The 115343-nt window shown below is 35.5% G+C and carries 95 protein-coding genes and 1 other RNA gene (1 of these 96 cut by a window edge); 59 read left to right on the forward strand and 37 right to left on the reverse strand.

Annotated elements, in window-relative coordinates:
- The 3 genes in view from MYP_RS24610 to MYP_RS00535 are tightly spaced (at most 25 nt apart) and all read left to right on the forward strand, a layout consistent with a single transcriptional unit that may run on beyond the window.
- Positions 1–818, forward strand: the final stretch of a protein-coding gene (locus MYP_RS24610) for a PAS domain S-box protein (protein ID WP_052429841.1). The gene continues 2917 nt to the left of window position 1, outside the view; the window shows 818 of its 3735 coding nt (coding positions 2918–3735); its start codon lies beyond the left edge, outside the window; it ends in the stop codon at positions 816–818.
- A gap of 25 nt (positions 819–843) precedes the next feature.
- Positions 844–3573: a PAS domain-containing protein gene (locus MYP_RS24615; protein ID WP_052429842.1), complete on the forward strand. Its 2730-nt coding sequence runs from the start codon at positions 844–846 to the stop codon at positions 3571–3573.
- Positions 3574–3596: 23 nt separating this feature from the next.
- On the forward strand, positions 3597–4001 hold the full coding sequence (locus MYP_RS00535) for a response regulator (protein WP_231569984.1): 405 nt from the start codon (positions 3597–3599) through the stop codon (positions 3999–4001).
- A 135-nt stretch (positions 4002–4136) separates the two neighbouring features.
- Here the strand turns inward: MYP_RS00535 and MYP_RS00540 are convergent, their stop codons facing one another.
- The 5 genes from MYP_RS00540 to MYP_RS00560 form a co-directional block, all read right to left on the reverse strand.
- Positions 4137–5369, reverse strand: a complete 1233-nt coding sequence (locus tag MYP_RS00540) for an isocitrate dehydrogenase (NADP(+)) (protein WP_045457035.1) — start codon at positions 5367–5369, stop codon at positions 4137–4139.
- Positions 5370–5629: 260 nt separating this feature from the next.
- Positions 5630–6298: a hypothetical protein gene (locus tag MYP_RS00545; RefSeq protein WP_045457039.1), complete on the reverse strand. Its 669-nt coding sequence runs from the start codon at positions 6296–6298 to the stop codon at positions 5630–5632.
- 258 nt (positions 6299–6556) lie between these two features.
- Complete coding sequence (locus tag MYP_RS00550) at positions 6557–9508, reverse strand: M16 family metallopeptidase (protein WP_052429843.1); 2952 nt, start codon at positions 9506–9508, stop codon at positions 6557–6559.
- A gap of 111 nt (positions 9509–9619) precedes the next feature.
- A complete protein-coding gene (locus tag MYP_RS00555; protein ID WP_045457042.1) occupies positions 9620–11359 on the reverse strand; it encodes a DNA polymerase III subunit gamma/tau in 1740 nt (579 codons plus the stop codon).
- Positions 11360–11605: 246 nt separating this feature from the next.
- Positions 11606–11860, reverse strand: a complete 255-nt coding sequence (locus tag MYP_RS00560) for a hypothetical protein (protein ID WP_045457045.1) — start codon at positions 11858–11860, stop codon at positions 11606–11608.
- 125 nt (positions 11861–11985) lie between these two features.
- On the opposite strand from MYP_RS00560, the gene MYP_RS00565 reads away from it, so the two are divergent.
- Positions 11986–13302 (forward strand): alkaline phosphatase D family protein, encoded by a 1317-nt coding sequence (locus MYP_RS00565; RefSeq protein ID WP_045457048.1) that lies wholly within the window; start codon positions 11986–11988, stop codon positions 13300–13302.
- Between the two features lie 102 nt (positions 13303–13404).
- Here the strand turns inward: MYP_RS00565 and MYP_RS00570 are convergent, their stop codons facing one another.
- Positions 13405–13776, reverse strand: coding sequence for a hypothetical protein (locus tag MYP_RS00570; protein ID WP_045457051.1), 372 nt, complete (start codon positions 13774–13776; stop codon positions 13405–13407).
- Positions 13777–13905: 129 nt separating this feature from the next.
- Here MYP_RS00570 and MYP_RS00575 point away from each other — a divergent pair, with 129 nt between their 5' ends.
- The 3 genes from MYP_RS00575 to MYP_RS00585 all read left to right on the forward strand — a co-directional run bounded on the left by MYP_RS00575 (position 13906) and on the right by MYP_RS00585 (position 16029).
- Positions 13906–14382, forward strand: a complete 477-nt coding sequence (locus MYP_RS00575) for a YbhB/YbcL family Raf kinase inhibitor-like protein (protein ID WP_045457054.1) — start codon at positions 13906–13908, stop codon at positions 14380–14382.
- A gap of 342 nt (positions 14383–14724) precedes the next feature.
- Positions 14725–15582, forward strand: coding sequence for a sigma-70 family RNA polymerase sigma factor (locus MYP_RS00580; RefSeq protein WP_045457057.1), 858 nt, complete (start codon positions 14725–14727; stop codon positions 15580–15582).
- A gap of 111 nt (positions 15583–15693) precedes the next feature.
- Positions 15694–16029: a hypothetical protein gene (locus tag MYP_RS00585; RefSeq protein WP_045457061.1), complete on the forward strand. Its 336-nt coding sequence runs from the start codon at positions 15694–15696 to the stop codon at positions 16027–16029.
- 84 nt (positions 16030–16113) lie between these two features.
- On the opposite strand, the gene MYP_RS00590 is transcribed toward MYP_RS00585, so the two are convergent.
- A complete protein-coding gene (locus MYP_RS00590; RefSeq protein WP_045457064.1) occupies positions 16114–16881 on the reverse strand; it encodes a HepT-like ribonuclease domain-containing protein in 768 nt (255 codons plus the stop codon).
- 116 nt (positions 16882–16997) lie between these two features.
- Here MYP_RS00590 and MYP_RS00595 point away from each other — a divergent pair, with 116 nt between their 5' ends.
- The 7 genes from MYP_RS00595 (at position 16998) to MYP_RS25915 (ending at position 22288) form a co-directional block, all read left to right on the forward strand.
- On the forward strand, positions 16998–18158 hold the full coding sequence (locus MYP_RS00595; RefSeq protein ID WP_052429844.1) for a metallophosphoesterase: 1161 nt from the start codon (positions 16998–17000) through the stop codon (positions 18156–18158).
- Between the two features lie 49 nt (positions 18159–18207).
- A complete protein-coding gene (locus tag MYP_RS00600) occupies positions 18208–18711 on the forward strand; it encodes a DUF2721 domain-containing protein (RefSeq protein ID WP_045457067.1) in 504 nt (167 codons plus the stop codon).
- A gap of 148 nt (positions 18712–18859) precedes the next feature.
- Positions 18860–19597, forward strand: a complete 738-nt coding sequence (locus MYP_RS00605; RefSeq protein ID WP_045457069.1) for a LiaF transmembrane domain-containing protein — start codon at positions 18860–18862, stop codon at positions 19595–19597.
- Position 19598: 1 nt separating this feature from the next.
- Positions 19599–20654 carry a sensor histidine kinase gene (locus MYP_RS24620; RefSeq protein WP_052429845.1) on the forward strand — a complete coding sequence of 352 codons (1056 nt, stop codon included), beginning with the start codon at positions 19599–19601 and terminating at the stop codon, positions 20652–20654.
- Positions 20651–21400 (forward strand): LytR/AlgR family response regulator transcription factor, encoded by a 750-nt coding sequence (locus tag MYP_RS00615; protein WP_045457072.1) that lies wholly within the window; start codon positions 20651–20653, stop codon positions 21398–21400. The genes MYP_RS24620 and MYP_RS00615 overlap by 4 nt, the downstream gene beginning before the upstream one ends.
- Before the next feature lie 68 nt (positions 21401–21468).
- A complete protein-coding gene (locus MYP_RS00620) occupies positions 21469–21897 on the forward strand; it encodes a hypothetical protein (protein WP_045457075.1) in 429 nt (142 codons plus the stop codon).
- 70 nt (positions 21898–21967) lie between these two features.
- Positions 21968–22288: a hypothetical protein gene (locus tag MYP_RS25915; protein WP_442196392.1), complete on the forward strand. Its 321-nt coding sequence runs from the start codon at positions 21968–21970 to the stop codon at positions 22286–22288.
- Between the two features lie 22 nt (positions 22289–22310).
- Here MYP_RS25915 and MYP_RS00625 read toward each other — a convergent pair whose 3' ends face one another.
- The 3 genes from MYP_RS00625 to MYP_RS00635 form a co-directional block, all read right to left on the reverse strand.
- Complete coding sequence (locus MYP_RS00625) at positions 22311–22553, reverse strand: hypothetical protein (RefSeq protein WP_045457078.1); 243 nt, start codon at positions 22551–22553, stop codon at positions 22311–22313.
- A 236-nt stretch (positions 22554–22789) separates the two neighbouring features.
- The gene (locus MYP_RS00630; RefSeq protein WP_052429846.1) at positions 22790–23593 is read right to left on the reverse strand and encodes a zinc-dependent peptidase; all 804 of its coding nucleotides are present in this window, start codon (positions 23591–23593) and stop codon (positions 22790–22792) included.
- 3 nt (positions 23594–23596) lie between these two features.
- Positions 23597–24841 (reverse strand): RecQ family ATP-dependent DNA helicase, encoded by a 1245-nt coding sequence (locus MYP_RS00635; RefSeq protein ID WP_052429847.1) that lies wholly within the window; start codon positions 24839–24841, stop codon positions 23597–23599.
- A 222-nt stretch (positions 24842–25063) separates the two neighbouring features.
- On the opposite strand from MYP_RS00635, the gene MYP_RS24625 reads away from it, so the two are divergent.
- The 3 genes from MYP_RS24625 (at position 25064) to MYP_RS00650 (ending at position 28378) form a co-directional block, all read left to right on the forward strand.
- Positions 25064–27262 carry a PAS domain-containing sensor histidine kinase gene (locus MYP_RS24625; protein ID WP_052429848.1) on the forward strand — a complete coding sequence of 733 codons (2199 nt, stop codon included), beginning with the start codon at positions 25064–25066 and terminating at the stop codon, positions 27260–27262.
- 114 nt (positions 27263–27376) lie between these two features.
- Complete coding sequence (locus tag MYP_RS00645; RefSeq protein ID WP_052429849.1) at positions 27377–27856, forward strand: hypothetical protein; 480 nt, start codon at positions 27377–27379, stop codon at positions 27854–27856.
- Positions 27857–28030: 174 nt separating this feature from the next.
- Positions 28031–28378 carry a four-helix bundle copper-binding protein gene (locus MYP_RS00650; RefSeq protein ID WP_045457081.1) on the forward strand — a complete coding sequence of 116 codons (348 nt, stop codon included), beginning with the start codon at positions 28031–28033 and terminating at the stop codon, positions 28376–28378.
- Between the two features lie 37 nt (positions 28379–28415).
- On the opposite strand, the gene MYP_RS00655 is transcribed toward MYP_RS00650, so the two are convergent.
- Complete coding sequence (locus tag MYP_RS00655; RefSeq protein WP_045457084.1) at positions 28416–29174, reverse strand: 5'-methylthioadenosine/adenosylhomocysteine nucleosidase; 759 nt, start codon at positions 29172–29174, stop codon at positions 28416–28418.
- Positions 29175–29203: 29 nt separating this feature from the next.
- A complete protein-coding gene (locus MYP_RS00660; RefSeq protein ID WP_045457087.1) occupies positions 29204–32434 on the reverse strand; it encodes a gliding motility-associated C-terminal domain-containing protein in 3231 nt (1076 codons plus the stop codon).
- Positions 32435–32627: 193 nt separating this feature from the next.
- Between MYP_RS00660 and MYP_RS00665 the strand changes: the two genes are divergently transcribed.
- The 3 genes from MYP_RS00665 to MYP_RS26685 are packed head-to-tail and all read left to right on the forward strand — an operon-like array spanning position 32628 to position 33835.
- Positions 32628–33074, forward strand: coding sequence for an AAA family ATPase (locus MYP_RS00665; RefSeq protein ID WP_045457090.1), 447 nt, complete (start codon positions 32628–32630; stop codon positions 33072–33074).
- A complete protein-coding gene (locus MYP_RS26680) occupies positions 33064–33243 on the forward strand; it encodes a tRNA(His) guanylyltransferase Thg1 family protein (RefSeq protein ID WP_262506716.1) in 180 nt (59 codons plus the stop codon). Before MYP_RS00665 ends, MYP_RS26680 begins: the two co-directional genes overlap by 11 nt.
- A complete protein-coding gene (locus MYP_RS26685) occupies positions 33236–33835 on the forward strand; it encodes a tRNA(His) guanylyltransferase Thg1 family protein (RefSeq protein WP_262506717.1) in 600 nt (199 codons plus the stop codon). Before MYP_RS26680 ends, MYP_RS26685 begins: the two co-directional genes overlap by 8 nt.
- Before the next feature lie 158 nt (positions 33836–33993).
- Here MYP_RS26685 and mobA read toward each other — a convergent pair whose 3' ends face one another.
- The 12 genes from mobA to MYP_RS00730 all read right to left on the reverse strand — a co-directional run bounded on the left by mobA (position 33994) and on the right by MYP_RS00730 (position 48682).
- Positions 33994–34602 carry a molybdenum cofactor guanylyltransferase gene (gene mobA / locus MYP_RS00675; protein WP_045457094.1) on the reverse strand — a complete coding sequence of 203 codons (609 nt, stop codon included), beginning with the start codon at positions 34600–34602 and terminating at the stop codon, positions 33994–33996.
- Positions 34603–34613: 11 nt separating this feature from the next.
- Positions 34614–35051, reverse strand: a complete 438-nt coding sequence (locus MYP_RS00680) for a molybdenum cofactor biosynthesis protein MoaE (RefSeq protein ID WP_045457097.1) — start codon at positions 35049–35051, stop codon at positions 34614–34616.
- Between the two features lies 1 nt (position 35052).
- Positions 35053–35295 (reverse strand): MoaD/ThiS family protein, encoded by a 243-nt coding sequence (locus MYP_RS00685; RefSeq protein WP_045457100.1) that lies wholly within the window; start codon positions 35293–35295, stop codon positions 35053–35055.
- Between the two features lie 2 nt (positions 35296–35297).
- Positions 35298–36251, reverse strand: a complete 954-nt coding sequence (gene moaA / locus MYP_RS00690) for a GTP 3',8-cyclase MoaA (RefSeq protein WP_052429850.1) — start codon at positions 36249–36251, stop codon at positions 35298–35300.
- Positions 36252–36263: 12 nt separating this feature from the next.
- Positions 36264–37730, reverse strand: a complete 1467-nt coding sequence (locus MYP_RS00695) for a rubredoxin (RefSeq protein ID WP_045457106.1) — start codon at positions 37728–37730, stop codon at positions 36264–36266.
- A gap of 26 nt (positions 37731–37756) precedes the next feature.
- A complete protein-coding gene (locus MYP_RS00700; RefSeq protein ID WP_052429851.1) occupies positions 37757–41116 on the reverse strand; it encodes an FAD-dependent oxidoreductase in 3360 nt (1119 codons plus the stop codon).
- Between the two features lie 87 nt (positions 41117–41203).
- Positions 41204–42073: an ABC transporter ATP-binding protein gene (locus tag MYP_RS00705; RefSeq protein ID WP_231569985.1), complete on the reverse strand. Its 870-nt coding sequence runs from the start codon at positions 42071–42073 to the stop codon at positions 41204–41206.
- A complete protein-coding gene (gene ntrB, locus MYP_RS00710) occupies positions 42063–42878 on the reverse strand; it encodes a nitrate ABC transporter permease (protein WP_081990361.1) in 816 nt (271 codons plus the stop codon). The genes MYP_RS00705 and ntrB overlap by 11 nt, the downstream gene beginning before the upstream one ends.
- Before the next feature lie 32 nt (positions 42879–42910).
- A complete protein-coding gene (locus MYP_RS00715) occupies positions 42911–44140 on the reverse strand; it encodes a CmpA/NrtA family ABC transporter substrate-binding protein (RefSeq protein ID WP_045457109.1) in 1230 nt (409 codons plus the stop codon).
- Positions 44141–44165: 25 nt separating this feature from the next.
- Complete coding sequence (locus MYP_RS00720; RefSeq protein ID WP_052429852.1) at positions 44166–45695, reverse strand: alginate export family protein; 1530 nt, start codon at positions 45693–45695, stop codon at positions 44166–44168.
- Positions 45696–46242: 547 nt separating this feature from the next.
- On the reverse strand, positions 46243–46893 hold the full coding sequence (locus MYP_RS00725) for a response regulator (RefSeq protein ID WP_045457111.1): 651 nt from the start codon (positions 46891–46893) through the stop codon (positions 46243–46245).
- Positions 46894–46897: 4 nt separating this feature from the next.
- On the reverse strand, positions 46898–48682 hold the full coding sequence (locus MYP_RS00730) for a sensor histidine kinase (RefSeq protein ID WP_045457113.1): 1785 nt from the start codon (positions 48680–48682) through the stop codon (positions 46898–46900).
- A 358-nt stretch (positions 48683–49040) separates the two neighbouring features.
- On the opposite strand from MYP_RS00730, the gene nirB reads away from it, so the two are divergent.
- The 6 genes from nirB to MYP_RS25920 all read left to right on the forward strand — a co-directional run bounded on the left by nirB (position 49041) and on the right by MYP_RS25920 (position 55561).
- Positions 49041–51545 carry a nitrite reductase large subunit NirB gene (nirB, locus tag MYP_RS00735; protein WP_045458939.1) on the forward strand — a complete coding sequence of 835 codons (2505 nt, stop codon included), beginning with the start codon at positions 49041–49043 and terminating at the stop codon, positions 51543–51545.
- A gap of 189 nt (positions 51546–51734) precedes the next feature.
- On the forward strand, positions 51735–52088 hold the full coding sequence (gene nirD, locus MYP_RS00740) for a nitrite reductase small subunit NirD (RefSeq protein ID WP_045457115.1): 354 nt from the start codon (positions 51735–51737) through the stop codon (positions 52086–52088).
- A gap of 21 nt (positions 52089–52109) precedes the next feature.
- Entirely contained in the window at positions 52110–53063 is a 954-nt protein-coding gene (moaCB, locus tag MYP_RS00745) for a bifunctional molybdenum cofactor biosynthesis protein MoaC/MoaB (RefSeq protein WP_045457117.1), read from the forward strand.
- 9 nt (positions 53064–53072) lie between these two features.
- A complete protein-coding gene (locus MYP_RS00750) occupies positions 53073–54269 on the forward strand; it encodes a molybdopterin molybdotransferase MoeA (RefSeq protein WP_045457119.1) in 1197 nt (398 codons plus the stop codon).
- A 345-nt stretch (positions 54270–54614) separates the two neighbouring features.
- A complete protein-coding gene (locus MYP_RS00755) occupies positions 54615–55382 on the forward strand; it encodes a porin family protein (RefSeq protein WP_045457122.1) in 768 nt (255 codons plus the stop codon).
- 11 nt (positions 55383–55393) lie between these two features.
- Entirely contained in the window at positions 55394–55561 is a 168-nt protein-coding gene (locus MYP_RS25920; RefSeq protein ID WP_156140217.1) for a YqaE/Pmp3 family membrane protein, read from the forward strand.
- Between the two features lie 78 nt (positions 55562–55639).
- On the opposite strand, the gene MYP_RS00760 is transcribed toward MYP_RS25920, so the two are convergent.
- Entirely contained in the window at positions 55640–56551 is a 912-nt protein-coding gene (locus MYP_RS00760) for a YihY/virulence factor BrkB family protein (protein WP_045457125.1), read from the reverse strand.
- Between the two features lie 165 nt (positions 56552–56716).
- Here MYP_RS00760 and MYP_RS00765 point away from each other — a divergent pair, with 165 nt between their 5' ends.
- The 3 genes from MYP_RS00765 to MYP_RS26865 are packed head-to-tail and all read left to right on the forward strand — an operon-like array spanning position 56717 to position 61983.
- Positions 56717–58831: a T9SS C-terminal target domain-containing protein gene (locus MYP_RS00765; RefSeq protein WP_045457128.1), complete on the forward strand. Its 2115-nt coding sequence runs from the start codon at positions 56717–56719 to the stop codon at positions 58829–58831.
- Positions 58832–58834: 3 nt separating this feature from the next.
- On the forward strand, positions 58835–59779 hold the full coding sequence (locus MYP_RS00770; protein WP_045457130.1) for a PorP/SprF family type IX secretion system membrane protein: 945 nt from the start codon (positions 58835–58837) through the stop codon (positions 59777–59779).
- Positions 59780–59790: 11 nt separating this feature from the next.
- Complete coding sequence (locus tag MYP_RS26865; RefSeq protein ID WP_197059977.1) at positions 59791–61983, forward strand: OmpA family protein; 2193 nt, start codon at positions 59791–59793, stop codon at positions 61981–61983.
- Positions 61984–62027: 44 nt separating this feature from the next.
- Here the strand turns inward: MYP_RS26865 and MYP_RS00780 are convergent, their stop codons facing one another.
- Positions 62028–64829, reverse strand: coding sequence for a PAS domain-containing sensor histidine kinase (locus tag MYP_RS00780; RefSeq protein WP_045457134.1), 2802 nt, complete (start codon positions 64827–64829; stop codon positions 62028–62030).
- A 108-nt stretch (positions 64830–64937) separates the two neighbouring features.
- Positions 64938–66185, reverse strand: a complete 1248-nt coding sequence (locus tag MYP_RS00785) for a DEAD/DEAH box helicase (protein WP_045457137.1) — start codon at positions 66183–66185, stop codon at positions 64938–64940.
- A 247-nt stretch (positions 66186–66432) separates the two neighbouring features.
- On the opposite strand from MYP_RS00785, the gene MYP_RS00790 reads away from it, so the two are divergent.
- From MYP_RS00790 to MYP_RS00835, 10 genes are all read left to right on the forward strand, one after another.
- On the forward strand, positions 66433–71526 hold the full coding sequence (locus MYP_RS00790) for an AAA family ATPase (protein WP_045457141.1): 5094 nt from the start codon (positions 66433–66435) through the stop codon (positions 71524–71526).
- Positions 71527–71537: 11 nt separating this feature from the next.
- Positions 71538–72188 carry a response regulator gene (locus tag MYP_RS00795; RefSeq protein WP_045457144.1) on the forward strand — a complete coding sequence of 217 codons (651 nt, stop codon included), beginning with the start codon at positions 71538–71540 and terminating at the stop codon, positions 72186–72188.
- A gap of 550 nt (positions 72189–72738) precedes the next feature.
- Complete coding sequence (locus tag MYP_RS00800; RefSeq protein ID WP_045457147.1) at positions 72739–73350, forward strand: hypothetical protein; 612 nt, start codon at positions 72739–72741, stop codon at positions 73348–73350.
- The gene (locus MYP_RS00805) at positions 73347–73649 is read left to right on the forward strand and encodes a winged helix-turn-helix domain-containing protein (protein WP_045457150.1); all 303 of its coding nucleotides are present in this window, start codon (positions 73347–73349) and stop codon (positions 73647–73649) included. The genes MYP_RS00800 and MYP_RS00805 overlap by 4 nt, the downstream gene beginning before the upstream one ends.
- A gap of 51 nt (positions 73650–73700) precedes the next feature.
- Entirely contained in the window at positions 73701–75125 is a 1425-nt protein-coding gene (locus MYP_RS00810; RefSeq protein WP_045457153.1) for a B12-binding domain-containing radical SAM protein, read from the forward strand.
- Between the two features lie 14 nt (positions 75126–75139).
- On the forward strand, positions 75140–76588 hold the full coding sequence (locus MYP_RS00815; protein ID WP_081990363.1) for a DUF4153 domain-containing protein: 1449 nt from the start codon (positions 75140–75142) through the stop codon (positions 76586–76588).
- Between the two features lie 78 nt (positions 76589–76666).
- Positions 76667–77182, forward strand: coding sequence for a hypothetical protein (locus tag MYP_RS00820; protein WP_045457159.1), 516 nt, complete (start codon positions 76667–76669; stop codon positions 77180–77182).
- Positions 77183–77185: 3 nt separating this feature from the next.
- Positions 77186–77842: a DUF1361 domain-containing protein gene (locus MYP_RS00825; protein WP_052429854.1), complete on the forward strand. Its 657-nt coding sequence runs from the start codon at positions 77186–77188 to the stop codon at positions 77840–77842.
- A 177-nt stretch (positions 77843–78019) separates the two neighbouring features.
- Positions 78020–78865: a sigma-70 family RNA polymerase sigma factor gene (locus MYP_RS00830; protein WP_045457162.1), complete on the forward strand. Its 846-nt coding sequence runs from the start codon at positions 78020–78022 to the stop codon at positions 78863–78865.
- Positions 78866–78919: 54 nt separating this feature from the next.
- Positions 78920–79363 carry a carboxymuconolactone decarboxylase family protein gene (locus MYP_RS00835; RefSeq protein ID WP_045458944.1) on the forward strand — a complete coding sequence of 148 codons (444 nt, stop codon included), beginning with the start codon at positions 78920–78922 and terminating at the stop codon, positions 79361–79363.
- 52 nt (positions 79364–79415) lie between these two features.
- Here MYP_RS00835 and MYP_RS00840 read toward each other — a convergent pair whose 3' ends face one another.
- On the reverse strand, positions 79416–79769 hold the full coding sequence (locus MYP_RS00840; RefSeq protein ID WP_045457166.1) for a hypothetical protein: 354 nt from the start codon (positions 79767–79769) through the stop codon (positions 79416–79418).
- Between the two features lie 149 nt (positions 79770–79918).
- Here MYP_RS00840 and MYP_RS00845 point away from each other — a divergent pair, with 149 nt between their 5' ends.
- From MYP_RS00845 to MYP_RS00860, 4 genes are all read left to right on the forward strand, one after another.
- Positions 79919–80551, forward strand: coding sequence for a DUF4241 domain-containing protein (locus tag MYP_RS00845; protein WP_052429856.1), 633 nt, complete (start codon positions 79919–79921; stop codon positions 80549–80551).
- A 215-nt stretch (positions 80552–80766) separates the two neighbouring features.
- Positions 80767–84234, forward strand: a complete 3468-nt coding sequence (locus MYP_RS00850; protein ID WP_045457170.1) for a response regulator — start codon at positions 80767–80769, stop codon at positions 84232–84234.
- A gap of 2 nt (positions 84235–84236) precedes the next feature.
- A complete protein-coding gene (locus MYP_RS00855) occupies positions 84237–85067 on the forward strand; it encodes a CheR family methyltransferase (RefSeq protein ID WP_045457173.1) in 831 nt (276 codons plus the stop codon).
- Positions 85068–85164: 97 nt separating this feature from the next.
- Positions 85165–86454 (forward strand): hybrid sensor histidine kinase/response regulator, encoded by a 1290-nt coding sequence (locus tag MYP_RS00860; protein ID WP_197059978.1) that lies wholly within the window; start codon positions 85165–85167, stop codon positions 86452–86454.
- 72 nt (positions 86455–86526) lie between these two features.
- On the opposite strand, the gene MYP_RS00865 is transcribed toward MYP_RS00860, so the two are convergent.
- Complete coding sequence (locus tag MYP_RS00865) at positions 86527–87630, reverse strand: monodechloroaminopyrrolnitrin synthase PrnB family protein (protein WP_052429857.1); 1104 nt, start codon at positions 87628–87630, stop codon at positions 86527–86529.
- A gap of 7 nt (positions 87631–87637) precedes the next feature.
- Positions 87638–88033, reverse strand: a complete 396-nt coding sequence (locus MYP_RS00870) for a hypothetical protein (RefSeq protein WP_045457178.1) — start codon at positions 88031–88033, stop codon at positions 87638–87640.
- A gap of 411 nt (positions 88034–88444) precedes the next feature.
- On the opposite strand from MYP_RS00870, the gene efp reads away from it, so the two are divergent.
- Together efp and MYP_RS00880 are read left to right on the forward strand one after the other, a co-directional pair.
- Complete coding sequence (gene efp / locus MYP_RS00875) at positions 88445–89008, forward strand: elongation factor P (RefSeq protein WP_045457182.1); 564 nt, start codon at positions 88445–88447, stop codon at positions 89006–89008.
- A gap of 864 nt (positions 89009–89872) precedes the next feature.
- On the forward strand, positions 89873–90571 hold the full coding sequence (locus MYP_RS00880) for a response regulator transcription factor (protein WP_045457184.1): 699 nt from the start codon (positions 89873–89875) through the stop codon (positions 90569–90571).
- Positions 90572–91051: 480 nt separating this feature from the next.
- On the opposite strand, the gene ssrA is transcribed toward MYP_RS00880, so the two are convergent.
- Positions 91052–91448, reverse strand: a transfer-messenger RNA (tmRNA) gene (gene ssrA / locus MYP_RS25610).
- A gap of 97 nt (positions 91449–91545) precedes the next feature.
- Between ssrA and MYP_RS00885 the strand changes: the two genes are divergently transcribed.
- From MYP_RS00885 to MYP_RS00910, 7 genes are all read left to right on the forward strand, one after another.
- Entirely contained in the window at positions 91546–92349 is an 804-nt protein-coding gene (locus MYP_RS00885) for a DUF481 domain-containing protein (RefSeq protein ID WP_045457186.1), read from the forward strand.
- A 148-nt stretch (positions 92350–92497) separates the two neighbouring features.
- Positions 92498–92899, forward strand: a complete 402-nt coding sequence (locus MYP_RS00890; protein WP_052429858.1) for a response regulator — start codon at positions 92498–92500, stop codon at positions 92897–92899.
- A 49-nt stretch (positions 92900–92948) separates the two neighbouring features.
- Positions 92949–93113, forward strand: coding sequence for a hypothetical protein (locus MYP_RS25925; RefSeq protein ID WP_156140219.1), 165 nt, complete (start codon positions 92949–92951; stop codon positions 93111–93113).
- A gap of 477 nt (positions 93114–93590) precedes the next feature.
- Entirely contained in the window at positions 93591–96797 is a 3207-nt protein-coding gene (locus tag MYP_RS00895; RefSeq protein ID WP_045457193.1) for a T9SS type A sorting domain-containing protein, read from the forward strand.
- A 222-nt stretch (positions 96798–97019) separates the two neighbouring features.
- Positions 97020–98684 carry a C45 family autoproteolytic acyltransferase/hydolase gene (locus tag MYP_RS00900; protein WP_045458954.1) on the forward strand — a complete coding sequence of 555 codons (1665 nt, stop codon included), beginning with the start codon at positions 97020–97022 and terminating at the stop codon, positions 98682–98684.
- Positions 98674–99372, forward strand: coding sequence for a hypothetical protein (locus MYP_RS24630; RefSeq protein ID WP_052429860.1), 699 nt, complete (start codon positions 98674–98676; stop codon positions 99370–99372). The genes MYP_RS00900 and MYP_RS24630 overlap by 11 nt, the downstream gene beginning before the upstream one ends.
- Positions 99373–99385: 13 nt before the next feature.
- Positions 99386–100690, forward strand: coding sequence for a phenylacetate--CoA ligase family protein (locus MYP_RS00910; RefSeq protein WP_045457196.1), 1305 nt, complete (start codon positions 99386–99388; stop codon positions 100688–100690).
- A gap of 1 nt (position 100691) precedes the next feature.
- Here the strand turns inward: MYP_RS00910 and MYP_RS00915 are convergent, their stop codons facing one another.
- Complete coding sequence (locus MYP_RS00915; RefSeq protein ID WP_197059979.1) at positions 100692–101702, reverse strand: alpha/beta hydrolase; 1011 nt, start codon at positions 101700–101702, stop codon at positions 100692–100694.
- 111 nt (positions 101703–101813) lie between these two features.
- On the opposite strand from MYP_RS00915, the gene MYP_RS00920 reads away from it, so the two are divergent.
- Complete coding sequence (locus tag MYP_RS00920; protein WP_045457201.1) at positions 101814–102446, forward strand: hypothetical protein; 633 nt, start codon at positions 101814–101816, stop codon at positions 102444–102446.
- Between the two features lie 9 nt (positions 102447–102455).
- Here the strand turns inward: MYP_RS00920 and MYP_RS00925 are convergent, their stop codons facing one another.
- Together MYP_RS00925 and MYP_RS00930 are read right to left on the reverse strand one after the other, a co-directional pair.
- Positions 102456–104921, reverse strand: a complete 2466-nt coding sequence (locus MYP_RS00925; RefSeq protein WP_045457204.1) for a DUF5686 and carboxypeptidase-like regulatory domain-containing protein — start codon at positions 104919–104921, stop codon at positions 102456–102458.
- Positions 104922–104969: 48 nt separating this feature from the next.
- Positions 104970–106208: an NAD(P)/FAD-dependent oxidoreductase gene (locus MYP_RS00930; RefSeq protein ID WP_045457207.1), complete on the reverse strand. Its 1239-nt coding sequence runs from the start codon at positions 106206–106208 to the stop codon at positions 104970–104972.
- Positions 106209–106766: 558 nt separating this feature from the next.
- On the opposite strand from MYP_RS00930, the gene MYP_RS00940 reads away from it, so the two are divergent.
- Both MYP_RS00940 and MYP_RS00945 read left to right on the forward strand, forming a co-directional pair.
- A complete protein-coding gene (locus MYP_RS00940; RefSeq protein WP_052429861.1) occupies positions 106767–107672 on the forward strand; it encodes a hypothetical protein in 906 nt (301 codons plus the stop codon).
- Positions 107673–107833: 161 nt separating this feature from the next.
- Positions 107834–108121, forward strand: a complete 288-nt coding sequence (locus tag MYP_RS00945; RefSeq protein ID WP_052429862.1) for a muconolactone Delta-isomerase family protein — start codon at positions 107834–107836, stop codon at positions 108119–108121.
- Here the strand turns inward: MYP_RS00945 and MYP_RS00950 are convergent, their stop codons facing one another.
- Positions 108122–108784 carry a DUF2461 domain-containing protein gene (locus MYP_RS00950; protein ID WP_045457213.1) on the reverse strand — a complete coding sequence of 221 codons (663 nt, stop codon included), beginning with the start codon at positions 108782–108784 and terminating at the stop codon, positions 108122–108124. It lies immediately after the preceding gene.
- 438 nt (positions 108785–109222) lie between these two features.
- Here MYP_RS00950 and MYP_RS00955 point away from each other — a divergent pair, with 438 nt between their 5' ends.
- On the forward strand, positions 109223–110428 hold the full coding sequence (locus MYP_RS00955; RefSeq protein WP_045458967.1) for an aminotransferase-like domain-containing protein: 1206 nt from the start codon (positions 109223–109225) through the stop codon (positions 110426–110428).
- A 12-nt stretch (positions 110429–110440) separates the two neighbouring features.
- Here MYP_RS00955 and MYP_RS00960 read toward each other — a convergent pair whose 3' ends face one another.
- Positions 110441–112009, reverse strand: a complete 1569-nt coding sequence (locus tag MYP_RS00960) for a hypothetical protein (protein ID WP_045457217.1) — start codon at positions 112007–112009, stop codon at positions 110441–110443.
- 269 nt (positions 112010–112278) lie between these two features.
- On the opposite strand from MYP_RS00960, the gene ilvB reads away from it, so the two are divergent.
- The 3 genes from ilvB (at position 112279) to MYP_RS00975 (ending at position 114857) form a co-directional block, all read left to right on the forward strand.
- A complete protein-coding gene (gene ilvB, locus MYP_RS00965) occupies positions 112279–113994 on the forward strand; it encodes a biosynthetic-type acetolactate synthase large subunit (protein ID WP_045457220.1) in 1716 nt (571 codons plus the stop codon).
- Between the two features lie 79 nt (positions 113995–114073).
- A complete protein-coding gene (gene ilvN / locus MYP_RS00970) occupies positions 114074–114370 on the forward strand; it encodes an acetolactate synthase small subunit (RefSeq protein WP_052429864.1) in 297 nt (98 codons plus the stop codon).
- A gap of 55 nt (positions 114371–114425) precedes the next feature.
- Positions 114426–114857, forward strand: a complete 432-nt coding sequence (locus MYP_RS00975; RefSeq protein WP_045457223.1) for a hypothetical protein — start codon at positions 114426–114428, stop codon at positions 114855–114857.
- Between the two features lie 68 nt (positions 114858–114925).
- On the opposite strand, the gene MYP_RS00980 is transcribed toward MYP_RS00975, so the two are convergent.
- Positions 114926–115282: a diacylglycerol kinase family protein gene (locus MYP_RS00980; RefSeq protein WP_045457225.1), complete on the reverse strand. Its 357-nt coding sequence runs from the start codon at positions 115280–115282 to the stop codon at positions 114926–114928.
- Positions 115283–115343: the final 61 nt, after the last annotated feature.

Consider the following 115343-nt stretch of genomic DNA (forward strand, 5'->3'; position numbering starts at 1 on the left):
TCCCTGATGATTTTCTATCCTTTGAAATCAATTTTAACCCGATTTATTCAGATAAGGAAGAGATAAGTGGTGCCAGCGTATTTGCAAGAGATATTACTCAAAGAAAAAAAACTGAAAATGAGATTATTCAGGCCAATTTTGAACTGGATAGCTTCGTTTACAGAGCATCTCATGATCTCAGAGCTCCGCTTCGGTCAGTATTAGGTCTTATTTCTCTTGTGAAATTAGAGGAGAATGAAGATCAAAGAAATTATTATCTTAAATTGGTTGAAAAAAGCATAGATAAACTGGATTACTTTATTTCCGATTTAACAGATTTTTCCCGAAACAGCAGGACGGAAATTGAAATTGAAAAAATAGACTTTAACGCTACAATAGCAGATTGTATTGATAATCTGAAATATATGGAAAAGGCAGAGGAGATAGAAATGAGGAAAAATTTTATGACAAATGTTCCTTTTTATTCAGATTCAAGAAGAATCACTATTATTTTTCAAAATCTGTTAAGTAATGCAATTAAGTATCAAAATCATAAGAGTGTTAAACCTTTTGTTGAATTATCAGTAACAACCTTTCCGGATAGAGCCGAGATATCAATCACAGATAATGGAAGAGGTATTCGAGAAGAATATTTGAATAAAGTATTTAATATGTTTTTTAGAGCATCTCAAGATTCTTATGGCTCAGGATTAGGTCTTTATATTACCAAACAGGTCGTTGAAAAGTTAAATGGGAAAATTGAAGTTTTTTCCCAATTTGGAAAAGGCACAACATTCCGCCTAAATCTTCCTAATTTGGAAAATAATAATTATTATTAGTATTATTTTAAGTTTGTAGAATAGGATGGAAATTGCAGATCTGATATTAACTGCAAAAGATGAACGAAATATAAAAAGCAGGAAATCGGATATTTCTGTTTACAGGATTATTTTATTCCTAACAACAGCTTTTACTTTACTGCTCAGGTATTTATTTGTAAAGGAAAATCCAGAGGCATTTGATCCGCTTTCTATACGGCTTGTGCTTTCATCAGGGTTAATTCTCATTCTGGTGTTATCTTTTATCTGGAAATACAGGGATAGGATGGCATACCTGAATTACTCGGTTATTTTTTCTTATTCCATATATATACTTTTTCTTATCAGGAGGAATGATTTTGCGACTAATTACCTGTTAGAATTTATATTACTGATAGTAATCATCTGTCTGGCTTTTCAGAACCGTCTTCACCTTAAGATTTATCTGGCATGTATCTTTATTGCTTTCTTTATATCCGCTTTTCTGTATCTGGATTCTTATCTGGATATATTTGTTAAAACAAGCCTGATTGGAATTTTTTGCATTGCTATTGTCACTTTTTTTAGTAGCAGGTTTGAAATTGAAAAGCGCTTAGAAATTCGGGAAAATCTGTTGAATACCATTTTCAATGAATCACCTGATGCTATGTTAATAGCGGATCCTTCAAGTTCTATTATTTTGAATTGTAATGAAAGGGCTATTTCAATCTTTAAGATTCAGGACAGAAGAGATCTGATAGGCAATAACCTTAATTTTCTTCTGAAGTATCCCAACAGCACAGGAGCATGGAATAATTTAAAAAAGAAGGTTGATAAAAGCCGTTTTCTTGTTCAGGAGCTTGAGTTTAAAACAGTGCATGGACAAGCTTTCTGGGGAAGTGAAGCTATTACTGAAATCCAGGTTGGCTCTAAAGCTTATTGGCTGGTAAGAATTTCGGATATCACAGAAAGGGTAAAAGACAAAAAGACGATAGAAGAAAGTCGTAAAATCCTCAATCAGATTATAGATTTGGTGCCACACCCGATATTCCTGAAGGATAATGAAGGAAGGTTTGTTATTGTCAACAAAACGGTGGCTGACAGATATGAGGTAGTTCCTGAAGAAATGGTAGGTAAAAAAGACAGTGATTTTATAGATCCTGTATTATCTGTGGAACTGCTTAAAGATGACAGAGAGGTAATAGAGAATGCTAGAGAAAAATTTATTCCTGAAGAATCTCTGACTTTTTTTGATAGAAATTATACATATCAGACAATCAAAATTCCTTTTTATTTTGAAGATGCTACAAAGCCAGGAGTACTTAGTATTTCCATAGATATTACGGAGCTTAAAGAAGCGGAAAAGGTTATAAGAGAAAGCGAAAGTAAGTATAAGATGCTCATGGAGCAGGCTTCAGACGGTATTTATCTTACTGATAAATTCGGTAATATTCTAAGCGTTAATGCCAAAGCCTGTGAGATGTTTGGCTATACAGATCAGGAGTTTAAAAAACTGAATGTTCGAAGCCTGGTAGATCTGAAAAGCGTAAAAGAAGAACTCATTTTTGCGTTGTTCAATAATGAGCCTGTCATAACAGAACTTGTATGCAAAAGAAAAGACAATTCAGAATTTACAGTAGAGCTTAGTGCTACCAGACTTGATGACGGATTATTGCAAGGAATTATAAGAGATATTACAGCAAGAAAGAAGCTTGAAAAAATTCTTCAGGATAATGAAAAAAAGTTCAGAGCGTTAATAGAGAACTCATCAGATATTATTATGATCCTTAATGAGGATTTTAAAATATCTTATGTGAGTGTTTCTGTGGCTCGTATACTGGGGCACACCTACATTAGTCTTGTAGGTAAAACTATCTTTGAGCTTTTTGATCACGAAGGAATAGACAAGATTTCTAAATTCTTATCAGATACCATTGCTTGTCCAGGCCAGAACCAAACAGTAGAAGAGCTTAAGATTCTTACGCTTAACGGATCTTCTAAGATTGTTGAAATAGTAGCGGTTAATTTACTTAGTGATCCGGTAATTCAAGGTATAGTTCTGAACTGTCATGATATTACCAAGAGAAAGAATACTGAAAATGAATTAATAAATACAAATTTTGAGCTGGATAGCTTTGTTTATAAAGCCTCACATGACCTGAAGGCTCCATTGAGATCAGTGATGGGGCTAATAAAGCTGGCTAAACTTGAAAGCAAAGATTCTACTCAGCATATGTATCTGGATATGATGAGTAAAAGCGTAAATAGCCTTGATACATTTATTAAAGACCTCACCACTTTTTCACGTAATACCAGACTTGATATTGAAGCAAATATTATAGATTTCAGCGTTGTATTGGAAGAGTCTCTCAACAACCTTAAGTACATGGAACATGCTGAAAAGATCAGAATAAATAAGAGTGTTAATATAAATGTAAATTTCTACTCAGATCTTACACGCTTAAGTACCATTGTAAACAATTTAATTTCAAACGCTATAAAATACCATAGATTTGAAAATAATATTCCCTATATTAACATTTCAATTAAGACGGACTACGAGAAGGCAGAGATAGTTGTGGAAGACAATGGGAGCGGGATAGATCCCCTTCATATCAACAAAATTTTTGATATGTTTTACAGAGCTTCAGAAAATTCGTATGGTTCCGGATTGGGATTGTATATTGTAAAGAATGCGGTGAAAAAACTCGGAGGATCTATTAACGTATCTTCAGAGCTTGATGAAGGAAGCTCATTTAAAGTTGTTATCCCCAATCTGGTAAATGATATAAACTAAAAGTAAAAGTATATTTAGATTTTATGAAAGAGGTACAGGTAAATTCTGTAATGCTGGTAGATGATAATGATACAGATAATTTTATCCATAAAAGAGTAATCGAGCTAACCGGATTTGCAAAAAATATAATTGTTAAAAATTCAGGTAAGAGTGCATTGGAATTTTTGGAATCCAACAAGTCTAACCTGGATGCCTTGCCTGATCTGATTTTTCTTGATATTAACATGCCGATAGTTGATGGTTTTGTATTCCTTTTTGAATATGAAAACTTCCCTGATCCGGTTAAAGATAAATGTAAAATAGTTATTCTTTCGAGTTCTGACAGTAAGAGGGATATCGATAGAATCGTTGATAATGAGTATGTGATCAACTTTATCACCAAGCCGCTCTCTGAAGAAGCTCTGGATGATTTAAAAACGATATTGTAATATTCTAAGAAAGTTTATTGTAAAAGCCTCTCGTCAGAGGCTTTTTTATTTCTTCTTTTTTTCTTAAAAACATACATAAAAAAAGGGGCTGCTTAGTGGCAGCCCCTTTGTATTTTATTTTTAGTAAATATAATATTATTTAGAAAGCTTAGCTTTAAGATTGGTATCGATTGCAGAAAGGAATTCCTCTGTGTAAAGGAAATGTTCTCCATGTTTAACATTGCTTCCGTAAACAGATACAGCAAGATCTTTTGTCATTTTGCCGCTTTCTACTGTTTCAACGCAAACTTGCTCCAAAGCTTCGCAAAATTTGATTAGCTCTTGGTTGTTATCTAATTTTCCTCTGAAGGCAAGGCCTCTTGTCCAAGCGAAGATAGAAGCTATTGGGTTTGTAGAAGTTGGTCTGCCTTTCTGATGCTCTCTGTAGTGACGAGTTACTGTTCCGTGAGCAGCTTCTGCTTCAAGTACTTTTCCATCCGGAGTAATAAGTACAGAAGTCATAAGACCTAAAGAACCGAATCCCTGAGCTACGATATCTGACTGAACGTCTCCATCATAGTTTTTACAAGCCCATACAAATTTACCATTCATTTTAAGTGCAGAAGCAACCATATCATCGATCAAACGGTGCTCATAAGTTAAACCTGCAGCTTCGAATTTAGCTTTAAATTCTTTCTCGTAAGTCTCTTCGAAAATATCTTTGAAACGACCGTCGTATTTCTTAAGAATGGTATTTTTAGTTGAGAAATAAAGAGGCCATTTTTTCTGAAGCGCAAGGTTAAAGCAAGATTGTGCAAAACCTCTGATAGACTCATCTGTATTGTACATTGCAAGAGCAACGCCATCACCTTTAAAGTTATATACTTCAAATGTCTGAGCAGCTCCACCATCTTCAGGAGTGAAAGTCAGAGTTAATTTACCTTTTCCTTTGATTACAGTATCAGTAGCACGATACTGATCACCGAAAGCATGACGACCGATACAGATAGGAGCAGTCCAGTTTGGAACAAGTCTTGGAACGTTGTTGGTTACAATTGGCTCACGGAAAACGGTACCATCAAGGATATTTCTGATTGTTCCGTTAGGAGATTTCCACATTTGCTTAAGGTTGAACTCTTTTACACGAGCCTCATCAGGAGTGATGGTCGCGCATTTGATACCAACCTGATATTTTTTTATAGCCTCTGCAGCATCAACAGTTACCTGATCGTTGGTCGCATCACGGTGCTCGATACCAAGGTCGTAGTACTTAATATCAACATCAATGTAAGGAGTGATAAGTTTATCTTTGATAAATTTCCAGATAATTCTGGTCATTTCATCTCCATCAAGTTCCACTACTGGATTTGCAACTTTAATTTTGTTCATTTTTGCAAAAATTAAATGGTTATTTTAAGTTGAATAATAGTTCTTTGCAGGAATCCTGCCTTAATATTGCGGTGCAAATATAGCAGGTAAGAGTCAAGAGACAAGATTTTTGGCTGAGAACGTGCAGGAATAGAGTAGAAATACAGACTTCGTCAGGATATTGTGGGGAATAACGCTGATGACAGTGTTATAAGAGAACTATGGTTAAAAGAAAAAACCTGACCATTGGTGATCAGGTTTTCTCTTTTAAAATGAAATAGTTATTGGCATGTATAGTCGTATTTAATGAAGTAAAGTTCACCATCTCGCTCAACGGTTTGTTTGGTTACAAGCCCGTCCGTATTAGTCTCATAGGTGTAATTAACGGAATGTTTATATTGGAATCGACCTTTAAGGGTCTCGACTACACTTTTTACCAGATATTTTCCTGGATTACCGAATTCATACATTAATTCTTTCTGGGCAGGTTTGTCAAGGTAATATTCAAATTCTACATATGTTGTATCCGGAACTTCAACTCCTTCTTTATTCTCAAATTCCCTGGTTAGGTTGCAGTTGCCATTGATATAGGTAAATAATTTCACTCTTTCTGATGGCTCGTCATTGTCGTTTCTTTGAGTGATGGTTTTGGTAAGTAAATCGTTTTCATAATAGTAATCAGTCCTGTCAATAATCATCGTTCCATTATCAAAAGTATGATGCTCTACTGCTTTGAACGGAAGTTTTTTTTCGTTAATCCAGATGGTATCGTTAATACCAAACGGGTTTTTATTTTTATCAAATAAACTTCCTATGATATATTTGTCAGAGAGAACTGCTTTTGCATATTTTATCTGACTGCTGCTTAAATCGCTGTCATCAGAATAGGTAAATTCTGCAATCTGACCATCCTTTGATCTTATCTGAGTTAAATAAAGCTGTTTGATCATCTTCACTGTATGAAACAGACTTTACATAGCATATGGATTCTGCTGAAGGTGCCGGATTGTCTTTATCTTTTTTACATGAAAAAAGTGAAGTGCATAATAATGCACATAGTAAAATTTTATATTTCATCTTATAAAAAAAGTTTGTTATATGAAGATAATAAAAAAATGCTAAGAAAGACAGGGGATATAACAAAAAAGAGGCGCTTATTTCTAAGCAGCCTCTTTTAGTCTTTTTAAAAAAGTTAATGAATTAATGAATTAATACCCAAATAACTCTTCCAGTTTCAGCTCTCTTACTTTGCCGTATTTTGAAAGCTTTTCAAAATCAATTCTGTCCTTAGATCCGATGATAACATAGGCTTTCTTTTGGTTTCTGTAATACTTGTCATGGAAATCTTTAAGATCAGAAAGTGACAGCGTTTTTATCTTTTCGTAAACTTCTTTTCTGATATCATAATTGATCCCCAGTTTTTTCAGTCTTTCATATTCTGATATAACGGAGAATTTGGTAATCCTCTGTGTATTCACATTTTCTATGATTGAAGTCACTGCATTTTTAAACAACACTTCTGATTGAGGCATGTCTTCATAAAGCTCCAGCATTCCGTCAATTGCTTCTTTAATCTTGTCTGCCTGAGTTCCAATATAAGATGATATATAATTGGGATCATCTTTTCTCCATGCATTTTCATATCTTGATTTTACTGCATAAGCTAAAGCTCTTGATTCTCTTAATTCCTGGAATACGATAGAGCTCATACTGCCACCAAAATATTCATTAAACAAAGCTACCCGCGGAAGTATGGTTTTATCATAGGTAATTGACTTTGATAAGAAAATAACTTCACCTTGCACCATTTCATAATTAGCCCATAGTACCTCGTTTTCGTTTATATCCTTGAGTGTGAATTTTTCAGGAGCTGGGGGAGCTTCTAATGTAGTACCGCACTTATGAATAGAGGTTAGACTTTTATTGAGTTTGGTAGCATCAGTTGGTCCATAATATAGAACACGATGTTTTATAGAATTCAGACTTTTTATGATGTCAGTGAGTTCAGACGGATTCATGGAACGGAGTTGTTCTTCTGAAAGGATTGAAGTAAATGGAGAATGAGGACCATACTTGGCATAGCTTACAAGACCTGAACGAAATATGATGTCTTTGTTAAGCTTATTGTCTTTTCTCGCTTTTAGTGACCTTTCTACAAGATCTTTATAAGCACCAGGATCTTCCTGCGGGGTCTTAAGTATTTTTTCAAAAAGCTTTAGTCCCTGGCTAAAATTTTCCTGCAGTCCTGTAAGCGTGAAATACATAGCATCTGCAGACATAGAGAAAGAATAGGAACATCCTATTTTATAAAACTCTTTTTTCAGTTCTTCGCTTGATAAACCTTTTACTCCCAAATAATCAAGGTAACTGACAGCAAGTCCATATTTTGGGGAGTGTTCTCTTCCGATATCCCATACATAGCTAAGCGTAAATATGTCATTTTCGGTGTTCTTTTTATATGTAACAGGTAGTTTAGTCTTAGTTTGGAATTGTAATAATTCTTTATTGAAATCTATCCAGACAGGCTTAATGCTATCACTGGGCTGATTCATTACAAATTCAAAGAAAGGAGAGTGATCTTCTCTGTTTACAGGTACGGGGGATATTTGAGGCTTTGGTACTTTTTTGATAGTGGTATCAGTACCTGTAAATTTATAAACAGCCACATAATTTGAATCAAATCTTTGCTTTACAAATTCTATGATTTGTTCTTTGGTAATAGATGAAAGGATGTCGGTTTCTTCCACACTTCTCTTCCATGGTTCTCCTGTAATAAAGCTCTCTACAAATGCATCAGCTCTGGCTTTATTACTTTCATAAGACTTCATCTGAGACATCTTGATATCATTGATAGAGGCTTTAATTAACCATTCTTCAAATTTTCCTTTCTTTAATGAATCTAATTGGGCGAGTAATAATATCTTAAGATCTTCCAGAGACTGACCTTGTTTCGGTCTTCCTCCCATTACAAAGATAGAATAATCATTTAATGCCATGTCATAAGCAAAAGCCGAAAGTACTTTTTGCCGCTGATTAAGGTTTAAATCTATCAGACCTGCCTGTCCATTGGTAAGGAGCAGGCTTATTAGTTTTAAATAATAAAAATCAGGAATAAAGTTCTGTTTAACTTCTTGTCCTTTTATGCCGTTGAATCTGAAAGCCATAGTAAGGTTTTCTGCATCAGGTCCGTAAACATTAATTTTTTCAGGACTCTTAATCGGGCTTTCTGTAGGAGGGACAAATGGAGAAACTGCTTTTTCCTTTAGCTTACTAAAGCTTTTATCAATGATTCTGATCGCTTTTTCAGGATCGAAATCACCGCTCATGCATATTGCCATGTTATTAGGCACATAATATCTTTCAAAATACCTTTTTATTTCTGTTATAGAAGGATTTTTCAGATGCTCTACTGTTCCTATAGTCGTCTGGGTTCCGTATTGATGTTTTTGGAAAAGTCCTGCCATCATAGCCTCATATACTTTTCTCCTGTCGTTATCCAGCCCTCTGTTTTTTTCTTCATAAACAGCTTCAAGTTCAGTATGGAACAGTCGAGGAACGACGATGCTGAAACGTTCACTTTCAATTTCAGCCCACCTTTCCAGGCTGTTAGAAGGAATATCGTTTACATAAACAGTCTGTTCGAGAAATGTATAAGCATTAGTTCCAGTAGCTCCAATGTTACTTAACATCTTATCATATTCATTGGGAATACTGAAATTAGCTGCAAGTAGAGAAGTGGAGTCTATTTTTTGGTATAGCCTTGTTCTTTGATTCTCATCCCTGGTTGTCCTGTATGCTTCATAAAGGTTTTCTATTTCCTTTAGTAAAGGTTCTTCTTTAGCCCAGTCCTTTGTTCCGATCTTTGAAGTGCCTTTGAAAAGTATATGTTCCAGATAATGTGCGAGACCGGTATTGGTTGCAGGATCATTTTTGCTTCCTGCTCTTACAGCGATGTATGTCTGAATTCTTGGAGCATCTTTGTATACTGTCATATACACTTTCAATCCGTTTTTCAGAGTATATATCCTGGTTTTCAGTGGATCATTTGTAACTGTTTCAAAAGTATATTCACCCGAAGAATGTCTTTCTGTAACATACTTAGAAGGTTGTCCCAATACCCATAACGGGAATAGGAATAAAAGGAAAATTCTCCTGATCATTTGACTAATATGAACTATGGTTTGAAAATTATTGATATTAACTAGGGAAACCCCTTAGTGGTTCTAAAAGTTATTTCCAGCGAAATTTAAAAAATAAAAATGATAGCTTGATTAGAATTCAGATTCAAGACCGAATCTTTTTCTTAATTCATCAATGATGGGATATTTCTGGGTAAGGTAGTTTAGCTTCTCTTTTGGAGTGTAAATTAACTTTACTTCATCCTGAGAGGAGAGTTCAGCTTCAAGCTGGAGGGTTTTATTGCTAATCTTGCTTCTCAGAAAATCAAGCAGAGAAGCTCTCATTTCATTTATTTGATCTTGCTGGATGAAATTATCAAGTTTGATTTTGATAATATTACCATCCACCAAATCATATGCTCTGTCAATAATAAAGTATTCGTTCATTTTTCCTTCATTTCTCAGCATCATGGCATATTCCTGCCAGTATTTCATGAGTTCTTTCGGGTCAATGGGCTTATTTACAGTGATCAGATCTGATGCTGATACTGTTTCGGTTTTCTTTTCAGGTACTTTAGTGTCGGCTCCTTTTTGGAGATCTTTCAGACTGGGAAGCTTAATCGTTGATTTAAGCTCTGATTTTTCAGCAGCGGCGGGTTTGGGAGCTGCTGGACCGATATTGGTTTTGGATTCGGAAAGCGCCTCTGCAGGCGCCCCGGATCCAGTATTATTTACTGTATCAGCTTTTTTTTTTAACTCCTCAGGCATTGCCCGGAGTTCAGCACCAAGATTTATAGCCTGATTTAGAAAGGCCATCTTCATAAGCGCCAATTCTATCAGAAGTCTCGGGTTTTTGCTGTTTTTGAATTGAAGATCACATCCGCTGATAATATTCAGGCATGACATAAGAAATGAAATAGATGTTGCTTCTGCCTGAGAACCATATTTCTGTTTCACCTCATCTGATACTTCAAGAAGTTTGAGTGTTGCAGCGTCTTTGCATACAAGTAAGTTACGCAAATGCTCACCTAGTCCGATAATAAAGTTATGGCCGTCGAACCCATCTCTCAGAATTTCATCATATACAAGCAATGCGCCTGATACATCCTGACGATTCAGTAAGTCTGTCATCTTGAAATAATAATCATAATCAAGAATATGAAGATTGTCTATTGTACACTTGTATGTTACTGTGTTATCGGAAGAGAAGGTAACGATCAGGTCAAACAGAGAAAGCGCATCTCTCAGAGCTCCATCTGCCTTTTGAGCAATCAGGTGTAATGCCTGGGTTTCGGCTTTAATAGATTCTTTCTCAGCTATTCTTTCAAGATGGGATGCAATATCTTTTACGGAGATTCTGCTAAAATCAAATATCTGACAACGTGAAAGAATGGTTGGTATAATCTTGTGCTTTTCAGTCGTTGCAAGGATAAAGATAGCATATTTCGGAGGTTCTTCCAGTGTCTTAAGAAATGCATTGAAAGCCGCATTGGAGAGCATGTGAACCTCGTCTATGATATAGATTTTATATTTTCCGTACTGAGGTGGGTATCTTACCTGGTCTACAAGGTTTCTGATATCATCAACAGAGTTGTTAGAAGCGGCATCGAGCTCGTGTACGTTAAATGACGCATTGTTATTAAAGCTTTTGCATGATTCACATTCATTACATGCTTCAATTTCAGAGGTAATGTTTTCGCAATTGATTGTTTTGGCTAAAATACGGGCATTAGTAGTCTTACCGACTCCTCTTGGTCCACAAAAGAGAAATGCCTGTGCTAAATGCTTATTTTTAATGGCATTTTTTAGCGTTGTAGTTATATGAGACTGACCGACAACTGTTTCAAAAGTAGTCGGACGGTATTTCCTTGCCGAAACAACAAAATTTTCCATCCTCGCAATTTATATAATTTCTGGTATTTTTTAAACGGAAGGAACGCCTAAATTGGATACTTTATGCGGAAAATTTCGATTTTTAATTTTAAAACAGCTTATAAGGCTGAATGTTAAAAGCTTAATGCGAAAGGCTGAAAGCAAAAAGATAAAAGTGCTTTTAAAGTTGTGGTAAGGAAGTTGATTTTGAAAATCTATAAAAATTAAAACTGTTGCCCTTTCGGACAACAGTCTGCTGGTAATTTATTAAAGGTTAGTTTGATAATATTTTAAAAAGTCTTGCAGTTTTTTTTCAGGATTTTCATCAAATAATCTTTCTTCTTCCACATGACCACAATGATTAAGAATAGTCACCTTGCATTTTTGCTCTTTTCTGGCAAATTCAAAAGTTCTGAGTACTATATCCCTTTTAGTTGGGCTTCTGAAAATAACTCTGTCAGAAATGGCTTCTTTTGCTTCCCAGCAAGAGCCAGCCGGCACAATGCTAATTGATCTGTTCATATCTTTAGTGGGTTATTCTGTTTGTGATGATTTTAATTCAAAAACACCTTTTATCAAAAAAGGTTTAATATTTAACATATCAGTAACAAATATTTTTTAAATTTTCAATTCTAAAATACTTACTAATGAAAGCTTTTATTGCTAATCTTTTTATATTATTACTATCTCTTTCATCAATGGTTTTTGCTCAGAACGGACTTTTGCATTCCGGACCTATGCCGGGCTTTTCAGGAAAAAACCATGTGTTAATCTGGCTTCAGACCAAAGAGCCGGCAACTGCATATCTCAAATATTGGATATCTAAAAACACTGCAGGTTACCTGTTGAGTCCCGAAATAGTATCCGATAAAGAAAGTGGAAATACTTTTCATTTTGACATTCGAAATCTTAAATCTGGAGAAAGATATCAGTATGAGGTATATATAAATAATATAAGACAGGAGTTAGAGGAACCCTTATACTTTAGAACACAGTTTGATTCTGCAGTTAGTGAGGAGTTCTCTTTTGCAACTGGGAGTTGTGCATATACAAAAGAACCTGATACTGAAAGTGAAGAATATAGAGGTATTTATAATATTTATAATTCTATTGCGGACCTTAAACCAGACTTTATGCTTTGGTTAGGCGATAATGTATACTTCGAAAATACTGATATTGCAAGTAAACAAGGAATGTTGCATAGATATACATTCTCAAGAGGTAATCCTTACTTGCAAAAACTATTAAGAACTTCTCATCACTATGCCATCTGGGATGACCATGATTTTGGACCCAATGACGCGGACAGCTCTTTTAAGAACAAAGCCATAAGCAATGAGATGTTTAATTTATTCTGGTGCAATAATGATTTAACAAGGTTCAATAGGAATAATAGTATTGCAAATATATTCTCGTGGAATGATGCAGACTTTTTTCTTCTTGATGACAGGACATTCAGGGCCCCTGCAAAGAGTGCAAGAGCAAATAAACAGCTGCTGGGAAAGGAGCAGATAGAATGGCTCATTAAGGAACTTAAAGGAAGTAAAGCATCATTTAAGTTCATCGCCATGGGAGGCCAGATGCTGAATCCTGATAAGGTATTTGAAAATTACTCGAGATATAAAAAGGAATGGAAGTACTTTTTAAGTGAGCTGGATAAAAGCGGAGTAGGAGGGGTAATACTCCTGACAGGTGACAGACATTTTTCTGAAGTTACAATGATGCCCAGGGAAAATAATTATCCCTTATATGAGCTGACAAGTTCTCCTCTTACCTCCAGCATAGCGAAGAGGGAGATGGGACATAATAAATTGAGAATCGAGGGCTCTTTGACTGCTGAAAGGAACTTCAGTATAATTACTATTGGTGGTGAGGGAGAAAAACGATTTGTTAATATGATTAGTTATTCAAATAGCGGAAAACCATTGTGGGAAAGGAAAATTTATAAATCTGAGATTTATTAAGGTAAGAGAAAAATAACCATTCCTTCATCATTATATAGCAAATAAAAGGGTATTATGCTAAAGAAGAGCTGGAATGTTTTTTTAAATTATTATAGCTCTAAACTAGACTTTTTGTCCTAATGATGTAAAAATTTTCTTTATTTGATCAGCTGTGTTGGAACTTTTGATGATAGAATTGTTTACCCCTACGCGTTCAGCTATTTTTTGCTGTTGCCTATCATCAATATTATGAACGAGTAGCAAGTAATCATCTGGAAATTTTTCTTTCAAATGCTGTAATGTTTGCATAGAAAAGTCCGCAACAAGTGAATCAATTACGACAAGATACAGATCTTCTTTTTTCTGAAATGATTCATTGATAAAATCTTTCATTAAATTGTATACACGAAATTCCAGAAAACCTCTCTCTTCAAGTTCTCTGTGCAAGCTGCCAAAGCTTGTCTTGCTGTTTTCCAGAAGAATTAATCTGTTCATATCAATCTATTTATTTTACAGCATAACAATGGTATTCATAGGATAGTTTGTGGATTTTTTTCCATGAATTCCCGAACGTGAGTATATGTGTAAAATGTTAAATGATATAAGGTAAAAACATTGGAGAATATGCAAATTATTAGTCCGGCTTTTAGAAACGGAGAGAGGATTCCTCTTGAGTATACGTGTGAGGGAGCAAGTATCAATCCCGAGTTACAGTTTTTGGATGTTCCAGAAAATGCCCAAAGTCTGGTTTTGTTGTTTGAAGATCCGGATGCCCCGACAAAAATATGGGCTCATTGGGTTGTCTTTAATATGTCAGCTGATTGTAAAGGAATTTCAAAGAATTCAGAGCCTGACGGGATCGAAGGAATATCTTCCGGAGGCACTCTTGGCTATGAAGGGCCATGTCCGCCTGCGGGAGAACATCATTATATCTTCCGTTTATTTGCATTGGATAACAAACCTGCCATTCCTGAAGAGTCAGATAGGAGAATGCTTTTAAATTATATTAAAGGGCATGTGATAGAGGAAGCAACTCTTATTGGAACCTATGAACGGCAAAAGACAAAGGCAGGAGCAGTGAACAGAAACAGCAAACAGTAAAACAATTTATAGAAATAGAAAGGATAAAAAAAACATTTGAAAATCAGGATACACAAGTTATTTTCAGACGCGGGGTAAACGGACAGTTACTCATACATCTCTTATTCTGATTTAACTATCACTCTTTAGTTTAGCTTATTCTTTCGCTTTTTATTCAATTTAAAATTACTTAATGCTTCATGGTAACTATTCGCTATTCGCTGTTACTATTCACTGTTCCTGTTCCTGTTTTTGAACTTTTATGAAAAGATCTCTGTATGATATTTAACCCAATTTAAGAAGAGAATTTTCAAATACTTTTTCAGCAGGGTGCTGAGGGTAAAATTTTATTTTATAGGCGCGATGAGACAGCTTAAAATTACACAATCTTTAACAAACAGAGACAGTTCTACGGTAGAGAAGTATTTCAACGAAGTGTCAAAAGCAGAACTTCTGACACCGGATGAAGAAGCAATTCTTGCAAAGAAAGTAAGAGAAGGAGATGAGGCCGCTTTGGAAAGATTAGTAAAAGCCAATCTTCGTTTCGTTATATCTGTAGCGAAACAATACCACTATGGAGATATACCTCTTAATGATTTGATCAATGAAGGTAATATTGGCCTTATTAAAGCTGCTCAGAAGTTCGATGAAACAAAAGGGTTTAAGTTTATTTCATATGCAGTATGGTGGATCAGACAATCTATTCTGGATGCTTTATCCAAAAATGGAAGATTTGTAAGGTTACCATTGCACAAGATTATGGAACGCTCTAAAATTAAGCAATTCAGTTCAGCATTTGAGCAAAAATTTGAGCGTGAACCAACACCTGAGGAAGTTGCTGAACATGTTGACTGCAAACCTCAGGAAGTGGTGGATTTAAATCCAATAGGAGATAAACCAACATCACTTCAAGCTGAGTTCGATGATGGAGAAGGTTGTATGTTAGATATCCTGAAGCATTCAAATTCATCTAATCCTGATCAGGATCTGATGTTTGATTCTGTAAGAAAAGATATAGATCGTATTTTAAAAAAACTTTCAGAAAGGGAAAGGGAAGTTATACTTAGATTTTTTGGACTTGGCAGGGAATACAGCGAATCATTGGAAGACATCGCAGCATCTATGGGGCTTACCAAAGAGAGAGTGCGACAGTTAAAGGAATGTGCATTACGCAAGCTTAGATCGGGGGTAAAACCGGAATTGTTGACAGCATATTTTTAGATGATTTTTGCAAATCTCCCTAAAAAGTTATTTTTAAGTTGTTTAATGTGTTTATAGCTAGGTGGTTAACAAAATTCATGAATATGGGTTTTTTTAATAAAGGAAGTAGTCATGAATGAAACATACAACGTCTGTTCAGAGAAAATTGAATCCATGAAAAAGTGGATAGTGGATTATTTGGAAGACGAAAGTGCTGTCGTTCTGATTTCTGAAGGACAGTGTGATAAGGATAGTAAGGAAACGAATGTGATGATTTTATACCCAAATCAGGAAACGGTAATAGGGAAATCGGTAGGTTTTTTCAAGATCAAAAAACATTTAACAGAAATTGAGCAGACAGATATTCCTTGTCTGTTTAACGGAAAGCTTTGTAAGGAGATGAAACCTTGGAAGTTAACAATAGACAGTCATGCGGAACACCAGTTTGTATTGAAGCAAAGATTGTAGAATATATTAATGAGTTAATACTAAAAAAAGATGCCTGCGAAGAGTATCTTTTTTTAGTATTTAACCTCATCATTATTAGTTTTTTTAATCATCAGATCTGTCAAAACCTTTGAGATCTGTATTTTCAATTTCATTGTCATCAATTGTTCCTTTTGTGCCTTTATGAATTGATTCAACATTCTTCCTGATTTCTTCATCTGCGATTCCTGCTCCGAAGGGTAAATGCTCTTCTTCATGGTGTTCAAAAGAAGGTGTTTCACTTGAGAATTTTTTAGCTTCTTTTTTCTTCATGTGTTTAGGCATTTTCAGAGAATCTCTGTTGCTTCCGATTTTTCTTGGGCGGACTTTCTTCACAACCATATCCATTTCAAGCGGAGGATTAAAGCTTTCATCTTCCAAGCGCACATTTTTGTCAACGTTTATTCGGGATGTAATTTCCTCCTGGATGGATTGATTATCCTTTAAATCTTCTTCATTAAGGGTAACGTCCGCTAGATCTTTGTCGCCTTCAACTACAGCTGCAAGATCCAGAATCTGGTTCATAATATCCGGAAGATCTTCCTGAGCAATTCTCCATAGAGGATGCAAATCAAGCTCAAGGGTTTCGTCAAAATTCGCATATTGCAAGCCTTTCAGCATATCCCAATCGATCTCTCCATATTTATCTCTGAACTCATCACTCAGCATTGCAGAGGCTCCACCAATCATAACAAGTTGTTCAATTACTGCTTGTCTTTCATTATCTGAAATACTAAACTCCGAGAAATCATCTCTTCCGATATAACTTTGTATTTCTCTTATGGAATCGGCCATATCCAGAAGCCTGATTCTATCTTCACTTACCATTGCCATAATCCATTACTTTTCTATTTCTATTTAACAAGAAAATTCATCCTTTGCGTTTCCTAAAACTGATTGCATTAAGTTTTTTGTTATTGTGGAAGTAAGGGAAATTAAATTTACCAGGAATGCAGTTATCTTTTGAAGAAGATGCATTGATTTTAATTGCCGGAACCGGACAATTACCAGAAAGGGTAAAGCATAAGGTTACTGGTATCGACGATCCTAAACTCTTGCAACGGTTAGAAAAGGGATTGTTGACTTTTCTTCATATTATCAGCCCTGACTTTGATGCGATCTTATATTTAGCAAAGGTTGCAAAAAAGAATTTTGTCCCCTTCCATGTGCTTGGTAAAGTAGATCGCAACAATCCTGATAAAGTAATTAATTTCAAAGTAAGAAAAAAGCTACGAAGGCAGGGAGTAAAGAATGTGTATCTTACTGATGACCTAAAAGAATGGAATGCTCTTTCATTCAGATTAAAAAGGATGCGAACCAGAATGTGTAATGAACATGGCCCTTTTGATTTTATTGGAGACATTCATGGATGTTATGAGGAGCTGAATGCTTTACTTGATAAGCTTGGTTATGTTACTACAGATGCTATAAAAAATAGTACTCTTCAAAAAAAATATTTTCATCCTGATAAAAGAAAATTAGTTTTCCTGGGAGACATGGTGGACAGAGGGCCGGCAAGTGACAAGGTAATGGAACTTATTCTAGAATTGAATGATCAGAATATAGCTTATGCTGTCCTTGGAAACCATGACGAGAAATTTTTACGCTACCTGAAAGGTAATCCTGTCAGGGTAAATAGTGGGCTGGAAAGAACAATAAGACAGTTTGAGAGGAAGTCTGAAGCATTTAAAAATAATGTAATACGTTTTCTGAAAGTCCTGCCTTCTCATTACGTCTTGGATGATGGGCGTATTATTGCTGTTCATGCGGGTATCAGGGAAGATATGCAGGGGAAGGATAAGAGAGAAATAAAAGACTATTGTGTTTTTGGTGAGCCAGGAGAAACGAAAAAAGATGACGGACTACCTGTAAGGCAGGATTGGGGCCGAGATTATAATGGGAAAGCTAAAGTTGTATATGGACATACTCCGGTAAAAGAGCCGTTTTGGATTAATAATTCTATAGATATCGACAGTGGATGTGTCTTTGGGGGAAAGCTTACTGCACTTAGATATCCCGAAATGGAACTTATTTCGGTAAATGCTTTCGATACATATTCTTCGGGAGTTGATTTTGTGGACTTTAGAAAAGAGTGGAATCTGAAGGATTAAAATTTAGTTTGAATTAAAAGAGAAAAGAAAGAGAGTTAGACTGAATCTTATGAAAGATGTATCTCTTGCATTAACTATACTTACAGCCATGATCACACCTGCCGTGCTGATTTTGGCTACCACTTCGCTTATTGTAGCTACCAGTCAGCGCCTGGGCAGGAATATTGATCGTGCCAGAAACCTGTCTGAAAGACTGATCAGAAATTTATTTACCAAAAAAGCACTATCGGAAAAAGAACATGTTTATAATCAGTTAAATAAGGTTACACGAAGAACAAGGTTATTGCAAAGAGCTATGACTATACTCTATGTAGCTTTGAGTGACTTTGTTGCTACCAGTATATGCATCGGCGTTGTGGAAATAGTGAATATCCGTTTTACATGGTTGCCTTTGGTCCTTGGGATAATTGGTTCAGGATTAGTATTCTATGCAACTCTGTTGTTGATTTCAGAATCAGGTATAGCATTGATTGCCGTAAGAGAAGAAATGAATTATGTTTTGGATGTCGGAACTGAAAAGTTCAACTCCAGGCATGAGGAAGATGATATCTGAAATTTATTGAATCCTTTGATTGCTGTAATATCTGTATTCAGAACTAAATTAATTTTATTCCACTTACCGGTATTTTTTTGCAGCTCACCGATTTTAATTTTTATTTTTTTATGCGCTTTCTATTTTTGACATATCAATAAGAAAAAATATGAAAAAAGATAATTGTTCAAATATGCAAAACTCATCTATCGATGCTTTCTGGTCAGCCCTGTTTTTTATTGGTATCGGAGCCGTTCTATTATTTAAGAACCTTGAAATATTAATACTACCTTCTTATGTATACACCTGGAAAATGCTTTTGATTTCTTTTGGTGTTTATAATATCCTGCTCCGAAACTGGATGTTCGGTCTTACTATGGCTGCAATTGGCACTTTCTTTATATTACCCGAAGCGCTGAACATTCCAAAGTTAGAGTTTGGGAAAATATGGCCGGCAATTTTCATATTAATAGGCTTAGGTATTTTCTTCAAAATGATCTTTCCAAAAAAAAAAGTATTAATCGATTTTAAAAGAGATTCAACAATAGATATAACTGAAGAAAATTATATGGAAACTACTGTCATCTTTAGCGGAGCTGAGAAGCAAATTAGCTCGTATGATTTTAAAGGGGGAAAAGTAACAGCAATCTTCGGAGGTGCTGAAATAGACCTTACCAATTGCTACCTTTCCAAAGAAAACAATGTAATTAATATTGTTGCAGTCTGCGGAGGTTTGACACTGGTTGTGCCACATGAGTGGAATGTTCGTTCTGAACTGGTTACAATTATGGGAGGTTTTGAAGATAAAGCAGCACCTAAAGATAAAAATGCTTACATTGATCCTGCTGCAGAGATTGTGCTTAAAGGAACTTTGGTAATGGGAGGCGTTGAAATTAAAAGAGGGTAAGATGATTCACCCTTTTACCGGAAAAATTAAACAACTTTATTTTTATATCACTGTTTGGGTATTGATTTCAATTGCTCATACAGTGATTGTATTTATTTTATATCAACAGGCCCTTCTCCAGGCATTTCTGGATGCAGCGGTTTTTAATTTTTTATTTTCCTTCACTGGACTTAGCCTCTGGTACATGGTCAGGTATCTTAATTTTGCAAATCAGACTTTCTATTTTATCTGTACAAATTACCTGGGAGCGGCAGTGGTATATGTATTATTATCTGTTGGTTCAGGTTATTTGATATTGAATGCAATAAATACTGGTAATTCTGAATACTTAGAGTTTCTTGACGACTCTTTACCTTGGAGATGTATTTCCGGAATCTTTTATTTCCTGGCTTTTATTTTGAGTTATTATTTGATAATGTTTTCCAGGACTATAAAGGAAAAGCAGTTAAAGGAGGCTGAGCTGAAGTCTGCTATTCAGGAAACAGAGCTGTCGATGTTGAAATCTCAGCTCAATCCTCATTTTATATTCAACAGCCTTAATTCAATCAATGCATTGACTATACTTGATCCGAAAGCTGCAGGTGAAATGATTGTCAATCTTTCCACCTTTTTAAGAAAATCCCTTGATCAGGGCAAGATCTCCTTAATCAATATTGAAGAAGAGCTTGAAACCATAAATTTGTATCTTGATATTGAAAAAATACGTTTTGGAGAAAAGTTGCGGATAGGATTAGATATTAATGATTCTGTGATTGGTTCCTTAATACCACCAATGTTGCTCCAGCCATTGGTGGAGAATGCTGTGAAGCACGGAGTTTATGAAAGCCTTGAAAGTATTGTAGTTTCAATCAATGCTCAACTTATAAATGATTTCTTACATATTTCTATTGAGAATTCATTTGACCCTGAAATAAAAAAGGAAAGCCGCAAAGGAATAGGGTTGAGGAATGTTGCGCAAAGATTATTCCTTACTTTTGGAAGATCTGACCTGTTAAAAGTTAAAATAGAACATCATAAATTTCGTGTAGATGTTCTTATTCCTCAAAAACAAATATGACTAAGTATAAGGTAATCATTACGGATGATGAGCCACTGGCAAGAAGTCTTATAAGATCGTATCTGAAAGATGATTTTGAAATGGAAGTAATTGCTGAATGTGGTGATGGTTTTTCTGCATTAAAATCTGTTCAGGAATTGCAACCTGATCTTCTTTTTCTGGATATACAAATGCCTAAGCTGACAGGTTTTGAAATGCTTGAGCTGATGGAAAGTCCTCCTTTGATTATTTTTTCAACAGCTTTTGATGAATATGCACTAAAAGCGTTTGAAATGAATGCTGCAGACTATCTTCTGAAGCCTTACTCCAGAGAGCGGTTTGAACAGGCAATTAAAAAAGCAAAAGTAAGGCTTCAACAAGGTAAATCTGTAATTGAAGCTTCTGGAATCAACAATACCTTAAAACAAAAGGTTGGTACACTAGAAAGGATCGCAGTTAAAACAGGCAATAAAATCAATGTGGTTCAGGTAAATGATGTTTTTTATATTGAAGCACAGGACGATTATGTTATGATTTATTGTGAAGCAGGAAAATTTTTAAAACAGCAAACGATGAAATATTTCGAAGATGCTCTTGATCCTGCAATTTTTATGAGGGTTCACAGATCTTATATTGTTAACCTTAATGAGATTACTCAGATTGAGCCTTATGAAAAGGACAGTCATCTTATTGTCTTACGTAACGGAGCTAAAATACCTGTAAGCAGAAGTAATTATTCCGAATTGAGAAAGACCCTTAATTTTTAATCTTCTATATAAGCCTGTTTTAAACATCAATCAATACAAAGAGTATTCATAGGTGTAATTGTTGCTCTATGACACCAGCAGTTTACATTCTATTGGCTAAAATGTTCCTGTTCTGGATTAATGAATGGTTTATAACATTAGTTGTGCTGCTTATCATGTTTATTGGTTTTGAAACAGGTTTCAGGATGGGAATTAAAAGCCCGGCTGTGAGCGATGAAAAGAGAAGGAGTGTAGTTACAAATTTTCAAGTAGGCTTGATAAGTCTCCTTGGACTAATGATTGCATTTACCTTTGCAATGGCTGTTTCCAGATTTGATGATGGTCGTACTCTTTTATCAGAAGAAACGGATGCGATAGAAACGGCTTATTACAGATGCGACCTTTTACCTGTTTCCACCAGGAGACAGCTGCATAAAGCATTAAGAGAATATATTGATATAAGGCTTTTGTTTTATCAACCCAATCTGGATGAGTCCAAAGTTTTCGGCTGTAAATAATCATACCAGAGAAATCCAGAATAAATTATGATCCTATACTCCTGAAATTACGAAGGAATTACCTGACTATCTGGCAGCGGTTGTAATTGAATCTCTGAATAAACTTATCGATGCGAGTAATAAACGTTATATAGCTATGGAGAATCATGTTCCAGAGCCAATCTTTTTCCTATTGTTTCTGATATCTGTCTTAACCAATGTCGCAGTTGGGTATAGCTGTGGAATTGCTTCAGACAGACATATATTCTTTACCCTCTTGTTTTCATTATGTGTGTGCACTATTTTCTATAGTGATATTATAGATCTGGACAGGCCAAGGAGAGGAATGATACTGGTAAGTCAGGTTAGTTTGATAGAATTGAAAAAAACAATAGAGAAGAAGCATATATAGGCAGAAAAAAATCAAGCTTTCACTATGCTGAAAGCTTGATGTCTTTTTCTGTTATTAGTTCCCATTTTTTTGCGATCAATGCTTCTTTAGTGATGATAAGGCTGATCGGGTTTTCTTCTTCCTGTACTATAGGATAGGGACTTAATCTGAAACTGTTTTTATTTTGATGATAGGAGTTAATTTTGTATATCCTTCCTTTAGGATTTCTTAATATATCTTCAGGTTTCAGTTCAATTGCTTCGGTAATTAAAGTTTTCTCTTCCATTTTAGTATAATCATTTCCATTAGTCTTTATAAAGGCTGAAAAATGTGATTGCTGTAATTTCTTACACGGTGATTAATTCGAATTAATATTCAGTTTCATCAAACTCAGCCTTCGGGTTATAATTAATTAACCATGTGAGTAAATAACCAGCATGAAATACATTTTGTTTGGATTAAACAAAGAAGCGTTTTGGAAAAAATTAGTTTAAGGGCATCAAATCTGTATTTATTTCATATTCATGATCTTTTAAAGGCAGTGGTTAAAATAGAATATAGTTCAGGATGTTTATTTTTAAACTTATCAGGATTTTCAAAAAAGTATTCACAAACAACAGCGAAAAATTCTGCAGAATTGGTAACGCCGTAAGGGTTAATATCAGAATGCCCCTTTTTGATTTTTTCTATTTCCTTATACATCAAGTCTGTCCAAGGCCTAACCAGGTTAGGGGGTAATATTGATTTCGGAATGCCATCAATAGATCCATCAGTTTCGTCAATAAGATGAGCGAATTCATGAAAGCCAAGATTATCCTTACCATTCATATATGCAAATCCACGAATGAGGGATTGCATGGATAGAAGCATAATATGCCTGTTCTGAAAAGGTCTAACCTGTCCGAGTAATGTTCCACCACGCTCAGGATCATTTGGCTGATTAGGATTTACTTCTTCATCGTAAATCAGTATTTCAACAAGATTGAAATAGTCCCATTCATCAAAATAAAATATAGGAATAATAGCACTCGAAGCAGCAAGTAGCCGAAGTTCATCACTTATTTCAATCTCTACTCCGGTGATTCTTATATTATTGAGAAATAATTTGATCTTATTTTCATATCTTATTTTTTGAAGATCATCAAGTTCATGGTAAAAAGATATTGCTTTGTTCAGGAATTCTTTCCAGCTTTCAGGGAATGGTTCATTCAGAATTTTCTCCTTTTTCTTTTTCTCACTTTTTATCCAGAATGAAATAAAAAAAACAATACCTGCAATAGCGATTATCAAAAAAAGGAAGGGGAATAGATAAAAAGATGGAAACATTATTTATTGAGCTGTATAGGGCGAAAATAACTGAGTCTGGGGATTTTCATTTGCATTCATGCAAACATCGCAGGAGCCACAATTTTCAGTGTCATAGGTGTCCCCGAAATACTCCAGCAGATATTTTCTTCTACAGGTATTTATTTCGCAGAATTCAGCCATTCTACCCAGCTTTTTGTACATAAGTGCTGTTTGTTCCGAGTTGTTCTCAACTTCAACATAACGTTTCATTTTGGAGACATCAGCGCTGCTATAGAATAGTATAGCTTCACTAGGATTACCATCCCTTCCTGCTCTCCCTGTTTCCTGATAATATCCTTCAATATTTTTAGGCAAATCCATATGTACCACATATCTGACATCAGGCTTGTCTATTCCCATTCCAAAGGCAATAGTGGCAACAATGATTTTTACTTCCCCTTTGATAAAGGCATCCTGATTCTGGTCTCTTACCCATTTGTCAAGACCGGCGTGATAGGGTCTTGCATTGTATCCTTCAAGACGAAGTTTGGCAGCAAGTTCTTCTGCTGATTTTCTTGAGAATACATAAATGATTCCGCATTCTTGCCTTCTTGGTCTCAGGTAAGAAACCAGCTTAGCATAGCCGTCTTTTTTAGCTCTAACGTGGTATTTAATATTAGGTCTGTTAAATCCTGCCACTAATATTTCCGGTTCTTTCAGCTGCAGTTGTTGAATTATATCATTTCTTGTAAGCTCGTCAGCCGTGGCAGTTAAAGCAATTACCGGTACTCCAGGAAATTTATTACGCAGCTCTCCCAGTTGAAGAAACTCAGGCCTGAAGTCGTGCCCCCATTGGGAAATACAGTGAGCTTCATCAACTGCTATAAGAGAAACTTTTACTGATTTTAATAGCTCCATTAGTTCGTTTTCTTCCCCAAAGAACCTTTCAGGAGCCAGATATAAAATTTTTAATTGTTGGTTTTCAATTTTCTCAAGTGTGTCCAGTCGTTCACTTATCCCTATAGTAGAATTGAGGCAGGCGGCTTCTACTCCTTTAGCCCTGAGAGTATTCACCTGATCCTTCATAAGAGCAAGCAGGGGTGATACTACAATCGTTAATCCTTCGAATACAAGGGCCGGAACCTGATAGCAAAGTGATTTGCCCCCACCAGTGGGCATGAGGACAAAAGTGTCTCTTCCTGATAATATACTTCTGATTGCATTTTCCTGCTCAAACCTGAAAGCAGAATAACCAAATACATTCTGAAGAACCTGCAATGAATCCATCTGTGAAGATCAAAAGAAATTTGTAAAAGCCAATTTTAAAAATAAGTGTTTTTTTTATTTGATAACATGGCTAATTTTGAACAACTTATTAACATTTGCTTTCTGAGTTTATTCTTGATTTGCAGTTGTTTATATTTATAATAGTTGAAAAGTAATCAGAAAAGCATTTAATAGCTCTAGTCCTTTTCTGTTTTTCTAGCTCCTCTAACGAACAAGAAATCGATGATCCGAAAAAACGATGCCTCCTTACAATTGGCTGAAATGCTTGCAAGGCATGAGCAACTAGGTTATCTGTTGCTGGATTCCGATTTGAGAATTTTTAACATCAATTCCGAAGCAGAATACATTTTTGGTATTGCAAAAAATGAAGTGTTGGGATGTGTGATTACGGACCTGTTTCCATCTCTGAAGTACTCGGAACACATTACATGTATCAAAGAAGCTTTAAATGGAAATTCTAGAGAATTAAGAGATTTAACCTTAGGTCCATTTTCTGTTTTTTCCAGTGAGTTGTTCAGGTTCTCCTATCTGCCTTTCAAGGAAAATATTGATGAAAATACAAATGTTCTAATGCTTGTCAAGAATTTACCAAAGACTGCGGAAGTATTTAATCCAGGTGGGAAAAAGTTTGAATTTATAATGGACGAGATAGATGTAGGTATTTGGGAAGTTGATATGAAAGGTTATACATTATATCTTAATAAATCTATGTGTTCCATGTTGAACCTTTCGTCTGTTAATGACATAAAGGGAAAAGCTTATACTGAATTTTTTACTCCAAGAAGTATAGAGTCCATGAAGCGTCAACATCGTAAAGGAGTAAAAGATGTAGCTTCTGTTTTTGAAGGAGAATTGATTTCTGGTAATGGGAAAATACTGAATGTGATGATCCATGGTACTCCCTTATTTGATGACTCTGGGAAGGTAAAAGGGTATATCGGAACATTTACTGATATTACTCTTAAGATCAAATATCAGAGAGAATTAAAAAATTCAGAAGAGCGATTCAGAATGTTGTTTGAAAAATCTCAACGAGCAAACCTTATATCAAAAGACTACAAAATTATACTTGTAAATGATGCATTGTTAAAAAAGTTTGGATACAGTTCAGCAGATGAACTTATAGGAAAATCACCAACCGTTCTTTTAGCTTTATCTTCGGTTGAAACCATTAATGAACGGATTAGAAAAATCAATAATAAGGAAGAGGTAGAAAATACATTTGAGCTGTTTTTTTCCGATAAAAATGGAAACGAGTTTCCAGCAGAGGTGGAAATAACCTATTTTGAATTAGCAGATGGAAAATCTACACACATTTCCATTAAAGATATTACTGATCAGAAATTAGCCGAAGAAGAGATTAAGAAGAGTGAGGCAAAGTTTCGTAGTTTGTTTAATACACCGATGATCGGTATTGCCTTTACAGATTCAAGCTATAGAATAGTGGAGGCCAATTCAAAGTTTTTAGATATTATAAAATATACTAAAGAGCAGTTTGAGGAGAAGGAAATATATTGGAAGGATTTAACTCCTGAAGAACATATATGGAGAGATGATATAGCGGTTCAGGAATTTTTAAAGAATGGATTTATAAATCCATACGAGAAGGAATATCTGAGAAGGGATGGGAGTAGGGTACCTGTTTTTGTCGCATCTGCTATTTTAGGAGGGATAAATAACACGGGAGTAGTTTTTGTTATTGATGCTTCTGAATTAAAGAAAAGCAAGGAAGAGGCCAATAAGATTGCAGAAGAGTTGTCGAAGTTTTTGTATATGGCTTCTCATGATCTCAAAGGTCCGCTGGCTTCAGTGATTGGCCTTACCATGGTTGCTAAAAATGAGGTGAAAGATGCAAAAGCAATTGAATATTTTTCACTAATAGAAAAATGTACCAAAAAACTTGATAGCTCGCTGGTTAACCTTATGAAGATAATAAAGATAAAAAGTAATGTATTTGAGTTTGTTGAAATTGACTTCAGAAAACTGGTGCCGGAAGTATTGGATACTCTGATTTATCAGCAGGCATATGATCTTCCTATACTTGAGCTGAATGTAGAGCTTAAAGCACCATTTTTTTCCGAAGAGGAATTGCTAGTTTCTATATTTCAAAACCTTTTTGAGAACTCAATTAAATACAAGTCGCTTTTGAGAAAACTTCTGATTAAGGTAACAGTCAGGGATATTAATGATGCCATTGAAATTATTGTTGAAGACAACGGAAGAGGAATTAATTCAAAAATTATAAATAAAATTTTTGATATGTTTTATCGCGGAGATTATGATTCTAAAGGATCAGGGTTAGGTTTGTACATCGTTCAGAATGGAATTGAGAAGTTTAACGGCAGTATTTCTGTTCGAAATATTGAATCCGGGGGTGCTGAATTTCATATAATTCTTCCACGGGAACTAACCAGGTCCTGATATTCAGGAGGGCTAGCAGTTCATGAAAGTTTTTGGAATAGTTTAAGATTGTATATGATTGGGTAAACCGGTTTTAGGGATAATCGTATAATTTTATAATTAATATATACGATTATGAGAATTTTAAAACTGTTCGTTTTATTTTGTTTTGCGTTTCAATATTCTGATGCACAGGTTTTTAGGACCGGAGATGTTAATTTAGATGCAGCTCTAAGAGATTTTAATATTCATTCAAAGACAGATTTTAGTTTGTTTAAGAAGAAAATCAGTGTTGACTTTGGTTTGTCGGAGGGGAGAATAGATCATCTACTTTTATCATATAAAATGGAACCCGCTGATTTATTATTAGTTCTGGAGACTTCCCGCCATTGCAGTAAACCTGTTGAAAAAGTAATTGAATGTTATGAAGGAAATAAAGGCCACGGGTGGGGACAAATAGCCAAAGACTTAGGAATTAAACCCGGATCTCCTGAATTTCATGCCATGAAAAAAGATCTAAAATATAAATGTAAAGCGGATAAATATTATCATGGAAATGGGACAAATCAAGGGCATAGCAAAGGTAAAGGTAAGGGAAAAGGAAAAAAGATGTAATGTAGAATTGAAATAGTAATTATTAAGCTCAATGCGAAGAATGCATTGAGCTTTTTTTATGTGTTGCATATAAGCTTACTTACTTAACGAATCAATGCCATGCTCTTCTTAAGGCTGGTTTAACATTCCTTTATACTGATGGTTTTACTTATAAGCCACCAAAGGAAAAGCAACATGTTAAATCAAAATGATCTAGCTTTAATAGAAATTTTAAATGATTGCGGTGCAGTCTGCGAAATGTGTGCTACAGCTTGTCTCAGAGAAGACAATGTAAAAGTGCTTGCAAAATGTATTGAGTTTGACAGAGACTGTGCGGATATATGCAGAACTGCTGCAGCGCTTTTAAGAAGAGATTCTACAATAGCACATCAGTACCTTTTATTGTGTGAAGAAATCTGCAGAAAATGTGCCGAGGAATGCAGGAAACACTCTTCCATGCGACATTGTAAGGAATGTGCAGAAAAGTGTCTACGTTGTGCCGATGCCTGTCATGAACTGCATGAACCTATTTTGCAAAAGTAAATGTCATAAGGTTGTTTAATTTTTAAACAGCCTTTATTTATTCATTAATTTTAGAAAGAATTTTGCTTACTACTCCAAGGGTATAATATTTTGCAACATTCTCAATGTATTTTGAGAAATCTATTGGAGCATGATCATTGGCTGAATCGGAAATGGTTCTTACAACTATGTAAGGAATATTGAATTCATAACAGATTTGGCCTACTGCCCCGCCTTCCATTTCAACGCATAAAGCATCAGGCAATTCCTTCTGTATTTTATTCAATTGCTGAGCAGATCCAATAAACTGATCTCCGCAACAAATCTGCCCACTATACACTGCAGGGCTGTTAAGTGAAAATTGCTGAATATATTCCTCGTTAATATATTTTTGGAAATCATCCTGAAGAAACTCTTCGCAACAGGAAACAGCAAAGCAGACAAGAGAATCATGACATGGGAATATAGCTTTGTCTAACAGAGGAGCTTCAAATTGCGGAAACAAAGGGCGAGCGTCAAGATCATGCTGAGTAGCTTCAGTAGCTACAACGATATCTCCGACTTTTAATTTTGTATTCACAGCGCCGGCCACGCCTGCAACAATAAGGCGATCTATCCCAAAACGTTCAATCATTATTGCGGCAGTTACAGAAGAGGCTACTTTACCAATACGAGAAAGGGCTACAACACATTCATTGCCGTTGAGTGTTCCTTTGTAGAAATTTCTTCGGCCCGACTCATATACTGATTCTATATTCATGTTGGAAATGATCAGCTCGATTTCCTCAGGCATCGGTACAAGTATTCCCGTTAGCATAGCTAATTTTATTTTGGTAATTTTTAAAATTAATATTTTAGTTCAACAAACCCTTTGATGATGCTCTCTCCATTGTAGAAAACATAATAATAGGTTCCTGCCTGAAGCTGTTCCCCTTTATCAGAGTTGCCATTCCAGTTGTTTGCATAGCTATTTTTGCTATACCATAACTGGCCGAAACGATCAAAAATTTCCAGCTTATTGTCTTCTTTATTATTGATTCCACGAATAACAAAATAATCATTCATACCATCATTGTTGGGGGTGATAATGCTTGGAGCTTCCAGACGATCATGGCTGGTAAGTTGCACAAGGTAATCTTCTGTTTCTCCTGTTTCTCCCTGAGAGATACAACCTTGTTCAGATGTAAATGCTCCGGTGGTACGCATGCGGACTCTCAGTCTTCTTGCTCCGGCAAAATCAGCATTGCCAGATATGGAGAGGTTTGGGAGAGTAATCACTGAATCTTTGCCGAAAGAAGAAGAAAGGAACTCTCCTGCATCATCAAACTCACCATTATTGTTATAATCAATCCAGATGGCTGTATAATATGTGGGAGAAGATAATTTATAGTTTGATGTATGAATCTCTGCAGTATAGATATCTCCTAGGAAGATTTTCGTACTTATCTCCGACTGTGTATAATCTGAATATCCGGTTGGGTTGCATCCTGAATTTTTGTTTACTATTGATGCAAGACTGAAATAATCTATCTGACCTCCCGAACATGGTTCAAACGCAGTTGAAGCAGGGCAAGATGTGCCGGGAAGAATTACAGTTGATCCCCGGTTGATTTTTACAGCAAAGTCGACAGTGTCATATTGACTTCCTTCAGGTGTGAAAACGAAGCATCGCAGATTACCATTCGCTGCATTTTTATTAAAGCCTATGGCGATTGTTGGACCTGTTTTATTTGGAAATACAACATTTTCGTCCGAGTATTCCCACTCATAGGTGTGTCCGCTTAACTGAGGTACGATCGAATATGCCTGCAAAGTATTTTCTGCTACAATTTCTCTTCCTGAAATAGATAAGATCGGACCTTTCACCTTCAATTGTCTTTCAATAGTAGGAGCAGGAAGATAATTCTGATCCCCTTCCTGATAAGCAATAATAGAAGTATTTCCAATGCCAGTAAGTGTAATTACACTTCCAGATATTGTTGCGACAGTAAGATCAGAACTTTTGAATTGTAAGGGCAAAGCGGAAGATGAAGTTGCATTTATGGTAAAAGGAGGTTCCCCATAGGTTCGCTCAGCCATTGGTTCAAAGGTAATTAGCTGATTAGCCTTGTTTACATTTAAGATTTTATAAACAGGGATTGATGAGTAATAATTTTTGTCTCCTTCACACCAGGCACTGATAGTTACAGTCCCGGCTCCTGTAATTGTAATAGTATCTCCGGAAGTGGTAGCTATACTTTCAATTTCACTATAAAGAGTGATTGGAAGGCCTGAACTTGATCTCATATCTGGTACAAATGGAGCATCGCCATATGTTTTAGTGGGAATATCTTCAAAAGTTAATTCCTGTTGTGCTTTGTTAACTGTTAAATTCCTGGGTGATGATGCACCAGGGTAATAATTTTCGTTTCCCTCAGCATTTGCTATCAATCCTGTAAATCCTGCTCCTGTGATAGTCGCTGTTATTCCTGAAATTTTAACTACAGAGGTATCAGAGCTAATGTAAGTTATAGGTAATCCCGAATTAACAGATGCTTCCAGGGTAAATGGCTTATCTCCATATGTCATTTGGAATGGAGGATTAAAAGTGAAGATAGGTTCTATTCTGGAATCGTATTTTGCAATGAATAAGTCACCCTTATTCGCGGCGAAAAAAGCTTGTTGCTGCTGATCCGGGTCGAAATTACCACTACCGTCCACTGCTCCACCAATAAATACTTTACCTTTGCCGTTAACAGCGATAGCAGAAACAGTATCATTGTGGTTCCCACCGATATTTTCAGCCCAAATAAATTTACCGTCCTGAGAATACTTAGCCATCACTATATCTGTTCCCAGGCCGTTTAATGTACTTGAATTTGATGATTCCGGATCCGGATCTAATCTGTTTTGAAAAACGCCGGCAAGATAAATGGTGCCGGATGGTGAAGCAGCGACATTTAGTCCGCGGGCCACTGCCCCGCTTCCTATGACGAGAGACCATTTATAGTTTCCTAGTTCATCAAATTGAGCAAGCAGAATATTACAGGAAGATTTTGGACTGATATTGTTAGTTGCAGAGGAAGGGTCTATGTCTGTCTGCGTTTCCAATGATCCTGTAATGGTAATATAGCCTGAATTATCAATACAAAGATCATGGATCATGTTTGTTTTGTCCGAAAAATTATTCTGAAAAGTGTTGATCCATTCCAGAGTTCCTGTTTGAGAATACTTTGTCAGAAAGACAGCGCCATAACTGCTTTTTCGCTCATTCACTGGTTCATTAATATCAAAATCTATTGTTTGTGAAAAGTATCCAGCAGTATAAATATTTCCTTTAGGATCTGTTATATGAGCTGTAATTTCACATGTTGCATCAAAGCCAGTCATTATTCCGCCCCATTTAATTTCTCCTGTGGCATTGCTGTATGTAGAAATAAAAGAGGACTTTTTTCCTCTTCCTTGTTTGAAATATCCTTTGCTGTTAAGATCTAAATCAATTTGGTTTAACTGATTTTCAGAAGTCCAGTTTCCGGTTAAAGAAATATATCCGGACTCGTTAGTGGATATACCAATTCCCACATTATCCGAAGAGGATTTTATCATACCAGACCAAATAAGAGAACCATCAGTTCCTTTATATTTTGCAACAAATGTTTGTCTGATGCCGAATGTTCCAAATAGGCTGCGGATTCCATCTCCCGGATCGACATCTAAAGTTCCCTGAAAATATCCGGTGATATAAATATTGCCTTCTTTATCAATACAAATACTTTTACCCTCATCATCCTGTGAGGAACCGATTCCAAAGGCCCACATCAATTTTCCATCCCGACTATATTTGGCAACAAAGAGATCTTTCTCCCCACGTCCTACTAAAAATTTATTGGTATTAGCAGGATCAAAATCCATCCCTGAACCGGTGTAATAACCGGTAGCTATAATACTTCCGTCCGAATCAAGTACAAAGTCATTTGTTTGCTGAAGTTTTCCTTGTCCTTCATAAATGGAGAATCCCCAGTCAAACTTGCTGTATTGAGCTTTTAATCCGGTGATATTAAGCAGTAACAGGATGATTAAGAAAAATTTACTTTTCATTTGTAAAACAATGTCATTTGAAAAATAGACGATTTTTATATATTCAAAAATACGATTTTTAGGCCGCTTGACAATGAGTTTTATAAAGAGTCTTTAAATATAGGTATTTTGAATATTACAGGTTGTAATTGTTGATTTTTAGAGGATTATGATTTGAGGGGTACTGGTTAAAAGATTTAGAGAATTAAAGTAAATGGAAGCAGTTATATTTTGTGGTATTCAGGCTTCTGGAAAATCCACTTTTTTCAAAGAAAAGTTTTTTAAAACGCACGTACGGATTTCAATGGATTTGCTCAGAACAAGAAACAGAGAGAGACTTTTTCTGGAAACATGTTTAAAAACCAAAATGTCTTTTGTGGTTGAGAATACTAATCCTACAAGGGCAGAAAGAGAAAAGTTTATTTCAAAGGCAAGAGAATTTGGCTACAGAATAGTCGGATACTATTTTAAAACAAGCCTGAAAGATGCACTTGAAAGGAACAATAACAGAGATGGGAAGGAGTGTGTTCCTGAAGTTGGTATCAAGGCAACTTTAAAAAAACTGGAACTACCTTCATTTGATGAAGGCTTTGACGAGTTGTATTTTGTTGAAATTAAAGATGGAAAATTTATAATAAAAGATTGGTCTGATGAAGTTTGATGAATTGGATAGTAAGATGAGAGTTTATGAAACGGCTCATGATATTTGTGTATTACCGGGTATCTATATGGTAGCCCGAATTGATGGTAGGGGCTTTACAAGGCTTACCAAAGAAGTGCATCAATTTGAAGCTCCTTTTGAATGTAAAATTCAGAGATTATATGATTGAAACTGTGAAACACCTTATGAATTGTGGCTTTAAGGTCGTTTATGGATATACCGAAAGTGATGAAATATCTCTGCTGTTTGATTTGAATGAATCTTTGTTTTCACGCAAGCATAGGAAATACAACTCTGTACTTGCAGGTGAAGCAAGCGCTAAATTTTCCCTGCTTCTTGGCGGCCTTGCAGCTTTTGATTGCAGGATCTGTGAGTTACCGAATAAACATCTGGTGGTTGATTATTTCAGATGGAGAAATGAAGATGCTTACAGAAACTCTTTGAATGCTCATTGTTATTGGGCGTTGCGTAAGGATAACTTTTCACAAACCAATGCTACTAAGAAGATAGAGGGAATGAGTGTTTCAGAAAAGAATGAATTATTGTTTTCTTATAATATAAACTTTAATGATTTGCCTCTCTGGCAAAAGAGGGGTATTGGGTTTTACTGGACTTTGGTCGATAAAGAAGGATTTAATCCTAGAACAAACGAGCAGGTGATTTCTAAAAGAAGACAGTTAAAGGTAGATATGGACCTTCCAATGAAAGATGAATATTCAAAATTTATTTTGGATATTATTGAAGTGAATTACATTGATTAATATATTAAAGCTTTGGTGAATCAGGGCTTTTGCATAGACTAATTACCAGTTTTTTTGCTATGATATTTAATTTTTACTATAACCTTTATAATATATTCAGTTTCAGGTTTCAAAAATAGCATAGCAAAAATTTGTATCTGTTTTATGAGTTGTAAAAATTATAGTATAGCAAATGATGCCATAAGATCTCCCGGAGTATTAAAATTCTTTACATCATTCTTTTCGCTTTCATCTAGGTGAATATAAAAGCCTCGTCCGAAAGTCATGATATACTTAAGGCTGTTTTTAACCAAAAGTTTTTTTTCAGCCATGAACAAGATTCTTTTCAAAAAGTCTGATTTGTAGATTCCTATAAGCGGTTCTTCCTGCATGTCGTTTTTAAGGATATAATAGTCATAGTCCTCTGAAGAGTTGGAAATGTGCGCATCATATATTTTACATAATAATTCTGAGCTCATATCCCGTACATCGCAGGCAAGAAGGAAAAGATCTTTAGATGGAACATGAGAATGCGCAGAAAGAATTCCATTTAATGGACCTTCTATTATATTTTTATCTGTAATAAGATGTTCCGGATGGAATATGTCGGAGTATGGAAGCGTCTGATTTTCGTTGATAGAGACTATAACTTCCATAGGTAGCCGATTTAATTTTGCAAAGGCGTTTTCAGCCCAGGTCTGTCCGTTTTCAATCAATAGCCCTTTGTCTTGCCCCATTCTAGTGCTAAGGCCACCGGCCATCACTACTCCAATGATGTTTTCTTCCATAGCTAACTCAATTAATGATTGTGTTGATGTTCAAAGCAACTGCAATTATGTCCCCACTCATAGGTACCATCTGAGAAAAACTCCTGCTTCCAGATAGGAGCTTCGTGTTTTACCCTGTCTATAATGTATCTGTTCGCAGCATAAGCCTCTTCTCTGTGAGATGAAGCTGTAATAACGACTACTGCACTTTCGCTGATACCGACTTTACCTATTCTATGGCAGCATAACGCTTTGTGTAGTTTAAATCTGGTATAACTGCTTTCAATAATTTCTCTAATGCTTTTCTCTGCCATTGGAATATAGCATTCGTAAAAGAGATATTCTACATCTCTTTTATGGCTGTGATTTCTGACTTCTCCACTAAATAGCACCACTGCGCCTGCTTTTGGGTCATGCGCTTCAGATAACATCTTTATCAAGTCTATAGGATCTTCGGTAATTAATTGCATATCAGCCCCCGCTTGATGGTGGAATAATTAATAAATGTTCATTGTCTTTCAAGGTATAAGTTCCTTCAACAAAACAATCGTTTACCGCAAGTTTTGATTTGAGGAGAATGTTTTCTGCCTTCGGATGTTCTTTTAATAGTTGGAAACGCACCTCGTTTGCGGTAGTGCCTTCCTGTAACTCTATATAAAACTGCGGATCTAGATAATCTTTCAATGCAGCAAATACCTGTATTTTAATTTTCATTTTTATCCTCCGATATATCTCATAGACATAACACTTCCGGCAAACTGAACTTCTTGTTTTTGAGATAACGCTTGTTTTAGTGAATATTCTAATTTTAATGAATCATCTGAGTGATCCTTTATACTTATGCCATCATCATTGCTCAGGCAGCCATAAATATTTCCATAGCTGTCAAGTCGCAATCTATTGCAATCTCTGCAAAATGGATGACTTTCATTTGCTATAATTCCAAAGACCTGTTTTTTGTCCGTGATCCAGTAAGTGGCAGTGGCGCTATGCTCCCTGTCCATTGGAATAAATTGATGTCGCTCGGCAATTTTTTCAAGGATCTCTTTTTGTGAAAAATAAATTTCCTTGTAACTGTTGTGAAGATGTCCCATTTTCATTACCTCAAGAAAACGAATACTGATTCTTCTTTCTCTTGCAAAATCGAGCAATGGGAGTATCTGATCTGCGTTCATTCCTTTCATCACAACGGTATTAAGTTTTACGGGTAAGCCAATGGCCAATGCATGATCAATGCCCTCAAGAATCTTCTTCAAGTTTCTTCTTTTAGAAATTATAAAGAAAGATTCAGGATCAATGCTGTCCAGTGAAACATTGATATTGGTTATACCAGCATTCTTAAGAGATACAGCTTTTTCTTTCAGGAAAACTGCATTGGTTGTCAGCTTTACCTTTTTGATACCAATCTCTCTGATCCCTTCAATAAGATTGACGATATCTTTATATAATAAAGGTTCTCCACCTGTAAGCCTCACTGTTTCCAGGTTCAGCTTATGGTGCAGGCTTTTGATTATTTTAATATATTCCTTTGTTGTCAGAATATTACTCTCCGGATATACTGTCTTTTCCGTCACAGGTTGATTTGTACAATAGTTACAGAAAAGATTACAGGCATTGGTAAGACTTACCCTCAAAGTTTTAAATGTCCTGCCATATTTATCATTCAGCATAATTGTATTTTTTCAAAGTAATATTTCGGAATTTACTAATATAAATGATTCCTTTTCTGAATCGCAAACCGGGCATCTGTATGAGGAGGGCAATTCTTCAAAGGCCCTTCCTGCAGGTATTTCTCCAATGTCATCTCCATATCTGGAGTCATATATAGTAAGGCAGCTTTGACACTGGAATAATTCTACAGCCTCGTGAGGCCTCTGATTAATTTCAATTTCTTCCTGCAAAGATTCAGATTCAAAATGAGCATCAATAGAGTTAAGCTTTTTGTAAAATACTTCTGTGAGGTACGTTAATACTGTTGGTACATCACGCTTCTTAACATAAGAAGCATAAGATATAGTCTCTCTTGAATTGATGTCAAAATTTTTCTTGTAACTGATGTTATAATAATCCAATAACTTTATCTTCCCTATTTCAATTCTGAATTTTCTTCTTATGATTACAGAACAGGCAAGATCTACATCTGTAGTTCTGATTCCAAAGATCAAACCGTTTGTTCTTAGTCCTTCTTTAATAAAAGATCTGGTGATGAACTTCTTCAGTTTAGTGGCTTCCCTATCAAGATCAGGAATCTGCCAGTTAAGTTCAAGAGAAGAATGACCAGTGTTGATTTTATATTTTCCCAGAAGCTTTTCCCATTCAAATATATCTTTTCTTTCTATGTTTTTAATAATTATAGAGCTATTAGAAGTAAGATATATCGAGTTGTTGTTCGTTTCAGAGCACAAGAGACAAAGGGATTCCAGGAAGTTTACATTATAAGAGTTATCAGAGTTGTAGATCCCCAGCCACCATTTCTGATCTTCCTGCTGATGGAAACCTTCATAATATGGGAGCTGATAAGGTGGATAATCAAGTTGATTAATGATGGGTATGGTATTCCATTTTCTGAAACTGAATACATCATCTTGAAGATATTCAAAAGAAGCAGATGGGATTTTCTCAAATGTTTGTTCTATTGCTTTGCAGAGTGGAGGAATTTCATTTGACTCTACCAGAAAAGGCCAAAGGTCATATCCTTTCTGATTTTTTATTTTAAGATAAAGAAACCAGAACCCTCTGAATTCAGACGCTATAAAATTTAATTGTCCTATAAACAGGGGTGTCAGAGACTGCAGAGGATCTACAAGATTGACTTTTAAAGTTGGTTGGAAGTCAAAGTTGGAAAGTATCTGATGAAAGGTTCCTTCTGAAAGCCAATTGGTAGTTTCCTGGATATGAATAGCCGGATAGGAGGTGACTATATTTTGTTCCTGGGTTTTTTCAGTTTCGAATTTATATTGAAGAAAGCTGAATCTTTGTTCGAGAGATCGTTTATATTGATCTTTACATTTTAAAATTAACTCTTGTCTTGAGCTTATATGAATAGAATTGGTACCAAAGTGGTGTGCTGATGATACCACTTTGCGCAAATCTCCGGGAGATAATATCCCACCAGGAATAAAGAACCTTATGAATATGTCTTTGCTCATTTCTATTCTTCAGATCTTCTGCTTTATCAATAAACATGCTTGAAGCCAAGGGAAGTATGCTGCTCGGGTTCAGCATGCTTGTTTTTATTTGAAAGTAGTAAAGAAACCCTTTTGTCGGCAAGTTCAACTTTGCTTAGTATCAGATTTTTAAACTCAGGAAACTCTGATTTGTCACCAACTAATATTGCCCCAACAAGTCTGTCATTCTGCACTATACATTTTTTGTAATACCTTTTGGATTTATCAATATATACAATTTCTTCAAATTCGTCTTCCTTTTTTCCCGGCACTTCTATCATTCCGATAGAGCAGATATCAAAGTTCGAAACAGTAAGTATATTAACTGGCAATGTTCCGGAATAAGACTTTGTTTCATCGCCATTCAGAAATCCTGCTACTACATCTGCCTGCTCTCCGGCTGCGGTAGAGCTTTCAAATAATGATTTTTCAAATTCTGCTACTTCGCCAATTGCAAATATAAAAGGGTTATTAGTTCTCAAATATTCATTAACTACAATTCCTCTGTTGCAATTTAATCCCGCTGACTGAGCAAGTTCAATATTAGGTTTGGTACCAATGGTATATACGAGAACATCGCAGCTAAGATCTTTTCCTGATTTTAATTTTACTCCCGTTATTTTATCTTTTCCCAAATGAGAAAGAACTTCATCATTGTAGTAAAAGCTAATGTTTCTTTCGGATAGTTCTTCATGCAAAAAACTGCTAGACGTTGAGTCTAACTGTTTGTTCATTAATCTTGATGATCTGTGTACAACAGAGACTTTTATAGATAGCTGAGTTAGCGCATCCGCCAGCTCAAGTCCCAATAAACCTCCACCTGCTATGACCACATTGCTTTCAGGAGAAATAGATCTTTTGAATTTATCTGCATCCTCTTTACTACGCATCGTAAATATTCCCTGGATTTTGGGTACCTCCCTGGGGAGAGCAGGTCTGCTGCCTGTAGCGAGGATTAAAACATCATAAGAGTGAATTTTACCTGTATGATCAATGACCACTTTATCACCAGGATCAATAGAAATGATATTTGTACTTTTATGAAGATATATTTTTGATGTGTTAAGCTCATCCTCATTGATCCTGATAAGATTATTCCATCTCTCTTTCCCGCTTATGTAGCCTGGAAGCATTATTCTGTTGTAAAAGAGATTTTTTTCTTTGCTGAAAATGTGAATTTCATCATCCGGATTCAATGCCCTGTATTTTCGTACAAATTGACTGGAACCTACTCCGGCACCTATAACTATTATCTTTTCTTTTTTCTTATTGTATTTCTTAACCTGAACGACTGAGAACCCTGTTTTAACTCCCATCTGGTCATCTTGAGAATGCATAGGAACAGATATGCTATCTAAATCTTTGATCAGGACTTTTCCCCACTGTAATGGAAGAAAAACAACACCTTTTTTAATATCTAATGAATATTGAGCTGTTACCTTCACTGACCCAGCTTCATTAAATACTTCTACAACATCTCCGTTCTTAATGCCCCTGTTCAAGGCATCTTCTTTATTGATTTCTAAAAGTGGTTTATCAGTATGAAGGTTAACTTTTACTAATTTACCAGTGCTGCTAAATGAGTGCCAATGATCTTGAGTCTGTCCGGATGTAAGGAGTAAAGGATAGTTCTGATTGAGTTCGTAGGGTAAATGGCCTTTTGCTACAGAATGAAAATTGGCTTTGCATGAGGCAGTGTTAAATATATGATCAGAGTATAAAATTTTAGTACTTTTTCCCGATGGTTCAAATGGCCATTGCATTGAACGATTTTGGTGAAGCAATTCAAAATTGATATTGCTGACATCAAAGATTGTTTGCTTTGTTATTCGACTATATTCGAGAAATATATCAGAAGGATTTTCGTACTTGAAAGGATCTGCAAATCCCATTTTTTCTGCAAACCGGGATATGATTGAAATACCTGGTATAGCTTCTCCCGGTGCATTGGTAAGTTTATGAGCCAGACTTATTCTTCTTCCCGGATTTGTTATAGTACCTTCTTTCTCAAGCCATCCTGCTGCTGGCAAAATAAGATCAGCAAATGGTACTGTTTCTGATTTTAAAGAAATGTCCTGTACGATCACAAACTTTGAATTCTTCAATGCGACTTCTATATTTCTTGCAGGGGGCAGGCTTACCAAAGGGTTTGTATTGATTATCCAGATAGCTTTGAGTTTTCCTGATAAAAGGTTGTCAAATAGTTCTGTGTCTGTGTATCCTCTTTTGTCGGAAATTGATGGCACTCCCCAGTATTTTGCAATCTCCTCTCTATGCTCTTGATTAATAATACTTCTATGACCAGGCAGAGAATCTGAGAGTCCTCCAGCTTCCGTACCTGTAATTATATGTGGTTGATCTGAAAGAGGAAACGGTCCACAACCTTCTTTTCCAATCTGGCCTGTTATCAGAGAAAGATTTATTAATGAGAGATTTTTGTTTAAATCCGTTGAATTCTGGTTATTCCCTGCAGGCAACATAGATATAAAGCTTTTGGCCTTACCTATATATTCAGCTGCAAGTATAATATCGATAACAGGAATATCACATATGGCAGAAGCCTCTTCAAGTGACTTCTCCATTGCTTTGTTTTTATACTCATTGAAACCTTCAGTGCGAAATTCTATGAATTCTTTATCTATAAGGTTATTTTCAATAAGGAACCTTCCTATAGCTCTGAATAGAATAATCTCAGTACCTGGTTTAAGCTGAAGGTGAATATCGGCTATAGCACATGACTCCGTTCTTCTGGAATCCGCAATGATTATTTTAACTTCGGGATTGCTGGCCTTGTATCTTTCCAGTCGTTTGAAGAGAATCGGATTTGATCTGAAAGGATTTGCATTGGTAATAAAAAAACAATCTGCAAGTTCAAGATCTTCGATAGAGCCGGGAATGGAATCCATTCCAAATACAAGTTTGTTTGCTGTAAATTCCGATTCCCCGCAGATAAGTGTGTTGGAATCTATATTGTTAGTTCCAAGAAAGCCTTTAACAAGTTTATCAATTAAATAATATTCTTCTGTAAGGCATTGTCCTGAAACATAAAAGCCTACTGAGTCCGGGCCGTATTTGGAGATGAAAGTTTTGAAAACTGCAGCTGCTCTGTTCAGAGCTGTATCCCAGGTTACCCTTTGTCTGGGCATATTCCTGTTCCACCTCATTTCAGGATATAATATTCTGTCACTATGGTCAGATACCTTACTCTGGAGGGTAACTCCTTTAGAGCATAATATTCCTTTGTTTACCGGATGGTCCTGGTCACCTGTAACTGTGATTTTGCCTGGGTTATCTTTTTGAATGATAACTCCACAACCTAAACCACAATAGTTACAGGTTGTTTTTGATATATTTTTTTTGGGAAACATCCGGCTTTTATAATAACAAATAAGACTGCAGACATAATTGCCTGCAGCTTATTTGAACTAACCTTTACATTAACCTTGAACAAGGTTCTATTCTTCAAATTTGACTCCCTCATCTTCAATTGAAAACTTATCTACCAACAAGTTAAGGAGTCGTTCCCTAATGGTTTTATACTCAGGTAAATTTACGATATCTTTTTTGTTTCTTGGTCTTGGCAAATCAACTATTTCAATTTCTTTAATAGTTGCTGCCGGTCCATTATTTAAAACAACAATTCTATCGGACAAGAAGATCGCTTCTTCGATATCGTGAGTAACCATTATAATAGTTTTGTTCCGGTTGTCCAGATTCCATAGTTTTAAAAGCTCTACGTGCATAGTTCCTTTGGTTAGTGCATCCAGAGCGCCAAAGGGCTCATCAAGGAGCAGGACGCTTGGGTTTATGGCAAATGCTCTTGCTATAGCTACTCGTTGTTTCATTCCTCCTGAAAGTTGTTTGGGAAGCTTGTCTTTATGAGGAGTGAGGTTTACCATTTCAAGATGTTTTTCAACAGTCAAGTGTTTTTCATCTGTTGAAATATTTTGTATACAAGAATCAACAGCTTCATATATATTTTGGTAAACGGTAAGCCAGGGTAAAAGAGAATAGTTCTGGAAAACTATTCCTCTGTCAGGGCCTGCACCGGTTACTTTTTTACCATTAACGATAACTTCTCCATTACTTGGCTTTACCATTCCGCTTATAGTGCTCATCAGAGTGGACTTTCCGCAACCTGAATGACCTATGAGTGAGATAATTTCACCTTTTCGGATGTCAAGATTTATATCTTTTACAGCTATGTATTCCCCTTTGGGAGTCGGGAAGCTTACTGTAATATTTTTTATATCAATGCTTACAGGACGAAGCAGAATATTCTCTTTTACTTTATCTTCTGAAAGTATATTTGTATTAGCCATCATAAGAGTATCTGGTTTGGAGTGATTTAAAACTTTTGTCAAGAACGAAGCCCACAAGGCCTATTATTAATATTGCAGAAAAAACTTTTTCAAGACTTAATGCATTCCAGCTATCCCACACAAAGAATCCGATGCCAACTCCCCCTGAAAGCATTTCTGCTGCTACAATTACCATCCAGGCAATACCTACACTTAGTCTTAATCCTGTTATGATGTGAGGAAGTGTAAAAGGAAGTAATACTTTGGTAATATATTTGAAATTGGAAAATCCGAATGCTTTGGCGACGTTTTTATGATCCTGCGGAATTGTTGATACTCCAAAGGCTGTATTAATCAAAGTGGGCCAGAGTGATGTAATGATAATTACGAACACTGTTGATGTCTGAGCAGACTGAAATGCAACAAGTCCAATCGGGAACCAGGCCAGAGGAGATACAGGTCTTAGTACCTGTACCATTGGATTGAGAAGATTCATTCCAATTGTACTTGAACCCATAATAAGTCCTAATGGAATTGCTATAAGAGAACCTATTATAAATCCTTTGGTAACTCTCTCTAATGAGCTCAGTAATTGGTTTCCTATTCCTTTGTCATTTGGTCCATGGTCAAAAAAAGGATGACTTACAAGGTCATAAAATACAGAGAACGTTTGTGTTGGTCCAGGAAGCTCTCCGTCTGTCGAAAGGCTTGAGATGTGCCAGATGATCAACATGAATGACATTCCCAGAAGGAAATATAAAAACCTTCCTGTTCTGTAGGTGACGACTTTCAAAGCCGCTATTCCTAATTGTTGATTGGACTTGTCCATTTTAATGCTATTTAGTAAAGGTTAATGTTGTTTTATTTTTTACATATTTTTAAATACGCTTCCGGATTAGAAGGGTCAAACACTGTTTTATCAAAGGTCATTGAAAAGGGTTTCATATCATCTGAAGGTATTGGAATCTTCATCTCAGAAGCAACTTCCTTATAAAGATCCTGGAGGATAAGCTTGTCAGCTATTGCTTTATAGTCAGGCGCTTCATCAAGCATTCCAAATCTAACATACTGTGCCATAAACCATATGCCATATGCTTTTCTCGGGTAATTTACAAAACCATCTTTGTGGAAAAACATATAGTCTTTATATACTTCCTGGCCCTGATCGCAGCCCAAATCATAGATTCCTGCAAGTCTGTTGTCTATAACATCTGAAGCAGCGTTTACATAACTTGCTTTTCCGATTATTGGCGCAGATTGTTTTCTGTTTCCGGCTTTGTCAAGAAGTTTACAAGCTTCCAAAATTGCCATCATTACTTTTTTCAATTCTTCACGACGCTCTTCGGAAAATTTTTTGTTTACAACAAGTGCTTTTTCAGGATGATCTTTCCACATATCCTGAGTTGCTATCTGAGTGAATCCAACACCTTGCTTTACTGCTACTCCATTCCACGGCTCACCGACACAGAATGCATCCATATTGCCAACTTTCATGTTAGCCACCATTTGTGGAGGAGGGATGGTTATCTGCTTAACCGATTTTTGATTCACTCCTGCCATTGCCAGCCAGTTTCTCATCCAGATGTCGTGTGTTCCGCCAGGGAAGGTAGCTGCTACAATTACTTCTTTATTTTTGGCCTTTTCTGTAATAGCTGGGCTGATTTTGTTTACCTGTTTGAAACCAACCTTTCCACAGAATTCTTTAGAAAGTGTGATAGCCTGACCGTTTACGTTCAGCATCATGGCTATTTTCATTTCAGACCCCGCTTTGCCTCCTATACCGGTATATACAGAGAAGGGCATCCCAAACAGACAATGTGCACCATCCAGCTCTCCTGTTAATATCTTATCTCTCACATTTGCCCAAGAAGCTTCTTTTGAAACTTCTACTTCCACTCCATATTTTTTAAATAGACCGTATTCTTTTGCCATAACAATAGGAGAGCAGTCTGTAAGGGGGATAAAGCCTAATCTGATTACAGAATGTTTTTCTTTTGGCTCAGAAGCAGGGGCATTTGTCACTGAAGGGAGTGTGAACAATACTATAGCAAGAAGGAGTGCTACGCCTAGTTTATTTAGTAGTTTTTTCATAAAGGTCTTTGTTTAGTAAGGTTGGTTATTTCGGTTGGTTCAATGTGTCTACATCTTTTCTAAGTCCATCTACTGATTTTACAAGTGATGCTAATTTGTCATTGATTTGACCTAATAAGTCTGGTCTTATGGTAATCATCAGATATGCCCAGTTGCCGTTGTTTCTTTTGTTGATATAGGGTGCGTTTGCTGTTGCTGCTATTGCGCCCTGGTTTCCGCCTCTCTTTAATCTGTCCAGGGTATTTGTGCCTAACATAAGGCTATAGCCTGCCTCGATTCCGATTTGTTTTGTGAAGTTGTAGTTTATTATAAAGTCAAACTCAGTACCTAACCTAGTGTCAAGGGTTTGTCCTGGTGTGGTTTCGTCAGCTACTTTGTTCCCCGCATAGAATTCGTGAATATCAAGACTTAGAAGTAAATTATCTTTTAGTTTGTATCTGCTTTTCAGATATAGATCTATTAAGCCAGGATTCCGTGTTACATTGCCCTGTACCCCATATGCATCGGCAACATAGAAATAGTCCATGTATCCCCAGAATTTATGAGGTGTGCCATAGAGCGGGTCAAATCTGCGGTTAACTTCTCCGCTTTTGGTAGTGTTATTGCCTGAAAGATAGTCCCCACCAAGTCCTAAGCTTAACTTTCTGTCAATAGCAAACAAGGTGGATAGGGATGCCATATAAGCATCCATTTTATTTCCAAGTTTGTCTTTATTTCCCTGATAAAAGAATGAGCCATCTATTTTGTGTTTTCTCATCAGAGTTCCGAATATATTAGCTCCTACAGTTACACGACTATAAGTGCCTTTCGCAAATTTTCCACCTGCAATAGGTTTTTGAAAATCATCTTTAAATAGGAGGAACGTTGCTTTTGAAAAGCCTATTTCTTTTGATACATACAAGAATTGCATGCTTTTATACATAGTACCTATGAAGTTGGTACCAGCAGGAGCAGCTACGTTTGTGCTGTCTGTTGCAATCTGAGTTCCCGGTACACCATAGTATATGTTTCCTGTATTTTTTAATTCCCTTTGTTGGTTAAATGCCCCTCCAATATCTGCAGACCATGTGCCTTTAGCAAACTTTAATACTGCTGCATCATGTCTTCTGCCTTGCTGAAGCCAGTTTAAGCTCCCTAATAAACGTTCGTCGTCATAAACAAGCTCTTGTCTGCCTAGCTTTAATGATACGTTTTTAAAGCTTTTAAAAAGTGTTGTGTCGTTAAATACAATTTCCCCCCAGGCTTCATGCAGGAAAAGTTTATTTCCGTCAATATTTGAGATTGTAGAAGCGTCTTGTCCCCAAACTCTTATATCCTGGATGGAAGTAAAGAGTCTTAACTTATCCATTCCGTAGCCAATGTTCAGGCGAGTTCTTTGTGATGTAAAAATAGACGGCGTCTGATGCGGAAGTGGTAAGGTGCCCTGCCCGTCCCGAAATTCTGTACGGGTTCTTAATTGAGCATTAATAAGTAACTGAGAAAATCCTTCCTTCTCAAGTGCAAACAGGCATAAAATGAGAAGCAAAAGCGCTTTATGTGTAAATCTTTTTTTCATATTCCAGGGATTTAAAGACATTTTAAGATTAATAATTGCTTGTTTGGGCTTTCTTACGTCAGGTTAGTTTTTTTGGGGTAAAGACTGTGTTTTTTGAGGACCTCCTTTCTGTTTGTTGAAGTACTAGATCAAATGTATGTAATAATATCAATACTAATAAGTAAAAATACGTAAATGTTACGTAAAGTGTGAAAGTTCTTTTTTTAATAAAATGACAGATAAAAAAAGTTATATTTTTATGTGTGTTTGTTGATATAATGTAAAAAATAAAGGTTTGTTTTGGTTATTATGTATATTTTATCGAATTATATGTTTGTAAAAATACCTTGTTTTTATTTTTTATGTAAAAAAAAGGATAAAATAGGTTAAAAATTGAAGTTGCTGTTGTTTAGGCTTTGAAATTGGATTTAACCAAGGGTGCTTTTATGATATTTTAATCGAAAAAATGGACTTAAAAATTGAATTTTTTTTTGTTTATGTATAGTCTGTAAAATAAAAATGCCCCTGAATTTAAGGGGCATTTTTACTATTTGAATATACTTTTTTCTCAGACTATATTGTTTTCTAAAGCGAGTTTTACAAGTTCTGCAGCATTTTTTACCTTTAGTTTTTTCATGATATTGAATCTGTGAGTTTCAATTGTTCTGATGCTTATTGTAAAGCTATCTGCAATTTCTCTATTGCTGTTTCCATTGATTATCATTTTTAAAATACCTTTTTCACGTTTTGTCAGGCCAAAATTGTCAGAATCGTCATCAGGAGCAGATCCCTTTTTGATTTTTTGTAAGTATCCTTCTGCTATAATACTTGAAACAGGGGTGCTAAAATATTTATCTCCTTTATAAATAGTTGTTATCGCTTTTATAAATTCTTCTTTTCCTGTGTCTTTTAAAAGATACCCGAAGGCTCCTGATTCTATGGATTTTAAAATGTAATCCTCATTGTCGTGCATGGAGAGGACAAGAGTTTTAGTATTGGGATAACGATCAGAAATTATACCTGTAGCTTCGATACCATTCATTTCGGGCATTGAAATGTCCATTACTACAACATCTGGTGTTAGTTTTTTTACCTGTTCAATTGCTTCAACTCCGTTTGAAGCTTCTCCGACTATTTTTATATTTTTCTCACTGCTTAGAGTGGCTTTAATGCCGTCTCTTACAATGCCATGGTCATCAACTAATAAAACTTTTATCATATTCCTAAGCGTTTACTATAGGTACTTTTATCATTATTTTAGTGCCTTTGCCAATTCCTGTTTCAATTCTGAATTCGCCATTAATTAGGCTGGTTCTTTCCTGGATGTTTACTATTCCATTTCCGGAGCTTACAGATCTTACTTTAGAGTCAAGATAGGAAGAGTTGAAGCCTTTTCCATTATCTGATATGCAAATGGTGAGGTAAGTGTCTGAATTTGATACGAAAATTATTACTTCATCTGCTTCAGCATATTTAATCGCATTGTTTAATGCTTCCTGTATAATTCTGTAAATATTGATTTCTACTGTTTTATTTAATCTTTGAATATTGGATTTATTTTCGAAAACCACATCTATGTCAGAGCTTTTGGAAACTTGTTCGCTGAGGTTTTTCAGAGCAGGTATTATGCCAAAGTCACTTAGAACGCTGGGCATTAGGTTGAAGGAGATTCTTCTGACTTCGACGATGGTTTCATAAAGCATATTTTTAATTTCGGTTAACCTTGATTTCTCATTTTTGGAAGCTGCGCCTTTTAGGCCTTCTATATTGAACTTTAATGCTGTCAGCTTTTGACCCAGTCCATCGTGTAGTTCTCTGGCTATTTTTTTTCGTTCTTTCTCTTGTCCCTCGATTATTGAAGATGTCCTGATTTTTTGTTCGTTTATGCTTTGTTTGAATTTCTGGGTAATGTCCGTATATATGGCAATATAACTTGAGGGGCTTCCGTCATTGCTTAAAACAGGTACAATAGTAGTGTCCAGCCAGAAATAGCTTCCGTCTTTGGCTTTGTTCTTGATCTCGTCATTCCATAATTTTCCGCTGGATATGGTCTCCCACATTCTGTCAAAAAATTGTTTAGAATGATAATGGCCACTGATCATATGAAATCGGTTTCCTAATAGTTCTTCTCTCTTATATTTTGAAATTTCGCTAAATTTATCATTTACATACGTAATGATACCATATTTATCAGTTTTTGCTACAATTGATGCATGGTCAAGGGCAAAATGAATGTCTTTTAGGTCTCGGATTGATCTTTCCAGAGATTTATTGGCAATGATGAGTTTATTTGCAAGATCAGATGCTTTTTCTTCGGAGAGGATTAATTCTCTTATGGTTAATTTTATTTTTAGTACTGAAGGTCTGAATATGAATAAGCCTTCAAATATGAGTATAATTAGAGTGATAATAAGTAAGATGTGTTCTATTTTTCTTAAAAGGGCCATTTTTTTTTGAGCTTCGACATCATATTGATGTACAATTTCGTCCATGCCGTTCAAAAATGTTCTTTCGTTGCTCAGTATTCTCTGAATGGCAGCATCTGTTTTGATTTTATTGGCTTCTGTAGGATTTTCCTTTACATTGATTATGGTGAGAGCTCCATTTAATACACTGTAAAAATTCTGGTCGATAGCATCATACATTTCTTCGATTTGAGAGCTGTTGTTTCCCGGTAGATTGAGGTCCTTGTTGCCGTATCGAAGTCCCATATGGTTTTTCTCCCAGTATTCTAAGAGGTCTTTAAGTTCCTTTATTTTGTTTTTATATTCAATATGTTCTAGACCTGCATATAAAATAAGACATAGTTTGACAATTTCCTGACTTTTAAAACGCTGCTTTCCTGCAAGGTTTACAACATGTGAGTCTGAAATCTGGCTATTTATGGATGATTGTATTAGAAATTGGCCGGTAAGGGTTAAAAATGCAACCGCTGTAAGGGCGAAAATATACATTCGGGTTAGATTGTGTCCCGTTTTTTCATCAAGAACCTCTTGTTTGGCTTTCACGCGATTACTTAAAATATAAATTTAATAAGATACTCAGTTAATTCAAAGTATTTAAGATATTATACGTAGATAGATACTTATTTTAGTATAAGTGGTTATTTTTTTATAATATCTTTAAATTTTAACTTACTTTTTTTAGTAAAGTAAATTTTTGTTAAAAACATGTTTGATTTTTATATGTATATAGATAAAAATACTAAAAGTATTTGGAAATGGTATTTAATTGAGTGGTTGTGTTGTTTTAAAAAGAATTTTACGTATTTGTTGTGAATTTGTAAGTAAAAATACTTAGTTGTATTTTTTTTTGTATATATTTGATTTAAGTGAATTACTTCTGGCAACCTTACTAAATAAATTTATGAAGAAGCTAAACAATCTTGTTATCGTCGGAAATGGAATGGTTGGATATAAAATGTGTGAAAAGCTCATTGAAAAGAAGGTGCAGGAAGAATACAATATAATTGTGTTCGGAGGAGAGTCAAGACCAGCTTATGATAGAGTACATCTTTCGGAATATTTTTCTGGTAAATCTGCAGAGGATCTTTTAATGGCTCCTGCAGACTGGTATAATGAAAATGGCATTACCCTATATTTAAATGACCCTGTTGTAAAAATTGACAGGGAGAAAAAAGAAGTAATTTCCTTTAAGGGTATGTCTGTTTCTTATTCTAAACTTGTGCTTGCAACAGGATCAAGCTGTTTCATTCCATCTATACCTGGTATTGAAAAAGAAGGAGTAATTGCTTACAGAACTATTGAAGATCTTGATGATATAAAATCTTATGCTGCTAAGTCTAAAAAAGGAGTAGTCATAGGTGGGGGACTTCTTGGGCTAGAGGCTGCCAAAGCATTGATGGATCTTGGACTTGAGACACACGTTGTGGAGTTTGCTCCAAGGCTTATGCCAAGGCAGCTGGACGAAATGGGTGCCATTATTCTTAAAGAGAAAATTGAATCTCTAAACATTATCATACATCTTAATAAGAATACTCAATCTATTGATGGAGAAGGAAAAGTTGCAAAGATGGTTTTTGCAGATGGAAGTGAGTTGGAGACTGATATGATTGTAGTTTCTGCTGGTATTAAACCTCGTGACGAACTTGCCAGAGAGTCTGGTTTGGAGGTAGGACCAAGAGGAGGTATTGTAGTAAATGACTTGCTTCAGACATCTGATCCTGATATTTATTCCATAGGTGAGTCTGCATTATATAAAGGTATGATTTATGGTTTGGTTGCTCCAGGTTACGAGATGGCGGATGTTGTAGCTAATTCACTTGCAGGTGGATCAAAAACCTTTGCTCCATATGATATGTCCACAAAGCTTAAGCTGATAGGGGTAGATGTAGCCAGCTTCGGAGATCCTTTCTGCACAGAGCAGGAACATCAGCATATTGTGTTTGAAGATAGGACGAAAGGAATCTACAAAAGAGTAAATATTTCAACCTGTGGTAACTATCTGCTTGGTGGGGTTCTTGTTGGTGATGCTAAGGATTACAATATGCTATTGCAGACTTATAAGAATTCTATAATATTACCTCCAACTCCTGAAGATCTTATTCTGGGACCCAGGGGAGGGTCGGAGTCTGCAGGTAGTGGGGTTCTGAGTCTTCCTGATGCTGCTTTAATCTGTTCCTGTGAAAATGTTACTAAAGGAGATATTTGTTCTGCTGTAACTTACAACAATCTTGAGGATGTTGCAGGTATAAAAAAATGTACCAAAGCCGGAACAGGTTGTGGTGGTTGCGTTCCTATGCTGAACGACCTGCTGACTGCTACACTCAAAGCTTCAGGAAAGGAAGTAAATAAAGTTTTATGTGAACATTTTGGTTACTCAAGGCAAGAGGTGTTGGCAATCATCAAATCAACAGGGATTAAAACTTATGATGAGTTGCTGATGAAGTATGGAAACGGGGATGGTTGTGAGGTTTGTAAGCCTGCTGTAGCCTCCATGTTTGCAAGTACTTGGAATGAAATGATCCTGAAGCAGGATACAATTCAGGATACTAATGACAGATATCTTGCAAATATTCAGAAAGGAGGAACTTATTCTGTAGTGCCAAGAATACCTGGTGGTGAGATCACTCCTGAAAAATTGATAGCTATCGGAGTCATAGCTAAGAAATATGATTTGTATTGTAAGATTACAGGTGGACAAAGAATTGACCTCTTTGGGGCACGTGTAGATGAATTACCTCTTATCTGGGAAGAGTTGATAGAAGTAGGTTTTGAAAGCGGCCATGCTTATGGAAAATCACTAAGGACAGTTAAAAGCTGCGTAGGTTCTACATGGTGCAGATTTGGTCTACATGATTCTGTAACATTTGCAATAGAAATAGAAGAACGTTATAAGGGGCTAAGAGCTCCTCATAAGTTAAAGAGTGCTGTTTCCGGCTGTGTACGTGAATGTGCAGAAGCACAGGGAAAAGACTTTGGTATCATTGCTACGGATAAGGGATGGAACTTATATGTGTGCGGTAATGGTGGAGCAAAACCTCAGCATGCGAAACTGCTGGCTTCCGATATTGATAAAGAAACTTGTATTAAATACATAGACAGGTTCCTTATGTTTTACATACGCACTGCTGAACCATTGAACAGGACATCAACTTGGTTAAATAAACTTGATGGTGGTATGGAATTTCTGAAAGATGTGATCGTGAATGATTCCCTTGGCCTTGGAGAGCAGTTGGAAAAGGAAATGCAGTATATGGTGGATACTTACAAATGCGAATGGAAAGATGTTGTGGAAGATCCTTTAAAGAGAAAGAGATTTACCCACTTTGTTAACTCTTCGATAGCTGATCCTACCATTAAATTCCAGGCTATGAGAGATCAGAAGAAGCCGGTAGAATGGGGGGCGTAGTAGAGTCGTAAGTTATAAGTTATAAGTTATAAGTTTTAAGTTGAAAGCTTAAAGTTAAAAGTTCAGAGGATATTAAAGTCACTCTCCTTCAGAGAGGGATTTAGGTGAGGTCATCTAAATTATAAAGAAGAATTAAGAATAAGTTTTCTCCTAAAATACTAACAGCTCAATTATCTAAATATTATTATTATGCAAGCAACTTCAGTAGAAACTACAAAATGGGTAATGGTGGCGAAAGAGGAGGATGTTCCGGCAAATGGTGGGGCGTGCGTGATATATAAAAATGAGCAGATTGCTATATTTAATTTTAAAAAAAGAAATGAATGGTATGCAGCTCAGAATATGTGTCCGCACAAAAAACAAATGATCCTGTCAAGAGGAATGATTGGAGATAAAGAATGTGAGCCTAAAGTTGCATGTCCCTACCATAAGAAAAACTTCTCTCTAAAGACAGGGGAAAACCTTAATGGAGAAGAATACAGCATTAAAACATATCCTATTAAAGTTGAAGCCGGAAATGTGTATATTGGAGGTTTGGAATAACAAACTTCAGCTATAACATTTATGAGAGATATAACAGGAAAGCAAATTTCCCTTAGAACAGCCAAAGGTATGGGAGCTGTTCTTTGTGCCAAGGAGATTGTTGAACTGATTAAAAATGATAAACTACCGAAAGGAAATCTTTTTGATGTCGCCAGAGCTGCCGCTTTTCTTGCAGCAAAAAATACCCAGAACCTGATTCCGCATTGTCACCCTGTTTCCATTGATGGGCTAAATATATCCTACAAGTTTATTGATGAACTCACTGAAGAAGATGATCCTGAAGGAAAACTTAAGGATCAGTCGGGTGTGGTTATCTTTGCCGAAGGTAAATCTATCGGAAGAACTGGTATAGAAATGGAAGTACTGACTGCTGTATCAATAGCTGCACTTACTATTTATGACTTGTTAAAGCCATTGGGTAATAAAAGCATAGAAATATCTTCTGTAAAACTCCTTGATAAAACCGGCGGTAAGTCAGACAGGGCTAAGTTTTCTAAAAGACCACATCAGGCTGCCATACTGGTATGCTCAGATTCCACCGCCGCAGGTACAAGAAAAGACAGCTCAGGATTAAAAATTAAAGAAATGCTGGAGCTGCATAATACAGAAGTTGTAGATTATCAGATTATTCCTGATGAAGAGGAGATGATTCAAAAGCAGATCAAAGATTGGGTAAAGCAGGATATCGCCTTTATATTTACTACAGGTGGAACCGGCCTCGGACCAAGGGATCATACAGTGGATGCTGTGCAGAAAATCATTGAAAGAGACGCTCCCGGTATAGCTGAGTCTATGCGCGTATATGGAGGTATGAGAACCCCTTTGGCAATGATGTCCAGATCTATTGCAGGTTCAATCGGAGGTACAATGATCGTTACTTTGCCAGGAAGTACTAATGGAGTGAAGGAATCTCTGGAAGCTATATTACCTGCTGTTTTTCATGCCAAAAGTATGCTTCGCGGAGGCGCACACTAACTTTATCTTATGCTAACAGTTAATGAGGCCAGAAATCTGATATTGAAACAAGCGAGACCATTCGGTGTTGAAACTATATTACTTTCCGAATCATATGATCGGATTCTTGCAGAGGATATTTATGCAGACCGAGATTATCCTCCATTTAACCGCTCTGCCATGGATGGCTATGCTCTCAGGTTTAAAGATATAGAAAAAAATAAAGAATTCAGACTTGTAGGAGAGATGCTTGCCGGAGGCCTTATTAAATCATTGAAAGAGGTGGGGTCATGTATTAAGATAATGACAGGAGCTCCTGTACCGGAAGGCGCAGATCTTGTCATCCGTGTAGAGGATTCTGAATTGAAAGATGGTATGGTGAAATTTAAATCTCTTCCATACAGGATCTGGCAGAACATAGCTATAAAAGGCGAAGACGCTAAATCAGGAGAAATGGTATTGCATCAGTCAACTATTATTAATGCAAGTACCTCCGGACTTTTAGCTTCACTGGGAAGAAATAATGTTAGAGTTTATTCTTTGCCAAAGGTATCTATTATATCTACAGGTAATGAAATAAAAGCAGTTGAAGATTCTGTATTGCCTCATCAGATCAGAGATAGCAACTCTTATACCATCGCTTCATTTTTTCAGCATTACAATATTGATATAGCATCAAGAAAACTAGTGTCAGATCGTAGGGAAGAGATTAAGAGTGCTATTGAAAGCTTAAAGAATATGGATATTCTTATTCTTTCCGGCGGTGTTTCAATGGGGGATGCGGATTTTGTTCCGGAAGTTCTTACCGAATGCGGCGTTAAGGCAGTATTTCACAAAGTTCAGATAAAACCTGGGAAACCTCTTTGGTTTGGCGTCCGAGACAATAAAACAGTTGTGTTTGCATTGCCAGGAAATCCTGTTTCTTGTCAGGTTTCATTTAAGGTATTCATAGAACCCTTTCTCAGAGCTTGTTTCGGGCTGCCTCCTTGTCAGACAATAAAGCTGCCTTTAACCAGTATCAGGAAGAAAAAAAGCACCTTTGAAGAATATTTTCCATGCACTCTTGGGCTATTTGGATCGCAAACAGGTCTTCATCAAATTAAAAATAATGGCAGTGGTGATTTCACATCCATTACTCGTTCTTCCGGCCTTGCGATACACCCAGCAGAAGTTGAAGAGCTTAAAGAGGGGGATTTCGTTGAATTTATACCATGGAGAGGTATTTGAAGGTTAAGGTTAAAATTAAACTAAGTTTTAGTATCCCAGGATGAAGCTTTTTTAATTATTATAATTTTATTGTGATTGATTTTCAGCGTTCTTTTAGCTTAAGTTTTTTTTTCTTTTTTCTAATTTATTGGATATTGAAATTTCAACTAACATCTGTAATTCCAAATGTTTATCTACCTTTTTTTACTTTATTCTGAATGAAACATGCTGTAAAATAAGGTGATACATTGAAGTGGTTTACTAAAGATCATATCAAGTACCATGGTGTTGTTCCCCTCCTGAAACCCTTTAGATATTTTCAATTAAAGTACTTACTTTTGAATTGATTTAAGTCTTATAAATAGTATGAAAAAAGTTTATTTGTTAACCCTCTTGGTTTTGTTTCTTGGAAGTACAAGGGCTTTATCGCAAAGCAAAGGAGATATACACTGGTCATTTAGATTAGCACCAGGCTTGAATGTAGCAACAATAAAAGATCCCGATCCTACGCCATCTGGGGTTCGTTATGTAGCAGATGGTTCAACTACAAAAGAGGGCAATGTCGGGGGCATAAGTCTGGGTGCCAACCTTGAATATTTTTTAAATGAAAATTTCGCCTTTACTCCTGGTCTTTGGTTTACTACCAAAAATATTTTTATCAGAAATACAGATGGTTACTATTCAGGTGTCTCCAAATACAACCTTGTTTACATGCAGGTACCATTGATTGGGAAGTATTATTCAAAAGAAATTATTGATAATTTAAAACTGGTATTTGCTTTTGGCCCTACTCTTGATTTTAAACTTTCTGAAAATGTAAATGGTGGAGATGGTGCTCATTATTGGAATCTGGCTAAAAATGAATTTTGGGATGATCCTTCTCGTGGAAGAAACGGGGACAATAGACCACAAAGTTTGTTTAATCCTTTTGATCTTGGCTTGTTCTTTAGCGCCGGAGCAGATTATGCTCTAAATGACAAAATTAGTTTATATGCCGGATTAAGCCTGAACAAAGGGTTTATAAATATGATTCACCCACATTTAAAATTTAATGATCCTTATAGAACAAAAGTCAATTCAAGTGTTAAGATAAGAAGTAATATACTTGCTTTGGACTTTGGTGTTAAATTTTAAATATTATTATTATGGTAAAATATGTTATAGCTTTTTTTCTTCCCTGGTTGTCACTTATGTTTCAGAAAAAGATGGTTCCGGGAATCATCTGCCTGGTATTACAGGTTACGGTTATTGGCTGGTTGCCTGCCTTTATATGGGCTTTACTTTCCTTATTAAAGGAAGAAGGAAAACTATAATAAGTTTTAAGTTATAAGTAATAAGTTTTAAGACTTCATTTTTAACATTAATTTTTACTTAAAACTTATTACTTAAACTTAAGATTCTTCCTGTACTTGCGGGAGGAAGTATGCCATTCTGGAAGGTTCAACAATGTATTGATATTTTTTTACATAAACCTGTGTGAATTCAGCTCCAAATAGAAGCAATAAGCAGGAATAATAGATCCACAAGAGTATTAGGATTACTGATCCTGCAGCCCCAAATACAGATTCAGGTGAAACGTTGTTGAAGTAAATATTGAGACATATTTTTCCCAGATAAAATAAAACAGTCGTAAGGAAAGCTCCAGCCCACAAAGCACTGAATTTTATCTTAATGTCAGGTAAGTATTTAAATATAAGTGCAAATAAAATTGCCTGTATTGAAAAGGAAATAATGAAGTCAAAGAGGTAAAATATGTAAATGGAAAACCCCGGAATAATAAGGGCAAGAAAAGAGTTAAGGGATGATATAACCGAGGAGAGGATTATAGATATGAATAAGAATAAACCTACTATAAGTATAAGACTAAAAGATTCAGCTCTATCCAATAAAACTTTAATCCAGGTAGCTTCTTTTTTTACTCTTACCTGCCATACCTGGTTCAGTGAAGTTTGAAGCTGAATAAACACCCCTGTTGCACTTATAACAAGCACACCGATACCGGTGATCATTAATATATCTGAACGGGGTTGTTGAGATGCATTTACTATTATCTGCTGAATTTGTTTAGCAGTATCCTTACCCATAAGCATATTAATTTTTTCTGAAATATCGCCCTCAATTACATTTTTGCCAAGAAAAAAACCAATAGTATTAACGATGATAATCAATATTCCAGGTAAAGATATCAAGGCGTAAAATGATACTGCAGCCGCATGAGTAAATGCATCATCATTGATCCATTTGTTAATAGTTTCCTTCAACAGGCTTCCAATATCTCTGAATCTGAAACCATTCTTCTCCATAATATACCTTTTTTAGGTAACAAATATTTAAGCAAGCTTTGTTCTTTTTATGATGTTGGGGAGATGTAAGGGGTATAACACTTTTTTTGTAAAAACAAATTGAATAGTGCTTAGTTAAGTTGGAAGTTTTAAAATTACTAGAGGTCTTACTGAATTTATAGAATCATGAAAAATCTTCTTTTTATCCTTGCCGGTTTATTTATAACTGCAAATGCACTGGGACAATGTTTGCAGGTAAATGTCGGAGTTGTGATAGCACAAGAAGTGGATCCGTGTAAAGGACCAGTCATTCTTGATGCAAACGTTACCGGCGCAACATACCTCTGGAGTACCGGAGAAACTACTAAGCAAATAACTGTTACCCAGACAGATACTTTTACTGTAATAGTTGATAAGGCAGGCTGCACAGGCGTAGATACAGTACCGGTTATTTTTCTTGAAAATCCGATTGTTTATTTGGGTGCAGATCCCCTGCCGAGATGTGGTGGCTGCATTACTCTTGATGTAGGGGATCAGGGAGGAGCAAAGATTATCTGGAGCACCGGTGATTCTTCTCAGGTCGTTAAATTCTGTGATATTGGTAACAACAAAGTTTGGGCAAAAGTGACAAATGATCTTGGTTGCTCTGTTTCTGATACCGTTGAAGTTTCAGTAAAGCCTGGTTATGATATTGACCTCGGATCTTCTGACACCATTGTATGTGCCGATAGTATAACTATTTCTCCTCGCAGTTCTTTTGGTGGTACTTTTAAATGGAGCAATGGCCAGTCAGATACTTCAATTGTAGTTAAACAATCCGGAATTTATTACATAGACATATTCAATATTCCAGGTTGCAGTCCTTCCGATACTGTTAGCGATACAATCAGTGTTAAATTAGGAAGTACTCCTATTGTCGATCTTGGGACGGATCCTGATATAAAGTGTGGAGGATGCGTATTGCTTGATGCCGGTACGTTTAGTGATGCAAAATACTGGTGGAGCACCGGAGATACTACTTCTTCCATTTATTATTGTAAAACTGGATTCACAAGTGTATGCGCAAAGGTTACAACTTCAGAAGGTTGTTTCGATATAGATACCATAAAGATTAATATAAAGCAGGGTTACGATCCTTCGTTAGGTGAAGATGTAACACTGTGCGGGGATAGCCTTATCATTCGCACTGCAGATATAGGAAGAAAAATTATCTGGAATACAGGGGATACATCAGACTCAATTATTGTGAAAAGTTCAGGTGTTTATTATGTTTCTATCACTGATATTCCAGGATGCAATCCTGCTGATACAACATCCGATACCATTTCAATAACACTTAATAAATTACCGATCGTCAATCTCGGGCCTGATCCTGATAAAAAATGTACAGGGTGTTTTTCCCTTGATGCAGGAGCATTGGCAGGAGGTACATATCAATGGAGTACAGGTGAGACCTCTCAGCAGATTTCTTATTGCAAACCCGGGGAGAATAACGTCTGGGCAAAAGTAACAGATAGTAACTCTTGCAGCACTTCCGATACTGTTATTCTTTTTATAAGAGATGACTTAGGAGATATACTTGGTAAAGATACTACATTATGTGGCCAGGAAGTAACACTTAAGAGTCCAGTCCTTCAAGGAGATTATGTTTGGAGCACCGGGGAAACAACACCTGAAATTACAGTTCATGAATCAGGATTTTATACGGTTAAAGTTTTTAATGTGAATGATTGTTTACCCGAAGATACATTGACTGATACTTTAGAAGTTAGTTTTGTTGAGGTGCTTGCAAATCCTACTTCTATTATAGACTTAAGTTCTGCATGTGGAAAGCTTGAATTCATGATAAATCCTGTGCCTGGAGCGAGTTCTTATGAATGGAAAGTTCCGGATGGATGGAAAATTTTAAGTGGTCAGGGAACCAATCTTGTCGAATTGGAATCCAATGAGATGAAGCAAGGTACGATAACAGTAAAAGCCAATAACAGTATGGCGAACTGTGCCAGTGGCGAAGCATCAATTGAGTCTAATGAGGCTATTTATTCAGTGCATGTGCCCAATACATTTTCTCCAAATAGCGATGGTATTAACGATCTATGGGTATTAAGAAATATTGAATATTTTCCGGATAATGAACTGGTTGTTTTGAACCGCTGGGGAAATGAAGTTTATAAGAAAAGAGGGTATAGAAACACTTGGGACGGAAGTAGTTTGAATGAAGGTACCTATTACTTTAAGCTTAAGATCAGGTTTTGCAACACAGAAAAAACTATAGTTAATTATTTAACCATTGTAAGATAAGTGATGAGAAAATTATTTACTTCCGTAATTCTTTTGTTCTCTGTTCATTGTTATGCTCAGCAGACATTACAATTCAGTCAATATCTGTTCAATGGTGTTGTAATAAATCCGGCATATGCAGGAAGCAGGGAAGCAATTAATATTAATGGCCTTTACAGAAAGCAATGGTCAAAAGTTAATGGAGAACCAAATTCTTTGACACTGAGCGGAGATATGCCGCTTTACTGGAATAAAGCAGGTGTTGGAGCTTATTTCATCCATGATGAACTTGGTGCACAATTTCAGAATTCATTCTTCGGATCTTTTGCTTATAGGATAAAAGTATCAACCAAAGGAAGACTGGCATTGGGAGTAGCTGCAGGTATTACTAATTATGGCATAGACGGAAATAAACTAACTACTGATCAGCCAAACGACCCTGCTGTGCCTATAGGACGTGAAGCAAAAACCAGAGCAGCATTTCAGGGAGGTCTTTATTTTAATACTGACAGATTTTTTATAGGCTTGTCATTGAATAACGTGCTGGTAAACATGAATAAAGGTTCAGACATGATTCCATCACAAAGAAAGCACTTGTTCCTGGCGGCTGGTTTCGTTTCAAAAATCGTAGAAAATATAAAGATCAGACCTAGTATTATGATTAAAGAAGACCTGAAAGGACCTACCAATGGTGATGCTTCAGTTTTCTTTATATTCCATGATATCGTTTGGATAGGTGGTTCCTATCGAACAAGAGTGTTCAATAAAAACAATGTTGAAGATGTGGGATCAGCGAAAGATGCTGTTGTAATTATGGCTGAAGTCTTTCCTATTCCAAATCTGAGGTTGGGGTACTCTTATGATATTACTTTAACAAGTTATAAAGACTTTGCTACCCACGAAATTTCTGCGGGATATAATATTAATAGAAAAGGCGGATCAAAAATGTTAACACCAAGATACTTTTAATGTATAAAATTATGAGTCTTCTTACCAGAATCGGGTCACTTATCCTATTGTATAGCATGATCCAAAGCTACACTGCATCAGGACAGAGCATTCTTGCAAGGGCAGATAGAAACTATAATCAATTCAATTACTCTCTTGCTGTTAAAGAATATGAAGTTATTGCAGAAAAAAAAGGACAGTCTGTAGAAATAGTACAGAAGATAGCTGACTGTTACAGAAAAATGAATAAATCAGAAGAGGCGGAAAAATGGTATGCTGTCCTATTGACAAAGTTCTCCAGAGTTGAACCTTCAAATTTATTGTATTATGCTGAGGCTTTGAGGAACAATGGAGATTATCAGGAGGCAAGAAAACAATATATTCAATTTGGAAAGATGTTTCCTTCTGAAAAAAAGATGGCAGATGCATTTGCGAGAAACTGTGAAAAAGCAATGGAGTGGATGTCTAATCCAGTTCAGGTTAAAATCGAAAATGTAAAATCGGTGAATACTGTCTATTCTGAATTCTCCCCTTTGTTGATAGAAAATAAACTTATCCTGGCTACGGATAGAAAATTTGATGATACTGATTACTCCAATAAACAGATTTACGGCTGGACAGGCACACCTTTCCTAAATCTTGCTTTTGCCGAGATTGATACAAACTTCAAAATTGAGTTCAAAAATAAGCTTAAGGGAGTTAACGGTATGTATCATAACGGACCTGCTACATTTTCGAAAAAAGGTGATACGATTTACTTTACCAGAACAAATAAGGTTAGTAACAGAGGTAAAATTAATGGACAGAAGAAAGGACCTGATTTTGTTAACAGATTGGAAATATATTATTCTGTAAAGAAAAATGGGACATGGTCAGCAATACTGCCATTTGAATATAATAACATCCTGAATTATTCAGTAGGCCATCCAGCGCTTTCTCCTGATGGAAAAACTTTATATTTTGTGTCAGACATGCCAGGATCTATGGGACAAACGGATATATACTTTTGTACTATGGAGGCCAATGGAAAATGGAGCTTTCCAAAAAATGCTGGTAAATATGTAAATACACCTGCAAAAGAAGTGTTTCCTTATATTGCTCCTGATGGAAAGCTTTATTTTTCTTCCAATGGACATACTGGTCTTGGTGGGCTGGATATGTTTGTGACAAGCGGTAAATATGATAAATGGGATAAACCAGAAAATCTTATGTACCCTATGAATTCACCAAAAGATGACTTTGGAATTACACTGGATACTACTATGAATGGAGGTTTCTTCTCAAGCAATAGAGAGGGAGGAATGGGTGAAGATGATATTTATAAGTTTTCTAATCCAACCTGTGTGCTTGCAGGACTTACACTTCATTTGGTTGATAATTCGGAAAGGCCCCTTGAAAATGTATTGGTAAAACTTTATAAAATGGGGGATACAGCAAATGTAATTGCTTATGAAAGAACTTTTGGACAGCCTGCAAAGAAGATTTGTCTGAGGTCTTATGAGCCTTGTGCAATAGTTAAAAATCCAGAAGGTAAATTCTTTTTCAAATTACAGCCTGGTGCAAAATATGAATTGAAACTTGCAAAAAACAATTACTTCTCTCATTCCACAACCATAGAGGCAAAATGTAACACAGAGGATACTATGAATATTGCAATTCAGTTAAAAGAAATCGAAATAGATAAACCTATTATCCTTAAAGATGTATTTTTTAATGACCAAGACAAGCTCTTTGTAATCCGCAATATTTATTATGATCTCGATAAGTCCGAGATCCGCTATGACGCGGCTCTTGAGCTTGATAAGCTGGTTGAAGTGTTAAGAGAAAATCCGAATATTAAAATGGAACTTTCTGCACATACGGATAGCAGGCATTCAGAGGAGTACAACATGAAGCTTTCCCAGAAAAGGGCGGAGGCTGCAGTTCAGTATATTGTATCTAAAGGTATTCCTTCCGACGTAATAGTTGCTAAGGGTTATGGTGAAAGCAAGATTATGAATCATTGCAAAGATGGAGTTAATTGCAAAGAAGAAGAGCATCAATACAACAGGAGAACCGAAATTAAAGTTACTGAAATAATGGAGCCTGAAGTACACAGAGTTGGTCCTTACGATACACTTGAGACTATTTCTAAGGTATATGGGGTTTCTGTTGAAAATTTAAAAAAGCTTAATAATCTGGAGGAAGATACGATTACTGCAGGTATGAAAATAAAATTGAAATAATTTTCTCTATGTAATAAGTTTAGTGATAACCTGTAGAAGCAATTTTACAGGTTATTTTTTTGATTAGAAAAGATAAGTCTGAATGTACTACCTTTATCCACTTCACTCTCTACTTGTATAGAGCCATTGTTATTATCCATAATTCTCTTTAAAATGTACAGACCTACTCCTGTACCGTCTACATCCAGCTTTTGGTTGTGAACCCTTCTGAATATCTGAAACATTCCTTCCTGGTTTTTGGGGGAGATTCCAATGCCATTATCTTTTACCTCTAATACTATTGCATCCTTTTGATAGTATGTTTTAATAGTTATCCTGCATTTTCTCTTCCTTGATCTGTATTTAATAGCATTACTGAGTAAGTTATATAAAATACTTCTGAAATCCTTTATGGAAAACTTAATCTCAGGGGCAGTCAATTGATATGTAATAATGCATTTAGAATTATTTATATCATTCATTAATGTTATTTTGGCTTCTTCCAGAGCATCGTAAAGGTTGATCTCTGTCAAATCCTTTGATGTACCGTTTCCTTGTGCTTTGGTTACATCAGAGAGATCTTCAATGGTTTTTTTGAATTTCGCTAAGCTTTGGTACATCATATCTATAAGACTCTCAACTTCTCCATTTTGCTCGTTTGGTGAATACATTTCCTTTAAAAGCTGATCAAGGTATGTTACAAGCCCTTCAATATTTGATACAGGGGCTTTTAGATCGTGGGAAGCTGTATAAATAAAATTATCAAGGTCTACATTGGCTTTTTTTAATTCTTTATAGGCATCTTCAAGGTTTTGAATAGCAATTTTTAAGTCATGAATATCCATGCTAGTGCCGAACCATTTTATGATATTCCCTTTAGCGTCTTTTAATGGTGTTGCTTTGGAAAGAAACCATTTGTATTTTCCCTCCTTATTCATTAACCTCAGTTCTTTTTCATATTTTATTCCTTGGTTTACGGCTTCATACCATTCTTTTTCTGTTGACACCATGTCCTCCGGGTATATCGCAGAAAGCCATCCGTTGTTAATGGATTCTTCCACTGATAATCCGGTAAATTCTATCCATTTTTTATTGAAAAAATTAACTATACCATATTCGTCAGCACTCCAGAATATCTGAGGAACGGTGTTGGCAAGAAATCGATATTGTTCTTCACTTTGTTTCAGCGCTTCTTCTGCTTTTTTTCTTGTATCTATATTTTGTGTAATGCAGATGAAATACTGAATTTCATTTTTTTCATTCCTCACAGTGCTTAAATTCATATCGACCCAGAATACATCTTTATTTTTATTCATATACCTCTTCTCAATCTGGTAATCATTGATTTCTCCTGTCGAAATTTTTTCTAGTAACTCGGCTTCCCTTTTTGCATCTTCATGATAGGTGAAGTCTTTAAAATGTCTTCCCAGAAGTTCGTTCTTTTGATAACCAAGCATCTTATGAAATGCTTCATTACTTTCAATCAGGAATCCTCTGTCGTCTGAGAATGCGAAGCCAATTGTAGGATTATCTGCCAGAATTTTATACTTTATTTCATTTTGCTTTAATGTGTATTCAGCATTTTTTCTTTGGTCTATGTTTTCAATTATTATAATGAAGTATTCTATCTTACCATACAAATTTTTATATGGTGCAGCATTCACTTCAACCCATATAACTTTTCCTGATTTTGTTATTAATCGTTTCTCAATTTTATAGGTTGAGATTTCACCCGAGATTAACTGGTCAATCAATACTCTTTCCTTATCCAGGTCTTCATGGTAGGTAAGGACATCTAATGTTAGTTTTGTAATTTCATTCAGTGAATATTCGGTAAGTTGACAGAAGGTTTGATTTGCGGAAATATATTTTCCATAAGGTGATCTTCTTACAATACCAAAAAGTTTATTTTCTTCAAGTGCCTTAAATTTTTCATGTCCCTCATTTAATTTGTTAATATATTTTATAAGACCAGAGATATCCATGCCAAGGGCAATTGAACCAACTAACTCCCCACCGAAATGTACTTCGTTAATTTGCCAGTGAATAATTTTTTCTTCGCCTGATTTCGTTATAAGAGAAGTCTCAAAGCTCTGTAAATTACGCTTGGTCTTCCCCGCATAATATTTGTAAACATCTTTAGGCGTCACATAATCGAACCACTTTTTACCGATCATTTCTTTTCTTGAAAAACCTGAAGTGACTTCAGCTGCTTTGTTATATATTTGTATGATTCCGTTTTCACTTACACCTACTATGATCAGATTGGTAGAATCAATAATGTTTTCAAGTATATAGCTTGAGATAAGATTAGTACTACCTTCTATTTTCCTGTTGTTTAAGTTTCTTTGACCTTTATTTTCAAAGTTAATCCTGTTGAGTTTTGAGATACAAAATCTCAAATGTCTGATCTTGTATGTGTTTTCTTCAATATGCGTGTAAGATGCTGGTGTAAAATTTACTTTGCCATTTGCAATTTCAAGAAATGAAATCTTGTCTTCAAAAATCACATCTTGCGTCCTGGTAATTTTTATTGTGTTTTCGGTAATTTCAATTTGACTTTTTGAAGGTATAAGATATACCTTTTCCGCTTTTATTGCGGACTGGTTAATGATTTTATGTAAATATCGATTGTGGATAAAAAGGAACTTTTTCAGTTTAGATACCTTCTTTGACTTAAAGTTATCTTCAATCAGTATGATAACAGAATCTGTTGAGTAAATGCTAAAAATGGAATTAAGTATCGCTTTAACGGTAGAAAATTCAGAGGCCTCTGCTTTTATTCTGAGGATCATTTTTCGTAGCAAAGGGTGTTTTCCTAATGCTCTCTTTTTGTTGATATTTAAGGTTTTCTTTCTGTTGTGCATGCATGTACTTTTTAATAGTAAGAAATCCTTTGGTCCTCTTTTTTATTTATGATTAACCATAAGTTATTTTAATATATAACATTGTTTCTGGTGAATTAAGTTGTCAAATTATTTTTTCTTTTTTGAATGTTTTCCCTTCTGAATATTTTTATCAAAATCAAGGTCTTCAACATTCTTCATTAAAGATTTCCAATCTGTATTATTTTCTTCAGTAGATTCAATGGTTTCTATGTAGTCCTGTTTACTGATTTCCATTACTGTGATTTCTTTTCCTATATATTCCTCAATAGTTTCTAATAATGAAAGTTCCTCTTTGCTGCAGAATGAAATGGCTCTTCCTCTGTCGGTACCACGACCTGTTCTTCCGATTCGATGAACGTAGTTTTCGGGTTGTTCAGGAAGATCATAGTTTATCACAATTTCTACATTAGAAATATCGATACCTCTTGCACTGACATCCGTAGCAATAAGTAGCTTTGATTTACCCTGTTTAAATAAGTTCAATACCTTCAACCGGTCCTCCTGTTCTTTGTCTCCGTGCAAGGTAAGAGCTGCAATACCCGCTCTTTCCATTGCGGCTGACAATCGTTCTGCACGTACTTTGGTTCTTACAAAAGCAAGAATTTTTTTCTGAGCATTATCTTTCACAATTCTTTCAAGGAAAAACCTTTTATCGTCCATTTCAACAAAGGCTACGAAATGATCAATTTTTTTGGATACAGGATCTTTGGGGGAGATTTGTATTCTTATTGCATTTCTGACAAGGGAATAAGCGATTTCCTTAATTTTTTTATCTATTGTTGCAGAGAAAAAAAGTGTCTGGTGTTTTTGGGAAAGCATCTGCTTAACGTCTCTTATATCTCTGATAAAACCCAGATCAAGCATGTGATCCGCTTCGTCCAGAATCAATATTTCTATGTTATCCAGACTTAAATGCCCCTGATGGGCAAGGTCAAACATTCTGCCTGGAGTGGCTATAAGTACATCAATTCTCCCTTCAAGCTGCCTGATCTGTGTCTCTTGTTCCACTCCTCCATAAATTGCAAAAGACTTTATTTTTGTGTATTTTCCAATCTTCTCAAATACTTCATTAATTTGTACTGCAAGCTCTCTGGTTGGTACCATTACCAGGCATTTGATGTTATTGTTCTTATGTTTGGATTCGTGAAGCAGAGTGAGGACAGGGATTACAAATGCAGCAGTTTTGCCAGTACCGGTTTGTGCAATTGCCAGCACGTCTTCCTTATTCAGAATAGGCTGAATACACTTGAACTGAATGTCAGTCGGTCTTTTTAAACCAGCTTCTTCCAGGCTTTTTTTTATTTCTTGCGGAATTGGATATTCTTCGAATTTCATTATCAATATTTTTAGCGGTTCCCCTGCAAAGCGTTACTTATGAGATAAGTCACCAGTTAGGAGGAAGGAATTTCAGATTTTACTATGCTTTTAGTAAATTTCCGATTTTTTATTTTAAAAACAGGACTTTTCTGGAATTTATTTATGCCAGCATAAAGCTAATTTATTGCATTTTTTATACATTTAACATCTCTTAGGCAAGTCTTATCACTTTATCTTCAGGTATTAAACTAAATATTCATTCGAAATGGAATTCCCATCCTATGGCATAGTAGAAGAAATTCAATCTGATTATAGCACTGTGCTCTATCGGGTTGCTGTTAATTCCGAAACTTTTCTTCTTAAAGCATTAAAATCACCAAGTGATCAGAGTAGTCTTGCTAGATTAAGGCACGAATTTGCCATTGCAAATGAAATTACGTTTCAAGGTGTACCAAAACATATTCATCTCGAAAGCACCTCAGCTTTAGCTGGGATTTTTATTGAAGATATAGATGGGATAAGACTTACTGAATTTATTAAGAAAGTACCGATAGATTTAAATACTTTTTTTAAGATCAGTATAAATATCTGTGGTCTATTGGACGAGCTACACCAAAGGAGGATAGTTCACCATGCTATTAACCCCTATAATATTTTTATCTCTCCAGATAGCTTTGATGTAAAAATTTTAAATTTTAGTAACTCTACTCATTCAAATAATAAAGTTATCAACCTTAGCTTTCTAACAGGTGAAACCAAGCTTGAATATATTTCTCCCGAACAAAGCGGAAGGGTGCAATGGAAGACAGATAGCCGAAGTGATATTTATTCTCTTGGAGTTATATTTTACGAAATGCTTGGAGAGTTAAATCCCTTTTATTCTGAGGATTCAATGGAAATAATCCATTTCCATATTGCAAAAAGTCCAAGGCCGTTAAACAAGCTGAAAGTAGAAGTGCCTGATATTTTATCCGACATGATCAGTAAAATGATCAGCAAAAATCCTGAAGATAGATATCAATCTGCAAGTGGCATAAAAGATGACCTTGAAATCTGTTATGAACAGTTGCTTAATAATGGCACTATAGAGGTATTCCCTTTGTGCAGTACTGACTTTTCTTCTAATTTTCAAATTTCGAAGAGGATATACGGAAGGGACCTGGAAATTCAACAACTTGAAGAAGCCTTTGATGAAGCATGTGCAGGAAGAACAGGTTTTGTTCAAGTTACAGGATATTCAGGTGTCGGAAAATCTTTAATGGTAAGACAGATATGTGCAAAGGTAATTGATAAAAGAGGGTGTTTTATAGAAGGAAAATTTAACCAGATACAACAAAATATACCTTATTATGCATTCATCATTGCTTTCAGAGAATTTGTAGATTTTATTCTAAAGGAAAAGCATGAAAGGCTTAATAATTGGAAGAACATCATCTGCGCTGCAGTGGGGGCGAACGGAAAAGTACTTACAGAGGTTGTTCCCAACCTTGAATTGCTAATTGGCGTTCAACCTGAAGTACCATCACTAACACCGGCAGAAACACTTAACAGATTTAATTTCGTTACAAGAAATTTTATTAAATCTATTGCCACTGAAGATAGTCCCCTTGTAATATTTATTGATGATCTTCAATGGGCAGACAATGCTTCCCTTGAATTGCTTAAACTACTTTTATCCGGTAAAGAAATAAGCAACCTCCTGATTATAGGAGCTCTGAGAGATAACGAAGTGGGGGAGTATCACTCCTTAAACAAAGTAGTAAAAGATATAAAAGCATCGATTCCTGTAAGATCTATACACATAAAAAATTTAACTTTTGATGATGTAAGTTGCATTATTAATGAATCATTTGGAATTGCTGAGTCACAAAAGGATCATCTTGTAGATCTGGTCTATCACAAAACTAAAGGTAATGCATTCTTTGTGCATCAGTTCCTGAAATCTTTATACGAGGAAAAACTTCTGAATTTTGATTTTATAAACCGTCAGTGGGAACTTGATATCAAGGGGACGGAAGAGCTTAATATTACGGATAATGTTGTGGATCTTGTAGCTGCAAGAATTCAAAAGCTTCCTGATGAAACTCAGAAAGTTTTTAAACTTGCGGCTTGTCTTGGCAACCGTTTTGATCTTCTCTTACTTTCTATCATTTGTAATAAACCTGAGCATGACCTGGCACAGGATGTTCAGATCGGATTGATTGAAGATCTTGTTATTCCGGTAGAAAGAAGTTATAAGTTCTCTCATGATAAAGTTCAGCAGGCAGTTTATATGCTGCTTAATGAAGATGAAAGAGACACCCTTCACCTTCAATTGGGAAAAGTCTTGCTTGCTTACTTTTCAAATGATCAGATTGAAGAATATATATTTGATATCGCAAATCAGTTTGTTTCGGGAATCAATGCCCTTGATTCGGATCAAGAGAAAATGCAAGCTGCGGAACTCTTTGTACTTGCAGGTAAAAAGGCAAAAAGAGCCTCTGCCTACTCATCAAGTCTTGATTATTTAATCAGGGGAATCGACCTACTTTCAGAAAACACTTGGAAAGAAAATTATGACTTAAGTCTTGCATTGTATAGTGAAGCTGCTGAAAGTGCTTATCTCTGCGGAAATTACGATAAAATGGAAGATTGGATTGAACATGTTCTGAGTAACACTGAGATAACACTTGATCAGGTAAAAGTCTATGAAATCAGGATAAGAGCTTATACAGCGCTTGCAAGAGTTGAAGAAGCGGTGGTAACAGCGCTAAAGGTACTGAAAATTCTTGGAGTTAAATTCCCTGAAAAGCCCAACAAGTTCCATGTATTAATGGATGTGCTTAAAGTTAAGGCGGCTTTAGGTGCGAATTCACTTGATAGCTTTTGGAAGAGTAAGCAAATGAATAACCCTAAGGTATATGCTGCCATAAGAATTATTGCAAGCGTAGCCTCTGCTTCATATTTTTCTTTTCCAGATTTGTTCCCATTGTTTGCAACAAAGCCATTTCTCCTGATGGTGAAGCATGGTAACTGTGCTATGTCTTCATATATTACTGTAAGTTATGCTCTGATCATTTCAGGTGGATTTGAAGATTATGCAACCAGCAAAAGGCTGGTTAAACTGGCAAGTGAACAGGAAAAGTACTTTCCACCTGAACAGCATAAGTCAAGAGTTGGAATGGTTTCCAATACATTCCTGACGCATGTGTTCGATCATTTGAAAAAGACAATAGCTCCTTTGGAAGAAGCTTATAAAGCAGGTGTGCAGGCCGGAGATTTTGAGTATGCTGCATATTCGGTTTTAATACAATCTATCAATGAGTTCATATCAGGGAATCAGTTGAGAGATAGTATTGTTTCAATGAGGGTGAGAACCAGAAGGATTGTCCAACTACAGCAGTCTACTCCATTGTGCAGTCATAGCTTGTTTGCCCAGACTGCACAAAATCTATACGAAAATCCTAAAGATCCTTTATTGCTCATAGGAGAGTTTTTTGATGAGTCAAAGGTGAATCCATATAAGGAAGGATCCATTACTAAATCTTCAACCTTTGATTATTTTATATGCAAACTGTTACTTTCCTATTATCTGTGCAAATTTGAAGAGGCATATAAGTATGCTGTAGAAGCAGAAAAGTATGTGGCCAATTCTGTAGGAAATCCATTGGTGCCATCTTTCTATCTTTATCAGTCAATAGCCTATCTGGCTGTGGTGAATGGAAAGGGCCCGAAGGAAAGGAAGAGCATTCTTAGAAGGGTTTTGAATAATCAGAAGAAGCTTGCTAAACTTTCCAAAAGTGCTCCTATGAACTACTTACACAAATTTTATATTATAGAGGCAGAGTTAAACAGGGTAAAAGGTAAAAATGATAAGGCATATGCTAACTATATAAAAGCTATTTCATTTGCCCGTCAATATGAATACCTTCATGAAGAAGCACTGGTCTTAGAGATGATGGGTAAGTTTAACCTGTCTCGTAAAGAACCTGTACAGGGAGAGTTTTATATTCAAAAAGCAAGAGAGCAATACTATCATTGGGGAGCAATTGCTAAAGTTGAAGAGCTTGAAAACAGATATCCTTCGTTTCTGAAATTCGGAAAAACAGTTGGAGGTCATCATTCTGTAATGAATGAACAGGAGCAGGTTGCAGGAGATGCAATAGGTTTTGATCTCAAAAGTATCATGAAGGCATCTACTGCTATTTCCGGAGAAATAAACCTTGAAAGGCTTCTTGAAAAAATGATCAGGATAGTTTTGGAAAATGCAGGTGCTGAAAAGGGATTATTGGTTCTTAAAAATGAGGATGAAGAATTTTATGTAGAAGCAGAAGGAGCGTTGGATGACCCTATTGTTACCGTACTTAAAAGTATCGATTTTAAAGAAGCTGGATTGATTCCGAATTCTATTTTTCAGTATGTGCTGCATACAAAAGAAAGTCTGGTAATAGATAATGCAATAGAAGATCCAAAATTTTCTTCAGATGAACTGATTCAGGAAAAGAATCTTAAATCCGTTTTGTGTTTGCCAATTTTGAAATCCGGCAACATCATGGGTGTTCTTTACCTGGAAAATAACCTTATCTCAAATGCCTTTACTCCTGAAAGGATTCAATTCCTTCAACTGTTGTCAGGTCAAATGGCGGTATCAATAGAAAATGCATTGAATGAAGAAAAGAAAGTCGCAGCCTTCAGGGAGCGGGAAAATCTGCTTAAGAAAATCAACATTCAACAAACAATCCTTTCAAAAGAAGTTATCAAAACCCAGGAGTATGAACGCAAGAGAATTGCTGAAGAGTTGCATGATGGGATGGGATATCTGCTATCTACCCTAAAACTGAATTTGACGGCATTCAAGGAGAGTGGTGTAGAAGATAGGGAAAGTTACCTGGACAGCTCATTAAACCTTCTTGAAGATGCCTTTAAGGAGTTGAAATCAATTTCCAACAACCTTATGCCGGATGTACTACTACAGTATGGACTTGTTCTGGCTGTCGACTTTGTTTGCAAAAGAATTACAAGTACCGGTAAAGTATGTATTAATTTCAAATCCTTTAATATCAATAAAAAATTCCGAACTGATTTTGAAATTGAGGTTTTCCGCGTAGTTCAGGAGCTTATTAATAATGCTTTAAAGCACTCTGAAGCAAAAAATATGGATATTCAGTTTGTAAATCAGAATGATATTCTGGTAGTAACTGTGGAAGATGACGGAAAAGGGTTTAACTTTGAGAAGACTATTAAATCCCGAAAAAAGGGCAGAGGTTTAAACAATATCATAGCGCGAGTGAATTTTCTCAGAGGTACTGTCAATTTCGACTCTTCCGAAAGAGGAACCTCTGTCATTCTAAGTATACCATTAAAAGTGAAAATAGATTAATCCCTATATCTATGATAAAGATCTTAATTGCGGACGATCATCAGTTATTTATTGATGGGTTGTCAAGTTTAATGAAAAACGAGCCAGAGATAGAAATTTCAGGCCAGGCACTAAACGGGGCAGAGGTACTTTCTGTGCTTGCCAGCAAAAGTATTGATATCATTCTCCTGGATATCAATATGCCAGATACGGATATCGTTGCCCTTACAAAGGAAATCCGTGAAAAATACCCAAATCTTAAGGTCATTATCCTGACGATGTATCACGGGACTCGTTATTATACAAAGCTTCTTAAATATGGTATTCATGGTTATCTATATAAAAGTGAAGGGAAAGAGGTGTTCCTAACTGCTATCAAAATGGCTTCTCAAGGCGAAATGTATATCAGTAAAGAATTATTTTCAAGTGGGGCAAAAAATACCAAAGACCTAATGCCTGCATTTAGTTTAAAGTCTTCCAATATCGATAATGTTTTGACAAAAAGAGAGTTGGAGATTTTAAAACTAATCGTTCAGGAATGTTCAAATAATACTATAGCTGAAAAACTATTTATCAGCACTGGCACAGTTGATACTCATAGAAAAAATATAATTCTAAAGTTGGGAGTAAAAAATACTGTGGGCCTTATCAAATATTGTATTCAGAATAATCTTATAGATTAATTGATACTTTTCAGATTTAGGTTAATCCTCTGGCTATGTTTGGCTGCCCCCAAAGCTGTATTTTATTGCTAAGCTTATTGAAATAGTGAAATTTTTAAAAGAATAATGAAAAGTATTATCCCGTAAACAGGTAGAGAAAAAAAATACCGGTTTACGGGATGGCTAAGCTTTTACTTCTTTATCATATTTGTGTCAGGGTAGCAGTTAATTATTTTTTGGTATACATTAACACTCTGATAGTCATTTATTTATACTTGATAGTTTTTAAAATATAATCTCTTGAGGGGACAGACAAACTTGTAAAATAGAAAATTTTTTAAGTAACCGATTATTAATAGGGAGATTAAACGGATACTTGTTTCTAAAAAGTGAGTAAAATCTTCGGAGATTTCTCAGTAATGCAAAATTTTTTTATCTGGGAACAAGGGTGACTTTAACAGGTCACCCTTTGTTGTTTTTATCATTCTGATTTAATGTTTCCTTATAAAAAAACTAAAAAACATTTTGTATTTCTATTTCTTTATTTAACTTTGAAGAACAAAGTACTTTTATGTCTGAAACAATAGATCATTTAAACGACCTTAAGGAAATACGCTCGTTGATGGAGCGATCTTCGAGATTTATTTCTCTTAGTGGCCTTTCCGGAGTATTTGCGGGGATATTTGCATTATTGGGAGCTGGATTTGCCTATATCCTGATAGAAGGGCTTAAAAGCGGAAGAGTATGGATGTCAGTCGAAGAGATCTATTTCTTTCTTTTCATGGATGCATTTATTGTGCTTATTCTGGCAATTGGTTCAGGATTGTTTTTTACCATCAGACAAACGAGGAAAAAGGGGGTGCGCATATGGGACTCTACTAGTAAGAGACTGATCATCAATATGGCAGTGCCCCTTGCTACCGGAGGATTTTTCTGTCTGGCCTTATTATACTATGGTGTAGTAGGCCTTATAGCTCCTGGTACTTTAATTTTCTATGGCTTAGCATTACTTAATGGAAGTAATTTTACCTTGAATGATATTCGTAATCTAGGTTATTGTGAAATTATATTAGGTATTTTTGCCACAATATTTATTGGGTATGGTATACTTTTTTGGGCGATGGGCTTTGGCGTATTGCACATAATTTATGGAGTGGTTATGTATTTCAAATATGAGAAGTGAAAGGTCTAATAACAAATCTGAATAAAGCATTTGAAAACAGAATCCGCCTTGGTATAATGTCTGTGCTGATGGTCAATGACTGGGTGGATTTTAATGCCTTAAAAGAAACCCTTGATGTTACGGACGGAAATCTGGCAAGTCACCTGAATGCACTTGAGAAAATAAAGTATATAGAAGTGAGAAAATCATTTATAGGTAAAAAACCTAATACATCTTATGGTGCTTCTAAAGAAGGAAAAAATGCATTTAAAGAACATTTGAATGCATTAGAAGCACTTATTAATGCGAAAAAAAACTGAAGTAGTTTTTTTTTGTTTTTTAACTTTGAAATGCAAAGTACTTTTAAATATATGAAAGTAAAATTTATATTACCAGCACTAACTGAAGCTAAAAGTCCATACTGGAGGCCCGTAAAATATTCATTATTTCCTCCTCTTGGCCTGGCTACACTTGCATCCTGGCTATCTGATAATGATGAAACGACAATTCAGGATGAACATGTTGAAGAGATTGATCTCAACGACGAGCCTGATCTGGTCGTGATTCAGGTATATATTACCAATGCATACAGGGCCTATAACATAGCCGACCACTATAGAAAAAAGAATTGCTATGTAATACTTGGGGGCCTTCATGTTACCTCATTACCTGAAGAGGCAATGACTCACGCAGACAGCATTTTTATTGGTCCCGGCGAGGATACCTTTCCTGCTTTTTTAAAAGATTTTAAAAATAAATCTCCCAAGAAAAAGTATGTTTCCCTGCAGAGGTCTATCGTAGGTATTCCTCCTGTGAGAAGGGATTTAATCAAAAGACATTTGTACCTCGTCCCGAACTCAATAGTAGTGAGCAGAGGATGTCCTCATCATTGCGACTTTTGTTATAAGGATGCCTTTTTTAATTCTAAAAAATCATTCTATACACAACTCGTAGATGAAGCACTGGCCGAGATAGATAGGCTTCCGGGTAAGCATCTTTATTTCCTTGATGACCATCTGCTGGGTAATCAGAAGTTTGCTTCGGAACTTTTTGAAGGCATGAAAGGAATGGGAAGGGTATTTCAGGGAGCAAGCACAATTGATGCTATTTTAAGAAGCAAGCTCATAGAAAAGGCTGCTGATGCCGGATTGAGAAGTTTGTTTATAGGGTTTGAAACATTGAGTGAAAGCAACCTTAAGTCAAGCAATAAAAAGCAGAATCTTGGACGAGATTATCAACAGGCTATCCGAGTTGTTCAGGAATTAGGTATCATGATCAATGGTAGCTTTGTATTCGGCCTGGATGATGATGATAAAGACGTTTTTAAAAGAACAGTTGACTGGGGTGTGCAGATGGGTATTACCACTTCAACTTATCATGTGTTGACTCCCTATCCTGGTACAAAACTTTTTGATAACTACGAGAAGGAAGGGAGAATACTGACCAGAAACTGGGATCTCTACGATACGCGAAATGTAGTTTTTAAAACAAAGAATCTTTCTCCTCAGGAATTAAAGGCTGGTTATGATTATGCTTATAAAGAATTTTATTCCTGGAATAATATCTGGAAAGCAGGTACAGCCCATGATTCCATAAAATACAAACTCAAGCATCTTATCTATGCAGGTGGATGGAAGAAGTTTGAACCGCTCTGGAATTTTATCATTAAAACGAAACAATTAAATAATATGCTTCCTCTGCTGGAAGCCATATTGTCAAAGGTAAGTCCTGAAAAAGAATCTAAGAAAATGCCTGAGATTGTTTCAAATTTATCCGTGTCAGTTGTAAAAAATTAAAACCTAAAATATATATGAAAAAGAACGATATAATAATTGTGACAGCGACGCTAATCTATAGTTACCTGTTTTATGATCAGACACCGGGTATCAATATATTCTTATTTTCTGTCGTGATAACCTTTTTAATGGCGCTCAAAGATAACAATTTGTTTTCTAACGGGCTTTGGCTTATATCCTCTATCGGAGCATTGATCAGTGGGGCTATGGCTTTATTGCATGGCACCGGCTTGCCTGTATTGGCCAATATCATTTCCTTAAGCATGGCTGCAAGTTTTTCTTTTCGAAAAGATTCATCATTGATATTTGCTTTGCTATACTCTGCATATAGCTATTTCTTTTCATTGATCTATATTTTTGCCAGACTATTTGAACGAAGCGAAAGGAAAGAAGAGCGAACACCACAATCCTACAGCTTGTTATTTGTCACTGCAATTCCTGTCATTATTACATTGATATTCTTCTTTATTTATCGAAGTGCCAATCCTTACTTTGATGAATTGGCAGCCAATATAAAATTTGATTTTCTTTCATGGGGACTTATAGGTTTCACGATTATGGGCTTCGTGCTGCTTTATGGCTATTTCAACCAAATGGATATTCTTTCTCTTTTATATAAAGATCTGACTTCTCCCGACCGACTTATTAATGATGAATCTACTTTCTCAAAGCCTTTGCTTAACATCAATAATGAAAATATTTCAGGTATTGTATTATTTGCGATGCTGAATTTATTGCTATTCATAGTAAATATTGTTGATGTATATTCTTTGTCAGTTGCTACAGAGTTTCCTGAAGGGTTTCAATATTCACAGGTTGTTCATCAAGGAATCAATTCATTAATACTTTCCATAGTTATTGCAATCGCTATTATTTTGTTTTATTTCAGAGGGTCCTTGAATTTTTATGAAAACAACACTGCTATTAAGATACTAGCTGTGATATGGATTATCCAAAACACAATATTGGTGATTACCTGTGGTATAAAGAATTTTCATTATATCGATGAGCATGGATTGACTTACAAAAGAATTGGTGTTTACATCTATCTGATTATGACTGTTGCAGGGCTATTGACCACATTTATAAAAATTGCTTCAGCAAAAAGCAACTGGTTTTTATTCAGGAAAAATGCCTGGGTGGGTTATGCTGTATTAATGTTATCATGCCTATGGAACTGGGATATGCTTATAGTAAAATACAATCTTTCGGGGATAGCAGCTAAAACAGATCTTATTTACAATGTATCCCTATCTGATGCTGGATTGCCTGATCTGATTTCTTATTGTAAAAAGAATCCTCAGCAAATGCGGGATAACAAGAGTTTTCTCATAGCTCTTGATATAAGAAAAAAAGCTTTTATAAAAGAATTTGAAGATCGTGATTGGCAGTCGTGGAATATGGATGATGATGATATTTACCATGAATTAAAATCCATGGAAAGTTTACCTGGGATTTTTTAGTCCAATTTTTAAGCCCTTCTCTTTGTGAGAAGGGCTGGACAAATAAATTATTGAATTGTATAACTTAAATGTAATGACATGAAAACTGAATCTTTAAAATTAAGAGCTAGGATCAAATTTTTGATATGCCTTTTCATCGCAGGCCTTATCTTGAGCGGTCTTACTGCATTTCCTTTGGAGACTGAGTTGTTTTTTATTAGAAATGCTGCACAGCAATTACTGGAACCTGATAATCCATTGTATCTATGGGTAGATAAGGTCTATATCGGTTTACATGATACGAATATTCACTATCCTTTTCTAGCCTATGGAACTGATTGGTTAGCATTTGCGCATATAGTAATTGCAATAATATTTATAGGACCTTTAAAAGATCCGGTCAAAAATATCTGGGTAATTCATTTTGGCATGTTCGCTTGTATTGCTGTCTTTCCCCTGGCCTTTATAGCAGGAGAAATCCGAGATATACCTTTTTATTGGCGAGTAATCGACTGTATGTTTGGAGCAATAGGAGTCATTCCTTTAATGTATTGTGATAAATATATCAAAAGAATTATCAGAATCGAAAATTTGAAAATATATCAAACCATTTGAATTATGAATAATAGTAAGAAAGAGATAGCAGCTGGAATTGTTTTGCTCTCGGTATTTTGCTTTATGTTACTCGCTCTTAGAATTTATATTTCGGGAAGATATAGTTTCATATTTCTAATCTGGAACTGGCTTCTGGCAATGATCCCATTAATTTTGTCTTTTATAATCAGTACTCTGGATGATAAAAAGTCAATTAATATTATCTTCTTTATAATTCTTGGTATTGCCTGGCTTTTATTTTTTCCTAATGCACCTTATCTGATTACCGATATGGTTCATTTGAAGGAAAGAGCGATAGTCCCTTTGTGGTTAGATACATTGATGTTATTTTCCTTTGCATTTACAGGACTAATAAGTGGTCTGGTAAGTTTATTTTATGTTCATCTGCATTTTATGAAATATTCAGGAGGTAGGTTCTCCTGGTTTTTTATCTGCAATGTGTCGATCTTATGCTCTTATGGAATATACCTGGGAAGATTTTTGAGATGGAATAGCTGGGATATTGTAACTAATACAGGAACATTATTTGATGATGTAATCTTTAATATCTTTAGAAGTAAGGCAATACTGGTCACGGGAGTTTTTACTTCTTTTATGATGGCATCCTATTTCATTGTATATATTCTTTTAAGCAAAAAGGAAAATATGAACTTTAAATAATCATTATTAACTGAAAAATCCTGTTAAACATTATAATCTATTAATTTATTTAAATTCTAAGTACTAGATTAATATTGATATTTTTTAAAATGATTAAACCAGGTTAAATTTAAGAGCTGATAATTTATTTCATATGTCTAAACGAAACTGCGATATGTGAAATAAACAGTTCTTATAATGATGACACAGACAGATTTTACTCAGTATCATAAATATTTATTTGTGATTGCCTATAATATACTTGGTGATATACAAACAGCTGAAGATCTTGTGCAGGATACTTATGAAAAATGGCTGGGGTTGGATCAAGGTAATATTAAAGATGTAAAATCATATCTTAGTAAGATAACAGTCAACAAAGCTATAGATGCCTTAAAAAGATTAAAACAGGAAAGAGAAGTCTATAAGGGAATATGGTTACCAGAACCAATATTGAGTGAAACTGACCCGGAGGAAGAGCAATCAATAGATTATGCTTTTTTAGTAATTCTTGAAAACCTTAACCCATATGAAAGGGCTGTAATTGTGCTCAGAGAACTGGTCGGATATTCTTATCTTCAGATTGCAGGTTTACTTGAGATAACTCAGGAAAACTGCAGACAACTATATCACAGAGCTAGTTTGAAACTTAAGAAAAGCAAGTTCGGACAATACAAAGTGCAAGAAGATCAGAGAAAGTTGTTTGAAACGTTCCTTGAAGCGGTTGAAAGTAAAGATTTTAACAAACTTACGACGCTTTTAAAAAATGACGCTGTCCTTTATTCAGACGGTGGAGGTAAAGTTGCAGCAGCGATTAACCCTATTTATGGAGTTACCAATATTCTGAAGTTTTTTCAGGGAATATTTAAAAGCGAGAGGGGCCTGTTCAGGTTTCGGAAAATAAATTTCAATGGTAAATCGGGTATCATGATTGAAATAAATGGGGAGTTTCATTCTATAGTATATCCTGATGTTGTGGATAGCATGATTGATAAATTATTTATGATCAGAAATCCGGAAAAAATAATTTTTAAGAAAAACTAAAATTTTTGTCACAAAATAAGATTGATTCTGTCTATTGGGAAAATGAAAGTTCTTATGGAAAGCAGAATCAAAATCAAAGACCTGGAGCCAAACGCCTATCAGGCAATGTATGGGGTAGAAAAATATCTTTCTTCTACAAATATTTCAAAGACTTACAAAAGTCTTATCAAAATCAGGGCTTCTCAGATAAACAGGTGTGCGTTTTGTATACAAATGCATACAAGAGATGCCCGGTTGGAAGGTGAAACAGAGCAACGTATATATGCCTTATCTGCCTGGAGAGAAACTCCTTTTTTTACTCCGGAAGAAAGAGTGGTACTTGCACTCACTGAAGAAGTTACATTAATAACTAACAACGGGGTGTCTGACGCGGTTTATAAAGAAGCAGAAAAATACTTTGATGATAACTGTATTGCGCAACTTATAATGACGATCGTCTCTATTAACGGATGGAACAGGATAGCTGTCGCTACCCGCTTGGCTCCTGAACATATTTAAGGGTGTGAGAAACAAAGCAGCATTAAAGTAAAGGCTGCTTTGTTTAATTAGATTATTCAGAAATAATGATGGTTACTTTATTCTGCCGGTTTTCCACCAGCTTTTCAGTTTTTTCTCCAGCACCAAAATTATTTTTATCACCTTTTTCAGCACTTATATAATATACTACAGATTCAAGGTTTCCGAATACAGCATTCCCTTTTTCATCTGTAATCTGGGTATCTACCGGATTAATACTTTTTTCATAGTCTTCTTTAGTTTTATAAAGACTTACAGAAGCTTCACTTTCCAGATTTCCTAAGTCATTTCTTACGGTTACTTTCAGACTGGTTTTCAAAACATGCATCGTAAAAGAGCTTAATACTGCAAGTGCAATGAGGCTAAACAGAACTGTTCTTATTTTCATAGGTTTATCTTTTAATGAAATTTTAATATTAATTTCTGAATATGCAAATATTTACGCTTTTGGATTAAGGTTGTTTTTCAACATTCAAAATTATATGGGGTATTGTCCTCCTTAAGTAGTACTTTTGTTATTAAATATTTGAATGCAATATGATAAAGTATCCATCTTTTCTTGAAGACAGTTTTAGTAAGGGCTATTCTATTATTGAAGAAGGTATTACCTATACATTTCAATGTCAGGATATGGGAAACATCAATATACATTCAGGAAAGGTTCTTACATGTGATCCGTTAAATACAGAAGAGGTGGATGCATTTGTCAACTTGTTTCCAATAGGTAGTTTTCCCGTGGAACTGGCAATAGCAGATATTGAGACAGACGAGCGTATAGCATTTGCCAGAATAAAATTTTCAGAAGAAAAACCTGTTCGATGGGAATTCGCATTGCTCGAAGGCCAGCGAATGGAAGATTTGCAGGATGGGGAAATCTTCGGATATGCCGTGGATTCAGGCCTTGGTTGTTTTATGGATCTTTCTGCACTGGACGCATATGAATTCTATGCTCAAAAGAATAAAGAGTACCACGAAGAAATTTTTGATCAGATGGATGAAGTTTATAAGGATACCAGAACATGGTACATGTGGAAATCAAAAGAAGATACTATTGCTATTTTTACAACAGGTTACGGAGATGATGTATATCAATCTTATGTTGGCTTTGATAATGACGGAAGGATTTGCAGGCTAGTTACTGATTTCAATCTGTTGGAATGGAATAAGTAATTATATGTGGAATTTTTCTACAAATTCAGTTTTATTTTTTTGATAGTTAGATGGTTGTCCTGTCGATGGCTCAAGGCCTGAAGAAATTAGATATAATTTATATTCAGATCTGAAAACATATCCATTTTTAAATTGTTGTATTCAGTTTTACTTTTATAGTTGTAATAGCAGAATTGGTCGCTATTGCAGCCTATGTTAATTTAAATTCGTTGTATATGTTGCCTTTTGAGAAATTTGGTCTTAATAAGAAAATAAGACTGGGTTTAGGATTCTCCATTGTCCTACTGATATTATCTTCATGTCTTTCTTTTTATACCATATTAAAGCTGATAGAGCAATCTTCCTGGGTAGATCATACAAATGAGGTTCTCATCAATATAGAATCTACCATAGCAGAGTTAAGAGGAGCCGAAACAGGTCAGAGAGGGTATATCATTACGAAAGATGAACAATTCCTTGAGCCATACAGAAATGCGGCGAAAAGAGTAGAAATAAATATAGCTAAGTTAAAGGAACTTACGGCTGATAATGAATACCAGAGACGGTCTATTGATACATTGGAGCGACTGGTGGGAAATCGTTTTGAAAGGTTGAACCTCGTATTGGAACAATTCAAGAAAGACAAGACGCAGGTTAGTTACAGCGATATGGTTGTTGGAAAGAAAATGATGGATGAAATTCGAAGTATGTATACGAATATGCGGATCGAGGAGCAGAGACTTCTCAAAAGCAGGATTGCAACTGCCCATAAGTATTACAGGTTATCTCCAATCATTATTGTAGTTTCCTCTCTCATTGCCATTACTTTAGCTGGGGTGTCATTTTATTTTATAAACAATGATATCAAAAACAGGGAAATTGTTCAGCAGGAGTTAAAAACACTAAATAACCAACTAGAGAATTCCAATGAGATATTGATTAAAAACAGAAATGAAATAAGTAACCAGAATTATTTGTTACAGGCAAATGCCCAGATCAATGATTTGCTTAGGGGGGAAAGGGATTTAAACATGTTGAGCAGTAAGGTCTTATCGTACCTCACTGAATTTATGAAGGCTCAGTCAGGAATTATCTATTTGGTACAAGAAGATGGTAGTTTTCAGTTGGCTGAAACTTATGCATTTGAGGCAAATGTAAACGTTCCTAACAAATTTTATCCTGGAGAGGGGTTATTGGGGCAGTGTGCCTTACAGAAAAAGGTTCAGTTAATTAATGATATATCTGTTCAAAATATAAAGATAAATTCAGGCTTAGCCGCATTTGATGTTGCTGAAATTTTAATTGTCCCATTTTATCATTCTGAAAAAACTACAGCAATAGTCGAGCTTTTGAGTAAAGGTAAATTTAACCAACTGGATCTCCAGTTTATTTATAGTATCGGAAGTACAATATCCATTTTTATAAATGGAATAATCTCGGAGATGAAAACCTATGAGTTGCTGTCAGAAACCCAGAACCAGGCAGAAGAGCTGGAGACACAGCAGGAAGAGCTTCGGATTATGAATGATGAGCTAAGAGAGCAAAGAGATAAGTTACAGGCTTCCGATGAAGAGTTGCGGGCAAGTGAAGAAGAGCTTCAGGAAAAAAATGCGGAACTTGAGTTGCAGAATGAAGCTATCAATACAAAAAATAAAGCGCTGGAGGATGCAAGGCAGGCATTGCAGTTAAAGGTAAATCAGGTAGAGGTAATAAGCCAGTATAAATCCGATTTCCTTGCCAACATGTCTCATGAGTTAAGGACACCATTAAATAGTATACTCATACTTTCAAGCCTTTTAAAAGACAACAAAAACAAAACATTAAGCAAGAAGGAAGTTGAGCAAGCTGGAATTATTGAGCGTTCCGGAAATGATTTACTTAAGCTTATTAATCAGATCCTGGATCTTGCAAAAGTAGAATCCGGAAAAGTAAAACTTGAGTTGGGTGATTTCAAACCCAATGAATTTAAAATGGATCACCAGTTCAAAGAACTTGCCAAAGAAAAAAATATAAACTTTAAGTTCCTTATACAAAAAGGGCTTCCTGATGTTATTTATACTGATAAATTCAGAGTAGAACAAGTTCTTAAGAATCTACTATCAAATGCATTCAAGTTCACTCCGGATAATGGAACAATAGAATATTCCATAAGACCTGTAACAGAATCTAGCAAGAAATTCCTCAATCCTGATTTGAATAATAAAAAAGTAGTAGCATTTGTTGTAAAAGATACGGGTATCGGAATTCCTCCGGATAAACTGGATCTGATCTTTGAGGCTTTTCAGCAAGCAGATCCATCGACAACCAGAAAATACGGGGGCTCTGGTCTTGGGCTTACGATTAGCAGGGATATAGCAATATTGCTTGGGGGAGAAATTCAGGTAGAAAGCATTGTTGGTAAAGGGAGCCAATTTACATTATACCTTCCGGAGAGAGCCGATGAAACCAATTTGGAAGAGGCTGTCCTGGTGCCGGAAAAATATGTATCACTATCTGATGAATCTTCTGCTACTAAAAGTATTCCTACAGGAAACTCATCAAAAAGTATCCTTATTGTAGAAGATGATGTTTACTTCTCCAGAATTCTTGAAGACTTTGCTAAAAGCAAAGGGTATGAGGTAACTGTTATTCATAAAGGAAATGAAGTGATTGACATTGCAAAAGAGAATAACTTTGCCGCCATTCTTCTTGATGTTCAATTACCGGATATGAATGGATGGGAAGTGCTTAAATGGCTTAAACATAACCCTTTGTTAAAAGATATACCTGTACATATGATGTCTGCATATGATAAAGAGACTTATCACAATCACCTGGGCCAGGAAAACTTTATACCAAAGCCTGTAGCTCTGGAGACTCTTGATCAGGCCTTCAATAAAATCGGTCTCAATATAGGCAAAGATGTAATGAAGGTTTTGATAGTAGAAGATAATGAAAATGAGAGTATCGCAGTAAAAGATCTTTTAAAATCTCAAGGGATTGAATCTGATAATGCTTTTAATGGGGCAGAAGCTCTTGAATATTTAAGAAAAGAAAAGTATGACGGGATTATATTAGATATAAAACTTCCTGATTATAATGGATATGATCTGCTGGAGTTCATAAAAAAAGATAATAATCTAAAAGAAATGCCCGTAATTATTTATTCAGGAAAAGATCTTTCTATAGATGAGGAAGCTAAATTCAAGAGGTATGCAGATACAATAATTGTAAAGACAGAATATTCCTATACAAGGCTTCTGGAGGAAGTTAAGCTCTTTATGCACAATATGGGTGCAAGTATTGAAAAGTCATCCAGATCTTCAATGATTCATAGGGATATGTTGCTGAAAGATAAAAAGGTTCTTATTGCTGATGATGATATGCGTAACATATATTCTCTAACCAATGTGCTGGAAGATCAGGGAATGAATGTAGTAGTGGCTTATGATGGCAGACAGGCAATAGAGGAGCTTGATTCTAATCCGGATACTGATATAGTACTTATGGATATTATGATGCCGGAAATGGATGGTATCGATGCTACTAAATCTATCAGATCCAGATCTGAATATCGAAACTTGCCGATTATCGCAATTACAGCAAAAGCAATGACAGGTGATAAGGAAAAATGTATTGCGGCAGGTGTTTCAGATTACATATCCAAACCAATAGAGTTACCAAAATTGTTATCTCTGATGCGTGTTTGGTTATATAAAAGTTAATAATGGAAATGGGATTTATAGAAATAGGAGATGAAGAATATCAGGACTTGCTCATGGCCATTTTGCAGCAATATAGCTACGATTTTTCCGGCTATTCTAAAGCTTCAATGAAGAGACGCATAAGCAGGTTTTTGATTAACAAAAATCTGGGAACTTTGCGTGAGTTAAAATTGAGAATACTTGCGGATGCAGACTATTTTGACTTTTTTCTGGAAGAGGTTACAGTGAATGTAACTGAGATGTTCAGAGATCCTTCATTTTATCTTTCCCTTCGGAAGAATGTGGTTCCTTATTTGAAAACATATCCTTTTGTGCGCATTTGGGATGCAGGTTGTTCAACAGGAGAAGAGGCGTATTCACTTGCAATGCTTTTTAAGGAAGAAGCTATTTTAGCGAGGTCAAGATTTTATGCAACGGATATAAATGGTAAAGTATTGCAAACTGCAAAGGAGGGAATTTATCCTATATCCTGTATGAAAGAATACTCCAGAAATTATATTAAGGCAGGAGGTTTATACTCCTTGTCAGATTACTATCATGCAAGGTATAACAGAGCTATAATGGATTCAGAGCTAAGTAAAAACTTTCTGTTCTCTGTTCATAATCTCGTACACGACGGATCATTTAATGAATTTAATCTGATAGTGTGTCGCAATGTGTTGATATATTTTCAAAAAGAATTACAGGAGAAGGTTTTGGAGTTATTCATGGACAGCCTTCCTGTTTTTGGATTTCTTGCTCTGGGTAACAAGGAATCACTAAGGTTCAGTAAGATTGAAAAATATTTTCAGGTAATAGATCATAAAGAAAAAATATACAGAAGAATTAATTAAAAAGCTTAACCTGCATACAGAACAATATTGTAAAGATATAGTTGTGATTAAGTTTTTCACAATCTTAAAATACTGTTTTTCGAATTAAAATAGTCCATTGATCTTTTTAATTTTTACCACAAGTGAAATGAGTCTTGAGAATAATGATATACCTGTTAACGTCCTAATTGTAGATGACCGGGATGAAAACATATACAGCCTTGAAAATCTGCTTATTCAGGAGGGAGTAACTATAAATTTCCTTAGAGCCACCTCTGGAAATGAAGCTTTGAAAATTGCTTACAAAACAGATCTGGCTCTTATAATGTTGGATGTTCAGATGCCAGGTATGGATGGTTATGAAGTGGCTACTATTTTAAAACAAAAAAAAACGACTCAGAGCATACCTGTCATTTTTGTAACAGCCCTTACCCATGAAAGTAAATACGTGGCAGAGGGCTATAGCAAAGGGGCTGTAGACTATTTATTTAAACCGCTTGATCCTTTTATTACCAGATCAAAGGTGAATTCTTTTATATCAATTTATCTTCAACAGAAAAAGTTAGAGAAAGATTATAAAAATCTGGAAGAAATTGTTCAGCGCAGGACAGTTGATTTAAGGCAAAGCAATGAAGAACTGAAAGTGGAAATCAATAAAAGGATGGTTGCGGAAGAGCAATTGAGAAAATACAATGAAAAGTTACTTGCGGTAAATAAAGACCTTGATCAGTTTGTTTATATAGCTTCTCATGATCTTAAATTGCCTGTTGCAAATCTGGAAGGATTAGTCACTGCCTTAAGGGAGGAACTGGATACAGAGGGACTCAGCTGTGTCAATATTATTGATATGATCGATATTTCTACAGGGCAGATGAGAGATACAATAGACGGTTTGATTGGTATTATCAGAAGCCAGCAGCTTGACAATGGAGCTATTGAGTCTGTCAATTGTTATGAAGTATTGGAGGAAGTAAAGATCAGCATTTCTGAACTGATTAAAACTCATAGTGCTACTATCAACACTGATATTGATAGCAAATTGGATTTTAATTTTAACAGGACATGTTTTAAAAGCGTTCTCTTTAATCTTATTTCAAATTCAATAAAGTACAAGCATCCCGATAGAAATCCTTTAATTAAGATTAATTTTCTGATTACTGACAACTATAAGATTCTGACAGTAAGAGATAATGGAATGGGCATGACACTGGAAGAACAATCCAGGTTATTTAAGGTATTTAGCAGACTTCATAAAGATGAGGATTCAGAAGGTACTGGTCTTGGTCTTTACAATTTGAAGAAAATGCTTGAGAGATACGATGCTTGTATTGAAGTGAAGAGTGAAAAGGGCAAAGGAAGTGAATTTAAAATATTATTTCCTCTTGAGTATGAAAGTCTTGTAAAGTAAAACCACCCGAAGAAAACAAATAGTCCGGGTGGTTTTCATACGCTGGTTGTAAATATTACTATTTATTACTTATTATCTGCCATATCGGGTGATCGCTTGTTCAATATCAGCAATCGTTTTTAGATTAAGTGATATGATGTGACTCAAAATATCCGTAGAATACCCCCCGCTGCCATGGCTTCTCTCTTTTTGCTGAGCATAGGACTCTTCTGCCAGTTTTTTATGAGGCATTCTGAAGCTTTTTAATCTGTTGCAAAGGGAAAGTAAAGCTCTTGCAGATTTTGCGGTTTGCTGACAATAACCAGGATTTTTCTTTAATGCTTCAATTACTTTTGTTGCAAGTGAAGGCTGATTGTCATAGTTGTAATAAATATCTCTTATGTCCGGCTGATTAAAAGGAAGGTATGTTATTTTAAACTTAACATATTCTTCATCGTTAGTTTCAGAGCTCCAAAGTAGATGGTCAAATACGAATAGCGGCATTTCTACAGCTCCCGGGCCTATAAATTCTCTTCTGTATAACGAAATAGGATCAAAATAAAATCTTAATTCATTTGCAAAAACTGCAGGGGAAACATTCCGCTTTGCATACACTATTCCGTTAATCATTCCCGAAAGATTTTCTTCTGCTATATTGCAAATCTCTTCAAAGGCAGGGCTGTTCAAAGGAGTTTGGTGCAGTTCTATTAGATTATATATTGCATCTACCAGAGGAAACATGGACATTTTAACGCTCTCTATAAGATGTATTTCATCGCTAAGACCAGTGTATGTTCTAACCCTCAGGCCAGAAGGATTCCAGATGGTGTAATGAAAAAGCGTATCTCTTGGAGGTAAATTTGTTTTGTCACTTAAAACATCCAATACATAGTCCAGTTCAGGAATTACTTCTACTGGTTCTGTACCATGTTTTTTTAATGACCCCAGAAATATCCCAATGTCCCTCATGCAGGCAATAGATTCATTGTATGTGAATCTTTCAAGCCTTTCCGGGTAAGGTAAATGTTTATATAAAATCTCGGCAAGTGCCTGTACATTCTTTTCTCTGTTGAGTTTATGAATGAAAGGGATCAATCGGTCAATTTGTATCGGATCAAGTTTGTCAATTTCCTGACTAATCTTTTTCCATTTATTTCCTTCGGTTTGTTGAGGTAATTTTAATGTTTCCGGGGTCATCGTTTTATCAGCTTAAAAGCCATTTAATACATTCATCTTCGCTTTCAAAAGTTCTTATTACAAGGTTTCCGACGTGGGCGTCTTTGTTTACTTTATCAACCGTTGCTTTAGCAAACAAATCGGGTGCAATCAGTGCAGCGATTTTTTTCATACCGATCTTTTCTACTTCTGGAAACCACTCTTTTGCAAGATATTCCTGCACCTCTTTCGAAAGTACTTTTAGATTTCTGTGGTCACTCAGATGGACTGTAATCTTATTTTTTGTAGCATGTTCTGTAATTACCGAACAGCCTTTCCTTACTTGTTCTGGTTTTAAGAAACCACTCCATCTTGCATAGATAATACCGTTTGAACCTTCTGTAACTTCACAGTAATCTTCCTGAAAAACTTTTGTTGTAACCATTTTTGATACTCTTTGAGTTGAAAATATAAATTATCTTTATTTGAAAAGTACAATTATTGATGTTTTGTATTCAAATTGAATATTTATACGGTTCCAAGATAAAATAAGTTTCGTCTATTTGAAACTTATTTTTGTCTATTGAAGTATAGTTTTAGGCTTTTTAATTTCTTCGTACCAATTATTGAAAAAATACTTTTTATGAAAATTCGTGACAATCAATAGGTTGAGTGTTGGAACATGAGTTTAGGGAAATATTGGAATATTGAAAAAATTAAGATGTTCTTTATATCTCATAATTTTGATTTTTAAAAGAAATTTTATTGAGTTTGGTATAACATAGTTTTAAAGATTTTTTGTTGAATGGATCTATGGTCGTAGCTTTGAATTTGCTTTAACTAAAAATAAAAATATATGGCTACTACTTCGGATATTTCCAAAGGCGCATTTTTGAGATATAACGGTGAATTGGTGATGGTTACAGATTATACGCACATTACACCTGGAAAGGGCAATGCGATATATACTGTCAAAAGTCGCAATGTGAAAACCGGTAAACAAAGTGAGATCAGATTCCGGTCAGGGGAAAAAATTGAACTGGTAAGAGTGGAAACCCGCGAATTGCAATATCTGTATCAGGAAGGTGATTCTCTAGTCTGTATGCATCCTGAGACATTCGAACAATTGCCTGTGCCTATGGTATTGTTTGGTGAATCTCTTAAGTTTCTAAAAGAGAATACCATTGTTCTTGTAAAGTTTGATGATAATGATGTTCCTGTTTATGCGGAACCTCCTACGCATGTCGAACTGGAAGTTACTTATACAGAGCCAGGATTAAAAGGAGATACATCAACAAGAGCTTTAAAACCTGCTACCGTTGAAACTGGAGCTACTGTTCAGGTACCTTTATTTGTTGAAGCAGGTGAAAGAATAAAGGTAAATGCTGAGACAGGTGAATATGTGGAAAGAGTGAAGTAATTTCATTTACAGGAAATAAAAATAAAGCCATTCAGATTCTTTTGAATAGCTTTATTTTAATTATCTATATAGAGTGCATAAGTTTCTTGTTTTACTTTCCCATGAATGAGCTAATTGTATTTAATCTGCATATGCAGATTTAGGATGGATTACATAGGAGCTTAATACTAAATAGGTGTGGAATTAAATCTATATGAGAGATTTACTTTTTTACGAATGGTTATTATCAACCTTTGGTTGGTATTTCTTCTTAAATAATTTCCTCCATTTATTTCTAATTTAATATAAAACTTCTTGAAGTAGTTTTTATATAGAATGACACAGATAGGAGCGTTTCAATACTTTTATTCTTACTATTAATGTTTTCTTTTTTGCTATTGCAATGAGTAATTCTTTATTGAGAATATATTAATTGCTTCTTGTCTACTTTTAGCTTGTATTGCCTTATAATAATCTATGTATAATTTCTTTCGTACAGGTGTATAATTCATAACTATCACCAAGCTCTGACTCTCAATAAAAGTAATGCGGATTGGTAGTCTTCTTTCTTATTTAAAAATTAGTCTAGTTTATTAAATTCAATAAAGAATCCTGTATATCCTGTGATTAGTGGTATACAAAAAAATATTATTAATCAAATATTAATCTATTGATTTAGTAAGGAGCTAATTATGAGATTGGTTTAAATGTTATCTCATTAAGTGAATTAAAATTGAATTAAATGTTATGGACTTAACTTTATAAAAATATAAACTAACCATAGGTTTTATTAATTTTAGTCAGGAGGAAATATAATGACTATAGCTACTGACAATAATTTATATCTGCTTCAAGTGTGCTTTTTCATTTTTAAAATAGTTGTATATGGGTCAGAATCTTAAAATACTAGTAGCAGACGAAAGCCAGGAGATTATTGATATACTAGAATTTATTTTTCATAAAGAAGGTTATGAAGTGAAAGGCTGCACGAGTGGAAAGGAGCTTGTAAAGATAGCAAAGGCTTTTTTACCTGATCTTATAATTGCAGAAGTTAAACTTATTGAAATGGATGGTCTTCGTGCATGTAAAATGATACGTGAGGTTCCGGAGCTAGAGAGCTGTGTATTTATTTTTTTGACTTCTTTGGATGATCAGCAAAGTGAACTCTCTGCATTTGAAGCAGGAGCAAATGATTATGTGATCAAGCCTATTAAACCCAGACTTTTAGTTTGTCGTGTCAATGCATTTCTAAAAAGAAATAAAAATATCTCTGCAATAATATCAGAGGAAGATAATAATAAGATAACCATTAATGATCTTACAATCGATATTGATAATTTTGTTGTACTTAAAAAGAATAAAACCATCATTTTGTCAAAGAAAGAGTTTGAGCTTCTCTGTTGCCTATCAAAAAATCCCAACAGAACATTCAGACGTAAAGAGCTTATAGAGCAAATCTGGGGTCCTGAAGTTTCAGAAATCTCCAAAACCCTTGAAGTACATATCAGTAGAATCAGAGAAAAGATTGGTGGTGATTATATTGATACAGTTAAGAAGATTGGTTATAAGTTTCATCTGGAATAAAAACAGAAATAGTGAATAGTAACTGTATAAGCCATTTTTTTTCTATTATACTATTTGTGTATGTGGCCCTGAATTAGACTTTTCTTTTTCTAGCTTATTTTGTATTTAAATTTTTTCAAGCTAACTACTAATCTCCATCAATAGATTTTAGCAATTTCATTTTAGTAATAACCGGATAAGGTCACAATTCTAAATGTTGATTTTAGGAGATAGTGTAAAGTTCTTCTTAATTAGGTCTTTAGCAATGTACAACATGCTGCTACGACTTGCCCTTCCTAATTGCTTTTCATTTAGCTTGATAATTGAGGTTCAATAGTGTATTTATATTTAGTAATTTAAGTGAATGACTTTTTGATAAACCTGAAGTTTCCTTAGGTTGTAAAAAAAATGATGGAGGCTACATGAGTAAATAGTAACAGTAAACAATACAGTTAAGGGCATATAATACTATTCACTGTTACTATTTACTGTTACTGCAATTAGTGGAGCCGCAGGGAGTCGAACCCTGGTCCAGAGAAGCTAATAATCGAGCCTTCTACATGCTTAGCTGACTTTAATTGTCGGGTAAAACCAGGCAGGCAGCAGCCAAATTTTACCTTAGTTGTTTAGATTTCGTCAAAGTTTAACAACATCACTCTGACTAGTTCCACTGTTCGACACCCCGTATTCAGTTCCCGCGAAACGAAAGAACTGAGGAGTGATGGCTTCCTGATAATCTAATATCAGGATGAGCTAATCTAACATTCAGTCAGATTAAGCAGCCATGGCGTAAGATTCTTCGCCAGATATTGTTCGGAACTATCTTTCAAGGCTCTCATCCCATGAGCCTGCATGCTTATACACGTCATTACTCAACCTGTCAAATCCGGTCGGCCCCATAAGTCAATGAACTTTTATCAAGAACAAATAACAAAAACCTTTGTTTTTGCTCCTGCAAATATAAAAATTGCAGATTATTTATCTCAACCTTTTAAATGAAATCATCTTATTTATTTGTTCCGTTTCTAGTAACAATTTCTAGTGCATGTTTTGTTCCAGCATCTTTTGGACAAATTCTCAATATTGAAAGGTTTCGTTTTGAGAAAGATACGTCAAATTTCTGGACGGGAAATGTTGGCCTCGGTTTTTCAACTAAAAAACAGCAAAATCAGGTGACTACACTCAATTTAAATTCTAATCTCGTTTATTTGTCAGAAAAACATGGTTATCTCAATATTAACTATGGGAAATTAATCAAGACTACTCAACAAAAAGTAATAAGTGAGGGATATACGCATTGGAGAGTAAATCTTTTCAGAGCAAAAAGATTATCCTATGAGCCTTTTCTTCAGTTGCAGTATGATCTTGGTAGGGGGTTGCAAATCAGGGAGTTGTATGGGGGGAGCCTCAGGTTCAGGGTAAAATCCACACCTAAATATTCATTCAGCATCAACTCCGGAGGAATGTATGAACATGAAATCTGGAGGGGGGAAGTTTTAAGGTTTGAGTCTGGCGGTGATTCTACAAAGGCTGAAACATACTTTTTTAAAAATACAACCAATGTATCGTTTAGAGGTGACATATCTAAGAATGTTAATGTTTTCATGGTAACCTATTATCAGGCGAGATTCACCAGTTTTTTTAAACCCAGGGTGATTTCAGACTTTCAGTTGATGATTAACATCAATAAATATTTTTCATTAAATAACCAGTTTGTAGCTACTTATGATGCTTTACCACTTGTTACAGGTAATAACTTTGTTTATACTTACAATATGTCCATTATTGTAAAATTTTAGTTGCAGCATATGGAAAACAAGTTATAGTTTATCAGAGTATCTTTAAAGTTCCCTTATTTTTAGGTTTTTTCCCTTCCTAAAGCTGAACCCAGTCATTAAATATCATGTTCGGATATTAGACATTTAAAGGCTTTAGTAACATATGAAAATGAATTGTGTTTTATTAGTAGATGATGATCGGGTAAGTAATTTTATTACTGAAAAGGTCCTGAACGGAATGGGTGTTACTTCAATGGTAACTACTGCATATGATGGGAAAAAAGGTCTTGATTATATCAAGTATCAATGTACCGATGACTTAGGGACATGCCCTGATCTGATTCTGCTTGATATAAACATGCCATTAATAGACGGAAGGGAATTCGTTGACCGGTATCATAAAATACCAAGGCAAAAGGAGAGTGTAATAGTAGTTTTAAGCGCTACTGAATTGCCAGATGCTGAAAAAGCTGAGCTTCGAAATGCCGGAGTTTCCGAATTCCTTGTAAAACCATTAAATGCCGATAAGATTAATGATATTGTTCAGAAGTACTTTGTGCTGGAAGAGTGATGTCCGGAACAAGGCAATGTAGAGGGTTAACATTAATTAAATAATAACAATGGGGTCAGACATAAACATAAAAGGGGAGAATAAAAAAAAAATAGATGAGATTGAAACTCCAGAACCGCCGCAAAGGATGTATCCACTGGAGGATCCTTTTGAAGAACAAAAGGAACCATCTAAAAAGCATGGGATAAAGCCTGAAACTAAAGAAAGAATGTAAAATATAATTTGTATGAGGCTGTCTTCTAAAAAGGACAGCCTTTTTATTTTATAGTAAAAAAATAACTTTTATAATTAAAAAATATTGGACCTTGTAGTTTTTTTGTATCTTGTTCTGGTTATTTTTTAAAAAAGAACTATTTACAGAATTTATTGGAATCATTTTTTTATCCAAAAATATTGCGAATGGTCCGAATAAAATTTTTTAATACAAAAATAAACTCGTTCAATTTAAAGAGTTCCAGATTTTGTTGAATTATGTTCAGCTTTTGTATAATTTTTATGGTTCTTGTCATCCAATAGCTAAAAATTCGTCTAAATTTTGGGTTACAATTCTAATTGAACTTGTATACAGCCTTTAAATACTGTATATTTAAGTAAATTTATACTTTTTGTAGATTTATTTGTAGATTAAAAACTATTACAATTCTTTAGGACTGATTTTGAAAATATTAGACTCGAAAACAAATTAAATAATATGAAAAAAAGCCTACTTCTTTTAACCATTATCCTTACCGCCATAAGGGGCTTTGGGCAAAATCTTCAGATTTCGGGAGGAAATAACTTTTCAGCAGCTGTTTGTGAAAATCAAACAGTATTTGTTTGGGGAGAAAATAACAAAGGGCAACTTGGGATAACATTGACGGATGCTCCTTTCCCTCTTGCCTCATTTAGCAATGTACCTATAGCAGTTAGGAGAGGAAACGTAAACAATACTGCAGGAGGTTTAACTTATGGAAATTTACCTGCAATCAGTCAGGTGGATGCAGGTTCTGGAGCGCATGTTCTTGGTCTTTCTTGTGCAGGCCAGGTTTGGGCTTGGGGAGAAGGAGCTTTCGGGCAACTAGGTAGAGGATCTAAACTTGATAGTCCTGTTCCTACAAGAGTTTCCAAAGGAGCACAAGCTGGCAAAGTAGATGCTGTAAATGATCCAAATGGTGTTTTTCTTCATGATATTTTTTATGTTTCAGGAGGAAATGCTTCTTCATTTGCCTTGGAGAAAGTAACAGGAAAAGTTTTGGCTTGGGGGCAGAATGCTAATGGTCAGTTAGGAGATGGAACAACAACAGATCGCATAGAACCTGTATATGTTTTAAAAGACGATGGAACTCAATTAACTAATATCATTCAAATTGAAGGAGGAGATGCATGTACATATGCATTGGATGCTAATGGAAATGTGTGGTCATGGGGATCTAACGATGGAAATAAGTTGGGTAGACCAGGTGCAGATGGAAGTTTAGCAGCAATCAGAGCTGGAAGAGTAATTCAGGGTGATCCGTTAAATAGTGGTTATTCTGCTACACCGGCTCCGGCTCAGTTTTTATCTAATATAGTGCAAATTTCAGGTGGTGATACCCATTGTTTAGCGTTGGATAGTAAAGGAAATGTTTGGTCATTTGGAGGGGACTGGGGAATTGGGCAATTAGGTAGAGGTGGAACCGTTGCAGCGGCTACAGGTGTTTATCAGAATGATGCCAGAAGAGTGGTTATTCCGGGACTTACTACCTATGGAACTGCAGAGGCTCAGTTTTTGGGAAATGGTGTTGATGGAAAAGCTGTTTTCGTTTCTGCAGGTCAGGCGAACTCTGCTGTTGTGATGGCAAATGGTAAAGTAGTTACGTTTGGTGCCAGAGGATTATTTAATAATGGGCTCACTTCGACAGGTTCAGGAGGTACAGTCGATTGTTCTGCGACCGCTGACGGAGATTTAATTGGTGCAGGTACTTTGGGGGATGGGAATGTTGCTTGTAATTCAACTGCTTGTACGGGAAAAGCAAATAAACTATTTAGTCCGTTTCCCGTGTATGTTAAAGATGGTACAAAAGCTGGTAATCCTGATTTAACTGGGATAGTTTCGGTTTCCGATGGTGATGCCTGGTTTTTTGCAGTTGGAGGAGCTGGAGAGGCTTATGCATGGGGCTGGAATAGAAGAGGTGAACTGGGAATTGGAAATTTTCAGGACCAATGTAGAGCAGTTAGTTTTACTCTGCCTGTTGGTTGTAGTTTTGCCAGTCCTTGTCCGGGTAAACCTAATCTAGGTCCTGATGTAGTGACATGTCCGGGATTTTCAGCAACATTAAATTCAAATATTCCTCAGACTTATAGTTCATATAAATATACATGGGAATATCGTTCGGGAACATCAGGTGCCTGGTTACCTCTTGGAACTCCTGAAAGTGATGATGTAACTTATACTCCTGCAGATAAATTTGGGCAATATAGAGTTTCTGTTTCAGATAATAGGGCTTCGGTAGCATTTCTTTGTGGACCATGTCCTGTGTTAAGGGATACTGTAACATATTCCCCTGCTCCGTCTCCATATAAAGTTACTGCATGCGAGGACCCAACTAGAAATATAGCAAGATTCTCCGTATATGAGCCAAAGGATCTAAAAATCAAATGGTATACAAACTATGCAGACTTACCAGGTACTGAGCTAAATCCAACAGATGAAGATTCAGTAATTGCTGTTCCCTTCACAGCAACCAATACTTCTGTAGCAGGTTGTGCAAGAGCTTTGTATGCAGAAGATAAATCGAGTATCACTGGTTCAATAATTAAAACACAGCCATGTAATCCAAGTGCAGAAGGGAACGTAAATGGTCCTCTTTATACAATGATTACTTCTACTCAGGCAATTAAGCTTACTGAAGTAAGTTTCTTCCAGGGAAGTGGATGGGGAGCTGGTGCTTTTGAATTAAGAGTTTACCCGAATGTTATTCCGAGTTCTATATACTGTGGAGATTGTAACCCAGCAGGAAATTACAATGGTCCGGGAGGTACGGGTACTGTAATTGCAACAACAACTTTTCCAGAAGCAAATTCAGCAAGAACTTGGACGCTTGCAACACCTTATGAACTGCCAGCAGGAACTTATTGGCTAGCGATCAGAGCATCTTCTGGTGCATTAAAACCTTATAATTGCGGAGGGACAACTGCAATTAATGCCAGTAGTAACCTTTGGACAACTCCAGCAACAGAGACTAACGGAGTACTCACCGGAAATGCATCAATCATCGGGAATAATTCAAAGAATAAAGGAGGATTATATAATATTACATACACTTCAGGTCCTACCTATTCTTGTGGTAAAATTCTGGTGTGCGTAGATGGGACATGTATATTACCTGTAGAATTTATTTCTTTTGATGCACATAGAATCTCCTTGTCACATGTTTCAGTAAATTGGTCGACGGCTAAAGAGGAAAATTCAAAAGAGTTTATTGTAGAGCGGTCCTTAGATGGAATCAATTTTGTCGCTGTTGGAACTGTTAAGGCTGCTGGAAACTCTAATACTGTATTGTCATATTCTTTTACTGATAAAAATGACTTTAAAGGTACTTCATATTACCGAGTACGAGAAGTTGATTTCAATGGGGATATTACAAGCACAACAGTAATTGCTGTAAATGGCTCCGGAACATCTTCATTCAAGTATAAAGTAATTCCTAACCCTAATAAGGGAATTTTTAAGGTACAGATAACTAATCCGTCAAAAGGAAATTATGAATTTAGAATTACAGATGTACTAGGTCAAGAAGTGTATCTATTATCCTCTAATTTTGAAGAGGGAACCTTATATGAAAAAGAAATCAATCTGAGTCATTTGCCATCAGGTGTTTATTTAATGAATATTATTGGTGAGAATGATAATTTGATAGAAAAGGTTATAATAGAGTAAATTCTAATTACAACTATAAAATAGGAGAAAAAAGCTACTCATAAAGTAGCTTTTTTCTTTTTATAGTAATATATTTTCAATAAAAGAGTAAGATTTCCCGTTACAAATCTTGAATAACAGTAATATTAATCTTATTACCCTAAAAATAACTCCTATCATTTTATTTTGTGATGAATTTTATTCCTGCCAAATTTGTAATCTAAGGTGAAATTTGAAAAATTCATGGGGATCAAAAAAAGACATGTTTTTACCGGTATTATCGCAATTTTTTTATTTCTGATTATCTGGTTTATCTCTGTTGCACTTGCTTTTCCGCCGGTACCACCCAATACAGATGTCCATTCTCTTCAAAGAGAGGAAGTTTCCAAGGGCTTTTATAGAATTGGAAATAATTGGTTTAAGAAGAATGAGTTTGGAATGTATGAAATGTATGTTGAAGGTTCTCCATATGAAAGAGGAGTTATTAATGGCAAATTAAGCACAGAATTAGTTAAAAGACAGGAAGATGTCTTTGTTGGCCAAATTACTGAACTGGTTCCGAATAAAACCTATCGCGGTTTTTTAAAATATCTTATAGGATGGTTTAACAGAAATCTGGATGAAAACATACCCCTGGAGTATAAACAGGAAATATCCGGTGTTTCTTTATCAGCATCTGAGAACTACTATGCTATCGGAACTCCATATCAGCGTCTGCTCAATTATCATGCAGCTCATGATATAGGACATGCCCTGCAGGATAAAAACCTTGTAGGTTGCACATCATTTGCAGCCTGGGATGCTAAAAGTCAGGATGGAGGACTTATAGTTGGAAGAAATTTTGACTTTTATGTAGGAGATGAATTCGCTCAGGACAAAATTATCGCTTTTATTGCTCCAGACAGTGGGAATAAATTCATGATGGTAACATGGGGTGGTATGACTGGAGTTCTTTCCGGTATGAATGAACAAGGACTTACTGTGACTATTAATGCAGCGAAGTCAGATCCTCCGCTAGGTTCAGCAATGCCTATTTCTTTGCTAGCAAGAGAAATATTACAATATGCTTCAACTATTGATGAAGCATATAAAATCGCCTTACAAAGAAAAACATTTGTTTCTGAATCTATCTTGATTGGTTCTTCAAATGAAAACAAGGCTGCAATAATTGAAAAATCGCCTAACAAACAAGGACTTTTAAGATCAGATCAAAATTATATCGTTTGTTCAAATCACTACCAAAGTGAAGTGTTTGCTAATGATCCACTGAATATTCAGAATATAAAAGAAAGTTCCTCGCTTTACAGGTATCATAGAATGGATCAACTGATTGGCAAATATCCTAAGATTGGAGTGAAAGAAACGGCGAAGATTCTAAGAGATAAAAATGGATTGGATGATAAAGTCCTCGGGTATGGAAACGAAAAAGCCATGAATCAGCTTATCGCACATCATTCGGTTATATTTAAACCAGCATTGAGGCAGGTATGGGTATCTTCTAATCCATATGTTTTAGGTGCTTATGTTGCTTATGATCTTAACAAAATTTTTCAGCTGAAAGGACTTAATAGGGATACAGCCATCTATGAAAAATCATTGGTAATCCCTGCTGATTCTTTTATGTTAACTCCGGAATTCAGAAATTATGAATCATACAAGAGGCTTAAAAAATTCCTTAAAAAACAGATGAGTCTCAAATCCACTGTGGCCTTAGATTCAATAGTGAAAATTGTCAGATGTAATCCTGATAGCTATGAATCACATTGGATTGCCGGCGATTGTTATAGATACCTGGGCAAAAAGGACGAAGCTTCATTCATGTATAAGGAAGCTTTAAAAAAGGAAATACCAACGTTATTTGAAAAGAATAAAATTGAAAAATTATTAGGTACTTTATATGAAAACTAATTTTATTAAATCATTTTTTGCTTTATGCATTCTATTTTTTGCTGTCACAGTTTCCTTCTCCCAAGATCTGATTTTGAAAAGAGGGGGTGATGAGATATATGGTAAAGTACTGGAAATTAAAGAGGACAAGATCTTTTACAAAAACAATGTAAATGATTCTTTAATCATCAGTATAGACAAAAAACTTGTCTTCATGGTGAAATTTGAGAACGGAGCAAAGATTGTCTTTGATAATCCGATTATTGCTGAGCCTGTAACAGTAGAACCTATAGAGAAAATGGAAGAACGTTCAGGTCCATTACTTATTGATACCAGAGCCAGAGGATTGTATTACTATAATGGCAGGTATTATTCCATAAAAAGACTGAGTCCGGTATTGCTTTCGACAAATGATAAAGAAATCAGGGAGCATCTTTCAACTGCCAAAGCTGCGAACATTGGCAGCTGGGTATTATTTGGATTGTCATTCCCTCTGGGTACTATTGGTCTTGTTGGCCTCGCTGAAATTGATGCAGCTACTAATTCAGCATATCGGCAAGATCCTAAGGCAGTACCTTTAGCCGCTGCTGGTATTGGCTCTTTTCTGATTTGTCAGATAGGGAATATAGTACTTAAAAAGGTTGTGAGAGATAATAGTAACAACAGGGCTGTAGAGCGTTACAATCAATTACAACTTTTAAATAAATAATTAGCCGATTCAGATGCAGGCCCCCGAAATAGAATTTAAGGATAAAGAGCAGGTTAAAAGATTTCAGGAAAAAAAGCTGGGAGAGTTATTAGATTATCTTATGGCTTGTTCTCCATTTTATAAAGAACTGTTTGAGAAAAATAATATTAAAAGATCTGATATCAATTCTCTGGAGGATCTTATTAAAGTACCTGTATCTTCCAAATATGATCTTTACTCAAGAAATTTTGACTTTTTATGTGTTCCTAAAAATAAAATAGTAGACTATGTTACTACTTCCGGAACACTGGGGGACCCCGTAACTTTTGCCCTTACCGATGGTGATCTGGATCGTCTTGGCTATAATGAAGCCATTTCTTTCATATCTGCAGAATGTGGTCCTGATGATATCTTTCAGCTTACGACTACCATAGACAGGAGATTTATGGCTGGCCTCGCTTATTTTCTCGGTGCAAGAAAACTTGGTGCAGGTCTTGTAAGAGTGGGATCAGGGATACCGGAACTTCAATGGGATACTATACAGAGAATAAACCCTACCGTGCTGGTTGCTGTCCCGTCTTTCATTATCAAATTGATTGAATATGCTGAAGCTAACAATATAGACTATAAATCCAGTTCTGTAAAAAAGGCTATTTGTATTGGAGAATCTGTAAGAAATCCTGATTTTTCGCTGAATACGTTAGGCCAAAAAATACAGGATAAGTGGGGCATTAAATTATATTCTACTTATGCTTCTACTGAAATGGTCACCGCCTTTACCGAGTGTGGAGCGTCGCAAGGAGGACATCACCATCCTGAATTAATCATTGTTGAATTTTTAGACGATAATAATTGTCCTGTTGAAGAAGGGAAACCAGGGGAGGTAACCATTACAACACTGGGTGTGGAAGGCATGCCTTTGTTAAGGTTTAAAACTGGTGATATTTGTATTGCCAACTATGAGCAATGTGAATGCGGCAGAACCAGCATGCGTTTAGGACCAATATTGGGTCGTAAAAATCAAATGATCAAATACAAAGGAACAAGTCTGTATCCTCCAGCTTTGTATGATATACTTGATACGATGCCTATGGTTAAAAACTATGTTGTTGAAGTTTTTACCAATGATATAGGTACAGATGAAATCCTAATTAGAATAGGATGTGCGGAAGTAATGGAAAGTTTTGAAAAGGAGATTAAAGATCATTTCAGGGCAAAGCTGAGAGTGGCGCCAATGGTTAAATTTGAAGATCCCAAGGTCATACAGGCATTGCAATTCCCTGAAATAAGCAGGAAGGCTATTAAATTTTTTGACAAACGAAATAGCGTATTATCCTGAATCATCGGATATCAAAGCCTTTGCCATCATTTCTTTGAGAAAATCTGGACGCATCTTTTAGAGGTATAAGTTGTCCGTGAAGGATGTCCATATAAAATTGTTTTATATTCGGGTAACTCTTGAATAGGCCCGTATTGCGGTAATAATTGTGCTCTTTATTAGCAATGTTTTGAAAGTTAATGTAATAAGCATTACCTGCTAATGGCTTCTTCAATCGTTCTCCCAACTGTTTTCTGAATGTGATGAGATGGGCTCCATTTAGTGTATGATCCTTTTTGTTATAGGTTATATAAATGTTTTTCTGAATATTACTTTTTTCCAACCATCGCTTATGGCGCTTTTGCTTTACAGCTGCAGCATTCATTAATATTGTTTCAAATACAACAGGGCAATCATTTAATCGATTCTGCTTTAGAGATTCCATATAAACATAATTGCCAAGGCTGTGCATATGTAGTACAAAGGTCAGATTAGGTTGATTCTCTTTAATTTTGCCTAAGGCCCTTAAGTAAGCAGCAAACAGATTAACAGATTCTTTATAGTTGCCTTTAGAATTGTAAAAGTTTCTGATCTTATTACTTTTAGGCAGAAGGCTAGGAACATCAAAGGCAATTACAGGTACATCGAAAAGAAGTCTTATATCTGCAGCTCTGTTGATAGCTAATGGAAAATCCTTTCCATCTCCATGAACAAAGGTTGCTACTTCTTTTGTACAACCCGATTTTTGTAAAGCCATCTCCAAAGAAGCCACTTCCATGATATACCAGTCGGGGTTTTTCCAAAGGCAGATTAAAGTAGTATATTGATCTGAACGAATTGATTTGTCAGAGAAATACTTTGGACTGCCTGCAACTTTATTTCTTACCGTTATCATGATAATGGTGGTGTCTGAGTCCTTAAACTGTAAGTCTTCAGCCCATTTAAGATTTGTGCCGTTATACTTATCATAAGGGAAATATGTCTGGGAAAAGGAAGTATAGGGAAGGATGGTGAATGTAAAAATAAAAATCACGCTTATTAGATTTTGTGGTTTCATCGATCCTGATTTGCTTGTTTTTTTGAAATTACTTTATTTTAAAACAGTATAAACAATTTTATTTCAAATTTTGATTTTAAATAAACCATGAAAAAGTTATTTACACTTTTGTTAACAATGAGTTCGGTAATTTTTACTGTATTGGCTCAGGATAATTTACTTCAATCCGGAGAAGTCGTGTGGTATGGAATCGATTTTTCTCATTCTAAATTTATAGGTGAATTTAGCCAATTCTCAGAGGCCGGAACTAAGAGCAGTCAGGAAATACAGGTAAAGTATTTTCCTGCATGGAACAACATTGTTATCAATGAGCCTGATAAATATAACATAAAGAAGTTTTATGGATTTGATGAAGTTATATTTGACTTGAATCTGGTTAAAAAAAATAATGAAGCTGCTGATATTGACGCCATTTTTGACCAATCGAAACCTAATGACCTATCACCAGAAAAAATACAGAAAATGATAAGTAGTTATCATATATCAGGAAAAAAAGGTCTTGGATTGGTTTTTATTGTTGATAATTTCAATAAGATAGAAGAACAAGGAAATATTTATGTAACATTCTTTGATCTTGCGACCAAAAAGGTGATAGCAACAAATCTTTATGGAGGAAAACCAGGTGGATTTGGTATTAAAAACTATTGGGCAAGAGTAATTTATAATGTGATGGAAACGAGCGGAAAAGAGTTTAAAAAAATAAAAAAAGGTAAAAAGTAAGGTATTAGTTTAGAAATCAATATGGACACTAAGTTTTAAATAAAATTTCTCTGTACCAGGGTGATCATGATAGTTAAGCCTCCAAATGCCATCAAGCCTGATCACCCTGAAAATGTTCTCTATTCCTACCCCTGCTTCCATAAATGGTTCTTTAGCGAGGCTATACATCTCAGGCAGTAATATCATTTGAGCTTTATTCGATTCGGATAAGGATCCCATTACTCCTTTGAAGGATATGATCTCTCTCCATTTGAGTTTTCTTATCAGTGGAATTTTATTGAAGAAATAACCATCAAAGTGATGTGAAAGCTGAACGTTTACATACTGATCACTGACAAACTCAAAGAATCGCATTGAATTAAAAATATAATCATCATAGAAGATCGTCTGGTTACCGTTATGCAACTCAAGCAAAGGGTAGGGCAGGGTTCCGAAAATCTTTCCAGCTTCAGCACGGTACCTGGTATAACCGATATTTTTAATCCTCAATCTTTGTCTTACACTCAAAGCTATTTTCTGATAATTATAATCGCTTCCCAATAAATCTTTTATGCCTAGTACTATTGCCGCATCAAATATAGGATATGGAGTGCCAAGACTGATTCTTCTATAATCACCTCTGAGAAATTTTTCTTTATATGCATAATGAGTGTAAATAGAAACTTCCGTTGTTGTAATTGACGATACATTAACAGTATCATTCATTCCAGGAATTTCTTTATTATATTCAAGTTTACCTACAGGCCTGATGATAGCATTCCTTATCTGTAATTTATTGGACAGATGTTGGGTCCAGAATTTTTCATAATACAATCTGTATTCATCAATAAAATTTAGCCTGTTTTGGGCTGAAATTTTAAACAAGGCATTCAATAAATTGTCTGGCCGCATGAATGTAACCTGACTAAAGCCAAGCTGTTCTATGTCATGTTTAACCCTAAAACTTATTATCTCATCGGGATCTTTTTTTCTGAAATAAGTAATTCCTCCTCCGTATTTTATTTTTTCATCTCTAAGACCATAAGCTCCATAACCATCCAGCAAAATCCTCTTGCTGAATTTGGGATTAGTTCTAAACCCTATCCTGAATTTATTACCTTCAACAGGGTTGTAAGAATAGACTTTATAGATGGGGCCAAACTCAATTTTTTTTACTGGTATATATCCTTTAAACAAAACCAGATACCTCTTAAAGGCTTTGGTATTCTTAAGGGAATCAGTAAGTTGGTATATAGCTTGTTCAGACTTAGAAAGGGTATCATGCCTGGCTGCTTCCCAGTAAGTATTGTCTTTTGCTCCTGCTTCTTTTTCCACTATAGTAGTTGCTTTATCATCAAAAAAACTATTGGAGAAAGATGGGTTCAGATTAAAATTTTTGTTCGAAGTACTTCTTGATGCAAAAAACTTTTGGGTCTTTCCTGAATGAGGAACAAGCACTTCACCATAAATATAAAGCTGTTCTTCGGCAGGGAGGGATTTACCTTCTACATCCATATAGGATTGCCGCAAGCCAAATGATGTAACAAAGTTGAGGTTGATTTCCTGGCCAGCTTTAGCATTTATTTCTTTAATCGTAAATGTTGTATCTCTTATCCATATTATTCCTGATAATGTTAATTCCTGCTTTCTGGAAGGGAAATAACGTACTTTATAACACCAGTTGTTATCTATATATCCACTGTCAAGCAGTTCATAATCATAATGACGAAAACATGATGAGCTGACAGGGCTGATAAAATTTTTGTTAAACATCAGTAAGTAATCATCATAGGCATACACATTCAATGCAAGATTGGAGAATAGTTTTCCAATGCTTTCATTTTTCATTCCGGAAAGCCTTGTCGCCTTTATGATTTCCTTTTGTTTATTGCCATTTTTCTGATAAAAATTATCCGATACTGTTTCAAGAAGCATTACAGGAAGATAGGGCTTACCATCTGTGGTATCCATGTTGTCAAAAAAGAAAGCAAAGGGCTTAAGATAGAATTGTTTCTTCAGATCTTCATCAAGTTCTCTTAAACCGATCTTAGACTTATTGTAGGACTCATAGGAGTAGCTTTTAATGGTCTCTTTTCTGAAGTTTTTTTTGTTGGAGATGACATTTCTTATAATTCTATAAGCAGGATTTTCAGTAACAGTAACTGTAATTTCATTGAGGTTACTGACTTCTTCTTCCAGAAAGATATTAATTTGCTGTACCTGATATTTTTGGATTGCAAGTTTCTTCACCGAATATCCTACGCTTGCAACAATAAGGCTATCTGGTCCTGTAAATGTTTCGATAATGAAATTTCCTTCAAAATCGGAAACAGTTCCTTTTGACTTATCGGAAAAGTAAATACTGGCAAAAGGAATAAGCTCTTTACTCTGTGAATCTATTACCTTACCTGTGACTCTTGTAATTTGTGAATTAGCCGGATTAAAAAAAGATGATATGAATATAATAAAAAATGCAACCCCTGAACAGAGTTGCATTTTCTGAATTATAAAATTATAACTTAATGAAATGATCTGTTTCAAAGGTTAGCTTGCTCCTTCTTCTAATCGGATAAGATGCGAAAGATTCTTTATAACCCTGTCGTGCTTCTTAACGAAAGGATTATTTAAATCCCATACATAGCCTGCAAGCACTGAACATATTTGCTTTTTAATTTCATCATCAGGCTTAGGAGCAAAGAAAATATCCTGAAGGGTTCCATCATACCAACCCATTACATAACTTCTGAATGTATTGACTCCTTGCATCGTTGGCTCCATAAATTCTTTTTCCCAGTCAACACTCTGGCCTTTCAGTTTCTTTACTACCAGGTTTGCAGCAGTGGCTCCCGAAACTGTAGCAAGTGTTACGCCTGAAGAAAAAATGGGATCTAGGAATTCAGTAACGTTTCCTGTAAGGACAAATCCGTCTCCATAAAATTTATTGGTTGTTACAGACCAGCCTTCCAGCGTTCGTGGCTCGAATACAAAATCAACTCCGTCGAACCTTCTCTGTGTATGCGGCTGGGTTTTGATCATCGCTCTGAAGCGTTCTTCCGGAGTCCCTGTAAATCTATCAAAAAATTGAGTGTCACCAACAAAGCCTACTGATGTATTGCCATTTGAGAAAGGGATGATCCAGATCCATACTCCCGGTTCATGAGAAACAATTGTAATTCTGTTTGGTTCCTCATCTACAAATCTGTTTACGTCTACAGTGTGCGCAAACAAGGTTCTTCTGGCCGGAAGATTTGATGGTTGGTCCAAATTGAATAATTTAGGAATTACTCTTCCATATCCACTTGCATCTACAATAAATCTGGCCTCTATCGTACTTTTATTACCATCCTTATCTTCAATTGTAGTAATGCTGTCGCTACCGTTAAATTTAATATCAGTTACTCCTGTTTCAAACAAAACCGGTATACCTTTACGCTCCATTTCATCAGTAAGTGTTTTGTCAAAATCAGCTCTTGGTACCTGCCAGGTCCAGGTCCAGCCTTGGGTAAATTGGTTTGAGAAGTTAAAATCACATATTTTACCGTCTTTCACGAACTTCGCTCCAGACTTTTGCTGAAAACCTTTTGCCTTCACTGCTTCAAGTAATTCAGCTTCTTCAAGGGCCTCCATGCATCTCGGAAGAAGGCTTTCTCCTATTACAAAACGAGGAAATTTCAGTTTCTCAACAACTTTAACTTTTAATCCATGCTTATGGATAATAGAAGCGGCCACGGCCCCGGAAGGACCTGCTCCTATTACCAGTACGTCAACTTTTTCAGAACTCATAATAATTTTAATCTGGTGTTTTTACGAATCAAATATCTAAGAAGGCTACTTTGGAAATAAAATAAATTTTAAATAATCACCTGTGTAAAAATTATGTTTAAATATGATTTAGTAATCAATTAATTAATAAAATTACCTTAAATGTATGAAATTAATAAAGTAAAGGAAAAATTAGAATTGAGTTTGTGGTAAGCTGCTGTAAATCAGAATTTTTATTTTGCCTGTTTCAAGTAGCTTTTTTGCATTTTTAATCTGGAAGATTACCTGTAAACTTTTCTTTGCTTTGCTTTGAAGCAATCTATTCAATGTGCCATGGGGGGGCGGAATCTTGGGGCTCTTTAAACATTGATGGCGCATGTTGCAAATATCACTTTCCTGTGTATAAATTAGCGAATTATTTTCTTTATCTGTAACGAAGTGTATTGGTATAAAAGTATTTGCTTCAACTTTTTGCGAAAACAATTTCACCAATAATAGGTTATGCAAAACCTTTCGTGGCAGCTCCATTAAGTTTTAAAATTATCATCTATTATAAAACCACTTGAAAAATTAGTTAATATGAAAAAGATCAATTTACTTTTTTTGAATTTTTTTGTTGTACTCCTTATTTCATGCGAAAGCAAGAAGCAGGAACAGGCGAGCTATGATGTAGATACTGTTACAGTTGTAGAAGATCAGAGCCCTAAAGTTGTTTTAGAAGAGGTTTGGTCTTCTGATACTACTTTGAAAACTCCTGAATCTGTAATTTTTGATGAGGGTAAAAAGATATTGTACGTTTCTAACGTTAATGGTGATCCTACTGCAGCTGATAATAATGGGTTTATCTCTAAAGTAAGTCTTGACGGAAAAATTGAAAACCTGGAGTGGGTAAAAGGACTCAGTGCTCCTAAGGGACTTGGTCTAAATAAAAACATCCTTTATGTTACGGACATTAATAAGCTGGTTGAAATTGATACTGACAAAGGTAAAATTGTAAAGACTTATGCCGTTCCTGGCGCTAAATTCTTAAATGATGTTTTCGTGACCCCTCAGGGTGATGTTTATTTTTCCGACAGTGAGACCAATAAAATCCACAAACTGCAAAATGGTAAAGTTACTTTGTTCACTGACCAAAATCTGAATAAGCCAAACGGTATTTTTATTAAAGACAGCATATTGTATTTAGCATCTATGGGAAGCAGTGATTTTAAAGCTATCAATATGAATACTAAAAAAGATACAGTATTGGCTACGGGCATAGGCATGGGTGATGGTGTTGAATATGTGGGACCTGGTAATGACTTTCTTGTTTCTGACTGGGAAGGCGGTATCTACTATATTTCTGATGGAAAATCACAAAAGCTGATCGATTCAAAAGAACAGAAAGTAAATACGGCTGATATTGAATTTGTTCCTTCTGAAGACCTATTGTTGGTTCCTACTTTTTTCAGAAATAAATTGGTTGGTTACAAACTGAAAAAATAAACTGTTGATTAATACAATTTAAAACTACACAAGATGCTGATTTATATGTCCTTGTGTAGTTTTTGTTTTTTTTGATTTAGTATCTTTCATTTTTTCCTGAAAAAAAATCAAGATCTCTATCATTTTATTACCCTTTGCCGTTTAATATTAAAAAGTAAAACATGCAATATCTGGTTGATATATCCTTCCCCATCAATTTTGATGAGAACTTTATGAAGCTTGTTCCGCTTCAAAAGGATCATATCAATAATCTGGTCAGTAAAGGTATTGTGCTTTCTTATTCGTTATCTCTTGACAGAACACGGTTGTGGGTTAATATAAAAGCTAAGAGCGAAGAAGAAATTAAGGATACATTATCTACATTTCCCCTCTATTCCTATTTTAAATACTCTGTTTTTCCATTGGCTTTCCATGCTTCAGGATTTATGCCATCGGTGTCGATGAATTAGCTATTCTTCAATTACTGCAGGGTAGAGGAACTCTATAAATGGCAACATTTCTTTGCTGTATTTTTTTAGCAAACCTTTTAACTTCCCTTCTTCAATTTCTTTATCAGTAATGGCTTTAGATACTATAAAACTTTTATACTTTAAAAGATCAATGTGCGGGTTTTCCTCGTCATATCCTTTCGGTGCCCTTATTAGTTTTTCTCCTTCCATCTCCCCAAACGTATTTTTAAAACTTGCCTTACTTAATATTTTTGAAAGGCTCTTTCCATTATAGTCTATTTCCTGACGTATTTTTTCAAGCATACCTTTTTCCGGCATATATACACCACCTGCTACAAAGCTCTCGTCCCCGGGCTGAATATGGATGTAATATCCTGGACCAAAGGATTTCCTGCCCTTTATGCTTATAAAAGCCGAAAAATTCTTCTTATATGGCGTTTTATCTTTTGAGAAACGAATATCTCTGTTGATTCTGAATATGGTATTTTTTGCTTCTATACTTTTTACCTTATCGTCAAAATCTGCTATATCATTAATCACTACTTGCACAAAAGCCACAAAATCTTTCCTTAGTGCATCATAGGTTGTTCTGTTTTTATCAAACCACTCCTTGTTATTGTTTTTCTTTAATTGTGTTAGAAACTTTAGAAGATCTTTAGTCATGTTTTAGATTCGGCTTATATAAAAATAATTGTCTTAGAATTTTAAACTTAAGATTTTAAAAACTATTTTTGCTAAATATACTATTAGAAATAATCAATGAAAAATACTTTCTCTGTCGTTGCATTAGTCGTGGCAGCCAGGCCTAAGGTCCGGAGAAAGTAATCCATTGTATAAATATAAAAATATAAGGATGAAGCCCCGGACTTAAAGTTCGGGGCTTTTCTGTTTTAGTACCCTTTTGAAAATATTAAAGAATGACTTCACTATATAAAAATATTATTTCATGCATTGCAATTGTGGTCGTGGTCGCGTCAGTCCTTGTGGATTATTCCCCCGGGTAAAGCATGCATTTAATAATATTAAGATACATGAAAGCCCCGGACTCACATTCGGGGCTTTTTTTATTTAATCCAAATGAAAATCAATAGTTTAGATATTATGAAAACTGAAACAGTGTTTTATGAATTTTCGGAACGGACAAATTCCATTCCAGTATCCTTTATCAGAGAGATCCTGAAAGTAGCTTCTTCCAAAGATCTTATCTCTTTTGCAGGCGGTTTGCCCAATGCGGCTTTTTTTCCAATTAAAGCTTTGCAAGAGATCAGTAATAAAGTTATTAAAGAGGATGGAGCCAAAGCCCTTCAATACAATATTACAGAAGGTTATCTGCCATTGAAAGAATGGATTGTTAAATGGTATAGGACGAAACGAGGTATTGATGTTTCGCCTGACGAAATATTGATCACAAGTGGCTCACAGCAAGGATTGGATCTCATAGGTAAAATATTTATCAATAAAGGTGATCAGATCTTTATGGAAAATCCTGGTTATCTTGGAGCAATTCAATCATTCTCTGCTTATCAGCCTGAGCTTATACCAATTTCCTTAACCTCTCAGGGTATAGATGTTGAAGAGCTTAATGAAAAAAGTACCGCTGTTAAAAGTAAGTTTATTTACGGAGTTCCTAATTTTCAGAACCCAACAGGAATAACATATTCGGCAGAGACGAGGTTGAAGCTTGCCAGGCTCCTTGATGATAAGAAGCTTCTTTTTGTGGAAGATGATCCATATGGTGATATAAGATTTAAAGGTAAAGTACTTCCCGGCTTATTGACATTAAATAAAAAAAGGACCATTCATCTTGGTTCATTTTCAAAAATGATTTCTCCCGGCCTAAGACTAGGTTGGATCATTGCGAATAAGGAAATTATTAATAAGCTGGTTCTTGCCAAGCAGGCAAGTGATTTACATACAAATATGCTATCTCAAATGATAGTTTCTGAATTTCTCCGTGAATATGGTATAGAAGATCATTTGGCGCTTCTTCATAAAGAATATGGTAAAAGATGCGATCTTATGAGATCTCTTATACAGGAGTTTTTCCCTAATACAACTGAAGTATCTCAGCCTGAAGGAGGAATGTTTATGTGGGTTAAATTGCCCGATGAATATCCTGTTAAAGACATACTTGAAGAGTCAATTAGAGCAGGAATATTATTTGTTCCGGGAGCTGAATTCTGCACCAGCAGTAAAAAGGAAAATGCTATGAGGCTTAACTTTTCTAATGCTTCAGAAGAAGAAATACTTCTTGGTATTGTTAAAATAGGGATGGCAATTGATAAATGCAGAAAGAAAGGAGGTTGATCCTTTCTTTCCTTATGATGCTTTGTCTGACTTGTATTTTAGAGAGACTTTTTCCTGGATCACATCCTGGATAAGTCTCTTTTCTATTTTACTCTCCAGCCAGGAGATAATGTCAAAATATATGAATGCACGCTTTTCATAAGTACTGTTAACTAATGGAATTAACTGGGATTTGAGGCGTACAAATCGTTCGTACAGTTCTTTATCTCTCGTGTTCTGATTCAGGTCTTTCAGAAATTTTAGTATGAATTTCTGGAAAAGATGCAGATCCTCTTTTTTGAGTAGGAATCGATAGGTGGAAATAATATAATATTTGATTACATCATAATTGCCCAATTCATAATGGCAGATAAGGTTAAGTATTCTTGCAAAACAATGAAGATCTTCTCTAATATCACCATCAGGAATATTGATAATTCTGTTCAGCCATTTCAGTGCACCGTGAAAATCACTTGCTCCAAAATACAGACAGGATAACTTGTAATTGATGATCAATTCCGAATGCTTGTCTACAACTTCCAGAAGCTCGTATATCTTAGTATCCGGGCTTTTCATTAATACATCAACACCTTTTGTGAAGTCTCCTGTTATAAAGTATTTATTTATTTCGTGGATATAATAATATTTAAGAAGCCTGATTCTTATGCTTTCATTTTGTGAATGGTTATAGTCTGCTGCAATTGAATGCAGGATTTTGTTTGTCTCAACAAATTCGTTGTACATATCCAGCTTGTACTGGGCGATGAGCAGATTGTTAAGACTTTTAATGTATTGCTCCGTACTGGTTTCTTTAAGCTCTTCATGCGTGTCAAAAAGTTTAACAAGTTTTAAAGCATACTCATAACCATTTCTGAAATCCTGTATAAACAAATAATATCCTACATAAAGTTTATAAAGGTTCAGTTTTTCAGATATAGATAATTCTTCTTCAGTAAAGTCAGGAATATTGGAATTGAAGAACTCTTTGACTCTTAGAAAGTCTGCTTCATCTCTGATATAGCCGATTTTAGTATAGAATGAATTAAGCTTTATGGAAAGGTTAGAGAAGGTGTTAATATTATTAATTCTTTTATTTATGGTTCTCGCTTCTTCAATGATTCTGTCAACTTTATCCACTGTGTCATGATCGATAGTCTGCATTAGCACACTTTTCTCAAGTTTGATGATCTCCAGTTGTAATTCCAGATTGTCGTGTACCAATGCCATTTTTCTCGCTTTTTTCAATGAATTCATCCCTTGTGTATAAAGCCTTCTTGAAAATAGCAGCTGAGCATAATCAATTTGTTCCCTTATCTGAAGATCCAGAATTTTTGGAGCATTAAATAATCGTACAGCCTGAAGCAATTTGTCATAAAGGTATGCTTTCATGTTTGAAAGCTGCTCAGTTTTAAGGCTGGGGAGCTTATCAGCAATAGAATCTTCGTCAAATTCTTTCTGCTTATTCATGTAGTCGAACAGAATCAACATTTTTTTGTCTTCCCCATTCCCGGAACTTCCATATAAGAGCTTAAAATACCTTTTTTCATTTTTGCTCATGGATTTTACAAGTTCGTAAAGACTTCGAGATTTTATTCTGGCCACCGTAGTTATTTTTTGATTAATTACCTGAATTATAGTACAAATCTAATTGATAAAATTGGATTTGTAGAAGAGTTATTGTGAAAACTCTATATAATACGTTATAAGTTTGAATACGTAGAAATATTTTTTTTATTATTTTGATTTTTAGTTATTTGTGTTGTTGTTAATTTTTTAGAAAGCGTATTAAAATTGAAATAAAAAAAATGTGCTAAATAACAGACAATATATTTGTAGCAGTTATTTGATTGTTTATCTGATAAATCACCCACATGGAAAAAGTAAAAAAGAATGGTGCTCAAATTCTGATAGATTGCCTTGAAAGAGAAGAGGTGGAATATGTGTTTGGGTATTCTGGCGGGGCTGCTATTCCGATCTTTGATGCTTTATATGATTCTAAAATAAAACTCATATTAACCAGGCATGAACAAGGAGCAACACACATGGCGGACGGTTATGCAAGGGCAACCGGTAAACCAGGGGTGGTGCTTGTGACAAGTGGTCCTGGCGCTACTAACACAATTACTGGTATTATGACTGCTCAGATGGATTCTGTTCCAATGATTGTTCTTACAGGGCAGACCATAACAAGTTTGCTGGGAATGGATGCTTTTCAGGAAGCAGATGTATTTGGATTGACAATGCCTGCAGTGAAACACAATTACCTTGTAAAAAGGACCTCTGATATTCCCCGCATTGTAAAAGAAGCCTTTTATATAACAAATTCCGGAAGGCCTGGACCTGTCTTGATTGATCTTCCGAAGGATATTACTTCTGCTGTTTTTGAAGGGCAGTTTAAGGATAATTTGGAATTACCAGGTTATAAAGTGCCTTCAAAACCTGACCAGAGTTCTGTACAAAGTATAGCTGATCTTTTCCTGAAATCTAAAAAACCACTGTTACTTGTAGGGCATGGTGCTTTGATTGCGAAAGCCGATGAAGAGGTGAAACACCTCGCAGAAAAGCTTAAAGCACCGGTAACTACTACTTTATTGGGTAAGGGATCTTTTCCGGAAACTCATGAGCTTTCTCTTGGAATGGTAGGAATGTATGGAACAGTATATTCCAACAAAGCCATGTTAGAGTGTGACCTTATTATGTCCATCGGCAGTAGGTGGGATGACAGAATTAACGGAAATCCCAGAAAGTTTTGTCCCAATGCCAAAAAAATCCACATCGATATTGATCCTGCAGAAATAGGCAAAATAGTGACTCCCGATGCTTATGCAATTGGCGATGCCAAGGAAGTACTAAAAATGCTTATACCAATGGTTCAAAAGTTAGATACCGAAAAATGGCTGGATAAATTAAATCAATATAAAAAAGAATTTCCTTTTACCTATTCCAAAGACGAGCCTCTTAGGGCTCAATATGTTATTGAAGAAGCCTATAAAGTTTCTGAAGGTAAAGCTATAGTCTCCACGGATGTAGGACAGCATCAAATGTGGGCAGCTCAATATTATCTTACAAATACTCCTGATCAGTGGCTTTCGTCAGGTGGAGCAGGGACAATGGGATTCGGCTTTCCTGCAGCAATAGGTGCGCAGCTGGGTAAACCTGATCATAAAGTCCTTGCGATAGTTGGTGATGGTGGTTTTCAGATGACTCTTGCAGAGCTTTCTACCGCTGCTATTCATAAGATACCAGTAAAAATTCTGGTAATTGATAACAAATACCTGGGGATGGTGCGACAATGGCAGGAATTTTTCCTTGATTCACGATATAGCGGAGTAGATATGGTCGTAAATCCTGATTTTGTAAAGCTTGCCGAAGCTTATGGTGTAAAAGGATTTCACATAAACAAGACATCAGAAGTTACTTCAACTTTAAAAGAAGCATTTGAATATAATGAAGGACCATGTCTCATTCATGCAGAAGTAGTAAAGGATGACAATGTTTATCCGATGGTACCTGCAGGCATGTCGGTGGACCATATGATTACAGAGGCTCCGAAGATAAAGATGGAGATGCCGGAGGGAAGTACCTAGAATCAGCACCTATTCCTCATTCTTAAATATAAATAATATAATAAAAACCAGTTTAAAGAACCTTAATAAAAACAAACCTATGCAACATATATTTTCCCTGTCGATAAACAAAAAGCCTGGAATTATAATAAGGGCTGCCTTAATTTTTGAAAGAAGAGGGTTTGATATAGATTTTATGGAAATCTCAGGTGAAGATTCCAGTGGTTTAAACAAAATGATCATTCGAGCTACAGGGGATAGTTCAAAAGTGGTACAGATTGAAAAGCAATTGGAAAAACTGATTGATGTTGTGAAGGCTAAATATATATCAAGTGAGCTGGCTACTGATAATAAACTTCAGCTGGAAAGCAAGCCAGCTCTACTTAAAGCTGTGTAACTCGAACATTTTATTTCTCTGTTCTGTTAACATTTAAGTATCGAAGGGAAGAGATATGAGCAGATCAAAAGCATTAATAAGTGGTCTGGCAGGTGCACTGGCACTTACTGCCGCAAATCAGGGATTGCAAAAGTATACCACGAAGTCTCCTAAGGTGGATTTATTTGGAATGAAAGTTTTAAAAAAGGGGCTCCAGGCAGTTGGCTTGGCAAGTCCCGGAAAGAAAAAACTCTTTGGTTTAAGTTTGGGAAGTGATTTGTTGTTTAATAGTATTTATTATAGTATGACAGCTTCAGGTAAAACGCCCTTAGTGAGTGGATCCCTTCTTGGTTTGGGGGCTGGAGCAGGAACATTAAGTTTACCTGGCCTGTTAGGCTTCGGTAAAGAATTTGTAGGTTCTACATTTAAACAAAGATTACTTTCGATGGGAATTTACTTTGCTGGAGGCTTGACAGCTGCAGCAACTTATAAATTGCTAAACAGATAAGGTCAGGTATAAACAGATATTAAAAGACTTTCCTGGAACGGAAGTCTTTTTTTGTTTTAAGATGGCAATTAGAACATATATTCTTGAAATATTATCACCCCGACAATTAGCGCAAAGATAGCTGCAATTAATACTGCTGCGGCAGCTAAGTCCTTTATTTTACCAGCTGCAGGATGAAATTCAGGAGAGAGAAAATCAACTATTTTTTCAATTGCTGTATTTATGAGTTCCATCGTCCAGACAAGGGTTATTGCCAATAAAATCCATAGCCATTCAGTTTTTTCGATTCTGAAATATGCCGATAAAGCCAGGACCAAAACAGTGGCAGCTAAATGAATACGGGCATTATTTTCAAATACCAGTAGATGCTTCAGACCTTTTACTGCATATTTGTAACTCTTTAAATTCTTATTAATGTCAATCATAGAGGTTTAATTGAAACACAATTTAAAAAGAAATGTAACAAAGGGCCTTGATTTTTAGAAT

Origin of the sequence: Sporocytophaga myxococcoides, assembly GCF_000775915.1 — a bacterium.
GTDB classification, from domain to species: domain Bacteria; phylum Bacteroidota; class Bacteroidia; order Cytophagales; family Cytophagaceae; genus Sporocytophaga; species Sporocytophaga myxococcoides_A.

What these genes read in the sequence shown, in the direction of transcription:
- MYP_RS24615 (WP_052429842.1), top strand. Translation starts at nt 844, where the DNA reads ATGGAAATTGCAGATCTGATATTAACTGCAAAAGATGAACGAAATATA.
- MYP_RS00535 (WP_231569984.1), top strand. Translation starts at nt 3,597, where the DNA reads ATGAAAGAGGTACAGGTAAATTCTGTAATGCTGGTAGATGATAATGAT.
- MYP_RS00540 (WP_045457035.1), bottom strand. Translation starts at nt 5,369, where the DNA reads ATGAACAAAATTAAAGTTGCAAATCCAGTAGTGGAACTTGATGGAGAT.
- MYP_RS00545 (WP_045457039.1), bottom strand. Translation starts at nt 6,298, where the DNA reads ATGATCAAACAGCTTTATTTAACTCAGATAAGATCAAAGGATGGTCAG.
- MYP_RS00550 (WP_052429843.1), bottom strand. Translation starts at nt 9,508, where the DNA reads ATGATCAGGAGAATTTTCCTTTTATTCCTATTCCCGTTATGGGTATTG.
- MYP_RS00555 (WP_045457042.1), bottom strand. Translation starts at nt 11,359, where the DNA reads ATGGAAAATTTTGTTGTTTCGGCAAGGAAATACCGTCCGACTACTTTT.
- MYP_RS00560 (WP_045457045.1), bottom strand. Translation starts at nt 11,860, where the DNA reads ATGAACAGATCAATTAGCATTGTGCCGGCTGGCTCTTGCTGGGAAGCA.
- MYP_RS00565 (WP_045457048.1), top strand. Translation starts at nt 11,986, where the DNA reads ATGAAAGCTTTTATTGCTAATCTTTTTATATTATTACTATCTCTTTCA.
- MYP_RS00570 (WP_045457051.1), bottom strand. Translation starts at nt 13,776, where the DNA reads ATGAACAGATTAATTCTTCTGGAAAACAGCAAGACAAGCTTTGGCAGC.
- MYP_RS00575 (WP_045457054.1), top strand. Translation starts at nt 13,906, where the DNA reads ATGCAAATTATTAGTCCGGCTTTTAGAAACGGAGAGAGGATTCCTCTT.
- MYP_RS00580 (WP_045457057.1), top strand. Translation starts at nt 14,725, where the DNA reads ATGAGACAGCTTAAAATTACACAATCTTTAACAAACAGAGACAGTTCT.
- MYP_RS00585 (WP_045457061.1), top strand. Translation starts at nt 15,694, where the DNA reads ATGAATGAAACATACAACGTCTGTTCAGAGAAAATTGAATCCATGAAA.
- MYP_RS00590 (WP_045457064.1), bottom strand. Translation starts at nt 16,881, where the DNA reads ATGGCAATGGTAAGTGAAGATAGAATCAGGCTTCTGGATATGGCCGAT.
- MYP_RS00595 (WP_052429844.1), top strand. Translation starts at nt 16,998, where the DNA reads ATGCAGTTATCTTTTGAAGAAGATGCATTGATTTTAATTGCCGGAACC.
- MYP_RS00600 (WP_045457067.1), top strand. Translation starts at nt 18,208, where the DNA reads ATGAAAGATGTATCTCTTGCATTAACTATACTTACAGCCATGATCACA.
- MYP_RS00605 (WP_045457069.1), top strand. Translation starts at nt 18,860, where the DNA reads ATGAAAAAAGATAATTGTTCAAATATGCAAAACTCATCTATCGATGCT.
- MYP_RS24620 (WP_052429845.1), top strand. Translation starts at nt 19,599, where the DNA reads ATGATTCACCCTTTTACCGGAAAAATTAAACAACTTTATTTTTATATC.
- MYP_RS00615 (WP_045457072.1), top strand. Translation starts at nt 20,651, where the DNA reads ATGACTAAGTATAAGGTAATCATTACGGATGATGAGCCACTGGCAAGA.
- MYP_RS00620 (WP_045457075.1), top strand. Translation starts at nt 21,469, where the DNA reads ATGACACCAGCAGTTTACATTCTATTGGCTAAAATGTTCCTGTTCTGG.
- MYP_RS00625 (WP_045457078.1), bottom strand. Translation starts at nt 22,553, where the DNA reads ATGGAAGAGAAAACTTTAATTACCGAAGCAATTGAACTGAAACCTGAA.
- MYP_RS00630 (WP_052429846.1), bottom strand. Translation starts at nt 23,593, where the DNA reads ATGTTTCCATCTTTTTATCTATTCCCCTTCCTTTTTTTGATAATCGCT.
- MYP_RS00635 (WP_052429847.1), bottom strand. Translation starts at nt 24,841, where the DNA reads ATGGATTCATTGCAGGTTCTTCAGAATGTATTTGGTTATTCTGCTTTC.
- MYP_RS24625 (WP_052429848.1), top strand. Translation starts at nt 25,064, where the DNA reads ATGATCCGAAAAAACGATGCCTCCTTACAATTGGCTGAAATGCTTGCA.
- MYP_RS00645 (WP_052429849.1), top strand. Translation starts at nt 27,377, where the DNA reads ATGAGAATTTTAAAACTGTTCGTTTTATTTTGTTTTGCGTTTCAATAT.
- MYP_RS00650 (WP_045457081.1), top strand. Translation starts at nt 28,031, where the DNA reads ATGTTAAATCAAAATGATCTAGCTTTAATAGAAATTTTAAATGATTGC.
- MYP_RS00655 (WP_045457084.1), bottom strand. Translation starts at nt 29,174, where the DNA reads ATGCTAACGGGAATACTTGTACCGATGCCTGAGGAAATCGAGCTGATC.
- MYP_RS00660 (WP_045457087.1), bottom strand. Translation starts at nt 32,434, where the DNA reads ATGAAAAGTAAATTTTTCTTAATCATCCTGTTACTGCTTAATATCACC.
- MYP_RS00665 (WP_045457090.1), top strand. Translation starts at nt 32,628, where the DNA reads ATGGAAGCAGTTATATTTTGTGGTATTCAGGCTTCTGGAAAATCCACT.
- MYP_RS26680 (WP_262506716.1), top strand. Translation starts at nt 33,064, where the DNA reads ATGAAGTTTGATGAATTGGATAGTAAGATGAGAGTTTATGAAACGGCT.
- MYP_RS26685 (WP_262506717.1), top strand. Translation starts at nt 33,236, where the DNA reads ATGATTGAAACTGTGAAACACCTTATGAATTGTGGCTTTAAGGTCGTT.
- mobA (WP_045457094.1), bottom strand. Translation starts at nt 34,602, where the DNA reads ATGGAAGAAAACATCATTGGAGTAGTGATGGCCGGTGGCCTTAGCACT.
- MYP_RS00680 (WP_045457097.1), bottom strand. Translation starts at nt 35,051, where the DNA reads ATGCAATTAATTACCGAAGATCCTATAGACTTGATAAAGATGTTATCT.
- MYP_RS00685 (WP_045457100.1), bottom strand. Translation starts at nt 35,295, where the DNA reads ATGAAAATTAAAATACAGGTATTTGCTGCATTGAAAGATTATCTAGAT.
- moaA (WP_052429850.1), bottom strand. Translation starts at nt 36,251, where the DNA reads ATGCTGAATGATAAATATGGCAGGACATTTAAAACTTTGAGGGTAAGT.
- MYP_RS00695 (WP_045457106.1), bottom strand. Translation starts at nt 37,730, where the DNA reads ATGAGCAAAGACATATTCATAAGGTTCTTTATTCCTGGTGGGATATTA.
- MYP_RS00700 (WP_052429851.1), bottom strand. Translation starts at nt 41,116, where the DNA reads ATGTTTCCCAAAAAAAATATATCAAAAACAACCTGTAACTATTGTGGT.
- MYP_RS00705 (WP_231569985.1), bottom strand. Translation starts at nt 42,073, where the DNA reads ATGATGGCTAATACAAATATACTTTCAGAAGATAAAGTAAAAGAGAAT.
- ntrB (WP_081990361.1), bottom strand. Translation starts at nt 42,878, where the DNA reads ATGGACAAGTCCAATCAACAATTAGGAATAGCGGCTTTGAAAGTCGTC.
- MYP_RS00715 (WP_045457109.1), bottom strand. Translation starts at nt 44,140, where the DNA reads ATGAAAAAACTACTAAATAAACTAGGCGTAGCACTCCTTCTTGCTATA.
- MYP_RS00720 (WP_052429852.1), bottom strand. Translation starts at nt 45,695, where the DNA reads ATGAAAAAAAGATTTACACATAAAGCGCTTTTGCTTCTCATTTTATGC.
- MYP_RS00725 (WP_045457111.1), bottom strand. Translation starts at nt 46,893, where the DNA reads ATGATAAAAGTTTTATTAGTTGATGACCATGGCATTGTAAGAGACGGC.
- nirB (WP_045458939.1), top strand. Translation starts at nt 49,041, where the DNA reads ATGAAGAAGCTAAACAATCTTGTTATCGTCGGAAATGGAATGGTTGGA.
- nirD (WP_045457115.1), top strand. Translation starts at nt 51,735, where the DNA reads ATGCAAGCAACTTCAGTAGAAACTACAAAATGGGTAATGGTGGCGAAA.
- moaCB (WP_045457117.1), top strand. Translation starts at nt 52,110, where the DNA reads ATGAGAGATATAACAGGAAAGCAAATTTCCCTTAGAACAGCCAAAGGT.
- MYP_RS00750 (WP_045457119.1), top strand. Translation starts at nt 53,073, where the DNA reads ATGCTAACAGTTAATGAGGCCAGAAATCTGATATTGAAACAAGCGAGA.
- MYP_RS00755 (WP_045457122.1), top strand. Translation starts at nt 54,615, where the DNA reads ATGAAAAAAGTTTATTTGTTAACCCTCTTGGTTTTGTTTCTTGGAAGT.
- MYP_RS25920 (WP_156140217.1), top strand. Translation starts at nt 55,394, where the DNA reads ATGGTAAAATATGTTATAGCTTTTTTTCTTCCCTGGTTGTCACTTATG.
- MYP_RS00760 (WP_045457125.1), bottom strand. Translation starts at nt 56,551, where the DNA reads ATGGAGAAGAATGGTTTCAGATTCAGAGATATTGGAAGCCTGTTGAAG.
- MYP_RS00765 (WP_045457128.1), top strand. Translation starts at nt 56,717, where the DNA reads ATGAAAAATCTTCTTTTTATCCTTGCCGGTTTATTTATAACTGCAAAT.
- MYP_RS00770 (WP_045457130.1), top strand. Translation starts at nt 58,835, where the DNA reads ATGAGAAAATTATTTACTTCCGTAATTCTTTTGTTCTCTGTTCATTGT.
- MYP_RS26865 (WP_197059977.1), top strand. Translation starts at nt 59,791, where the DNA reads ATGAGTCTTCTTACCAGAATCGGGTCACTTATCCTATTGTATAGCATG.
- MYP_RS00780 (WP_045457134.1), bottom strand. Translation starts at nt 64,829, where the DNA reads ATGCACAACAGAAAGAAAACCTTAAATATCAACAAAAAGAGAGCATTA.
- MYP_RS00785 (WP_045457137.1), bottom strand. Translation starts at nt 66,185, where the DNA reads ATGAAATTCGAAGAATATCCAATTCCGCAAGAAATAAAAAAAAGCCTG.
- MYP_RS00790 (WP_045457141.1), top strand. Translation starts at nt 66,433, where the DNA reads ATGGAATTCCCATCCTATGGCATAGTAGAAGAAATTCAATCTGATTAT.
- MYP_RS00795 (WP_045457144.1), top strand. Translation starts at nt 71,538, where the DNA reads ATGATAAAGATCTTAATTGCGGACGATCATCAGTTATTTATTGATGGG.
- MYP_RS00800 (WP_045457147.1), top strand. Translation starts at nt 72,739, where the DNA reads ATGTCTGAAACAATAGATCATTTAAACGACCTTAAGGAAATACGCTCG.
- MYP_RS00810 (WP_045457153.1), top strand. Translation starts at nt 73,701, where the DNA reads ATGAAAGTAAAATTTATATTACCAGCACTAACTGAAGCTAAAAGTCCA.
- MYP_RS00815 (WP_081990363.1), top strand. Translation starts at nt 75,140, where the DNA reads ATGAAAAAGAACGATATAATAATTGTGACAGCGACGCTAATCTATAGT.
- MYP_RS00820 (WP_045457159.1), top strand. Translation starts at nt 76,667, where the DNA reads ATGAAAACTGAATCTTTAAAATTAAGAGCTAGGATCAAATTTTTGATA.
- MYP_RS00825 (WP_052429854.1), top strand. Translation starts at nt 77,186, where the DNA reads ATGAATAATAGTAAGAAAGAGATAGCAGCTGGAATTGTTTTGCTCTCG.
- MYP_RS00830 (WP_045457162.1), top strand. Translation starts at nt 78,020, where the DNA reads ATGATGACACAGACAGATTTTACTCAGTATCATAAATATTTATTTGTG.
- MYP_RS00835 (WP_045458944.1), top strand. Translation starts at nt 78,920, where the DNA reads ATGGAAAGCAGAATCAAAATCAAAGACCTGGAGCCAAACGCCTATCAG.
- MYP_RS00840 (WP_045457166.1), bottom strand. Translation starts at nt 79,769, where the DNA reads ATGAAAATAAGAACAGTTCTGTTTAGCCTCATTGCACTTGCAGTATTA.
- MYP_RS00845 (WP_052429856.1), top strand. Translation starts at nt 79,919, where the DNA reads ATGATAAAGTATCCATCTTTTCTTGAAGACAGTTTTAGTAAGGGCTAT.
- MYP_RS00850 (WP_045457170.1), top strand. Translation starts at nt 80,767, where the DNA reads ATGTTGCCTTTTGAGAAATTTGGTCTTAATAAGAAAATAAGACTGGGT.
- MYP_RS00855 (WP_045457173.1), top strand. Translation starts at nt 84,237, where the DNA reads ATGGAAATGGGATTTATAGAAATAGGAGATGAAGAATATCAGGACTTG.
- MYP_RS00865 (WP_052429857.1), bottom strand. Translation starts at nt 87,630, where the DNA reads ATGACCCCGGAAACATTAAAATTACCTCAACAAACCGAAGGAAATAAA.
- MYP_RS00870 (WP_045457178.1), bottom strand. Translation starts at nt 88,033, where the DNA reads ATGGTTACAACAAAAGTTTTTCAGGAAGATTACTGTGAAGTTACAGAA.
- efp (WP_045457182.1), top strand. Translation starts at nt 88,445, where the DNA reads ATGGCTACTACTTCGGATATTTCCAAAGGCGCATTTTTGAGATATAAC.
- MYP_RS00880 (WP_045457184.1), top strand. Translation starts at nt 89,873, where the DNA reads ATGGGTCAGAATCTTAAAATACTAGTAGCAGACGAAAGCCAGGAGATT.
- MYP_RS00885 (WP_045457186.1), top strand. Translation starts at nt 91,546, where the DNA reads ATGAAATCATCTTATTTATTTGTTCCGTTTCTAGTAACAATTTCTAGT.
- MYP_RS00890 (WP_052429858.1), top strand. Translation starts at nt 92,498, where the DNA reads ATGAATTGTGTTTTATTAGTAGATGATGATCGGGTAAGTAATTTTATT.
- MYP_RS25925 (WP_156140219.1), top strand. Translation starts at nt 92,949, where the DNA reads ATGGGGTCAGACATAAACATAAAAGGGGAGAATAAAAAAAAAATAGAT.
- MYP_RS00895 (WP_045457193.1), top strand. Translation starts at nt 93,591, where the DNA reads ATGAAAAAAAGCCTACTTCTTTTAACCATTATCCTTACCGCCATAAGG.
- MYP_RS00900 (WP_045458954.1), top strand. Translation starts at nt 97,020, where the DNA reads ATGGGGATCAAAAAAAGACATGTTTTTACCGGTATTATCGCAATTTTT.
- MYP_RS24630 (WP_052429860.1), top strand. Translation starts at nt 98,674, where the DNA reads ATGAAAACTAATTTTATTAAATCATTTTTTGCTTTATGCATTCTATTT.
- MYP_RS00910 (WP_045457196.1), top strand. Translation starts at nt 99,386, where the DNA reads ATGCAGGCCCCCGAAATAGAATTTAAGGATAAAGAGCAGGTTAAAAGA.
- MYP_RS00920 (WP_045457201.1), top strand. Translation starts at nt 101,814, where the DNA reads ATGAAAAAGTTATTTACACTTTTGTTAACAATGAGTTCGGTAATTTTT.
- MYP_RS00925 (WP_045457204.1), bottom strand. Translation starts at nt 104,921, where the DNA reads ATGCAACTCTGTTCAGGGGTTGCATTTTTTATTATATTCATATCATCT.
- MYP_RS00930 (WP_045457207.1), bottom strand. Translation starts at nt 106,208, where the DNA reads ATGAGTTCTGAAAAAGTTGACGTACTGGTAATAGGAGCAGGTCCTTCC.
- MYP_RS00940 (WP_052429861.1), top strand. Translation starts at nt 106,767, where the DNA reads ATGAAAAAGATCAATTTACTTTTTTTGAATTTTTTTGTTGTACTCCTT.
- MYP_RS00945 (WP_052429862.1), top strand. Translation starts at nt 107,834, where the DNA reads ATGCAATATCTGGTTGATATATCCTTCCCCATCAATTTTGATGAGAAC.
- MYP_RS00950 (WP_045457213.1), bottom strand. Translation starts at nt 108,784, where the DNA reads ATGACTAAAGATCTTCTAAAGTTTCTAACACAATTAAAGAAAAACAAT.
- MYP_RS00955 (WP_045458967.1), top strand. Translation starts at nt 109,223, where the DNA reads ATGAAAACTGAAACAGTGTTTTATGAATTTTCGGAACGGACAAATTCC.
- ilvB (WP_045457220.1), top strand. Translation starts at nt 112,279, where the DNA reads ATGGAAAAAGTAAAAAAGAATGGTGCTCAAATTCTGATAGATTGCCTT.
- ilvN (WP_052429864.1), top strand. Translation starts at nt 114,074, where the DNA reads ATGCAACATATATTTTCCCTGTCGATAAACAAAAAGCCTGGAATTATA.
- MYP_RS00975 (WP_045457223.1), top strand. Translation starts at nt 114,426, where the DNA reads ATGAGCAGATCAAAAGCATTAATAAGTGGTCTGGCAGGTGCACTGGCA.
- MYP_RS00980 (WP_045457225.1), bottom strand. Translation starts at nt 115,282, where the DNA reads ATGATTGACATTAATAAGAATTTAAAGAGTTACAAATATGCAGTAAAA.